At 59.2% G+C, this 90,984-nt stretch carries 72 protein-coding genes and 1 tRNA gene; 20 read left to right on the top strand and 53 right to left on the bottom strand.

Annotated elements, in window-relative coordinates:
* Window positions 1–147 precede the first annotated feature (147 nt).
* Entirely contained in the window at window positions 148–912 is a 765-nt protein-coding gene (gene hypB, locus AB5Y82_RS18330; protein ID WP_368174357.1) for a hydrogenase nickel incorporation protein HypB, read from the bottom strand.
* Here hypB and AB5Y82_RS18325 point away from each other — a divergent pair.
* Entirely contained in the window at window positions 835–1,191 is a 357-nt protein-coding gene (locus AB5Y82_RS18325) for a hypothetical protein (RefSeq protein ID WP_368174354.1), read from the top strand. The genes hypB and AB5Y82_RS18325 overlap by 78 nt on opposite strands.
* Here AB5Y82_RS18325 and hypA read toward each other — a convergent pair.
* The 19 genes from hypA to AB5Y82_RS18230 all read right to left on the bottom strand — a co-directional run bounded on the left by hypA (window position 1,169) and on the right by AB5Y82_RS18230 (window position 22,589).
* Entirely contained in the window at window positions 1,169–1,510 is a 342-nt protein-coding gene (hypA, locus tag AB5Y82_RS18320; RefSeq protein ID WP_335843818.1) for a hydrogenase maturation nickel metallochaperone HypA, read from the bottom strand. The two genes, AB5Y82_RS18325 and hypA, sit on opposite strands and share 23 nt — an antisense overlap.
* Before the next feature lie 69 nt (window positions 1,511–1,579).
* Entirely contained in the window at window positions 1,580–2,584 is a 1,005-nt protein-coding gene (gene hypE / locus AB5Y82_RS18315) for a hydrogenase expression/formation protein HypE (protein ID WP_368174353.1), read from the bottom strand.
* On the bottom strand, window positions 2,581–3,693 hold the full coding sequence (gene hypD / locus AB5Y82_RS18310) for a hydrogenase formation protein HypD (protein WP_201913799.1): 1,113 nt from the start codon (window positions 3,691–3,693) through the stop codon (window positions 2,581–2,583). Before hypD ends, hypE begins: the two co-directional genes overlap by 4 nt.
* On the bottom strand, window positions 3,687–3,938 hold the full coding sequence (locus AB5Y82_RS18305; protein ID WP_216962483.1) for a HypC/HybG/HupF family hydrogenase formation chaperone: 252 nt from the start codon (window positions 3,936–3,938) through the stop codon (window positions 3,687–3,689). Before AB5Y82_RS18305 ends, hypD begins: the two co-directional genes overlap by 7 nt.
* A 5-nt stretch (window positions 3,939–3,943) precedes the next feature.
* Window positions 3,944–6,370: a carbamoyltransferase HypF gene (gene hypF, locus AB5Y82_RS18300; protein ID WP_368174352.1), complete on the bottom strand. Its 2,427-nt coding sequence runs from the start codon at window positions 6,368–6,370 to the stop codon at window positions 3,944–3,946.
* Entirely contained in the window at window positions 6,367–8,250 is a 1,884-nt protein-coding gene (gene selB / locus AB5Y82_RS18295) for a selenocysteine-specific translation elongation factor (RefSeq protein WP_368174351.1), read from the bottom strand. Before selB ends, hypF begins: the two co-directional genes overlap by 4 nt.
* 4 nt (window positions 8,251–8,254) lie before the next feature.
* Window positions 8,255–9,706 (bottom strand): L-seryl-tRNA(Sec) selenium transferase, encoded by a 1,452-nt coding sequence (selA, locus tag AB5Y82_RS18290; protein WP_111899990.1) that lies wholly within the window; start codon window positions 9,704–9,706, stop codon window positions 8,255–8,257.
* 314 nt (window positions 9,707–10,020) lie between these two features.
* Window positions 10,021–10,112, bottom strand: a tRNA-Sec gene (locus tag AB5Y82_RS18285).
* A gap of 213 nt (window positions 10,113–10,325) precedes the next feature.
* Entirely contained in the window at window positions 10,326–10,817 is a 492-nt protein-coding gene (hycI, locus tag AB5Y82_RS18280) for a hydrogenase maturation peptidase HycI (protein ID WP_111899989.1), read from the bottom strand.
* The gene (locus AB5Y82_RS18275; protein WP_011706331.1) at window positions 10,817–11,230 is read right to left on the bottom strand and encodes a formate hydrogenlyase maturation HycH family protein; all 414 of its coding nucleotides are present in this window, start codon (window positions 11,228–11,230) and stop codon (window positions 10,817–10,819) included. Before AB5Y82_RS18275 ends, hycI begins: the two co-directional genes overlap by 1 nt.
* Window positions 11,223–12,038: an NADH-quinone oxidoreductase subunit B family protein gene (locus tag AB5Y82_RS18270; protein WP_368174350.1), complete on the bottom strand. Its 816-nt coding sequence runs from the start codon at window positions 12,036–12,038 to the stop codon at window positions 11,223–11,225. Before AB5Y82_RS18270 ends, AB5Y82_RS18275 begins: the two co-directional genes overlap by 8 nt.
* On the bottom strand, window positions 12,038–12,595 hold the full coding sequence (locus AB5Y82_RS18265; RefSeq protein ID WP_368174349.1) for a formate hydrogenlyase complex iron-sulfur subunit: 558 nt from the start codon (window positions 12,593–12,595) through the stop codon (window positions 12,038–12,040). Before AB5Y82_RS18265 ends, AB5Y82_RS18270 begins: the two co-directional genes overlap by 1 nt.
* A 9-nt stretch (window positions 12,596–12,604) precedes the next feature.
* Window positions 12,605–14,323 (bottom strand): NADH-quinone oxidoreductase subunit C, encoded by a 1,719-nt coding sequence (locus AB5Y82_RS18260; protein WP_368174348.1) that lies wholly within the window; start codon window positions 14,321–14,323, stop codon window positions 12,605–12,607.
* A gap of 80 nt (window positions 14,324–14,403) precedes the next feature.
* The gene (locus tag AB5Y82_RS18255) at window positions 14,404–15,357 is read right to left on the bottom strand and encodes a respiratory chain complex I subunit 1 family protein (protein WP_368174347.1); all 954 of its coding nucleotides are present in this window, start codon (window positions 15,355–15,357) and stop codon (window positions 14,404–14,406) included.
* Between the two features lies 1 nt (window position 15,358).
* Window positions 15,359–17,230 carry a hydrogenase 4 subunit B gene (hyfB, locus tag AB5Y82_RS18250; RefSeq protein ID WP_368174346.1) on the bottom strand — a complete coding sequence of 624 codons (1,872 nt, stop codon included), beginning with the start codon at window positions 17,228–17,230 and terminating at the stop codon, window positions 15,359–15,361.
* Complete coding sequence (locus tag AB5Y82_RS18245; protein ID WP_005351526.1) at window positions 17,230–17,895, bottom strand: 4Fe-4S dicluster domain-containing protein; 666 nt, start codon at window positions 17,893–17,895, stop codon at window positions 17,230–17,232. The genes hyfB and AB5Y82_RS18245 overlap by 1 nt, the downstream gene beginning before the upstream one ends.
* A 488-nt stretch (window positions 17,896–18,383) precedes the next feature.
* Window positions 18,384–20,252: a low affinity potassium transporter Kup gene (gene kup, locus AB5Y82_RS18240; RefSeq protein WP_088869065.1), complete on the bottom strand. Its 1,869-nt coding sequence runs from the start codon at window positions 20,250–20,252 to the stop codon at window positions 18,384–18,386.
* A 694-nt stretch (window positions 20,253–20,946) separates the two neighbouring features.
* A complete protein-coding gene (locus AB5Y82_RS18235) occupies window positions 20,947–21,999 on the bottom strand; it encodes a DGQHR domain-containing protein (protein WP_368174345.1) in 1,053 nt (350 codons plus the stop codon).
* Window positions 21,999–22,589 (bottom strand): hypothetical protein, encoded by a 591-nt coding sequence (locus AB5Y82_RS18230; protein ID WP_368174344.1) that lies wholly within the window; start codon window positions 22,587–22,589, stop codon window positions 21,999–22,001. The genes AB5Y82_RS18235 and AB5Y82_RS18230 overlap by 1 nt, the downstream gene beginning before the upstream one ends.
* 701 nt (window positions 22,590–23,290) lie before the next feature.
* Between AB5Y82_RS18230 and AB5Y82_RS18225 the strand changes: the two genes are divergently transcribed.
* The 5 genes from AB5Y82_RS18225 (at window position 23,291) to fdhD (ending at window position 29,957) form a co-directional block, all read left to right on the top strand.
* The gene (locus tag AB5Y82_RS18225; protein ID WP_047435276.1) at window positions 23,291–23,890 is read left to right on the top strand and encodes a 4Fe-4S dicluster domain-containing protein; all 600 of its coding nucleotides are present in this window, start codon (window positions 23,291–23,293) and stop codon (window positions 23,888–23,890) included.
* A 46-nt stretch (window positions 23,891–23,936) separates the two neighbouring features.
* Window positions 23,937–26,081, top strand: coding sequence for a formate dehydrogenase subunit alpha (gene fdhF / locus AB5Y82_RS18220; protein ID WP_368174343.1), 2,145 nt, complete (start codon window positions 23,937–23,939; stop codon window positions 26,079–26,081).
* A gap of 253 nt (window positions 26,082–26,334) precedes the next feature.
* The gene (locus AB5Y82_RS18215; RefSeq protein ID WP_225315460.1) at window positions 26,335–26,577 is read left to right on the top strand and encodes a hypothetical protein; all 243 of its coding nucleotides are present in this window, start codon (window positions 26,335–26,337) and stop codon (window positions 26,575–26,577) included.
* 417 nt (window positions 26,578–26,994) lie between these two features.
* On the top strand, window positions 26,995–29,127 hold the full coding sequence (locus AB5Y82_RS18210) for a sigma 54-interacting transcriptional regulator (RefSeq protein WP_368174342.1): 2,133 nt from the start codon (window positions 26,995–26,997) through the stop codon (window positions 29,125–29,127).
* Window positions 29,124–29,957, top strand: coding sequence for a formate dehydrogenase accessory sulfurtransferase FdhD (gene fdhD, locus AB5Y82_RS18205; RefSeq protein ID WP_111899981.1), 834 nt, complete (start codon window positions 29,124–29,126; stop codon window positions 29,955–29,957). Before AB5Y82_RS18210 ends, fdhD begins: the two co-directional genes overlap by 4 nt.
* Window positions 29,958–30,058: 101 nt before the next feature.
* On the opposite strand, the gene asd is transcribed toward fdhD, so the two are convergent.
* From asd to AB5Y82_RS18185, 4 genes are all read right to left on the bottom strand, one after another.
* The gene (gene asd / locus AB5Y82_RS18200) at window positions 30,059–31,171 is read right to left on the bottom strand and encodes an aspartate-semialdehyde dehydrogenase (RefSeq protein WP_005345266.1); all 1,113 of its coding nucleotides are present in this window, start codon (window positions 31,169–31,171) and stop codon (window positions 30,059–30,061) included.
* Window positions 31,172–31,532: 361 nt separating this feature from the next.
* Entirely contained in the window at window positions 31,533–32,840 is a 1,308-nt protein-coding gene (locus AB5Y82_RS18195; RefSeq protein WP_368174356.1) for a D-amino acid dehydrogenase, read from the bottom strand.
* Window positions 32,841–32,995: 155 nt separating this feature from the next.
* Window positions 32,996–34,516: a cryptochrome/photolyase family protein gene (locus tag AB5Y82_RS18190; RefSeq protein WP_111899979.1), complete on the bottom strand. Its 1,521-nt coding sequence runs from the start codon at window positions 34,514–34,516 to the stop codon at window positions 32,996–32,998.
* Window positions 34,516–34,680, bottom strand: a complete 165-nt coding sequence (locus tag AB5Y82_RS18185) for a DUF2256 domain-containing protein (protein WP_111899978.1) — start codon at window positions 34,678–34,680, stop codon at window positions 34,516–34,518. The genes AB5Y82_RS18190 and AB5Y82_RS18185 overlap by 1 nt, the downstream gene beginning before the upstream one ends.
* Before the next feature lie 459 nt (window positions 34,681–35,139).
* Between AB5Y82_RS18185 and AB5Y82_RS18180 the strand changes: the two genes are divergently transcribed.
* Complete coding sequence (locus AB5Y82_RS18180) at window positions 35,140–36,525, top strand: tryptophanase (RefSeq protein ID WP_111899977.1); 1,386 nt, start codon at window positions 35,140–35,142, stop codon at window positions 36,523–36,525.
* Window positions 36,526–36,658: 133 nt separating this feature from the next.
* On the opposite strand, the gene cdd is transcribed toward AB5Y82_RS18180, so the two are convergent.
* The 3 genes from cdd to AB5Y82_RS18165 form a co-directional block, all read right to left on the bottom strand.
* Window positions 36,659–37,543 (bottom strand): cytidine deaminase, encoded by an 885-nt coding sequence (gene cdd, locus AB5Y82_RS18175; RefSeq protein WP_111899976.1) that lies wholly within the window; start codon window positions 37,541–37,543, stop codon window positions 36,659–36,661.
* A gap of 185 nt (window positions 37,544–37,728) precedes the next feature.
* Window positions 37,729–38,415, bottom strand: a complete 687-nt coding sequence (locus AB5Y82_RS18170) for an LrgB family protein (protein WP_104014718.1) — start codon at window positions 38,413–38,415, stop codon at window positions 37,729–37,731.
* Window positions 38,412–38,768, bottom strand: coding sequence for a CidA/LrgA family protein (locus AB5Y82_RS18165; RefSeq protein WP_005333279.1), 357 nt, complete (start codon window positions 38,766–38,768; stop codon window positions 38,412–38,414). The genes AB5Y82_RS18170 and AB5Y82_RS18165 overlap by 4 nt, the downstream gene beginning before the upstream one ends.
* 160 nt (window positions 38,769–38,928) lie before the next feature.
* Between AB5Y82_RS18165 and AB5Y82_RS18160 the strand changes: the two genes are divergently transcribed.
* Complete coding sequence (locus AB5Y82_RS18160) at window positions 38,929–40,638, top strand: glycoside hydrolase family 36 protein (protein WP_111899975.1); 1,710 nt, start codon at window positions 38,929–38,931, stop codon at window positions 40,636–40,638.
* A 65-nt stretch (window positions 40,639–40,703) separates the two neighbouring features.
* On the opposite strand, the gene AB5Y82_RS18155 is transcribed toward AB5Y82_RS18160, so the two are convergent.
* Together AB5Y82_RS18155 and sbcB are read right to left on the bottom strand one after the other, a co-directional pair.
* Window positions 40,704–41,204, bottom strand: a complete 501-nt coding sequence (locus AB5Y82_RS18155) for a hypothetical protein (RefSeq protein WP_100654814.1) — start codon at window positions 41,202–41,204, stop codon at window positions 40,704–40,706.
* Window positions 41,205–41,359: 155 nt separating this feature from the next.
* Window positions 41,360–42,787: an exodeoxyribonuclease I gene (gene sbcB, locus AB5Y82_RS18150; protein WP_110303101.1), complete on the bottom strand. Its 1,428-nt coding sequence runs from the start codon at window positions 42,785–42,787 to the stop codon at window positions 41,360–41,362.
* A gap of 340 nt (window positions 42,788–43,127) precedes the next feature.
* Between sbcB and AB5Y82_RS18145 the strand changes: the two genes are divergently transcribed.
* Genes AB5Y82_RS18145 through AB5Y82_RS18135 form a run of 3 tightly spaced genes read left to right on the top strand, consistent with a single transcriptional unit; the run spans window position 43,128 to window position 46,395 of the window.
* The gene (locus AB5Y82_RS18145; protein WP_111899974.1) at window positions 43,128–44,441 is read left to right on the top strand and encodes an anaerobic sulfatase maturase; all 1,314 of its coding nucleotides are present in this window, start codon (window positions 43,128–43,130) and stop codon (window positions 44,439–44,441) included.
* A 3-nt stretch (window positions 44,442–44,444) separates the two neighbouring features.
* A complete protein-coding gene (locus AB5Y82_RS18140; protein WP_111899973.1) occupies window positions 44,445–45,560 on the top strand; it encodes a tetratricopeptide repeat protein in 1,116 nt (371 codons plus the stop codon).
* Window positions 45,561–45,594: 34 nt separating this feature from the next.
* Window positions 45,595–46,395, top strand: a complete 801-nt coding sequence (locus AB5Y82_RS18135) for an SUMF1/EgtB/PvdO family nonheme iron enzyme (protein WP_159143688.1) — start codon at window positions 45,595–45,597, stop codon at window positions 46,393–46,395.
* On the opposite strand, the gene AB5Y82_RS18130 is transcribed toward AB5Y82_RS18135, so the two are convergent.
* The 8 genes from AB5Y82_RS18130 to AB5Y82_RS18095 all read right to left on the bottom strand — a co-directional run bounded on the left by AB5Y82_RS18130 (window position 46,392) and on the right by AB5Y82_RS18095 (window position 55,811).
* The gene (locus AB5Y82_RS18130; RefSeq protein ID WP_111899971.1) at window positions 46,392–47,327 is read right to left on the bottom strand and encodes a LysR family transcriptional regulator; all 936 of its coding nucleotides are present in this window, start codon (window positions 47,325–47,327) and stop codon (window positions 46,392–46,394) included. The genes AB5Y82_RS18135 and AB5Y82_RS18130 overlap by 4 nt on opposite strands.
* 185 nt (window positions 47,328–47,512) lie before the next feature.
* A complete protein-coding gene (locus tag AB5Y82_RS18125; RefSeq protein ID WP_368174341.1) occupies window positions 47,513–48,850 on the bottom strand; it encodes a BatD family protein in 1,338 nt (445 codons plus the stop codon).
* Between the two features lie 25 nt (window positions 48,851–48,875).
* Window positions 48,876–50,606, bottom strand: coding sequence for a VWA domain-containing protein (locus AB5Y82_RS18120; protein WP_368174340.1), 1,731 nt, complete (start codon window positions 50,604–50,606; stop codon window positions 48,876–48,878).
* Entirely contained in the window at window positions 50,603–51,646 is a 1,044-nt protein-coding gene (locus tag AB5Y82_RS18115; RefSeq protein ID WP_111899969.1) for a VWA domain-containing protein, read from the bottom strand. The genes AB5Y82_RS18120 and AB5Y82_RS18115 overlap by 4 nt, the downstream gene beginning before the upstream one ends.
* On the bottom strand, window positions 51,639–52,160 hold the full coding sequence (locus tag AB5Y82_RS18110) for a DUF4381 family protein (RefSeq protein WP_042082087.1): 522 nt from the start codon (window positions 52,158–52,160) through the stop codon (window positions 51,639–51,641). Before AB5Y82_RS18110 ends, AB5Y82_RS18115 begins: the two co-directional genes overlap by 8 nt.
* Window positions 52,160–53,143, bottom strand: a complete 984-nt coding sequence (locus AB5Y82_RS18105) for a DUF58 domain-containing protein (RefSeq protein ID WP_111899968.1) — start codon at window positions 53,141–53,143, stop codon at window positions 52,160–52,162. Before AB5Y82_RS18105 ends, AB5Y82_RS18110 begins: the two co-directional genes overlap by 1 nt.
* Before the next feature lie 8 nt (window positions 53,144–53,151).
* A complete protein-coding gene (locus AB5Y82_RS18100) occupies window positions 53,152–54,129 on the bottom strand; it encodes an AAA family ATPase (RefSeq protein ID WP_368174339.1) in 978 nt (325 codons plus the stop codon).
* A gap of 143 nt (window positions 54,130–54,272) precedes the next feature.
* On the bottom strand, window positions 54,273–55,811 hold the full coding sequence (locus AB5Y82_RS18095; RefSeq protein ID WP_223849303.1) for an arylsulfatase: 1,539 nt from the start codon (window positions 55,809–55,811) through the stop codon (window positions 54,273–54,275).
* Window positions 55,812–56,655: 844 nt separating this feature from the next.
* Here AB5Y82_RS18095 and AB5Y82_RS18090 point away from each other — a divergent pair.
* The 5 genes from AB5Y82_RS18090 (at window position 56,656) to rplY (ending at window position 64,002) form a co-directional block, all read left to right on the top strand.
* Window positions 56,656–57,933, top strand: coding sequence for an HD-GYP domain-containing protein (locus AB5Y82_RS18090; protein WP_159143693.1), 1,278 nt, complete (start codon window positions 56,656–56,658; stop codon window positions 57,931–57,933).
* 120 nt (window positions 57,934–58,053) lie between these two features.
* Window positions 58,054–58,476, top strand: a complete 423-nt coding sequence (locus AB5Y82_RS18085) for a CBS domain-containing protein (RefSeq protein ID WP_005333273.1) — start codon at window positions 58,054–58,056, stop codon at window positions 58,474–58,476.
* A gap of 239 nt (window positions 58,477–58,715) precedes the next feature.
* Window positions 58,716–62,615 (top strand): ATP-dependent RNA helicase HrpA, encoded by a 3,900-nt coding sequence (gene hrpA, locus AB5Y82_RS18080; RefSeq protein WP_368174338.1) that lies wholly within the window; start codon window positions 58,716–58,718, stop codon window positions 62,613–62,615.
* A gap of 95 nt (window positions 62,616–62,710) precedes the next feature.
* Window positions 62,711–63,598, top strand: a complete 888-nt coding sequence (locus tag AB5Y82_RS18075) for a hypothetical protein (RefSeq protein ID WP_111900943.1) — start codon at window positions 62,711–62,713, stop codon at window positions 63,596–63,598.
* A gap of 116 nt (window positions 63,599–63,714) precedes the next feature.
* The gene (rplY, locus tag AB5Y82_RS18070) at window positions 63,715–64,002 is read left to right on the top strand and encodes a 50S ribosomal protein L25 (protein ID WP_005333252.1); all 288 of its coding nucleotides are present in this window, start codon (window positions 63,715–63,717) and stop codon (window positions 64,000–64,002) included.
* A 106-nt stretch (window positions 64,003–64,108) separates the two neighbouring features.
* Here the strand turns inward: rplY and AB5Y82_RS18065 are convergent, their stop codons facing one another.
* A complete protein-coding gene (locus AB5Y82_RS18065; RefSeq protein WP_005360322.1) occupies window positions 64,109–64,501 on the bottom strand; it encodes a MerR family DNA-binding transcriptional regulator in 393 nt (130 codons plus the stop codon).
* A 122-nt stretch (window positions 64,502–64,623) separates the two neighbouring features.
* On the opposite strand from AB5Y82_RS18065, the gene AB5Y82_RS18060 reads away from it, so the two are divergent.
* Window positions 64,624–65,799: a thiolase family protein gene (locus AB5Y82_RS18060; protein ID WP_111900942.1), complete on the top strand. Its 1,176-nt coding sequence runs from the start codon at window positions 64,624–64,626 to the stop codon at window positions 65,797–65,799.
* Here the strand turns inward: AB5Y82_RS18060 and AB5Y82_RS18055 are convergent.
* From AB5Y82_RS18055 to AB5Y82_RS18005, 11 genes are all read right to left on the bottom strand, one after another.
* A complete protein-coding gene (locus AB5Y82_RS18055; protein WP_005333249.1) occupies window positions 65,796–67,019 on the bottom strand; it encodes an EAL and HDOD domain-containing protein in 1,224 nt (407 codons plus the stop codon). The genes AB5Y82_RS18060 and AB5Y82_RS18055 overlap by 4 nt on opposite strands.
* Before the next feature lie 115 nt (window positions 67,020–67,134).
* Window positions 67,135–68,403, bottom strand: a complete 1,269-nt coding sequence (locus tag AB5Y82_RS18050) for an OmpP1/FadL family transporter (RefSeq protein ID WP_201902418.1) — start codon at window positions 68,401–68,403, stop codon at window positions 67,135–67,137.
* A gap of 252 nt (window positions 68,404–68,655) precedes the next feature.
* On the bottom strand, window positions 68,656–69,981 hold the full coding sequence (locus AB5Y82_RS18045) for an outer membrane protein transport protein (protein WP_040065665.1): 1,326 nt from the start codon (window positions 69,979–69,981) through the stop codon (window positions 68,656–68,658).
* 402 nt (window positions 69,982–70,383) lie between these two features.
* Window positions 70,384–71,163, bottom strand: coding sequence for a DUF3379 domain-containing protein (locus AB5Y82_RS18040; RefSeq protein ID WP_111900941.1), 780 nt, complete (start codon window positions 71,161–71,163; stop codon window positions 70,384–70,386).
* Window positions 71,156–71,755, bottom strand: coding sequence for a sigma-70 family RNA polymerase sigma factor (locus tag AB5Y82_RS18035; protein ID WP_111900940.1), 600 nt, complete (start codon window positions 71,753–71,755; stop codon window positions 71,156–71,158). The genes AB5Y82_RS18040 and AB5Y82_RS18035 overlap by 8 nt, the downstream gene beginning before the upstream one ends.
* Window positions 71,756–71,768: 13 nt before the next feature.
* Window positions 71,769–73,280, bottom strand: coding sequence for a hypothetical protein (locus tag AB5Y82_RS18030; RefSeq protein ID WP_368174355.1), 1,512 nt, complete (start codon window positions 73,278–73,280; stop codon window positions 71,769–71,771).
* A gap of 20 nt (window positions 73,281–73,300) precedes the next feature.
* Complete coding sequence (locus AB5Y82_RS18025) at window positions 73,301–74,752, bottom strand: VWA domain-containing protein (RefSeq protein WP_368174337.1); 1,452 nt, start codon at window positions 74,750–74,752, stop codon at window positions 73,301–73,303.
* Window positions 74,743–75,735 carry a VWA domain-containing protein gene (locus AB5Y82_RS18020; protein WP_139437540.1) on the bottom strand — a complete coding sequence of 331 codons (993 nt, stop codon included), beginning with the start codon at window positions 75,733–75,735 and terminating at the stop codon, window positions 74,743–74,745. The genes AB5Y82_RS18025 and AB5Y82_RS18020 overlap by 10 nt, the downstream gene beginning before the upstream one ends.
* Complete coding sequence (locus tag AB5Y82_RS18015) at window positions 75,732–76,271, bottom strand: DUF4381 domain-containing protein (RefSeq protein WP_368174336.1); 540 nt, start codon at window positions 76,269–76,271, stop codon at window positions 75,732–75,734. Before AB5Y82_RS18015 ends, AB5Y82_RS18020 begins: the two co-directional genes overlap by 4 nt.
* Complete coding sequence (locus AB5Y82_RS18010) at window positions 76,256–77,158, bottom strand: DUF58 domain-containing protein (protein ID WP_368174335.1); 903 nt, start codon at window positions 77,156–77,158, stop codon at window positions 76,256–76,258. Before AB5Y82_RS18010 ends, AB5Y82_RS18015 begins: the two co-directional genes overlap by 16 nt.
* The gene (locus AB5Y82_RS18005; RefSeq protein ID WP_111900934.1) at window positions 77,149–78,099 is read right to left on the bottom strand and encodes a MoxR family ATPase; all 951 of its coding nucleotides are present in this window, start codon (window positions 78,097–78,099) and stop codon (window positions 77,149–77,151) included. Before AB5Y82_RS18005 ends, AB5Y82_RS18010 begins: the two co-directional genes overlap by 10 nt.
* Window positions 78,100–78,281: 182 nt before the next feature.
* On the opposite strand from AB5Y82_RS18005, the gene fadI reads away from it, so the two are divergent.
* Both fadI and fadJ read left to right on the top strand, forming a co-directional pair.
* Window positions 78,282–79,592, top strand: a complete 1,311-nt coding sequence (gene fadI, locus AB5Y82_RS18000) for an acetyl-CoA C-acyltransferase FadI (RefSeq protein WP_058057647.1) — start codon at window positions 78,282–78,284, stop codon at window positions 79,590–79,592.
* Window positions 79,592–81,739, top strand: a complete 2,148-nt coding sequence (gene fadJ / locus AB5Y82_RS17995) for a fatty acid oxidation complex subunit alpha FadJ (protein ID WP_111900948.1) — start codon at window positions 79,592–79,594, stop codon at window positions 81,737–81,739. The genes fadI and fadJ overlap by 1 nt, the downstream gene beginning before the upstream one ends.
* 168 nt (window positions 81,740–81,907) lie before the next feature.
* On the opposite strand, the gene AB5Y82_RS17990 is transcribed toward fadJ, so the two are convergent.
* From AB5Y82_RS17990 to AB5Y82_RS17975, 4 genes are all read right to left on the bottom strand, one after another.
* Window positions 81,908–83,428: a SpoVR family protein gene (locus tag AB5Y82_RS17990; protein ID WP_040065652.1), complete on the bottom strand. Its 1,521-nt coding sequence runs from the start codon at window positions 83,426–83,428 to the stop codon at window positions 81,908–81,910.
* A 9-nt stretch (window positions 83,429–83,437) separates the two neighbouring features.
* On the bottom strand, window positions 83,438–84,709 hold the full coding sequence (locus AB5Y82_RS17985) for a YeaH/YhbH family protein (RefSeq protein ID WP_111900933.1): 1,272 nt from the start codon (window positions 84,707–84,709) through the stop codon (window positions 83,438–83,440).
* A 23-nt stretch (window positions 84,710–84,732) separates the two neighbouring features.
* Entirely contained in the window at window positions 84,733–86,655 is a 1,923-nt protein-coding gene (locus AB5Y82_RS17980; RefSeq protein ID WP_005333223.1) for a PrkA family serine protein kinase, read from the bottom strand.
* Window positions 86,656–87,246: 591 nt separating this feature from the next.
* A complete protein-coding gene (locus AB5Y82_RS17975; protein ID WP_368174334.1) occupies window positions 87,247–89,163 on the bottom strand; it encodes an ATP-dependent DNA helicase RecQ in 1,917 nt (638 codons plus the stop codon).
* A gap of 354 nt (window positions 89,164–89,517) precedes the next feature.
* Here AB5Y82_RS17975 and sstT point away from each other — a divergent pair, with 354 nt between their 5' ends.
* A complete protein-coding gene (gene sstT / locus AB5Y82_RS17970) occupies window positions 89,518–90,768 on the top strand; it encodes a serine/threonine transporter SstT (RefSeq protein WP_005351744.1) in 1,251 nt (416 codons plus the stop codon).
* The last annotated feature ends 216 nt before the right edge of the window (window positions 90,769–90,984 follow it).

Genomic DNA, 90,984 nt, shown 5'->3' with positions numbered 1-90,984 from the left:
GGCTAGGGTGAGGGGACGCGAGTGTGGGATGCAGGTCACTCTGAACAGTTAGAGCGGCGGACAAGGTTCATAGAAAACAAGAGAGGGAGGCATCAGCCTCCCTCTCTTGTTTTCTAACGTTATAAGCGGCATTTAACCGGTTCTGGTTCAGGCTGTGGCCAGCCAGTTGAGCCAGGCATCCATCCCTTCGCCTGTAGTGGCGCTGACCTGGATCACCTGAATATAGGGGTTGACCCGTTTGGCGTTCTCGATGCAGCGGGCCACGTCAAAGCTGACGTAGGGCAGCAGATCAATCTTGTTGATCACCATCAGCTGGGCAGCGGCGAACATGTCCGGGTATTTCAGCGGCTTCTCTTCCCCCTCGGTGACGGAGAGGATCGCCACCTTGTACTTCTCGCCGAGATCGAAGCTGGCGGGGCAGACCAGATTGCCCACGTTCTCGATAAAGAGGATGCCCCCTTCATTGGCGGGCAGCTGGTGGCAGGCGTCGTGGACCATCTTGGCGTCCAGATGGCAGCCCTTGCCGGTGTTGATCTGCACGGCAGGGACGCCGGTGGCACGGATACGATCCGCATCGGCGCTGGTCTGCTGATCCCCTTCGATCACGGCGCAGGGGCGCTTGTCGGCCAGCTGGCGCAGGGTTTCGCACAGCAAAGTGGTTTTGCCTGAACCCGGGCTCGACACCAGGTTGAGCACCAGCTGTGCCGCCTCGTCGAAGTGTTCGCGGTTGTGGGCCGCCAGCGCATTGTTCTTGGCCAGCACATCCATCTCGATGGCGATCAGCTGGCGCTGCCCCATACCGGGCACCGACAATCCCGCTTCCCCTTTGCCATAGTGCAGATCACCCTGCTGATGGTCATGGTCATTGTCATGGTCATGCGCGTGGGAATGGCCGTGGTCATGAGAGTGGATATGATCATGATGATGGTCGTGGGGGTGATCATGGTGGTGCTCATGCAGCTGATCATGCCCCTCATGGCTTATGGGAGCCCGCACACCGTGGTAGTGGTGATGGACATCTCCCTGATGGTGATAGTGGTGGTGAATGATCAGGGTGCGTGGCGCACTCTGCTCATGATCATGGTGATGTTCATGTTCGTGATGATGCTCATGATCGTGCTCATGGCCGGCAATCCGCGCCTGGCCGCATCCGCATACGCTACACATATCAACTTACCTCGATGTCGGTGATGCGCAGGCTATCGCCCTGCGCGACTCGTAATTTGTATCCGCCGCACTCGGGACAGGCCTGCCCGCGCTCGGTGAGGGTGACCGTCTGGTTGCAGTCGTAACACCAGGCCTCTGCCGCCTGGTGCTGAAAATGCAGCTGGGCTCCTTCGACGGCGGTGCCCTTGGCGGCGGCCTCGAAACAGAAGGCGATGGTGTCAGGGTCGACGCAGTAGAAGCTGCCGACCTCGAGCCAGAGGGCGGTCACCTTGGTAAAGCCCCGCTGGGTGGCCTGCTCGGCAGCCAGATCGATGGCGGCCATGGCCAGAGACATTTCGTGCATGGTGGCTCCTTAACCGATATGGGGAGGAGCAGTGACTCCTCCCTGTAATTGACGGAACGGCATGGCCGCTCAACAGATCCGCGGCAGCAGCTCCCCTTGCGGCAGCTCCAGATAACGGCGGCTGCCCCAGGGGTTGTTGAGGATCACCTTGTGGCGATCGCTTGCCTGCACCACGCCGATCTGGCTTGCAGCGGGGTTTAATTGCCGCAAGATGCCCAGTGCGTCCTGCGCCTGTTCGGCAGGCAGGGCCAGCACCATGGTTCCCTCGTTGGCGAGATCATGGGGCTCGAAACCGTAGAGCTCGCACAGGCCACGCACCGGATCGCACACCGGAATGGCGGACTCCTCCAGTTCGATGGCAACGCCGGAGGCGCTGCTCCACTCGTTGAGCACGGCGGCAAGGCCACCGCGGGTGGCATCGCGCAGGGCGTGAGGGGTAATGCCTGCCTGCAGCAGCGCTTCTACCTGTGGCCAGAGGGTGGTGCAGTCGCTCTTGAGATCAGATCCCAGTTGCAGGGCGTCACGGGCCATCAGGATGCAGGCGCCGTGGCTGCCGATATCCCGCGACACCAGAATGGCGTCACCGGCTTTGAGGTTGCGCACCGAGATGCCCCGGCTCTGCTCAGGCAGCGGGAAGGTGCCGACCCCGCTGGTGTTGATAAAGATCTTGTCGGCCGCCCCCTTGGGCACCACCTTGGTGTCGCCGCAGACGATGCGGGCACCGCTCTTGGCCAGCTCTGAGGCCATCGACTCGACGATGCGGGCCAGATCGGCGTAGGGGAAGCCCTCTTCGATGATAAAGCTGGCGCTCAGATACTCGGGTTTGGCCCCCATCATGGCGAGATCATTAACCGTGCCGGCGATGGCCAGCTTGCCGATATCGCCCCCCTCGAAGAAGAGCGGCGAGACGGTAAAGCTGTCGGTGGTGAAGGCGACGGGGCCGTTTACCGGCAGCAGGGCGGCATCTTCACCGCGCAGCAGGATCTCGTTGCCAAAGTGGCGAAAGAAGAGCTGGTTGATCAGCTGGTTCATCTCCACGCCGCCGCCGCCATGGCTTAACTGAATTTCTCTCATTGGATCCCCATATATCGGTAGTAGGCATTGCAGGCCCCTTCGGAGCTGACCATGCAGCTGCCCATGGGCTGGGTCGGGGTGCAGCCCCGGCCAAAGACTTTGCACTGGTTCGGTTTGGCCAGGCCGCGCAGGATATCGGCGCACTGGCACGCCTTGTGATCATCGATGGGAGTCTGATTGAGCGCAAAGTGACGCTCCGCATCGCGCTTGGCAAACGCATCGCGCAGGCGCAGGGCGGAGGCGTTGATATCCCCCAGACCTCGCCAGCGAAAGTGCTCGCGGGTCTCGAAAAAACGCTCGACCAGCCGCTGGGCGGCTTTATTGCCACTGGCAGTGACGGCGCGGCTGTACTGCACCTCCAGCGCGTAGCGACCCTCCACCTTCTGGCGCACCATCATCAAGAGCGCCTCCATCACATCCACCGGCTCGAAACCGCTCACCACCACCGGCACCTGATAGCGATCGACGATAGGCAGGTAGATATCGGCGCCGGTGATGACGCTGACGTGGGAGGGGCCGATAAAGGCGTTCACCTTGGCAACGCCGTCGGCCATCACCGCATGAATGGCGGGGGGCACCAGCACATGGTTGATATGAAACAGCAGGTTCAGGGCCCCTTGCTCTTCAGCGGCGGCCAGCAAGGCGGCGGTCATCGGGGTAGAGGTCTCGAAACCGATGGCGAAGAAGACCACGGTTTTTTCCGGGTTTTCTTTGGCGATACGCAGGGCATCGAGGGGGTCATAGACCGGGCGGATATCGCTCCCCTTGGCGCGCTGCTGGGCCAGCGTGCCTTTGGAGCCCGGCACCCGGATCATGTCTCCCAGGGTGACCAGAATGACATTCGGTTGACTCGCCAGCTCGATGGCCTGATCGATGCGCTCTTTGGGCATGATGCAGACCGGGCAGCCGGGGCCGTGAACGAACTCGATGCTGGCCGGCAGCAGCTGGTGCAGGCCGTACTTCATGATGGTGTGGGTATGGCCACCGCACACCTCCATCACCCGCAGCGGCTCGGGCAGATCTTTGGCCAGTTCGGTGATCTGGGCGGCGAGGGCGCGGATCACCTCGGGCTGGCGAAAACCCTGAAAGAGATCATTCAAGGTCAGCATGGCAAGATATCCTGTTTGGGCATCAGGGCCACCATTTGGCGGAAGCTCTCGAGGCTGGCCTGCGCCTCCTCTTCGTCAATCTTGCTCATCACAAAGCCGATATGGAGCAGCACATAGTCGCCCTCCTGGAGAGGCTCTTCGAGCAGCATGCAGCTGACGCGCCGCTGCACCCCCAGGGTATCGACGGTGACGCAGTTATCTTCGGGGTGCAGCTGCACCACCTGAGAGGGAATGGATAGACACATGGATTTCAGGACTCCGACAAGGTGGCACAACCGGTTGTGACAGGCTGGTGCGTGGCAAGATGGTGGATGGCAAACCAGAGCTGACCGGCGGCGATGCCACCGTCATTGAGTGGTAGGGTTTCGCTGGTCAATACTTGCCGACCGGCCGCTGCGAGCGCGGGAACCAGCTGGTCCATCAGCACCCGGTTTTGAAAGACGCCGCCCCCCAGCGCCACCGGATAGCCGGGGAAGCGCTCGGCAAGGGCAACTACCAGATTGCTGATGGCGCGGATAAAACCGGCGGCCAGGCTGGCGGTAGAGGTGCCTTTGCGCCGCTCGCTGACAAGGGTATGGATCAGCTCTGCCCACTCGATCTGCAGTGGCCCTTCCGTTGATTGGCTGAGATCAAAGGCGAGGGGGAAGGGCGCTTCATCGGGGGTCAGCTGCAAGGCGGCTGCCTCCAGCAAGAGTCCCGCTTCGCCCTCGTAATCGGGGGTGTCGATCACCCCCAAGAGCGCCGCCACCGCATCGAACAGACGGCCGATGGAGCTGGTATGGGGGGCGTTGCGACCCAGCTGCCAGAGCTGGTGCAGGTTGCTGATCCGCTTAAGGGGCAACTTGCTGATCAACGGAATATCGAGGGCGCTGATCTCCTCAGAACTGTGCGATTCAAACAGCAGCCCCAGCAGCTGACGTACCGGTTCGCGGATGGCTGCCTCGCCGCCGATCAGCTTGAACGGCCTGAGATGAGCAACCCGCTCAAATCCCTGAACGTCTGCGATCAGCAGCTCGCCGCCCCAGAGGGTGCCGTCATCGCCAAGGCCGGTGCCATCGAAGGCAACACCCAGCACCGGGCCCGTGATGTCGTGCTCGGCCATCACTGCCAGCAGGTGGGCGTGATGGTGCTGCACCTCGAGGTGGGTGGCACCCTGATCCTGGCAATAGCTTTTGGCCCACTGATGGCTGAGATAGCCGGGGTGGCGATCCGACACCAGCAGTTCGGGTTTGAGATCGTAGAGGTCGCGAAAGGTCGCCAGGGTTTGCTCGAAGTGCTCCTGCATCGTCAGGCTGTGCAGATCGCCGATATAGGGGCTGTAGATGCGCTGGCGGCCGAAGGCGAGCGCCAGCTGGTTCTTTTGTTGCGCCCCGACAGCCAAGAGCGGCACCCTGACCGCCTCTTGCAGGCTGGGGGTGCAGGGGGCATAGCCCCGGGCGAGGCGCAACGTCTGGCGTCGCCCGCCCGCCCACTGCACCAGACTGTCGTCGCAGGGGTGCAGGATGGGGCGGTTGTGATCCAGGATGCCGTCAATCTCGCTGCCGAATTCCCTGACCACCGCCTCGCACTCAATAAGGATTGGGCTGCCGCGACCATTGGCGCTGGTGGCCACCAGCGGCATGGCGCAGGCGTCCAGCAGCAGCTGATGGAGCGGGGTATAGGGGAGCATGACGCCAAGGTAGGGGATGCCGGGGGCGATCCCCTCGGCCAGCGGCGCAGTTGCAAGTTGGGATTCTGACGGTCGATCATCGTTTTCGCGCTTGCGCAGCAAGGCGATGGGTCTGGCCTGAGAGGCGAGCAGTTGCCACTCGTCTTCGCTGCCGGTGACATGCAATTTGGCCTCGGCAAGGGATCCCATCATCACCGCCAGCGGCTTGCGTGCGCGTCGCTTGAGCATTCGCAATCTCGCAACACTCTGTTCATTGCGGGCATCACACATCAGGTGATACCCCCCCATCCCCTTGACCGCGATAAGCTTGCCCGCTTGCAGGGCGTGGGCGGCGGCGTGCAGGGCATCCTCGCGCTCGGCCAGGGCATCACCGCGACCGTCGTGCCAGCTGAGATGGGGCCCGCACTCGGGGCAGCTCACCGGCTGGGCGTGGTAGCGTCTGTCCAGCGGGTTTTCATAAGCCGCCGCACAGCGCGGGCACATGGCAAAGCCTGCCATGGCGGTATGGGGACGGTCGTAGGGGAGGCGGCGGATGATGGTGTAGCGCGGGCCGCAGTGGGTGCAGTTGGTAAAGGGGTAGTGGTGGTGGCGATCGTTGGGATTGACCACGTCCCGGGCGCACGCCTCGCACATCCCCTGATCCGGCGAGATGGCGACCGTGGCCGCGCTCTGCTGCTGGCTTGCCTTGATATGAAAGGCGCCGTTGTAATCGGGATTCGGGTTTTGGGGCAGTTCCCGCTCGCTGAAGTGATCGATGCGGCTAAGCGGCGGCGCCAGTTCCCGCAGTTCGCGGGCAAAGCTGGCGAGCTGCTCGGGCGATCCTTCGGCGCCAATGGTGACGCCGCTCGCGTCGTTCAACACATAGCCGGCAAGGCCGTGGCGCAACGCCAGCCCATAGACGAAGGGGCGAAAGCCGACCCCCTGCACGATGCCGTCGAGATGAAATTCGCGGCGCAGCCGGTTGGCCACAGGATTGGCAGAGCCAGAAGGGGCGATGGTGGCGCTCATGCCGGCTCCATCTCATCTTGAGTCTGCGGTAAACGCAGCACCCGGCGCTCGTTCTCTTCGCGCCGCACCCAGCCATCCATCTCCATGCGCAGGCAGAACGGAATGGCGTATTTGCGCGACAAACCGGTGATCTCCTTGAGGGATGCCATGTCGATCAGATCTCCCACCTGCTGGCCCGCCAGCACTTCGGCGACCATCTGGTTGTAAAGCTCGGCGTCGTAGTAGATGGGGCCATCGAGCTGCACCAGATACTTGAGTCGCGCCAGATTGCGCAGCTGCTTTTGCAACGCGCCTTTTTGTAGCAGGCCCTGCTGCAGGGCCGCGGGCAGCTGGCGGGTGATAAAGGGATCCAGCTCCACGCCGCCGGGGCCCAGTTTACCGGGCTCGTACCCCTCCTTGCCTTGATCTCGCACCACCTTGAGCACCAGCTGCGCCTCTTCCCCCAGATCATCTTCCGACTCGCCGCTGCCCGGCTGCCACTTGTCATGGTGCAGGCGAATGTGCTGCTCGCTCTTGAGCTGCTGGAGCAGGGCCTGAGTGACCGGCAGGGCGATACCAAAGCGGGTTGCAAGCTCCGCAGCGCTGAGCGGTTCGCTGGCCAGCGTGGCGAGCAGCTGGTCGCGGCTTTGGGCCAGCCAGCAGTTATCCAGCAGCCACTCACCGAGGGGGGTGACCTGCTCTGGCTGCTGGTCAAAGCGGCTGGCCAGCACATAGCCATTGAGGCCTAGCTGCAAGGCTGCGGGGTTGTAGCGCTCCAAGTCATCAGGCAGCTCACCCAGCAGGGCGTGCAGCGCCTTGCGTCTGGCGGGATGGATGTCACCGCACCAGACGATACGGGCGCCGTGCAGCAGTTCGCTGCTGCCGTGGCGAATGATGGCGAGCGGCTGGCCAAAGAAGCAGGGGATGGTGCTGGTAAAGATCAGCCGCGCCAGCCGGGTATCCTTGATGGGCACGAAACGGGCCCGGCCATGCCAGCTGCCAAGGGCCACCTCGACCTCCTGCGTGCGCAGTGTCTTGCTACTCAGGCTCTCGGCGTTGAGTCGCACGATAAGGTGGGTCGCCGCCTCGCACTGGCCGACAGTGCTGGTGAGGCAGTGACCGCGGGCCACCTCCTTGTGGGGCACTTTTTTCAGGCCCACCGCTACCCGGCAGACGGCGCCAATCTCGTCGACGTTCTGGTGATAGGCCTGCAGGGAGCGCACCTGTACCTCCCGATCGGCGGGGTAGAGGCGCAGCTTGTCCCCCACCTTAAGGCTGCCCTGCTGCAAGGTGCCGGTAAGCACGGTACCGGTGCCGTTGGCGGTAAAGACCCTGTCTACATACAGTCGCGGGGCGCTCTGCTCGCGGGCAGCGTGTGAGGCTGGCAGTTCGGCAAGCTGGCGCACGATGGCGGCGTGCAGGGCAGCCATATTGGCGCTGGTTTTGGCGCTGACGCTGACGATGTCGGGCACCATGCCGCTCTCGTCCATCACCCGCTCCAGCAGACTCTCTTCCAACAGCAAAAGCTCGTCAGGGGAGACCAGATCGCACTTGTTGATGCAGACCAAGAGGCGCGGCACCCCCATCGCCTTGAGCAGGCGCAGGTGATCGCCGGTCATCGGCATCCACCCCTCGTCGGCTGCAATGACCAGCAGCACCAGATCCAGACTCCAGAGCCCCGCCACCATGTTGCGGATATAGCGCTCGTGGCCGGGCACGTCGATGACACCTATGGTGTTGCCCTGACCGTCATCGAAGTGGGCAAAGCCGAGATCCTGAGTCATGCCGATGGCCTGCTCATGGGCGCGGGCGGTGGTGATGCCGGTGAGGGCCTTGATCAGCAGGGTCTTGCCGTGATCCACGTGGCCGGCAAGACCGATAACGGCGCGATAGGGGGTCATGGGATCAAGGCTCCTCGCTCGCATTTGTTGCATTGAACGGGGCGGGCAGTAGCAACTCCCTGAGTTGGGCGATCAGCAGTTCCATCTCGGTCGGCAGCAGGGTGGCCATATTGAGCAGTACCTTCTGCTGGCGCACGGTGGCGATGACCGGGACGGGGAGTTCGCGCAGCGCATCGAGCAGCTGCTGGGCCGGACGCGGGTCGGTGCATTCGAGCGCAGGGGCCGGGTAGAACTCGTCCGGCAGGGTGCCGCCGCCCACCACCAGCTGGGCGGGGACCGGCACAAAGCAACCGGGCAGGGCGGCCATCAGCCGGGAGGCTCTCGCCTCCATGGCGGCCGCGTTGCTCAAGGTGCGCTGGGCAATCCCTTCACCGATTGGGGACTTGTTGAGCTTGTGAATGAGCAGGCGTTCCAGCAGGGAGTAGACGATGCGGCTCGGGCGGAAGGTGCGCATCATGGGGTGTTTTTCCAGCCGCTTGATAAGATCGGCGCGGCCGCTGATGATGCCCGATTGCGGGCCCCCCAAGAGCTTGTCACCGGAGTAGCAGACCAGATCTGCCCCCGCCTTGATGTACTGGCGCACCGAGGTTTCATCCGGCGCAAACTCTTCGCTGGTCAAGCCCGAGCCCTGATCCACCGCCAGCACCACGTGCTCGGGCAGGGCGCGGGCCACTTCGCCGATATCGGGGGATTCGGTAAAGCCGCGAATGGCGAAATTGGATCTGTGCACCATCAGTACCAGCGCGGTCTGATCGGTGATGGCATCGAGGTAATCTTTGGCGGTAGTGATATTGGTGGTGCCCACCTCCACCAGTTTGGCGCCGGAGAGCGCCAGAATGTCGGGGATGCGAAAGCCTCCGCCAATCTGGATCTGCTCGCCGCGGGAGACGATCACCTCGCGCCCCTTGGCTACCTCCTGCAGCAGCAAAAAGAGCGAAGCGGCGTTGTTGTTGACCACCAGCGAATCCTCGGCCTGGGTGAGGCAACGGAGCAGGGGGGCGATCAGCCCCTTGCGCCCGCCGCGCTTGCCGGTGGCGAGATCCAGCTCCAGATTGTTGTAGCCGGTGTTGAGGTCGCGCACCTCGTCCCACAGCTCGCTGCTTAGCGGCGAGCGCCCCAGATTGGTGTGCACCAGGGTGCCGGTGGCGTTGATCACCCGGGTCTGGCGCTGGCGCAACTGCTGCCGGCAGCGTTTGGCAATCAGCGCCTCGATCTGCTCGGGGGCGACGCCATGCTGGCGAAAATATTCGCTCTGGCGCAGTTCGCTCAGGGTATCGCGCACCGCCTGAGTCACCAGTGGGCGGCTCAGCGCCTCGATAAACCCGGCGAGAAAGGGTTGCTGCAGCAGCTGTTCCACTTGCGGCAGACGGCGGGTTTGTCGCTGTGAATCGTTGGCAGCCGTACCTGATGCGGGCTGGCGGTGGGGGATGGCTGGCGCGTGAGACGAGTTCGGCATGGGATTACCAGTGCAGTGCGTGGGTTCGGGATGCGCACCGGTTTGCCGATAGAGAGGCCGAGCTGACGGGTTATGGCACTGCTGGCGATTTGCGGATGACTGCAAACTGGGTGCATCAATGAGCGGGTATAAATTAATGCTGCATCGATGCTGATAAATTAATTTTTGGCCAGCGAGATAACCTGAGTTCGGATTATATTGGCAAGCGGCAAGCACCTTTTTTAAGGTATTACTTAAAACATATTGAACAAACAATGGAAATAACATTCAGGCCGAAAAATTCAGCGGAAGAGTATTTGTTCAATAGATAAATTTGGCGGAAGAGGCAGGAATCGAACCTGCCAAAGCCTTCTCGGCTCACATCGGTTTTGAAGACCGAGGAGGCCACCAGACCCCATCAACTTCCGTAACGGTCGCCATTTTGTGGCAAATTTCTGTGACTGGCAACGCTTTTTTTGTCATAAAAAAGCGAGAGTTAGCGATTTTTTGAAAAAATCAAAGAACCTTGTTTTATATCAAGTTCAGCACAATTAGCCCGATGTTTTTAATTTAACATCGGGCCTCGATCACATTGCCGGAACCGTTGGTCAATAACGGTCGTTAACAACTCGCTAAATAATCACCGGTTGGCGTTGGCAATATTCCACTGCTCCAGTTTCTCTATTAACAAGTCGGTATCCCTGGCGGCATCAAGGTGCTGATAAAGATAGTCCATCGCCTCGCTCACCATCTCGGTCATCGGGAAAGAGAACGCTACGATGGCCGGTTGTACCCCGACAAAGATCACCTCGGGGACAAAGGTCTTGAGCTCGTCGATCAGGAAATTGAGCGGCATATTGTGGGTCGAGAAGATAAACATCTCGGCGATGGTCTCGGGGGGGATCACCTGCAGGGTACCCGCCTTCTCGCCGATCTCGGCGGCATCCACCAGCACCACCCGCTCAGGTTGCAGCTCCCGCACCTTGTAGACCACATTTTCCGGCGCGATGCCGCCGTCGATATGGATCCAGCCGGGCAGGGGGGCGGCTTGCAGCTTGTCGGCGAGATAGGGGCCGGCACCGTCGTCCCCCATCATGGCATTGCCCACGGTCAACACGAGATTGCAGCCCATCAGCGGCTCCTTACCATCAGGTACATATGGGGGTCGTTAAAGAGGGCGGTGAGCTGATCCATAAAGGTATTGGTCCAGCCCAGCTCCTGCTCATCGAGCAGATTGTCGGCTTTGCGCAGTCGGTCGAAGGCGCAGGCCAGCATATGGCAGTGCTCGCGATAGATGGTGATCTCGCCAAAGGTGAGAAATCCCTCCATCTTGCGGCGCGCTTCACTTCCCTCTGGCAGCTTGGCCACCCAGTCGCGATAACCGGTCAGCGAGCAGACCAGGTCTGCTCGCAGGCAATCGACGATGCCGAGGTGGTGGCCGATGGCGAGGCTGTAGTACATCACCTCCTTTGCTTCCTCGGGGACGTCGAACTGCTCGTCGACGAACTTGCGCGAGAGGCGATAGAAGAAAACCTCGTCAGCCATGCACCGCCTCTCCCTTGCCGGCCGCCCGGTTGAGGCAGGCGTTTGCGAGGTTGTTGACGATCTCCGAGAGGCGCGGATCGTCGTGCTGATCGAGGTAGCTCTGGATGCGCAGATCCACATCCTTCTGGGTCGCCCCTTCGAGCAGGGCCATAAACTCGTCGGCGATGATCCGCCCCTGCCGGTAACCGGCCATGCGGCGCGCTTCGCGTTCGATCATCACCCGGATTTCATTGGGGATGCCGGTGTGGCGCAGCTCGACCCGTTCACCCGGTTGCACCTCGTGGCTGGTGGCTTTGAGTTTTTGCTCAAGCAGACCGAGCGCCACCGCAAAGCCGTAGATGGTTGCCGCCGGTGTCGGAGGGCAGCCGGGAATATAGACATCCACCGGCACGATTTTGTCGGTGCCGCCCCAGACGCAGTAGAGGTCGTGGAAGATGCCGCCGTCACAGCCGCAGGCGCCGTAGGCGATGCAGATCTTGGGATCGGGCGCCGCCTCGTAGGCGCGCAGGGCCGGTACCCGCATCGCCCGGGTCACCGCGCCTGTAAAGAGCAGGATGTCGGCGTGGCGGGGGGAGGCGACCACCTTGATGCCGAAACGCTCGGCATCAAACAGCGGGGTGATGGTGGCGAAGATCTCGATCTCGCAGGCGTTGCAGCCGCCGCAATCGACCCGGTAGACATAGGCCGAGCGGCGAATGTCCTTGAGCAGGGTCTTCTTGAGTTTGGTGATCTCGGGATCCTGTGCCAGCGGCACGGCGCGGGTATGGGCATGGCCGACAACCGGTTCTATGCCTTTGATCTTGCTCATCACATCCACTCCTGTTGTGTGGCCATCGGTGTAGCTATCGGTGTGATCAGGGCCGAGTCAGGCTGGCTCAGCATGCTCTGTTTTCGTTTGCAGTCGGGGCAGTGGTGCAGCCGCTCCGGGGTGGCCAGCGGCGTGCCCGCCTGCTTGAGGGTGTCCTCCACCAGCGCCACCAGCTTGCTCGGGGCAAAGTAGGTGCCGCACAGGGTGCAGGGGGCCAGCGCGAAGCGGGCCTCCTCATAGAGATCCGCCTTGTTGGTCACCGCCAGCTCGAATTCGGGGGAGAGGGCGATGGCGCGGGTCGGGCAGACCTCCTCGCAGCGGCCGCAGAAGATGCAGCGCGCCATGGAGATCTCCCAGCGCCGTTCGCCAGTCTCCATGTCCACTTCCATCACCAGCGCATTGGCCGGGCAGGCCTTGGTGCAGGCGGCGCAGGCGATGCACTGATCCGCCTGATATTTGGGTTTGCCGCGAAAATCCCGGTTCACCTCGTAAGGGGTGAAGGGGTACTTGGCGGTCGGGGTGCCAGCCTTGAGGATGGTCTTGAACAGCTTGATCATGATGACCCCTTATTTCAGCGGAGAGTGTTTGCGATCGATGCCGTAGCGCTCGATCTCCTTGTAGGAGACCACGGTGGATTTGCCCTTCCTGGGGTCGACCAGGGTGACCCGGTCGGTACAGGAGTAGCAGGGGTCCAGACTGCCGATGATGAGCGGCGCATCCGCCACGGTATTGCCGCGCAGCATGTAGCGCAGCGCAGGCCAGTTGGCGTAGGTGGCGGCGCGGCAGCGCCAGCGGAACAGCTTCTGGTTGTCGCCGGTCATGCTCCAGTGGACGTTTTCGCCGCGGGGCGCTTCGGTAAAGCCCAGCGCAAACTTGCCCGGCTGGTAGGTGAAGCCTTCGGTCAGCAGCGGCCCTTCCGGCAGGTGCTCAAGGCCGAACTCAATCATGTCGAGGGAGTCGTAGAGCTCGTGGATCCGCACCAGCACCCGGGATTGCACGTCGCAACCGGCCAGGGTCTGGATCTCCATCGGCAATTCGCGATAGGCGGCAAAGTCGTGCACCCGGCGCACGTCGCGCTTGAAGCCGCTGGCCCGTACCATGGGGCCGACGCAGCTGAAATCGCGGGCGATTTGCGGGTCGAGCTTGCCGATACCGATGAGGCGGGAGGAGATGTTGGCGGTATCCAGCAGCATGGCCACCAGGGGTTTGAGCTCATCACGCAGCTCCCGTACCAGCTGGGCACCCTTGATGCGATCTTCCTTGAAGATGTCGCGACGCACCCCGCCAATCAGGTTGAGGCCGTAGGTCTTGCGGGCGCCGGTCAGCAGCTCGGCCAGGGTCATGGACTTTTCCCGCACCCGGAAGAACTGCATAAAGCCGGTGTCGAAACCGGTGAAGTGGCTCGACAGGCCGATGTTGAGGATATGGCTGTGCAGGCGCTCCACCTCCAGCAGCACGGCACGGATCATCTTGGCCCGCTCCGGCACCGGAATGCCCATGGCGTTCTCCACCGAGGTGGTGTAGGCGACACTGTGGGTAAAACCGCAGATGCCGCAGACCCGGTCGGTCAGAAACGCCACTTCGTTGTAGCCCATGCGGGTTTCCGCCAGCTTCTCCATGCCGCGATGGACATAGAAGAGGCGGTAGTCGGCATCGATGATGTCTTCGCCGTCGACGAACAGACGAAAGTGGCCCGGTTCGTCCGAGGTGATGTGCAGCGGGCCGACCGGCACGATGCGGTTGGCATCACTGCCGAGCTCGTTGACGAAGGGGTAGGTCTCGGTGTCGGTGGTGGGCATCGGGCGCTGGCGATAATCCATGGCGTCCTTGCGCAGTGGATGGATATCCTCCGGCCAGTCATCCGGCAGTACCAGACGGCGTTCATCCGGCAGGCCGATGGCGCGCAGGCCGTACATGTCGCGGATCTCCCGCTCGCCCCACACCGCCGCCGGAATGGTCGGGGTGATGGAGGGGTACTCCTGGGTATCGGCATCCACCAGCACCTTGACGGTGATCCAGCACTTGGTGTCGCCCTCCATGGAGAAGACGTGGTAGACGGCGAAGTGGCCGTTGAGGCTGCGCTCGTCATTGGCAAAGGAGAGCGGAAGCCAGCCCCCCAGCTGATGGAAGATCAGGCTGGCGGTCTCGACCAGACTGGTGGGTTTGACGGTGATGGTGGCCTGATCGGCGGTTTGCCACTCCTCGTCGACGATGGCGTGGGGCAGTTGTGCTCGCACCTGCTGGATGTAGTCGCAGCCGATGCGATCCGAAATGGCGATGGTCATGCAGTTCTCACTTTAATGTTCGGGAATGAGCATTCACAAATGATGAAATTGGAAAAAATTGCTGTGCTGGCGGGCATGGCTCAGACCCCGACCAGATAGGCGAGCAGCGCCAGCAGGGCCAGCCCCAGCCCAAAGCGGGTGAGCTTGTGGGTGCGCACGAACTGGGTACGGGCCATGGCGTTTTCGATGATGCCAGCCAGCAAAAAGGCCACCAGCAGCTTGCAGGCGAGGATCAGCGCCGCGCCGATGAGCGCAGGCAGACTCCAGTTGGCCGCCTTGCCGAAGGGCAGGAAAATGACCAGAAAGAGCTGCACCACTACCAGTTGCTTGAGGCCGATGGAGAGCTTGAGCAGGGCCAGGCCCGCACCGGAATACTCGGTAAGCGGCCCCTCCTGCAGCTCCTGCTCGGCTTCGGCGCAGTCAAAGGGCAGCTTGCCCATCTCGACAAACACCGCGAAGGCGCAGGCGGCACCGGCCAGCAGGGTGGCGATGGGCGCGGCCAGTGGCTGGGTCGCCACATAGCTGCTGATGTTGCCCAGATCCGAGCTGCCCACCATCATCGCCATGATGAAGCAGGCGAGCACCAGAATGGGCTCCACCAGAATGCCGAGGGTCAGCTCGCGGCGGGCACCAATACCTGCAAACATGCTGCCGCTGTCGAGCCCCGAGAGGGAGAAGAAGAAGCGGAAGATGGCGAACAGATAGATATCGGTGATGAGATCCCCGGCGATGGGGAAGGGGGACTCGTGAGTCAGGGTTGGCAGCGCCATCCCTACCAGCAAGAGGGCGGCGATGAGCAGCGCAGGCATCAGGTTGAAGATGATGCCGGCAGGCTCGGGGGTTACCTCCTGACGGCGCAGGAGCTTGGCGATATCCCGGTAATCCTGCAGCAGGCCCGGTCCCTGACGGGAGTGCATCTTGGCCCGCAGCACCCGGTTGAAACCGGTGGCGAGCGGCGCCAGCGCCAGCATGGCGATGGCCTGGGTCAGGGCGAGGGCAACCATGCCCCAGCTCGGCATTTCAAGAACAGGCATATCAGACTCCTACAGCCATCAGGATAAAGAGCGCCAGCACAATGGCGTGCAGCAGCCAGCCGGTCATTCCGCTGGTATCGCTCACCCCGTGCAGGGCGCTGGCCAGATCGAGCTGCGGCTGCTTGCGATAGAGCGGCGCGCAGAGTTGGCGCAAGGTGTGGGTGACACCGCCCGAGGTGAGGCTCATGCGCTCCTCGTAGGCGTAACCACAAGCCCACGGGGTGCCAGCGTGACGACGACCCAGCTTGGGCCCCTTGAAGATGGCGAGTACCAGCAGCGGAATCAGGAACAGCCCCAGTAAGGTGATGGCGATAACGGGCGGGGAGAGGATCGCTTGTGAGCTGTCGAGTGGCAGCAGGGTGGCGCCGGTGGCGACACTCATTTGGCTGGCAACCAAGGCTTGGCCATAGCTGGCGATATGGGGGGCAATCCAGGGGGCGCCCAGACCCAGCACCAGACAGACCGCGGCCAGCAGCAGGGTGCCTGCCACCATGGCGCCCGGCACTTCGCGGGCGTGGCTCGCGTGTTCGCTGCGCGGGGCGCCGCAGAAGCAGATGCCGTAGACCTTGACGAAACACATCACCGCCATGGCGCCGGTCACCGCCAGCATCACTACCGCGAGCGGCGCGACGACAGAGGTGCCGAGTTTGGTCATGGAGAGCAGGGATTGATAGATAAACCACTCGCTGACAAAGCCGTTGAGCGGCGGCAGCGCCGAGATGGCCATGGCACCGATGAGGAACGCCAGCGCAGTCCAGGGCATCAGCTTGGCGAGGCCCCCCATCTTGTCCATGTCGCGGGTGTGCAGGCGGAACATCACCGAGCCGGTGCCCATAAAGAGCAGGCTCTTGAAGATGGCATGGTTGAGCAGGTGATAGAGGGCGCCGAGCAGCCCCAGCACCACCAGTGCCGGTTGCTGGTTGGCGATGCCGATCATGCCGATCCCCATCCCCATCAGGATGATGCCGATGTTCTCCACCGTGTGGTAGGCGAGCAGCCGCTTGAGGTCGTGCTCGGCCAGCGCAAACAGCACCCCGAGCACAGCCGAGCAGGCGCCGAAGATCAGCACCACATAGCCCCACCAGAGCTGGCTGGCGCCGAGAAAATCGATGCTGACCCGCAAGATGCCAAAGAGACCCAGCTTCACCATGACGCCGGACATCAGCGCCGAGATATGGGAGGGTGCAACGGGCTCGGCCACCGGCAGCCAGCCGTGCAGCGGCACGAAACCGGCGCGCAGGCCAAAACCGCAGAAGCTGAGCAGGAACACCAGAGAGGCCAAACCGCCCGCCAGATGGTGCTCGCGCAGCGCGGCGAACTCCAGCGAGCCAGTTTCGCGGCAGAGCAGCCAGAAGGCGATCAGCACCAGCGCCATGCCGATATGGTTCATCACCAGATAGAGACGGCTCTGTTTGGCAGCATCCGGATTGGTCTTGACCAGCCAGTAGGTGGTGAGGGTCACCAGCTCGTAGCAGAGCAAAAAACCGAGCGCATTGTCGGCCAGTACCATGCCCACCATGGCAAACAGGAAGAGGTTCATCAGCGCGCCGATGGCCACATCCCCCTTGCCCTGATATTCGCGGATATAGGCAAAGGAGTAGAGGGCGACGGCGACGCCGACGGTGCTAATCACCAGCAGCATCAGCGCGGCCAGCATGTCGAGGTGCACCGAGCCCAGCAGCCAGAGCTGGCCGTCGACGGGGGTGCCTTGGGCAAAGATCTGGATGGCGGCGACCAGACCCGCGAGCGAGCCCAGCAGGGCAAAACCGCTATTGAGACGGTTGGCCAGTGCGGGCAGTTTTTGCAGGAGCAGACCGGCGGCAGCGCCCAACAAAAAGAGCAGGAGCGTGGCCATAACAAGGGGGGACAACATCAGCGAACTCCCTCTGTGGTAGATAAATCGGATGCAGGGAGCGCCGTAGCAGGCGCCGAGAAGGCAGAGGCCCCTTGCGGGTTGGTGTCGGCCGCTTGCTGGCGACGGATACGTGCGGCGCGTTCGGTGTCGCCGTCATTGACCAGCTTCAGCGCCTGGGAGGGACAGGCACCGACACAGGCCGGGCCATCGGCGCGAAACTCGCACAGATCGCACTTGACGGCGATGCTGCGCACGCCCGGCTCCCAGCTCAGCAGATCCTCGCCAAAGCAGCGCAGGCCGGCAGAGGTGGAGGGGTTGCTGGAGCGGATGGAGCAGGGGATATAGGTGTCGTAACTGGTGGCCACGGCCACCGGACGGCTGCCGCCGCTCTGGATAGCGCCAAAGGGGCAGGCCACGGCGCAGAGATTGCAGCCGATGCAGAGCGACTCGTTGAGTTGCACGCAATCGCCGGTCTGGCGAATTGCCTCGACCGGGCACACCTTGATGCAGGGGGCATCGTCACAGTGACGGCACTGAACCGGCATGGTCGCCTGCTCGTGTCGCATAACGGTTAAACGGGGGGCTTGCTGCAAACCTTGTGCCTTGTGTACTTCACTGCAGGCCGCCATACAGGTGCCACAGCCGATACAAAGCTTGGGGTCAGCGATAACGAAGCGGTTCATAGCCTACCTTGTCGTGTCGCGAACGGAGAAAGTAGGGGCAGGTTGGCAAGATACGGGCCAGAATGGTTTTTGCAGGGAAATTGGTTTTAAGTGGCTGTTTTTAAATAAATAAAAATCCTCGCGTAGTTGAGTGAACGCGCTGATCTGGCTGTCGAACTGTGACGTTCGTCACTTGTGACGAAGCCGCCAAGAGGGTTCGTCACCCCGGAAAAGGCAGCATAAGCAGGGTGCAAAGAACGAAGTGAATTGCACCGCTATCAAATATGTTCGCGGTGCACGGCGCTGCGCTTGTTGCACCCTACGGCTGTTGTGTGAGGGAAAATGAGCTGGTTCGATTTGCCGTGGTTTGCTCCCTTCTCCCCTTGCGGGAGAAGGGCTGGGGATGAGGGGGCCGGTCATTGGGGTTAACGGAAAAGAAGAGGGAGGCCAATGCCTCCCTCTCTATTTGCTGACGTTTTCAATGCTATCAAGAGGCCATCAACCCGCCATCAGATATCCACCTGCGAGCCCAGCTCGATAACCCGGTTGGGCGGGATCTCGAATTGATCCGGGGCGCGCAGGGCGTTGCGCTGCAGCAGCATAAAGAGCTTGCCGCGCAGATAGAGATACCAGGGGCGGTCTTTCATGATGAGCGACTCGTGGGCCATAAAGAACGAGGTCTCCATCATCCGGCAGCTCAGCCCCTCGGCGTTGCAGCGGTGGAAGATCTCCTCCACGTTCGGGGTCTCGCGCCAGCCATAGCTCGCCACCACCCGCCAGAAGGTGGGGGAGAGCTGCTCGATGCAGACCCGGCGCACATTGTGGACGTAGGGCACATCCTCCACCCGCAGGGTGAGCAGGATGATCCGCTCGTGCAGCACCTTGTTGTGCTTGAGGTTGTGCAGCAGCGCATGGGGGATCACATTGACCACCCGCGACATATAGACCGCAGTGCCCGCCACCCGGGTCGGCGGGGATTTTTCGAGCGAGGCGATCATCGGCTCAAGGGAGTTGCCGTGCTCGTTCAGGCGGCGAATAAGCTGGAAACGCTCGCTCTTCCAGCTGGTCATCACGGTGAACATCACCGCGCCCAGAGTGAGCGGCAGCCAGCCGCCGGAGAAGATCTTGGCGAGGTTGGCGGCAAACAGCGGCACGTCGATACAGAGCAGCGCAGCAAACAGGATAGCCACCAGATACTTGTTCCAGTGCCAGCTGTTCTTGGCTACCGAGCAGGAGAGGATGGAGGTAAGCACCATGGTGCCGGTCACCGCGATGCCGTAGGCCGCCGCCAGATTGCTGGAGTGCTCGAAGCTCATGATGACGATCACCACCGAGATATAGAGCATCCAGTTGATGACCGGAATATAGATCTGGCCGGACTCCTGCTCGGAGGTATGAACGATGCGAATGGGGGAGAGATAACCGAGCCGCACCGCTTGCCGGGTCAGCGAAAAGACCCCGGAGATCACCGCCTGCGAGGCGATCACCGTCGCCATGGTTGCCAAGAGCAGCAGCGGCACCAGCGCCCATTTCGGCGCGAGCAGGAAGAAGGGGTTGGCAATAGCCGCCGGGTTGCTCAGTAGCAGCGCCCCCTGACCGAAGTAGTTGAGCACCAGCGAGGGCAGCACCACGATAAACCAGGCGAGGCGAATGGGATTCTTGCCAAAGTGGCCCATATCCGCGTAGAGCGCCTCCACCCCTGTGATCGCCAGTACCACGGCGCCGAGGGCAAAGAAGGAGGTGGTCTGGTACTGGATAAAGAAGCGCACCGCCCAGATGGGGTTAAGCGCACCCAGCACCTCGGGGTTGTGGATGATGCCGCGCAGCCCCAGCACCGCCAGTGTCATAAACCAGATCAGCATGATGGGGGCAAACAGCTTGCCCACCATGGCGGTGCCATGTTTCTGGATGGCAAACAGCAGGGTCAGCACCAGCACCGAGAGGGTGACGATATAGGGGTCGAGGGCGGGGGTGAGAATACTCAGACCCTCAATGGCCGACATCACCGACATCGCCGGGGTGATCACCACCTCGCCATAGAAAAAGCTGCCACCAATCAGGCCGAGGATGATCAGCAGCGGCGTCCAGCGGGTGGAGGCGTTGCGGGTCGCCAGCGACATCAGGGTGAGAATGCCACCCTCGCCGGCGTTGTCGGCCCGCATCACAAAGGAGAGGTACTTGACCGACACCACCAGGATCAGCAGCCAGAAGATCAGCGAGAGAAAGCCGAGAATGGAGGCCGGCTCGACGCCGAACCCGAATTGACCTGACAGGCACTCGCGCAAGGTATAGAGCGGGCTGGTGCCGATATCGCCATAGACTACGCCAATCGCCGCCAGCATAACGCCGGGAGTGGCTTGTTGTTTATCACAGTTCATGAGTTCATCTTGTCAGTTTGATGTTTACACGTTTGCCAACGCACAGCTGCCCGACCTACCAGGAGAGTCGTGATATTTAATCGGGAGAGAATTAATGGATTGCGATGGGAAAGGGCGCTAACGGAATAGTGATCTGCTTGTCATGGAACACAGTCTGTTCATCTGTCATTAAGCTTATAATGACACACACTCTGCGGGACTATGCTCAGTTATAAATAATCAAAAGTTCAATTTGAGTAAGAGAATTAATTATCCGGCGATTGAAATAGGCCGCGATAATGCAGGCAACTGTTTGTTTTATCTAGCGAAGTGGTTTGGCTACTTTCTTTTACCAAAATGGATAATAAATAGACGATAAAGTAATCACTAATTAAATGCTGGCAGGATGGCAAAGTGGAGGGCGTTGGGTTGCAATGGAGTCTTTATTTGGAAGGGGAAAATGTAGGGTGTAATGAACGAAGTGAATTGCACCAAGTATTAAAAGAGGTAAGAGGTGCAATGCGCTGCGCTTATTGCAACCTGTGGTCATGAGATGAAGGGATGATAAAGTTCTTATTTTATGAAGGCAGGGGGAATGGGCAAAGGGATGGCTGCCATAATGGCAGCCATCATCAAAAAACAGGATATATACTTAATGAATGAATATACACTAATGTGCTACGACACTATGTGTAAAAGTACTAAGCTTTGAATATCATGAATTGTATGCCTCCAATAGATCAGTTGCAAGTTGTGCACGAGCCTGTTCATTAGAGCCATAATTAATAGAAGTTATTTCCTTTCCATTAAGATATAAATTTTTCTTTATTTTCTCGAATTCACAAGCAAAGAAATCCTTACTCAAGTCATTTTGTGCAACCCCGACCTTATATAAGTGTGGGAATATTTTAATTATTGCTCCAAATCCAATTGATTTAGATAAAATATACTCACTAGGATCTTCCCATTCCTTTCTAAAAACATCTCTTAATCCTAAGAATAGATTTAGGATTATTTTATGTATAACAGGGTCTGCCTCTGAAATAAAATATCCTCTCAAAGGAAGGTTGTTATCGTCAATTAAACTAATATCTCGTTTAATATCACGAGTATCCTTGTCTGGATTTTTTGAAATTAGTTCAAGCAAATATTTAATGAACGTACCTTGTGACAAGGTTGCAGCATTTTGATCTTTTTCTTTTTTTCCAAGCATTTTAAGTCTGCGGAAAAAAGGTGAATCAGGTTCTTTGTTTAAAGCACGAGCTATTTCATGGCAAGTTTTGTATGGGCTCCTAGTCTTACTTAATGCAAAAAGATCGTAAATCAAAGACATGTTCACTCTTGTTTGTTTACTATTTATGATAGAGAAAACATATGCTTTTTGATAAGGTTCCAGATCAAACATAAAAACAACTGGAAGCTGAAAGTCACTAATATAGTTCGATTTAATAAGCCCTTTGAGTCGATGCTGCCCATCAATTACATCGCCAATAATACTGTTCTCGTCGAAATAAATATAGTCTTCATCAATTCGTACATCAGCAGATAAATCAACTGCTATAATGATAGGCGTTGGAAATGTTGCATCTGTGTCAGAGCAGTAGTCAGAAATTTCATTTATTCTTTTAGCTGATTGTTCACGTTGAACGGCGTCAGGATCCTGTCCACGCTCAGTTGCATCTGCAAACTTTGCAAGAATGGAGGCTTCTATAGAAGTTAGGTAGAAGTTGCCAATGGGCTGTTTTACTGAAAGATATTTTACTTTCATTATAGTTTCACTCCTGATCCATCATGCATTAATTTTTTGCTACCTAAAACAACTTCGTTAACTGTAGCATCATCTTGTTCGTTATAATTATCATCTAAGTGATGGTATTCAGGTAGTTTAATATTTAAAAGACAATATGTATATAGACCTATAAAAATTGATAGAATATAAACGATGAGTTGCGGCCAGTCAATTACCAGTTTGAAATTAATTGGTGTTGATGATAATGATTTCATTTGTACTGCCGCGTAAATGATACCGGAGAGAACAAGAAAAAACATCACAAAAATAATTGATACAATCTTGATTGATGTGAATTCTGGTTTTTTATTTTTTATAAAATTAGCAAATAAAGGCCCTAATGCAGATGCTGCTATAGCTATCGCGTACGTATAAAAACTACCTGAAATAGAATCTAGGTAAATGGATTGAGATACAGGTAAAGAATATGAAAAGTAGCGAATTATTATGTTTGCTACTATACCTAATTGACCAGCTAGAATAGTAAAAACAAACCAAATAAAAAACTCTAGTTTAGAGTTTTTTATTGTTCTGAAAGGGTCTATGATATATTTAAATGGTTTTAGCATACATAATAACAACCTATATAAAGGGGTTTTAACGATCCAGTTTTTAAATTTAATGCATAAATCGCATCTTTTTTTTGTTATTGCCTCTTGCAAGGGAACTCCTATCAGCCGAATGTAATAAATATGTATCCCAATATACTGGTAAACAATACACCTGCTTCTGATCCCTATTTCAGTCTGCCGCCTTCGTATTGCTTTCGACCTAGCGCATCATGAAAAAGCTCTAACAGAGCCGGTTGCCAAGTGGCACATATTAACCAGAGGGATAGAAAAGTGAAGGGGCAGGAGCCTAAAATTGGTTCGGTATCAATAATTCGATCTGCATGTGGCCGGATTTTGTTCGGTTTGGCTTGGTGCTACTGAGCTGGGGCGATAGTAAAACCAAACAACTAGCGGCCTCGGCATCCTTTTTGATGGTGTTGTTTAATCCCCTGCTCATCACGCGGTGCAGGGGTTGGTCAGCCGGTGTCGAGCTCGTCACTTTTGTCGTGTCGATCACACTTCCCAGCCCGTCGTCACCCTCGTCAGGGGCAGCAAGTCGCACGTATTCTTTTCTGATTACTCCTTTATTTTCAGTTGGTTGTAAATTTTTATCGCGCCCTCGGCCCTTTTTGGTCTGATAAATGCTTTGTGGGGGGCTGGCCGCCTCTTTGCCTGTCGGCGGGCGGCCCGGTGTAACGAACCATTTAGGATCCCTCTCTATGAACAGCTTCGTGATTGCAGATCCCAGTCTCTGTATTGGGTGTCGTACCTGTGAGGTGGCCTGCGCCGTTTCACATCAGTCAGGGTCTTGCAGCGGGACCCTTGAGCGGGAGGGCGGCCTGCATCTTGCCATCGAGGATGGACATCTGGTCTCCAGGGACAGCTACTTTCAGCCGCGCCTGAAGGTGATCGTGGGCAGCAAGGTGACCACGCCGGTGCTCTGCCGCCAGTGTGAAGACAAGCCGTGCGCCATGGCCTGCCCCAACAATGCCATCGTCAGCGAGGATGGTTGCGTCAAGGTGTTGCAGGAGCGCTGCATCGGCTGCAAGTCCTGCGTGGTGGCCTGTCCTTACGGCGCCATGGCGGTGGTGCTCAAAGAGGTGGCACCCGCTGCCGATTCGCTCTTCAAGCGTCCGCAGACCAAGGCGCAGGCGCTCAAGTGCGATCTCTGCCGTCACCGCGAGGCGGGCCCGGCCTGTGTCGAGGTGTGTCCGACCCAGGCGCTGCGGCTGGTCACGCCGGAGCATCTTGAAAACCTGAACCGGCAGAAGCAGCTGGCCAGTGCCGAGGCACTGCTGGCGATGCCGGCGCGGGTGTGAGCGGGCTTGCCGAGCCGTTTTTCGTTAACAAACAAGAGTGTGAGTCATGAAAAAAGTCATTACCGTGTGCCCCTATTGCGGCACCGGTTGCAAAATCAACCTGCTGGTTGAAAACGACAAGGTGGTGGGGGCCGAAGGCGCCAACGGCCGGACCAACGAGGGGCAGCTCTGCCTCAAGGGCTATTACGGTTGGGATTTTTTGAACGACACCAACCTGCTGACCCCCCGTCTCAAGAGCCCGATGATCCGCCGCGAGCGCGGTGGCAAGTTCGAGGCAGTCTCCTGGGATGAAGCGATCGAGTTCGCCAGCAGCCGTCTCTCTGCTATCAAGGCGAAATATGGCCCGGACGCCATCATGACCACCGGCTCTGCCCGTGGCCCCGGCAATGAAGCCAACTATGTGATGCAGAAATTTGCCCGTGCGGTGATTGGGACGAACAACGTCGACCACTGCGCGAGGGTGTGACACGCACCCTCAGTCTCCGGTCTGGAGACAACTGTAGGTAACGGCGCCATGAGCAACGCCATTCCCGAAATTCAAGAGACCAAGTGCCTGCTGGTGTTTGGTTACAACGCTGCTGACTCTCACCCCATCGTCGCCCGCCATATCCTCAAGGCGAAGGCAAGCGGGGCCAAGGTGATTGTGTGTGATCCCCGTATGGTGGAGACCGCCCGTATCGCCGATCAGTGGCTGCCGCTCAAAAACGGTTCCAACATGGCGCTGGTTAACGCTTTCGCCAACGTGTTGATCAATGAAGGGCTCTACAACAAGGCATTTGTCGCCAACTACACCGAAGGGTTCGAGACCTTCAAGGCGACGGTGGCCAAGTACACCCCGGAATATGTGGAGGGGATCACCGGCCTCAAAGCTGCCGATATCCGCGCCGCCATTCGCACCTATGCCGAGTCGCCTGCTTCCATGATCCTGTGGGGCATGGGGGTGACCCAGTACGGTCAGGCGGTGGACGTGGTCAAGGGGCTCGCGGGTCTGGCGCTGCTGACCGGCAACTTCGGTCGCCGCGGTACCGGTTGCGGGCCGGTGCGCGGTCAGAATAACGTGCAGGGCACCTGTGACATGGGGATGCTGCCCCACCAGTTCCCGGGCTATCAGTCGGTGGCCGATCCCGAGATCAGCGCCAAGTTCGCCAAGGCGTGGGGCGTGGCGTCGCTCTCCCAAAAGCCCGGCTATCGCCTGACGGAGCTTGGCCACAAGGTGGAGGAGGGCAAGTGCAAGGCCTTCTACATCTTCGGTGAAGATCCGGCCCAGACCGAGGCTGACTTGGGTCAGTTCCGCCGCACTTTGGCGGGGATGGAGCTGGTGATCGTGCAGGATATCTTCATGACCCAGACTGCCGAGATGGCCGACGTCATTCTGCCCGCCACCAGCTGGGGCGAGCACGAAGGGGTCTACAGCTCGGCAGATCGCGGCTTCCAGCGCTTCTACAAGGCGGTGACGCCCCCCGAGAACGTGAAGCCGGACTGGGCCATCTTCTCGTTGATGGCGACCGCCATGGGTTATCCCATGGAGTACCACAACACCGAAGAGATCTGGGACGAGATGCGTGCGCTCTGCCCGCTCTACGCCGGGGTCAGCTACGACAAGATGGCCGATCTCAAGAGCGTGCAGTGGCCTTGCCCGACCGAGGATCACCCGGGCACCAGCACTCTGTTCGAGGGGAACGTGTTCACCACCCCGAGCGGCAAGGGTCAGCTGATCGCCTCCGAGTGGCGGCCGCCGCTGGAGCAGCCCTGTGCGGAGTACCCGCTGGTGCTCTCCACCGTGCGCGAGGTAGGTCACTACTCCTGCCGCTCCATGACCGGCAACTGCTCGGCGCTGCAAACCCTGGCCGATGAGCCCGGCTATGTGCAGATCCACCCGAGCGATGCCAAAAAGCTTGGAGTGAAGGATCAGGCGCTGGTCTGGATCTCGTCGCGCCGTGGCAAGGTGATCACCCGGGCCAACTACAACGACCGGGTCAACGCCGGGGTGGTCTATATGACCTACCAGTGGTGGATCGGGGCCTGTAACGAGCTCACCATCGAGCACGTCGATCCCGTCTCCCACACGCCGGAGTACAAGTACTGCGCGGTGAAGATCGAGCGCATCGACAATCAGCCTGAGGCGGAAGTGTACGTCCAGACTGAATACAGCGCGCTCAAGGCGAAATTGCGCAGCGCAGCCAAAGGCTGACCCGCCCTAAAAAAGGACGTTCTGCACAAATAAGGGAACCCGACTCGGATTTATCGAGTCGGGCACCCTTTTATTACCCAAAAACAGGGGATAAATGATGCAACATGAAATTGGTCGCTTATTCGGAATTTTCTATATTGGCACCTATCTGGCGGCGATATTGCTGGGAATAGGTTGCTATATTTGGCGCGACGAGATGATATTTCTGCTCGGCTTCGGTTTTTTCGGCTGTTTTATGGCAGCAAGGCTTGCCATGGGCAGCGTATTTTCCGCCTTGAGTATTTCCAGTGCCTGGCTGATCGGGTTTATCTCCACCACCTTGATCAACTGCCTGCTGCTGGGGGTGATCACCCTGCTGGTCTACCTCACTCACCAGTGCGTCTCGGTTGAGCTTGCCGACAACGCCAGCTGGCTGCTGATGGCCTTCCAGAGCTTGTCGGCCCTCTTTATCTTCGGTGGCCTGAAGTGCTGCCACAGCCGGATCATTACCTCGTAAATTGCCGATGGATGGGCAGAAAACGCCATCTTGAAACCCGCAGCCAGCGAAGAGGAAAGGGCAGATCTGACAGTTGACGGCGGCCCACTTTTCGGGCGCCTTAATTGAGATCAAGAACTGATGAAATAACCGGTTAAATATGGCCATCAGATATATTAAATCGGATTGTAATGAAATTTGAGCTCATCTATGATGAGTCGCCATTCCAATATATCCCCCGATAACGATGTTACTTTTTGTTGTCGTTCGTTAATAACAACTCTGGAATTGCAACATGCGACAATTTTCGTCACCGCTTTTCTTATTGGCAGCCGCTTTTATGGGCTGCGGCTATTTATTTTGGTGACGGGTGCTTGTCGTGATGCGATGGCATGGACAGCCTGACTGGTGACTAAATCGATATAACGTGAGGCCGCAATGCTAAATGTGAGTGCCATCCCCCTGGACGAGATCTCTCCCATCTGGGACGACGGTTTCCTCCTGCTCTCCAAATCCCTCCTGTCGGCCGTGACGCTCGATGATTTTATCCACAAACTCAACAAGATAGATGCCAGCTTCGGCGGCGTGACCCGGGTCAACCTGATCCTCAACATGGGTGCGGACGAGGAGGCCATCTTCTATTTCATGGGACATTCCGGCCCAAAGCATCTTGTCTGCCCCAAGGCAGAGCTGCACCTCTCCCCCCGTCCTACCAAAGAGACCCCGGAACAGGCCATCATTCTCGCTGCCGCCCGCTTTGAGAATCGCTGCCCGGCGCTGGATCGCGAAGGGGTCTACGGGGGGCTGCGCTCCTACTGCCAGCTCCCCATCACCACCGCCCGCAGCCATCTGGGCGGGGTCGAGTTTATCAACACCCAGCTCGACAGCTTCACCATGGAGACCCTCGCCAAGCTGACCCAGCTGGCGGCCATTATCGCCATTGCGCTGGAGAACGTGCTCGACAAGGAGCGCACTCTGGAGCAGGCCAACTCCCTGCGCCTTGAGCGCGACAGCTGCAAAATTCTGGTGGATGTGACCAACGCGGTGATCAAACTGGTGCGCATCGCCGAGCTGCCCAAGAGCCTGTTTGCCATCCTGCACCACCACTTTGGCATCAGCAGCTTGTGTCTGGCGGAGTACAACGCCACCTCCGACAGCTTCAAGAGCTATCTGGTCAATCAGCACCAGAGCGAGCAGCCGGGCATCATCGATCACTCCTGTTTTGAAAAGAAGTGCCTGCAGGGTGCCCTTGGCCACAGCGAGCCGTTTTTCGTCTATCGCGAACACGGCCACGGCTGCAGCAATCGCTGCCGCTTTACCTCCCAGATCCTGCCGCCCGAGGCCGACAGCTCCTGCATTTTGCCGCTGCGCTATCGGGGTAACCTGTTGGGGGTGTTGATCCTCTCCCACCCCAATGCCGATTTCTTTGCCGATATCGATATCTCCTTGCTGGAGCAGGTGGCGGCGCGCACCGCCATAGCCATGAATAACGTGCAGGCCCAGCAGGAGATCTCCAACACCAACGGCGCCAAAGAGAAGACCATTCGCATCAACGAGCCGCAGATGCAGGGGGAGTTCCCCCACATCATCTACCAGAGCGCCGTGATGGCGAACGTGCTGGAGAAGGTGCGGCTGGTGGCCGAGAGCGACAGTACCGTGCTGATCCTCGGTGAGACCGGTACCGGCAAGGAGCTGATCGCCCAAGCCATTCACGCCCTGAGTGCCCGCCACGACCACGAGATGGTGAAGGTGAACTGCGCCGCCATCCCCACCGGCCTTATCGAGAGCGACCTCTTTGGCCACGAGAAGGGAGCCTTTACCGGCGCCCTGACCCAGCGGATTGGCCGCTTCGAGCGGGCCCACAAGGGGACCCTGTTCCTCGACGAAGTGGGGGATATGCCGCTGGACTTGCAGCCCAAACTGTTGCGGGTATTACAGGAGCACGAGCTGGAGCGGGTGGGCAACAGCAACCCCATCGCAGTGGATGTGCGGCTGGTGGCCGCCACCAACTGCGATCTGCTCTCCATGGTCAAGAACAAGCGCTTTCGAAGCGATCTCTACTACCGCCTCAACGTCTTTCCCATCGAACTGCCGCCGCTGCGGGAGCGCCGCGAGGATATTCCGCTGCTGGTCAATTTCTTTATCAAGAAGATCGCCAAGCGGATGCGCCGCACCATCACCTCGATCCCCGCCGATGCCATGAAGATGCTGGTGTCACTCCCTTGGTACGGCAATATCCGCGAGCTGGAGAACGTCATCGAGCGCGCCGTGGTGATGACCCGCGGCCATGTGCTCAACCTCTCGGCCGATGAGCTGATGCCCCTCAAGGGCTACCACAAGATTGAGACCCTGGTCTATGACGAGCCCGCCACGCCGCTCTTTGCCGAGGAGGGGCCGACCGATGAGCGCGAGGCGATCATCGCTGCCCTGCGCGACTGCAACGGCATCGTCGCTGGCGAGCGGGGGGCGGCCAACCGCCTCGGCATGAAGCGCACCACCTTGCTTTCGAAAATGAAGCGGCTCGGCATCTCGGCCAGAGATCCCGAGATCATAGATGGGGTCGCACCATGAGAGAGGCACTGGAGCTTGAGGCGCAGAACGAGCTGGCCCGCTGCGCCATCCATCGCGAGGTGGTGCACTACCGCGCCGATACACTGACCTGCGACAGCGAAATGGCGCTCCCCTCCGAGACGCCGGTGGCGCTGGTCTACAACGGCATCGCCCACAGCGTGATGATGTGTTCCGCCTCCGATCTGGAGGATTTCGCTATCGGCTTCTCGCTATCCGAGGGGATCATCGACAGCCTGCTCGATATCCACGATATCGAGCAGATTGACGGCTGTCAGGGGATTGAGCTGCATATCACCCTGGCCAATCGCTGCGTCCATCGCCTCAAAGAGAAGCGGCGCACCATGGCGGGGCGCACCGGTTGCGGCATCTGTGGCAGCGAGAGTCTGGAGCAGGTGATCCGCACCCAACCAAGCTTGCCCGACAGCCAGCGTCTGGCGGTAGGGCATATCGACAAGGTGCTGAGCGCGCTGCGCCCGCTCCAGCTGCTGGGTCAGCGCACCGGCGCTACCCATGCGGCAGTGCATCTGGATGGTGAGGGCAACATTCTCGCCATCCGCGAGGATGTGGGACGCCATATTGCGCTGGACAAGCTGGTAGGCCATCTGTGCCGCACGGGTCGGCGCGATGGTGCCATTCTGGTGACCAGCCGCGCCAGTTTCGAGATGGTGCAAAAGTGCGCCAGCGCCGGGGTCGAGATCTTGCTCGCCATCTCGGCTGCTACCGAGCTTGCGGTCGAGCGGGCCGAGCAGACCGGGCTGACCCTGGTAGGTTTTTGCCGCCCCGGGCGGGCCGAGATCTACAGCGGTTGCCAGCGAATCCTGCTTAAGTGACAGCAAGGCTGCGAACCCGCTAAACGGGTAACGAAAACAGGCAATAAAAAAGGGCGGGGAGTGTGACTCCCCGCCCTTGTTGTATCTGCTGCTGTGGCGGCTTAGCGCGCCAGCAGGATACGCAGCATGCGGCGCAGCGGCTCGGCGGCGCCCCACAGCAGTTGGTCACCCACGGTAAAGGCGGCCAGATACTCAGGGCCCATATTGAGTTTGCGCAGACGACCCACCGGAATGCTGAGGGTGCCGGTGACGGCAGCCGGAGTCAGCTCGCGGGCGGTGATATCGCGATCGTTGGGGATCACTTTCACCCAGTCGTTGTGGGCAGCCAGCAGGGCTTCAATCTCCGCCAGCGGCACATCCTTTTTCAGCTTGATGGTAAAGGCCTGGCTGTGGCAGCGCAGGGCACCGATCCGCACGCACAGACCATCCACCGGAATGACGGCGTTCTCGATACCCAAAATCTTGTTGGTCTCGGCCTGACCCTTCCACTCTTCACGGCTCTGGCCGTTGTCGAGCTTGGTGTCGATCCAGGGGATAAGGCCACCGGCCAGCGGTACGCCGAAGTTGTCTACCGGCAGGGTGCCGGAGCGGGTCTTCTCGGTGATCTTGCGCTCGATGTCGAGAATGGCGGAGGCGGGATCCGCCAGCTCGACCGCCACTTCGTCACGCAGCATCCCCATCTGGGTGACCAGCTCGCGCATATGGCGGGCACCGCCACCGGAGGCCGCCTGATAGGTGGCCACGCTCACCCACTCCACCAGATCGGCCTTGAACAGGCCACCGAGGGCCAGCAGCATCAGGCTGACGGTGCAGTTGCCGCCGACGAAGGTCTTGATGCCATCGTTCAGGGCCTGCTCGATGACGTCGCCGTTGACCGGATCGAGAATGATGACGGCGTCTTTCTCCATCCGCAGGGAGGAGGCTGCGTCAATCCAGTAACCCTGCCAGCCAGCGGCTTTCAGGCGCGGATAGACATCCTTGGTGTAGTCGCCGCCTTGCGCGGTGATGATGATATCCTGCTTGGCCAGCGCCTCGATATCGAAGGCGTCCTGCAGAGTACCGGCATCGACGCCGAAGTTGGGAGCGGCCTCACCGGCCTGGGAGGTGGTGAAGAATGTGGGTTGAATATGGGCGAAATCCTGCTCTTCCTGCATCCGGCTCATCAGAACCGATCCCACCATGCCACGCCAACCGACCAAACCTACTTTTTTCATAATGTCCTACCCTGGATTGCTGCTAAAGAAACTCGCGGTGACACCCGTAACCCCTTGTCTGGCGACGCCTGTTTACAAGCGGTTTACAGGCCATTTAAAAAATATGCGCTGCGAAAAATGCGTCTATCCACATTACGGATTGTGGCGGCTTGCGCAAGTCGAATTGCGCAATATTCTGTGCCGTTTGCTGCATTAACCGGCAGCCAGAGCACCGCTCAGGCAGATGGGGAGGAAGAAGGTCAACATCAGACGAAAAGGCCACCGTTTATGGCGGTGGCCTGTCAATAAAGCGGTTGAGAACGTCCTCTGCTGTTGTCTGAGGGCGCAGTTGGCGTGTGAAACAGCCTGACTGTGTGAGCGTCTAGCCGTAACGGGCGAGGGTCAACCCCTCATCGCTGATGGCGGGCTCGCTGCCGTTGATCAGATCGCACAACAGCTGACCCGAGCCGGCCGCCATGGTCCAGCCCAATGTGCCGTGGCCGGTATTGAGCCAGAGACCGGGAATGGGGCTTGGCCCCACCAGCGGGGTGCCGTCCGGCGTCATGGGGCGCAGGCCGGTCCAGAACTCGGCTTGGCTGATATCGCCCCCCTCGGGGAAGAGATCGCCGACCACCATCGCCAGGGTGTCGTGGCGCCTCGGATTCAAGGCGAGGTTGTAGCCCGACAGTTCCGCCATACCGCCGACCCGGATCCGCTCGTCAAAACGGGTGATGGCCACCTTGTAGGTCTCGTCCAGCACGGTGCTGCGCGGGGCGGCCTCGGCATTGATCATCGGCAGGGTGAGGGAGTAGCCCTTGACCGGATAGACCGGCAGCTCCAGCCCGAGCGGGCGCAGCAGCGGCCGCAGAAAACCGGTGGCATAACTGCCGAGCGCACAGACGATGGCATCGGCGCGATAGCGCTGCTCGCCCGCCCGTACCGCCACGGCGCGGCCGCGGGCTTGCTCAATCTCGTCGATGTCGCAGTTGAAGACGAACTTGACCCCGAGCTTCTCGGCTTCAAGGGCAAGGGCCTTGGTGAAGCGGAAGCAGTCGCCGGTCTCGTCGCCGGGCAGACGCAAGCCGCCGACGATTTTGCCGCGCACCCGCGCCAGCGCAGGCTCTGCCGCCTCGCAGCCGCTGGCATCCAGCGACTGGTAAGGGACGCCATACTCCTCCAGCACCTCGATATCGCGCTGACTGGCATCGAGCTGGGATTGGCTGCGAAACAGCTGCAGGGTGCCGAGCTGGCGCCCTTCGTAATCGATGCTCAGCTCGTCGCGCAGCCGCTTCATGCAGTCGCGGCTGTATTCGGCCAGACGCACCATGCGCCCCGTGTTGGTGGCGTAGGCGGTCGGGGTGCAGTTGGCGAGCATTCTGAGCATCCAGCGCAGCTGGAAGGGGTCGGCAGTGGGGCGCACGGTGAAGGGGGCATGCTTTTGCAGCATCCATTTGGCGGCCTTGAGGGGAATGCCGGGGGCCGCCCAGGGGGCCGCATAACCCGGGGATATCTGCCCGGCGTTGGCATGGCTGGTTTCAAGGGCGACGCCACCTTGTCGCTCCAGCAGGGTTACTTTGTGACCCGCTTTGGCCAGATACCAGGCGCTGGTTACCCCGATCACGCCGCCACCGAGAACCACTATCTCCATATCGTCTTTCCTTGACTGATCTCCTGATGTGGCCACCACCATAATCAGCCGCCACAGGATATTCAACTGCTCTGCGCAGGATTGGGATCTCCGTCTGCTTGCCTGTCACAAGCTGGTGTTTGGTGCGATGGTGAGCCTGATTGCCAGCGTAAATCGCTGCGCTGTTGTCAGGGCATGTGTCAGGGAACACGGTCCGCTTACAGCAGCTCAAGATGGATCAGATAGTGCTCCGCCGTTGCCAGAATGGCCTGCTGCTGCGCTGCCGGTTGGCCATCCCAGTTGGCATAGGGGAGGGTAAGGCGGGGATTGCCGCCCAGTTTGTCCCGATTGCGCCAGAGAAAGTGCCAGTAGAGGCTGTTAAAGGGGCAACTTCCGTCGCCCTGGCGGGCTTTCACCTGATAGTAGCATCCCTTGCAGTAGTGGCCCATCCGCTCGAGATAGACGCCGCTGCTGGCGTAGGGCTTGCTTCCCATCAGACCGCCATCGGCAAACTGGCTCATACCGCGGGTGTTGGGCAGCTCGACCCACTCGATGGCATCCACATAGATGCCGAGATACCACTGATCCAGCTCGTCAGGATGGATCCCCGCCAGCAGGGCAAAGTTGCCGGTCACCATCAGCCGCTGGATATGGTGGGCGTAAGCGTGCTCGAGGGACTGATGAATGGCGTGGCGCACGCAGGCCATGTCTGTTTCACCGCTCCAGAAAAAGCCGGGCAGCGGCCGGTTGGCACCGAGAAAATTGGTGCGCTGATAGTCGGGCATCTTCTCCCAATAGAGGGCACGGACAAACTCGCGCCAGCCGAGGATCTGGCGAATAAACCCCTCCACCTGCGCCAACGTGATGGTGGCCTGATTGGCCTGCCAGTGGGCTTCGGCGGCGCGGATCACCTCAAGCGGATGGAGCATCTTGCTGTTGAGGGAAAACGACAGTCGGCTGTGAAACAGGCTCCAGCCCCGCTCGCTCAGGGCATCCTGATAGCGGCCAAAGTGGGGCAGGCAGTGGGTGAGAAAATGGGCGAGTAGCTCACGACTCTGGCGTCTTGTGATAGGCCACGGCAGTTGGCTGGCATCCGCCTCGCCGATGGTGCTGACCCCGTGGCGGGTCAGCATGGCATCAATCTCGCTTACCTCGTTGGCAAAGGTGAGGGGCGTCGGGATTGGCTGGCTAGCCGGCAGTTTGGCGCGGTTCTCGTCATCAAAATTCCAGCGCCCGCCAAGGGGTTGGCCGCGCTCATCGAGCAGCACTTGGTATTGCTTGCGCAGGGCGCGGTAGAAGAATTCCATCCGGCTGTGGGGGTAGCGCTGCCAGCCATCGCGGGGGGTGAGAAAATGTTCGCTATTCACCTCGGTGGCAGGGATGGCAAGACCAGCCGCCCAGCTTTTCAACTGGTTGGCGAGGCGCCACTCGTCCGGGCTCTGCCAGGCGAAGCTGTCGGCCTGATGTGCTTCGAGCTGAGCCTCCAGCAAGCCGGGCAAATCGGGCCAGTGGGTGCTCTCATCAAGGGTCAGGTAACAGACGCGGTGGCCCGCCTTGCCAAGGGCCGCCGCTAAGGCGCGCATGGCGGCAAAGAAGGACAGCACCTTCTGGCGGTGGTGGCGGCAGTAGTCGGTCTCTTGGCGCAGCTCCGCCATCAGGTAGCAGACCGCCGGATCCGGGGTGCGAAACCAGCTGTGACCGGCGTTCAGCTGATCGCCGAGAATCAGGCGCAGCTCCATCACACTGGCTCCCCGTTATGTTGGCAGCTGCAGTGACGAGCGTGTCGACAGCGCTCGCTGCAGTAGCGAACCGCCTCCCAACTGCGCGCCCACTTGCGCCGCCAGCTGAAGGGGCGTTGGCAGACGGGGCAGATCTTCTCGGGCAGATGGGGTTTGCGATGCATGATGGCTTCCGGCCCTGGCTGATGGGGGATGTGGCGTGTGGGTAGGGAGAATAACGAACCGGGGGCGTGGACGGATCAACCTCACTGCCAGTTTGCCGCGCAGATGCGCACTTTGTGAGCGGGCGCACAGCCTGTCAGAGCATCTCTTGTTTGCAAATTAACCAGCCGTTAACGTGGCGAGGCTGCCTGTTGGCAGCATTCATCAACGGATCTTATTGGCCACCGACTGTCTACAACGATATGGAGGGGAGTGATGCCAATCATGACAGCTACGCCCCGGGCAGCTTGCCTGCTTGCCCACTGGTATACTCGGGATCCCATTCTCACCTTCGACTTTCCTCACCGCTGATTGGCGGCACCCGCCGTTTGAATTTGTCAGCCGGACGACCCTGATCGCCCCGGCCTCTTTGCCAATTCCAATTTCAAACACACTGGCCTTGTGCCGGTGAGGAGTCTTATATGCGTCGTATACCCGAGCCGTTTCGTATCAAGATGGTCGAGCCCATCAAACAGACCACTGGCGCCGAGCGCCGCGCCGCCCTCGAGGCCGCTGGCTGGAATCCCTTCCTGCTGCTGGCCGAGGATGTCTACATCGATCTGCTGACCGACAGTGGCACAGGTGCCATGTCCGATCGCCAGTGGGCCGGCATCATGATGGGGGATGAGGCCTATGCGGGCAGCCGCAACTTCGTCGAGCTGGAGCGCACGGTGCGCGACATTTTTGGTTACCAGCATGTGATGCCCACCCACCAGGGGCGCGGGGCCGAGCAGATCCTCTTCCCCGAGCTGGTCAAGCGCTGCAAGGGCAAGGCGCCGGTGTTTATCTCCAACTACCACTTTGACACCACCAAGGCCCACGTAGAGTTGGCTGGCGCGCGGGCCATCAACCTGCTCACCCCGAAGGCCCTCGACACCACGGCACCTTATGCCTGGAAGGGGGATTTTGATCTCCCTCGCCTGAGCGACACCATCGAGACCCTGGGGGCCGACAACGTGGCCGGTGTCATCATCACGGTCACCTGCAACAGCGCCGGCGGCCAGCCGGTTTCCATGGCCAATATGGAGGCGGTCTCGGCGCTGGCCCGTCGCCACCATATTCCGGTGGTGATCGATGCTGCCCGCTTTGCCGAGAACGCCTGGTTTATCAAGGAGCGGGATCCAGCCTATGCCAAGTGCAGTATCAAGGAGATAGTGCGCCAGATGTTCGCGCTGGGGGACATCTTCACCATGTCGGCCAAGAAGGACGGGCTGGTCAATATCGGCGGGCTCTGTTGCTTCAAGGAAGATCTCGACCTGTTCCGCGCGGTGCAGGTGCGCTGCGTGGCAATGGAGGGGTTTGTCACCTATGGCGGCCTCGCCGGACGGGACATGGCGGCGCTCGCCATCGGTCTGCGCGAGGGGATGGATGAGGAGTATCTCACCTATCGTATCAGTCAGGTGGCCTATCTCGGCGAGCGGCTGGCCGAGGCGGGTATCCCCATTCAGACCCCCACCGGCGGCCATGCGGTGTTTGTGGATGCCAAGAAGCTGCTGCCCCATATTCCGGCCGAGCAGTTCCCGGCCCATGCGCTTGCCTGCGAGCTCTATCTGGAAGGGGGCGTGCGCGGGGTGGAGATAGGCTCCCTGCTGCTGGGGCGCGATCCCGCTACCGGCAAGCAGGAGGCGGCGGATTTTGAGCTGTTGCGTCTCACCATTCCACGTCGGGTCTACACCCGGGATCATATGGACTATGTGGCCGACTGCCTGATCGCGGTGAAAGCGCGGGCTAGCGACATTCGCGGGCTCACCTTTGACTACGAGCCGCCGCTGCTGCGTCACTTCACCGCGCGGCTCAAGCCTGTCTGATCAGCAATCGGTCAGACGGGGTGATCAACTGCGCCAAGCTGTGAAGACCAAGAGCAGTTCCCGGTTAAACAGCCAAGTAAAAAGCCCCCGCACCAAGGTGCGGGGGCTTTCGTTTATCGAAGCAAGGCCGGGATCAGACCGCTTGATACTCCAGCTCGACCGAGCCCAGCGCCTTGAGGGTGGACTGGGCGGAGTCACGCTGGCTGATCTGGCCGTTTTTATTCTCCAGCAGTACGGCGCGGCGGATGGTGGCGAGATCTTCGCCGTTAAGCACCGCATGGGCGCAGGCCATCTGCATCGGTGGCAGGCTGGGGTTGAAGGCGGCGTTCTCGGCGTAGCGGCCAGAGAAGATGCGGCCATCGGCAAATTGCAGCGCCACTGCAGCATAGCCCTGACTGTAGGGGGCGTAGCTTTGACGGGCGGCGGCCAGCGCGGCTTGCCACAGCGGGTCTTCGCTTTGAAGCTGAAGCTCTGCGTGATCCTGCGGGCTCATCAGCGCATCCGTGATGTCGAGATCTGCCGGGCCAAACGAGTGGGGCAGGAAGGATTGCAGGGCACTCAGGTCATCGGGCAGAGAGACTTTCAGGATCTTGGCGGTGCTCAGCTCGTTCATGAACTGACGGCAGTGGCCGCAGGGGGTGTAGTTGACGGTGATTTCAGAGATCCCGGTCTCGCCACCCAGCCAGGCGTTGGAGATGGCGGACTGCTCGGCGTGCACCGAGTGGAACAGACCTTGTCCCGCGAACTCCATATTGGCGCCGAAGTACCAGCTGCCGCTCAGGCCGCAGGCGATGGCACCGACGTAAAACTTGGAGATGGGTGCCACCGAGCAGGCAGCAGCCAGCGGCAACAGGGCGAGGCGCAGGGCGCGATCATCGAGACCTGTGGCGGCTTTCAGGGTGGCGACTTGCTCCGGCGTGAAGCGGGCGTTGAAGTCGGCACTATCCAGCATGGGCTGCACGGCTGTTTTGAGCGGGGCAGAGAGGGTATCGAATGGCTTGGCAAAACGGGGATGCATAGTGTGTCCTCAAAGGCCAATTGGGCGGCCATTGTAGGGAGCAAGCTCGGGTAAATGTGTGAGCAGGCTCACGCCCTGACGGGCAAACGGAGGGGGATGGTAATGGAAACGTTTGTCTTGTGCAAATTGTGCGGCAGGTCGCACCCCGACAGCGCTGCAGAGCCGTCGGGGTGGTTAATCATCGGTCAGGTGAGCCAGTGATAGATGGCAAAAAGGAGGGGCGCGACGGCAGCGGTGAGGATACCGCACACCACCATGGCGAGCGATGCAAAGGCGCCCTGGGTGATCCCCTTCTCGGCGGAGGTGGCGGTGCCGATGGCGTGGGCACAGGCCCCCATGGCGAGCCCTTGCGCTTCCGGGTCGGTCACTTTGAACAGTTTGAGCAGCGGGTAGCCGATCAGGGCACCGACAATCCCTACCACCACCACCACTGCGGCCGCAATGGCGGGAATGCCGCCGATGGACTGGCTGACGCTCATGGCGAGCGGGGTGGTGATGGATTTGGTCGCCAATGAGGCAAGCAGCGCCGGATCTGTGCCCATAAAATGACCGATCAGCAGGGTTGTGCACACCGAGATCAAGACGGAGGCGAGGGTACAGATTAGGATGGGCTTGAGCTTGGCCTGGATCTGGCGCGCCTGCTGATAGAGCGGCAGCGCCAGCGCCACCACGGCGGGCTCCAGCAGCATGGTAATGGGGCTGCTGCCGCGCTCGTACTGCTCAAGGGGCAGATCGAGCCAGAGCAGCAGGCCAATGATCACCGCGGTCGGCACCAGCACCGGATTGATGATGGGCCAGGGCAGGCGTCGATAGAGGGCGCGGGTGGCGAAATAGAGCGCCAGGGTCAGGGGAATTGCGAGCCAGAAGATCATTTGTTCATCCTCTGGTAGAGCCGACCGACGGTGGCGAGGATCAGCACGATCCCGAGCACGATGCAGAGCATGATGACGCCGAAGGACTGGCGCAGGGGCTCAAGCCAGGCCACAAGTCCGACCGCAACCGGCACGAACAAAACGCCCATGTGGCGCAGCAGCAAGCCTGCCCCCAGCTCGACCCAGTGCAGCTTGATCAGTTGCAGGGAGAGCAGCACAAACAGCAGCAGCATGCCGATGATGCTGCCGGGAAAGGCGAAAGGCAGGATGGCTGCCACGGATTTGCCTGCCAGCAGGCAGGCGACGATGACCATAAAGTCACGAAAGTACAGCAAGGCGCGTTGCGCGATCACGTGAACCTCATCGACTGGGAAGAAAAATCGCAGTTTACCAGAGAGGCCGGGTCGCGGCATTAAAACAATAACAACTGAAATCAGTTCGTTTGAAGCTGATTTGATTGGCATTTTTTGAAAAGTGCCTGATAGAACCCTTTTCGAACTACAAGGAGTAGTGATGACATCCCTCTTGTCCCGAGTTCGCCAGCTGGCGAACGATACTGCGTTGCCACCCCATCTGCTGCAAACCCGTCAGTGGGAAGGGCCCCTGTGCCGGGTGCGACTCGACAACACCGGTTCTGATGCCACATCAGTTGACCGCTGGGTGCTGTTTGACGGCAAGCTTGGCCTGCCGGTGGAGAGCGCCATCTATGGCGAAGGATTCCAGATGCTGGCCCAGACTATGGGCAGTTGGCAATCACCACAACATGTCGGCCGTTGCCCCGATGCCAGCGTCTATCGCATCACCGATGACAATGGCTACCACACCATTCACAACCTGTTGCTGGTGGAGCATGGCAAGGGGTGGCTGCTGCTCGCCTTTGCCAGCTGCCACCGTTTTGGCGGGGAGTTTCGCCTCTATCCCGATGGTCGCTTGCAGATCCTGATGAACTGCGAAGGGCGAAAACTTGCCGCCGGTGAGCACTGGCAGAGCGAGGCGCTGATCTGCCTCGAAGGGGCGGAGCGCGAGGATCTGCTGGCCGAGCTGGCACAACTGATCGAGGTCGAGCACGGCTCGCTGATCGGCAAGGTAAGTGAGCGCCCGAGCGGCTGGTGCTCCTGGTATCACTACTACGCCGAGGTGAGCGCTGCCGATATTCGCGAGAACCTGCAGGTGCGTGCCGAGCGCTTCCCGGCCCTGCGCTATGTGCAGATCGACGACGGCTATCAGGCCAAGATGGGCGACTGGCTCACTCCTTCGGCCAAGTTCGAGCAGGGCGTGGCGTCATTGGCTGCGGAGATCAAACAGGCTGGCTGCGAGCCCGCTCTCTGGGTCGCTCCCTTTATTGCAGAGCCCGGTTCACAGGTGTTTCAGGATCACCCCGACTGGTTTGTGAAGGGGGATGACGGCCTGCCGCTCCCCTCCGAGCGTGTCACCTATGGCGGCTGGCGCTGCACCCCCTGGTATGTGCTGGACGGCACCCACCCCGAGGTGCAGGCGCACCTTGAGCAGGTGTTCCGCACCCTGCGCGGGCAGTGGGGCATCCACTACTTCAAGCTCGATGCCAACTTCTGGGGCGCAATCCACGGTGGCCGTTTCCACGATCCGGCAGCCACCCGGGTTGAAGCTTATCGGCGCGGTATGGCGGCTATTCTGCGTGGTGCTGGTGAAGGGGCTTTCCTGCTCGGTTGCAACGCCCCTATCTGGCCAAGCCTTGGGCTGGTGCATGGCATGCGGGTGAGCGATGACGTGGAGCGCAACGGCCACCGCTATCGCCAGATTGCCCGTGAAGCCTTCTGCCGCGCCTGGCAAAATGACAAGCTCTGGGCCCTCGACCCCGACTGCATTTGCCTGCGGGATCTGCCGAGCCAGCAGGCAAGTAAAGCTGAATACAGTTTCCATCTGGCTGCACTGGTGGCGAGCGGTGGCATGATGCTGGCCGGTGATCGGCTGCAAGATCTCGATGAGGAGCAGGCTGCGCAACTGCGCAAGTTGCTGGCGCTCTGCGCCGCTCGGGCACCCTCTGCCCGTTTCGAGTCGATGGACTTTGCCTGCGGCGAAGTAAGCCTGCCCGAGGGCGGTACTCTGCTCTGCCTGCTCAATTGGGAGGGGCAACCACAGGAGTTTCTGCTGCCGGAGGGGGGAACCGATTTTTGGCAGGGGCAGGCAGTCGGCACAACCGTGACCCTGCAAGGGGGCGAGGGGCGGGTGATCCGCTACACCTGATCACAGCCTCACCACATACAATTCAGGCTCCATCACGGAGCCTGAATTGTTTCAACCAGCGGCTATCAGTAACGCCACTCAAAACCGACGGCGTATTTGGCGGAGCCATAGCCCGGGATATCACTGCCGGAGGCGATCGCCTTGAGGGTCAGCAACGGGGTGATGGGCACCCCCAGACCAAAACCGATGGCTAGTTGATCATTGGGGTTCCCCATCAGATCGACCCGCATCACCCGATAAAGGGACATGTCCTCGCTCAGGTGCATATAGGCTTGCGAAGCGCGGTTATAGACCTGACCAAACACCTCCAGCTGGAAACCTGACTGGGCGCTGATGGCCAGCGGTATCCCGACAAACTTGTAGAGATGGGAACCGTTGAAGTAGCTGTTGGTGATCAGGGGAGTGAAATCAGTCTGCTGATAAAGGGTATTGAAGTTCTGTTCTACGATGCGATAGGTCTGCTCGGGCAGGCGAGCAAGATAATCCGGCACATCGAACCGGTATGCGGCGTTGGCTGCCAGCGGCAGCAGGGCCAGTAATCCGAGCAGTGCGTGGTGACGAGGCATCAGCAAATGGCTTCCGTTCGGCCAAAGAGATCTCTTGCTTGGGAGACATCCGTTCAGGATGTTGCAAGATATTGGTTTTTGGGGAAATCCCCTTCGTCATTATGACCTGAAGAAGGGGATGGGCGGGAAGGATTTATTGTGAAACTACTCACAACTCATAAATCTTCCAGATAGTGGTAGAGACTCTTAAGAATCGCAAAGTTCCGTTCGTTACTCTGGTTCTGCTCGGCCAGCGCCTCGAGACGGGGCACATAGTCCGGCAGACGGCGGCTGAAGTAGTCGCTGCAGTGCAGGCGCCAGCGTTTCTGCTCCGCTTCGCTCAAGGTGTGCGGCCAGTTGCGGGCGCGGTAGCGGAACAGCATCTCCGGCAGCCGGGAGTCGGTAAAGGCGAACTCCCGCTCACCCAGCAGATCCGCGGGGGTGGCACGCACCAGATCCATGGTGGACTTGTCGCCATGGCCAAAGAATCCGGCGTAAAGCTGGGTATCGGGGTCGCTCTCATTGCTGCCGGCGAACTCCTGATTGAACACTTCCACCAGTTTTTCCCGCACCTCGGGATGGGCGCGCAGCAGATCCAGGCTCTTGCGGCACTGCTCCCGATCGATGCCGAGCTCGTCGGCGCGCTCCGCGGTCAGGGTGGCGGCCGGCGCCAGTACCGGGCACTTGTTGATGTGCACCAGCTTCACCGGAATGCCCGCCAGATCCCCCAGCTCCTCTTTTTTGGTATAGAGGCGCTCGCGGATCTCCTCGCTGGAGAGTTCAATGAGCGGGGTGGGGTCACGGGTCAGATCCACCATGATCACCGCGTTCTGGTTGGTGGGGTGCCAGGCAAGTGGCGAGACCCAGCTTGCACAACCCTGCCAGGGGGAGAACATGCCGGAGACGTGCACCAGCGGCTTCATGGTCACCACGTCAATCAGCGCCTTCACCTTGTTTTTGTTACGCAGATCAAAGAGATAACCAAACAGCTTGGGTTGGGCTTTTTTCACCAGCTTGGCCATCTCGATGGTGGCCAGCACGTCCGAGAGTGCATCGTGAGCATTGGCGTGGGCGACGCCGTTGGCGACCGTCAGCTTCTCCAGCCGGAAACTCGGCTTGCCCTCATCGTCAAACGCCCACTCGATCCCCTCCGGGCGCAGGGCATAGCAGGCCCGCAGCATGTCGAGAATATCCCATCGGGAGTTGCCGTTCTGCCAGCTGTAGGCATAGGGGTCATAGAAGTTGCGATAGAGGGTGTAGCGGGTCACTTCATCATCGAAGCGGATGCTGTTGTAGCCAAGCACACAGGTATTCGGCGTGGCGAACTGCTCGTGGATCTGGCGAATGAAATCCGCCTCGCACAGCCCATCCTTCATCGCCTTTTGCGGCGTGATACCGGTAATCAGGCACGCCTCCGGATCCGGCAGGTAGTCCGCTGGCGGTTTGCAATAAATGACCAGCGGCTCGCCAATGATGTTGAAATCCGCATCGGTACGAATACCGGCAAACTGCGATGGCCTGTCCTTGGCGGGGCTGATGCCGAAGGTTTCGTAGTCGTGAAAGTAGAATGTTGGCTCGTTGCCCGCGTGTGCTGTTTTGCTCATGTTGCTCGAGATGAGGTATCCGATGACGGCGGCTAGCGCCTGGGTGGGCGGTGCCAGGCACCACAATTGTGTGCATGGTAAACCATAGCGCAGGCAGAACGAAGGGCGAGCCGTGCAGGTGGCGGTTTATTGGGCGGTTGCTCCCGACATCTTAGGCACTTCTGACTTGCTCACCGGGACTATACGACCAATTTATCTCGTAGGATGCGATGATTTTTTATGACATCAGAATGTTAGCCTGGTCCCATATCCGCTGGTTATAAGGGGTATAACCAGCGTGTGACAGCGGGAGCCTTTAGACTGCAGGCCTCAAAACAGCAATTTTGCAGGTGGTGCAGTTATGGTGATTACTCAGGGTCCACAGTTCAACGGCAAGGCATCCAAGCGGATGCATGTGATGGCCAAACCTATCGGGGCCGTGTGTAACATCGACTGCACCTACTGCTACTACCTCAGCAAGCAGGATCTGCTGGAATACAAGAAGGGGTGTTCGCCCCAGATGGACGAGCAGACCCTTGAGACCTATATCCGTCAATATATCGAGGGGCAGAACACCCCCGAGATCATCTTCTCCTGGCAGGGGGGAGAGCCGACGTTGCTCGGGCTCGACTATTTTCGCAAAGTGGTCGAGTTGCAGCGCAAATACCAGCCGCAAGGGGGGGTGATTGCCAACGACCTGCAGACCAACGGCATCCTGCTCAACGATGAGTGGTGTGAATTTCTGGCCGCCAACAACTTTCTCATCGGTCTGAGCATTGATGGTCCCGAGCTGCTCCACAACGCCTATCGGGTCAACCGAGCCGGGCGCGGTACCTTCAATCAGGTAATGGCGGCGGTGGCGTTGCTGCATAAATACAAGGTGAAATTTGCCACCCTGACTTGCGTCAACAACCTCACCAGCAAGAATGCGCTGGAGGTTTATCGCTTCCTGCGTGATGAGGTGAAGTCGCCCCAGATGCAGTTTATCCCCATCGTCGAGCAGAAGAGTTTTCGCACCACCGCGCCCCAGACCTGGCAACCGCAGGAGCAACTCAAGCAGGGGGACAAACGCCTCAATCCCTGGCACAAAAATTCGGTGGTCGAGCCCTGGTGCGTTTCGGCCGAGGGGTGGGGGGATTTTCTCATCACCATTTTCGATGAGTGGGTGCAGCGGGATCTGGGACGGGTCTTCGTACAATATTTCGAGGCGAGTGTCGAGACCTGGATGGGACGCAAGAACCCCCTCTGTACCTTGGGGGAGATCTGCGGCAAGGGGCTGGCGATGGAGCCCAACGGCGATGTGTTTGCCTGTGATCACTATGTCTATCCCAAGTACAAGATCGGCAATATCCACCATCAGCCACTCAGTGAGCTGGCGTATTCGCCCGACCAGCAAGCGTTCGGCTTTGCCAAATCGCGCAGCCTGACCCGCCAGTGCCAACAGTGTGACTACCAGTTTGCCTGCTATGGGGAGTGCCCGAAGAACCGCTTTATTCGTACCCACGAAGGGGAGGCAGGTCTGAATTACCTCTGTGCCGGTTGGTACAAGTTTTTCAGCCATATCGATCAGTCGATGGCCTATATCCTGCGCCGTGCCGCTTATCCGGTGGCCCATGGCAAGTATCGTGATGCGGGGATGAATAACGGCGTCATGACACATGGTCAGAGGAAATAAGCGATGCAGAGCATGTTGAGTCGCCACGAGTTCCGTCACGCCCGCTCCGGCACCATGGGCTCCTTGTGGCTGGCCCTTGGTATGACCTTGTCTGGCGCAGCGCTGGCGGTAGCCAGCCCTGAGCCGCCGGTCACCACATCAGCGAATAAGGCACCCACCGCATCCGTGGCGGCCAGTGTGCCCTCAGCCGCCCAGATCCAGCAGTGGGCCTACAGTGCGCAGGATATCTCTCTGCCAGTGGTGGATCGGGCCGATGCCCTGCGCCAGCTGGCGGCTTACCCGAACCAGAACAGTCTGGTGGCGGTGGCCAGAAGCCTGCGTGATGAGCACGCATTGGTGCGCGAAGCGGCGGTGATTGCCGCCGATCCCTATCAGTTTGCGCACCGCTGGCGACTGCTCTCACCGCTGCTGGCTGACAGCAGCGCCGAGGTTCGCCGCGCCGCTACCCTCAATCTGGCTCGCGATTATGGCGCCATGAATGAGGGGCAACTGAGCGCCATTGGCCAGCCGCTGGCGGAGTTGAGCGAGTATCTCGCTCGGCAGCAGGACCCTGCGCAGCAGCTGTTGCAGGCAGATCTCTATCGCTGGACCCGGCAGTGGGACAAGGCGCAGGCAAGCTACGAACAACTGCTGGCCAATCAGCCCGATAATCCCCTGATCTGGCTTGGTCTCTCTGACAACTTGCGGGCCCAGCAACGGGATGCCGAGGCACTGGCCTTGCTCAACAAGGGGATTCTTGCGCTGCCACAGAATGCCAACCTCCATTACGCCAAGGCGCTGACCCAGGTGCGCCTCGATCAGAAGAGCGAAGCGGCAGTCACCATGGCACAGGCGGCGGAGCTCGCTGGCAATAACAGCTATTTCTGGTATCTCAACGGGGTGCTGCAAGAGCCGCTGGATCTCGAGAAAGCCATCGGCTCGTTCGAGCTGGCCTACCGGATCTCCGGCGCGCCGGAGCAGCTCTATGCAGTGTGCGATATCTATCTTCGCCACGATCACCCAAAGAGCGACGCCTGCATGAGTGAACTTGGCAAGATAGCGCCCCCCGAGGTGCTGGCCGAGCTCAATAGCAAGCGCGCGAGCAAGACGAGCACGCCGCCGGTTTCCGCTGGCCAGTGATGGCTGCCACTTCTCTTACTGCACAGGTCAGGTTATGACGATCATACCGTTCAAATGCGCAATTCCGTTGCTGGCGACCACCCTGCTGGTGGCTGGCTGCACCCTCTCGGTCAAACAGGGCAACCAGCCGCTCCAGCCGCTGCGACAGAAGATTGAAGCGGACATGGTGCTGGTGGAAGGGGGCCGTTTTGAGATGGGCTCCAACGACCCTAGCACCAAAGCGAGCGAAGGGCCGCAGCATGCGGTCTCGCTCAACAGCTTCTACATGGCAAAATTCGAGGTGACCCAGGCCCTGTTCGAGGCGGTGATGGGCCCCTCCATCAGCTATTTCCAAGCGCCGGATGTACCGGTCAACAACCTCAGCTGGCAACAGGCCAATCTGTTTGTGACAAGGCTCAATGAGTTGACCGGCGCTCACTACCGCCTGCCCACCGAAGCTGAGTGGGAGTATGCAGCCAAGGGGGGCAAGCTGAGTAAAGGCTATCGTTACAGCGGCTCCGATCAGATTGATGAAGTGGCCTGGTACAGCGGCAACGCCAAGAATCGCGCCTATCCGGTGGGGCTGAAAAAGCCCAACGAGCTGGGGCTATACGACATGACCGGCAATGTGGGGGAGTTTGTGGCTGATGCCTATGAAGAGACCTTCTATCGCCACAGTCCTCAAGAGAACCCGAACAATGCCCAGGAGAGCAAGAGCCACCTTGCCCATAAGTCGGTGCGAGGCGGCAGCTACGCCTATGAGGCTGAATTGTCTGAAAATTTCCGGCGTGATTTCGCCAGCCAGTCGGTGATGATGGCTGACATGGGATTGCGACTGGTGCGAGATGCCCGTTAGGACTGAACGATGGAGGTGGTCAGACCCAGCTCGCTGACCACTTCGAACAACTGCTGGCGCAGCCAGCGGTGGCCCGCCTCGGTGGTCCGGCTGGGGTGCCAGATGGCTGACAGGCTGAATACTGATTCCTCGAAGGGGAAGGGGAGTACCCGCACATCATACATGCCGGCAAAGGTATTTATGATGGAGGTGGGCAAAACCCCGATGATCTCGCTGCACGCAATGATGGGCAGCATCTCCATGGCGGTCGGCACCCGTACCACGATATTGCGGTTGGCCATTTGCGGCAGGTGCTCGGCGGTGATCATGCTGCCTCTGACCTGCCACTGGGCCAACGCCACATGCTCCTCGGTAAAATAGGCCTCCACCGTCAAGTTGCTGCCCAGTCGCGGGTGGTTGCTGGCACACACCACCTTCACTTGCTCGCCATAGAGCACCTCGCTCTTGAGCATGCTGCGCCCGCTCTGGGTCATGTCGATGATGAGATCATAACGCTGCATCCGCAGGTCACTCTCCATATCCTCGGTAAAGAGGGGATGCACCTCGAGCGAAATACCTAGGGCGTGTGCCCGGATCTTGCACAGCAGCGCCGGGACCAGTTGGGCGCTGACCAGTCTGACACAGGCGATGGAAAAGACTCGCTGGGAAGTGCGTGGATTGAAGGTGCGCGAGGTCGAGAGGGTCGAGCTGAAGTTTTTCAGCGCGGCCGCCATCGCCGGATAGATGTCGATGGCAAACGAGGTGGGCTCCATCCCCACAACCTTGCGATTAAACAGAGGATCGCCGTAGATCTCCCGCAGTCGCTTGAGGGCCTTGCTGACGGCGGGTTGGCTGATCTCCATGCGTGTCGCCGCCCGGGAGAGGCTGCGCTCTTCGTAGATGGCGACAAAGATCGGGATCAGGTTCAGCTCGGTACTTCTGATGTCTAACAAGAGAGGCCTCGTTACATGTTCGTGGAAAAATCACACTGCCTTGGCACTGCCGGGTAGCCGGAGGGAGAACCTGCCACGCCAGTCAGGTGGCGTGGCAGCCAGCATGTATCCCACTTTGGCAGTGTAATGAAGTGGGCAAAGTGGGACAACCAGTGCAGGGCTGGTTGTTGCATGGCGCACTTTATTTATCTGTTTACGTTGCAGGATGATTGATCCGCTGAGGTCGGTTTGCCAGTCAGGGGGGGCAATTCCGGCAGGGCCGCTTGCCAGCCGACAATGTGGCCCAACCGTGAACGGATGTTGCCAAGACAGGTGCCCCGTCGCCTTTGCAGGCGCACCAGAAGGCGCCAGCCCATCCTGAGCGCATCAGCCCGATCAAGGGGAGCTTGCTGGAATACAGCCTGTTGTTGCTGCCAAACCGGATCGGAACTGACACGGCTAAGTTCCAGCCAACCCCTCTTGGCCCGCAGATAGCGATAGGCCAGTACCCGCACCGCCCCCCACTGCCTGCACCAGATGGCGGCCCCATATTGCCAGCCGAGCGGGCGAGGGTGGTGACGGTAGTAACGGGCCATAGCCAGAAGTGCCAGCACCAGCAGGGCTACACCACCGGCTACTCCGAGCAACTGATGCCAGTAGGCCGCCAGCCAGGAGGCGGGAGTGTGGCGCACTTGCAGGGTCTGCCCAGGGAGGGTCAGGGTCTGCAACTGGCCAGTCTGGCTGTTCCACCAGGCAAGCTCCAGCGCGGGCATGGTCAACTCACCACCGCTCTGCACGATATAGGTAGTTTGATCTTCCCGTGTCGAGAGGTACTTCCCCCGCTCCTGGGTATCGTTCAGTCGGGCTTGCGCCGGATAGGCCTGTACCCGCCCATCGCTTGCAAGCGGAGTGATCAGCGGCGGGATCAGCACCGAGAGGGTATCCTGTCCGTTGGCGGTAACAGTTCGGGTGATAGCATCCCCCACCCGCAGCTCGCCGTCAGCATGGTCATCCGCAGAGCGCTGCCAACGCTGGCTCAGGGTGAGATTGCTGGCGCTCAGCCAACGCCCGCCGACCGTCAGGGCTGGGTCGGGCAGAGCGGCGGCAAAACGCTGAGGGTGGCTGGTGAGGGTGATCTGCCGGGAGCCCCCTTCAGGGCGCGCCACGGTGGCCCGAACCGCGATGGCGGGGATCTCGAACTGGCCGGATTGCTGGGGATAAAGCGTCAGCTCCCAGCGCTGGTGCGACCAGGTCTCGCCATTGCGGCGCTGGGTGAAGTTGGTCGCCAGCTCGCTGCGCTGCTTGACCATGACCCCCGGCAGCTCGAACTGGCCGATGCGGGTACCCGCGGTAAACCAGCGGTTGGTGGCCAACTCCAGATAGAGGGTGATCTGTTGGTTGACGGCATAGGGGCGCTTCTCCCCCCCCTGATCTTTCAGCCAGCTCTTGAGGGTTACCTGAGTGGCGTCAGTCGCATCAGAAGCCTCGGCAGCCTGTGCTTCGACCGTGAGCAGCTCGGCCCCGAGCAGGGTAGCAGTCACCATATATCTGCACAGCCAGTGGCGGAGTTTATTGTGCCGGTTGCACATGGGTAGGCTCCTTGTGGGTGGCAGAACGAGGACGGGCGGTTGCGCCCGTTTGCTGTGCGTGTAGCTGGAGGCGGAATTTGGCTTGCAGGAAGTCACCGGGATCAGACTCCACCCGGCGCAGCCACTTTTCGGCCTGCGCCGGATTGGCCAGGATCTGATCTGCGCTCAGGGTTTTGCGCGCCATCAGGGATGAAACCACGGTCTCTTCCGCTCCGTCGGCACTGCGTGGCTCTTCATCGGGCAGTTCACTGGAGTGATCAGGTCCATCCGGCGTGCCGGTCTGGCTCTGACTGGCGCGGTTGATCTCGTCAACAATCCGGCTCATCACCTGATAGTTGTGGGCGGCTGATTGGCGCACGTTCGGGTCGCTGGCCTCGTCAGCCAGTTGTCGGAACAGCCGGCGGGCGGCCAGATACTCACGCTGTCTGGCGAGGGCATTGCCGGCATAGAGCAGAGCCTGTTCTGAGTCGGCTTGCAGGAATGCTGACTGAGCCAGCGCAAACTCGGCGCCATAGTAGTAGGCCACCCCTTTGTAGAAGGGATCTTCATAGTGTTTAGCCGCCTTCAGATAGTCACCTTGCTGGAAGTACCACTGCCCCTGCTGATCCGGGGTGAGCCAGAGGTTGAACCACTGCTGTTTCAGCTCCTTTGCCCAGTGATTGATCGCAGGCTCTGTCGGCTCTACGGGCGCCAGCGAGAAGGTGGTGGCCTGCGCAGGCGTCGTCTGTAACAGGGAGAGACTGATGGCTGCCACCAGACCCCACTGCACCAGCCAGCCTTTGCGAAACCAGAGCAGCAGCAGGGTGACGACCGGAAAGAGCAGGTAGTAACCCATGTCCTGCCAGGGCATCAGGGAGTCGTTGTGGATCAAAAAGTTGCGTTCAATCCCCCGGTTGATGCGCTCTACGTCGCCATTATCTACCGTCATGGTGAGCAGGGTGCCATCGCTGTCACTGGCCAGTCGCCGTAATGAGGCAAGCTCCAGCGGGCGTTTGCCACTCAGTGCCGGGTCGCCAGCGGCCAGGATCAGCAGCTGACGGGATTGACCACGGAAATAGTCAGCCAAGGGGGCAATGGCGGAGGGGCTGATGCCATCACTCACCAGCAAAACGGTGCTGCCGGTCTCATCGGCCAGAAGCTCGGTGAGCAGCGGGATCACCTGTTCGGTGCGCTTGCCCGCTTTAGGCATGATCTCGGGACGGATGGCGGCGAGGATAGGGTCATAGACGGCATTGTCACGGGTCAGCGGCATGGCGGTGTGGGCCGAGCCGGCAAAGGCCACCAGCCCGTTGCGCCCGCCATCGCGGGTCGCCAGCAGATCGCTGATCTTCTGCTTGGCCCGCGTCAACCGGTTGGGGGCGATATCCGTTTCCAGCATGGAGTCGCTGTTATCGAGCAGGATCAGCAGGGCGCCCTGATCTTCGCCAAAGGGGGAGGGTTCACGGCTCCAGGTCGGCCCTGCGCAGATCAGGATGGCGAGTCCCATCAGCAGCCCCAGCACCTTGAGGGGCAGGTTCTTTTTCCAGCCGGTATCCCCCAGCGTCAACGCCTCGCGCAGATGGGGCGGCAGCCGCTGTTGCCAGCGGTTTGCTTCATCCATGCGCCAGCGTAGCAGCAGGATGGCGACAAGGGGGAGCAAGGCCAGCAGCCACCAGGGGCGCAGAAAGTGGGCATTCAGCCAGAGCTGTTGCCAGTAGAGGGGATCCATCATGGCGTGTCTCCTGAGAGAGCAGTGCGCAGGCGGTAGCGCCTGAGGGTCAACAGGGAAAAGAGAGTGAGATAGAGGCAGACGCTGACGGCGATGAGGTAATGGTGCAGGCTTTCGCGAGTCTGAAAGCGGGTGCTTTCGTAGCGTTGTGGCTCCAGCTCACCGATCACCTGATAGGCGCGCGTCAGCTGCGCCTCATCAAGAGCCTGAAACAACTGGCCGCCGGTCAGGGCCGCCAACTGTTGCAGGGTATCGAGATCGAGTGCCTGTTCGCCGACGGTGGCCGGATCCCCCATGGCGATAGTATGCAGCCGCACGCCGTTGACCGCGGCTACCCGGGCCGCATCCCGCGGGCTGACAAAACTGCCGGTGTCGTTGCCATCGGTAAGGATGATGGCGACTTTCTCCCGCTTGGCGCTGTTCTGGTCTTGTTGCCCGTGGCGATCACTGTTGTTGAACACTTTGATTGCCAGACCGATGGCATCCCCCAGATGGGTACTCTGGCCTGCCATGGCGACATCGGTCTCCTGCAGCAGGGTTTGCCAGGTGTCGAGATCGGCGGTAAACGGCGCCTGGAGAAAGGCGGCATCCCCAAACAGGATGAGCCCGAGTCGATCTCCTTTACGCGTTGCAGCAAATTGTTTAAGCACCTCTTTGGCGGCGTCGAGCCGACTGAGGGACTTGCCGGGGTCGGGGGAGAAGTCGGTCTCGGCCATGGAGCCGGAGAGATCCAGCACTATCATCACATCCCGCCCGAACCGCTCGCGTACCTGAGGAGGGCCATAGATGGTGGGCTTGGCCAGCGCCACCACCGCCAGTAGCCAAACGGTGATCAGGGCGATCCGTTGCCACCAGCTGGGGTTGAGTAGTGTTGCCCCCTCACGCGGCGGTTCATCCAGCAGATCGATCAGCAGATCGAAGAAGGGCACCTTGATGGCACTCTGACGAGTGCGATAGGCCGGAATAAGGCGAAACACCAGCAACGGCAGGGGCAGTAGCCAGAAACAGTGGGGGTGGGCAAACTCGAGACCGGCATCAAGCATGATGGGCCTCCGTCGCCAACGAGGCTGTTTGTATTGGAGTCTGGTGGTGGGCAAGCCAGTCGTTGCAGAGGGAAACGAGGCAGAGCTGATCACTGACGCTTAACACCACCTGATCACAGACCAGCGATACCAGCCAGCGCTCCCCCAGTTCGGTCGCAAAACGGGGCTGCCTATCAGCCATGGCATTATCGAGAGTCTGCAGCAACGCCATGCCAAACAGCTTGCCGTGCCGGGGATCTAGGTGGGTCAACACCTGCTTGATCAGGTGAAACAGTGCCAGACTGGCCCCGGCATCAGACCAGTTGATCGTGCGCAGGGCCGCCTGCGCTTCACGGCGGTAACGCTGTTGCCACCAGCGCTGTGCCCGGTGATAGAGCCAGAGCAGCGCCAGCGCCCCCAGGCTCAGCGCCAGCAGCAGCCAGCCTGCGGTTTGCGGTTGCCAGCTGATGGTGGGGGGGACGGTCACGTCCTGCAATTCGCGCAGCATATAGGTGCCGGGCAGCTTGTGGTTCATCAGTGATCTCCTCCCAATGCGGTAATGAGGCGGGCGAGGTGGTGGCCACCGGTGTCGAGGGTAATAAGCGGCAATCCCTTGAAGGCCATCAGTCGCAGCAGTTGCTCTTTTTTCAGTTGCTGCTGGCGGGCTAGCCCCTGATCCAGCACAGGGATCTGGTGGGGAGCAATATTGAGCTGGTACTGGCCATCGCCGACTACCCAGCTGGCGCCAGCGGCTGTGGTCGACAGGGTCGACTCGAGGGGATCGGCGATGTGCAGTGCTAGTACATCGTTGTGCTGCTGCAAGTTACCGAGGCGGGTCAGGTCGGCCTCGGTGACGCCGGCCCAGTCGCTGAGAAAGATCAGGGTGGTATTTTTCAACTTGAGGCGGCCCAGCATCGCCAGCAGGGGGGCCAGACCGGTCGCCTCACTGTCGCGGCTGGTGGCCGAGAGAGCATGATTGGCGGCACAGAGCTGGCGCAGTCCTGCCAACCAGTGGCCACGGGAGCGCTGGCCGCGCAGCCACGCCACGCCATCGCAGTGCAAAATGGCGAGCCCGACCCGATCGCTCTCTTTGAGTACTTGCCAGCCGAGCAGGGCGGCGACTTCGGCGGCCACCACCGACTTCATCACCTCCACCGAGGAGAAGAACATGCTGCTGCGCTGATCAATGCAGAGGATCACGTGACGATCTTTCTCTTCGCTATAACTGCGCACATGAGGGCGGCCGGTGCGCAGGGTCACTTTCCAGTCCAGGGTGCGAATATCATCCCCTTGCTGATAGTGGCGCAGCTCTTCAAAGTTGAGTCCACGGCCGCGAAAGCGTGACGGGTGGCGGCCGCATAGCAGGTTGCCGCTGTTTAGCCGGGGCAGCAGTGAAAACTGGCCGACCAGCCCCTGAAGGCGTACCAGTGTCAGGTAGTCGCAGTGGATGCGGTTGTCGCCACTGGGCGGTTGCCCGCCCTGTGTCAGCCTGTCATGGGATAAGGAGCGAGGTGTCATGGTATCGCTTACCCGATGAGGACGTGATCGAGCAGAGTCATCACCACCTGCTGGTGATCCACCCCATCTGCCAGCGCGTCATAGCTGAGGGTAAAGCGGTGGCCAAGCACGCTGGGCACCATGGCGCGCACATCGTCGGGCAGCACGTGGTTGCGCCCTTGCAGCCAGGCATAGGCGCGGGCGCACTTGTCCAGAGCAATGGATGCGCGGGGACTGGCGCCGACCGCAATCCACTGTGGCAGCCCGGTGGCCGGGTAGCGATCGGGGTGTCGGGTCGCCATGACCAGCGCAATGATGTAGTGCTCCACCAGCGGTGAGACCGTCATGGCCGAGAGCTCTGATCTGGCCTGCAAGATGAGTTCAGGGGAGAGGGGGGCTAACCCCTCGTTCTGCTCACGGGTACCGCGCTCTTCGGTCCGCATCAGCCGAATGATGGCAAGCTCTGCCTCATCATCGGGGTAGGCGACCGAGACCTTGAGGGCAAAACGGTCCATCTGGGCTTCTGGCAGCGGGTAGGTTCCCTCCTGCTCGATGGGGTTCTGGGTGGCCAGCACCATAAAGAGCTCGGGCAAGCGATGGCTCTTGTCACCGACGGTGACGGTGCCTTCGGCCATCGCCTCCAGCAGCGCCGCTTGTACCTTGGCGGGGGCGCGGTTCACTTCATCGGCCAGTACGATGCTGTTGAAGATGGGGCCTGGCTGGAAACGCAACTGGTGGGCTCCGTCATGCTCCTGATACATCTCGGTGCCGGTCACATCGGAGGGGAGCAGATCGGGGGTGAACTGAATGCGGCCAAAGCTGGTATTAAGGGCTTCTGCCAGTGCCTTGACCGAGCGGGTCTTGGCGGTGCCTGGCAAACCTTCAAGGAGCACGTGGCTATTGGTCAGCAGGCCGATGACCAGGGCGCGGATCACATGGGACTGGCCGACCACACTGTGACCAACTTGTTCGATGAGTTGCGAGATCTGTTGTTGCAAGGAGTTCATAGGGTTTTCCACAGGGTACATTTAACGAGACAGAGATAGGGCGAGGAGGGGCCAACGGGTTTTCAATTTCCAGCCGGCACGGGGCGAGCCGGCTGGAAATTGAAAACGCCCACCAGAGAGTGATGGGCGTTGGAGTCACCGCCTTACTTGATGGTGGCGACTTTTTGTTTGAGTGCATCCAGCTCTGCCAGTTTGCCCTTGAGCATCAGGCTCTGGGAGCTAATGCTGGCAGGGTTCATCTGGAAGCTCTGCTGCATCGGGTAGTTGGGCAGAGTGTCGAAGAACTCTTTCAGGATCCCCTGTGCAGGTACGAACAGCCACATGTTGTCTGCCATCCAGCGCAGATACATGCCTGACTCATGCGGTGCCTTCTCGAACGGATCAGCGCGCAGGTTGATGATCTGCGGCCAGTTCGGAGTCACACGCGCCGCGTCGGTGATGTTGCCCTCCATGGTGGCAAAGTTCAGTTTGAAGTCATTCCAGCGCACGGCGTTGAGTTCGCCGTTTGAGGAGAAGTAGAGCATGGAGTTGCGCGGGGAGGTGTCGGCTTTTCCGGCGAGGTACGGCATGAAGTTGTAACCGTCCAGTTTCACCCGCCACTGTTTGCCGTTGGCCTTGTAGCCCTTGGCCAGCTTCTCTTTCACATCCGGTACACCGGCAGCGGCTAGCAGCGTCGGCATCCAGTCCTGATGAGCCATCATGGCGTTGACCTTGGTGCCTGGCTTGATCACGCCCGGCCAGCGAACCAGTTGCGGAACCCGCATCCCGCCTTCCCATGTGGTGCCTTTTTCGCCATAGAAGGGGGTGGTGCCGCCATCCGGCCAGCTGACGGTCTCGGCGCCGTTGTCAGTGGTGTAGATCACGATGGTGTTGTCGGCGACCCCCAGCTCGTCCAGTTTGTCGAGCAGGATCCCCACCTGATCATCGTGCTCCAGCATGCCATCGGCATAGATGCTGACGCCGGATTTACCCTGATACTTCTCTTGCAGACGGGTCCAGACGTGCATGCGGGTGGCGTTGTGCCAGATGAAGAAGGGCTTCTTGGCCTTGACTGCTTTTTCCATGAACGCCAGCGAAGACTCGAGGAACTCTTCGTCAGCATGCTCCATGCGCTTGCGGGTCATGGGGCCGGTATCCTCAATCTTGCCGTCGGCAGAAGATTTGATGACGCCGCGTGGGCCGAACTTCTTCTTGAACTCCGGATCTTTCGGGTAGTAGTAGGTTTCCGGTTCCTCTTCCGCGTTCAGGTGATAGAGGTTGCCGAAGAACTCGTCGAAACCGTGCTTGGTCGGTAGATGCTGGTTCTGATCGCCCAAATGGTTCTTGCCGAACTGAGCCGTCATGTAACCCTGCTCTTTGAGCAGATCACCGATGGTGGGCGCCCAATCCGGAATGCCGTGGGTGGATCCGGGCATGCCGATGGTCAGCAGACCGGTACGGAATGGCTCTTCACCGGTAATGAAGGCGGCGCGGCCGGCGGTGCAGGATTGCTGACCGTAGTGATCGGTAAAGAGGGCCCCTTCATTGGCGATCCTGTCCAGGTTCGGGGTCTGGTAGCCCATCATCCCCTGGTTGTAGGCACTGATGTTCCAGTAGCCGATGTCATCGCCCATGATGGCAAGAATATTGGGCTTGGCGGCTGCTGTGGCACTACCAGCGGTGGCCATTAAGGCAAGGCTCATGGCTATTTTGTTTATTTGAATGGCCATTATTGGCTCCACTCCTAATCTGATGTGAATTGGTACACAAAATGGGCGATGAAAGCTGCGTGCGTTTAACGCGGTGGAAATATCATCCCGTGCAGGCTGTTGGAGGGGATGGAATACCCGGATGGGCACATTCCCCTTTATCGCTGTCGTTGTGACCTGCAAAGAGTGATATGACCTGAATAGCCCGAGTTAACCGCAGCTTGGAAATCAGCTTTCAACAGTTTCAATCTATAAATCCCGTTTATCCTTGTCGCCTTATAGCGAATATAACCGCTGGTTATCCGTTATTTTTTCGCCGACCCTTCGGTCGCAAGCTATCGGGTGAGCTGCGAGCGAGCATGGGAAGCTGTATCCAGAAGGCGGAGGTGTCTAACGTTATCGATGGCGACAAGGTGAATAAATGGGTGATGGAGTTCACAGTTCGGTTAATTAATCTGGGGGTGGTGGCAGTTATGGGCGTTGTGGTGTGCCTTTATTCAAAATTCTTACTGGCAAACCGAGCACTCTTTAATTCTGATTAAGTCATAATTAAGTAAAGTTGGGGTATTGATTGTTTCGCTTAGATATGAGTTTTTAAAACTGCTCACAATGTCATCGCGAGATTTAAAAAGCCTGCTCGCATATTTTTGAACGGATAAATATGACTTGAGTGGGAGTAGCCAAATAAATCCAGCTGTAATCTTTGTCTTTTCAAGGTGCCCGGGTCATAAATGCCTATAAAAACAAGGTAAAAGGCTCGGCTATTGACTAAGTTGATAGAAGGCGAAGCATAAAACAGCGCCATTTTGATACGACAACATCGCATGGGACCCGGATCATGGACAGAGCGCAGGGCGCAGCCCCCTTTTCGTTGCAAGTGGATCTAAGGCAGGTGGTGTATGCCCTGTCAGCCTCGCTGGATCTGGTGGGCATTGGCGATGTGGCCCACGGTAAACGGGTCGGGATTATGGCAGCCGAGTGCAGCCGGGAGCTGGGGATGAGTGAGGCCGAGCGCTGTCTGCTGTTCGAGCTGGGGGTGCTGCATGATATCGGTGTCTCCTCGACCATCACCCATCATCATCTGGTCAGCGAGTTCGATTGGGAGTCCTCCCAGCGCCACTGCGAGGTGGGATATCAGCTGCTCAAGGATTTCCGTTTGCTGGCCCCGCTGGCCCTGCCTATCCGTTATCACCATACCCACTGGCACCTGTTGCGCGAGATGGCCGATGTGGACCCCAATGTAGCCCGTCAGGCCAACCTTATCTTTCTAGTGGATCGCTGCGATGCGTTGGCGGCGCCCTACTATGGCGATGGTTCATTGTTGATGCATACCAACGAGATCCGCGCACGCCTGCAGGATTTCCGTGACGAGTTCTTTGCCCCCGAGCTGGTGGATGCCTTCCTCAAGGCGTCTCGCTCTGAGGCATTCTGGCTGCAGCTGGAAGCGCGCTCCATCAATGATTACATGCTGGAGATGCTGCAGGTGCGGGAGCCTTGCCTGACCTTCAACGGGGAGCTAAAAGCGTTGGCGCAGATCTTCTCCGGCATTGTCGACGCCAAAAGCCCATTCACGATGACGCATTCACTCGGTGTGAGCAGGTTGTCTCGGGCATTGGCCGAGCAGATGGGAGTCAGTGCCATCCATTGTGACATGCTGGAGATCGCCGGTTTGCTGCACGATTTGGGCAAGCTCAGGGTGCCGGACGAGATCCTCGACAAGCCTGCCAGGCTGACGAAAGAGGAGCGGGCCATCATCAATACCCACAGCTTCGAGACTTACCAGATCCTGCGCCACATCGAAGGGTTTGAGGAGATTGCCTGCTGGGCGGCCTATCACCATGAGGAGCCTGACGGTGAGGGCTATCCGTTCCACCTGCCGGCATCCGCCATGGCGATCGAAGCGCGGATCCTGCGGGTCGCCGATATTTTTCAGGCAATGGTGCAGGACAGACCTTATCGCCGCGGTCTGCCTGCCCGTGACGCATTGACCTTTATGCAGCAACTGGCGGATCAGGGGCGGGTCGATCCCGCTGTAGTGGCGGTGCTGGCCGATCACTTGCCGCAGATGATGATGGCAGCCATTCCGGATTGCGAGCCGGATCATGCCATCAATTGAGGGAGAGGCTGGCCGCTGACTCATACTGCCGCGAGCCAGCTATGCTTGGAACAAGCCGAGCATGGTGCCGGTACCGGCGCACAAGACGCCAGCTTGATGGACTACCGTAGGGGAGCAGATATGGAATCGCTAAAAGCCAAGGATTATATGCAGAGCAGACCCATCACCTTCACTGCCGACATGATGGTGCAAGCTGCGGTTGAGAAATTTCTGAACAGTCATCAGCTCGGTGGCCCGGTGGTGGATGGGCAGGGCCATCTGATTGGCTGGATCTCCGAGCAGGATTGCATCGCAGTGCTGCTTAAGGAGGCCTATCACTGCGAACAGGTGGCGCAGGTCAAGGATGTGATGCGCAAGGAGGTGTTGTCGGTGGGTCCCGATACCAGCATTTTGAGTCTGGCGGAGATGATGATGGGGCAAAAGCCGAAGATCTATCCGGTAGTGGAGGAGGGGCGTCTGCTCGGGGTCATCAATCGTCACAATGTCATGCAGGCCATTCACGCCCAGCTCACCACCTGTTTTGTCCATCACACCCACGGTTAATCCTGTTTTTCTCTCTCCCAAGGCAAGCTTCGGCTTGCCTTGGCTATTTCATATTCTGCCATTTATCATGTTATGCCATCTTACAATGGTTGTTTTGTCATGTTTGAGGATCGGCCAATCTCTCTGTCTTCCCATATATAACGCTACGTTAAGGCTTGCACCGTTCCCGCTCGCTCTTTAGGATCGCTCGCAGCTAATCGATATGGCCCCTTTGGGCACCTATTTAAGGAATTCGTACCTTGTCTCTCTCTATCGAGGCGCTGCGCCGCCGTCTCTCTGCCTGCATGAATCTCGACGCCCGCCGCCTTTCCAGCCGTCTGCACGGGGTCAGGAAGCTGCCTGAAGGCAAACAGGCCGCCGTGCTGGAGACCATCGCCGCTGATTTGGCCGCCGCCGAAGTGCGCTATCAAACCCGTCTGGCCGGAGTGCCCAAGGTGACTTATCCGGACAACCTGCCGGTGAGCCAGAAGCAGGCTGAGATCGCCAAGGCCATTCAAGAGCATCAAGTGGTGATCATTGCAGGGGAAACAGGCTCGGGCAAAACCACCCAGATCCCCAAGATCTGTCTGGCGCTCGGGCGCGGAGTGAAGGGTTTTATCGGCCACACCCAGCCACGCCGTTTGGCAGCCCGCACCGTCGCGGCCCGTATTGCCGAGGAGATGGAGTCCGAGCTTGGCCACTATGTGGGTTACAAGGTGCGCTTTACCGATCAGGTGAGCGAGCAGACCCACATCAAGCTGATGACCGACGGTATTCTGCTGGCCGAGATCCAGAACGACCGGATGCTCACCCAGTACGACACCATCATCATCGATGAGGCCCACGAGCGCAGCCTCAATATCGACTTCATTCTGGGCTATCTCAAGCAACTGCTGCCCAAGCGCCCCGATCTCAAGGTGATCATCACCTCGGCCACCATCGACCCGCAACGTTTCTCCCGCCATTTCAACAAGGCGCCGGTGATCGAGGTCTCCGGCCGCACTTATCCGGTGGAGGTGCGCTACCGCCCACTCGTCAGTGACAAGAGCGAAGGGCTGGAAGAGCGCGACGAACTGCAGGGCATCTTCGACGCGGTGGAAGAGCTGGCCCGCGAGGGGCTCGGGGACATCCTTATCTTCATGAACGGCGAGCGGGAGATCCGCGATACTGCCGATGCCCTGCGCAAACTCAACCTGCGCGATACCGAGGTGCTGCCGCTTTACGCCCGTCTTTCCAACGCCGAGCAGAACAAGGTGTTCCAGCAACATGCCGGACGGCGCATCGTGCTCGCCACCAACGTGGCGGAGACCTCGCTGACGGTGCCGGGCATTCGTTACGTCATTGACCCGGGCACCGCCCGCATCAGTCGTTACTCCTGGCGTACCAAGGTGCAGCGCCTGCCCATCGAGCCGGTCTCCCAGGCCAGTGCCAACCAGCGTAAAGGGCGCTGCGGTCGGGTGGCGGACGGCATCTGTATCCGCCTCTACTCGGAGGAGGATTTCAACGGCCGCCCTGCCTTCACCGACCCCGAGATCCTGCGTACCAACCTGGCCTCCGTCATCCTGCAGATGCTGGCGCTCGGCCTTGGCAACATGGAGGCGTTTCCCTTCGTCGAGCCACCAGAGTCCCGCCATATCAAGGATGGCCTGACTCTCTTGAAAGAGCTGGAGGCGGTGCGTGAGCTGCCCGCCACCGGCGAGCGCGAAGCCAAGTTGCAGCTGACCGAGACCGGTCGCCAGCTCTCGCGCATCCCCCTTGATCCGCGTCTGGCGAAGATGGTGATCAGCGCAGCGCAGACTGGCTGCCTGAGCGAGGCGATGGTGATCACCGCAGCCCTCAGCATTCAGGATCCTCGCGAGCGTCCCATGGAGAAAAAACAGGCCGCCGACGAACAGCACAGGCGCTTTGAGGACAAGGATTCCGACTTCTTCGCCTTCGTCAATCTGTGGAATTACCTGAAAGAGCAGCAGGATCTGCTCGGCAGCAATCCGTTCCGCCGCATGTGCCAGAAGGAGTTTCTCTCCTACCTGCGGGTGCGCGAATGGCAGGACATTCATTTCCAGCTGCGCCAGACGGTCAAGGAGCTGGGTTTTAAAGCCAACCATGAACCGGCAGATTTCAAGACGGTGCACTGCGCGCTGCTGACCGGTCTCTTGAGCCATATCGGCAACAAGGATCTGGAAAAGCCCGAGTTCCTTGGCGCCCGCAACGGCCGTTTCCACCTGTTCCCGGCCTCGGGTCTGTTCAAGAAGCCGCCCAAGTGGGTGATGGCCGCAGAATTGGTGGAAACCTCGCGTCTCTACGCCCGCATCAACGCCAAGATTGAACCCGAGTGGGTAGAGCCGCTGGCGGGTCATCTCATCAAGCTGCACCACAGCGACCCCCACTGGTCGAAGAAAAACGGCGCCGTGATGGCCAAGGAGAAGGTGACGCTGTATGGCCTGACACTGGTCAACGAGCGCACCATCAACTTCAGCCGTATCGATCCGGCGCTGTGCCGCGAGCTCTTTATCCGCCGCGCCCTGGTGGAGGGGGATTTCGAGACCCGCCACCGTTTCTTCAGCGACAATCGCAAGCTCCTGGCCGAGGTGGAGGCGCTGGAGCACAAATCCCGTCGGCGCGACATTCTGGTGGATGACGAGGATCTGTTCCGCTTCTACGATGCCCGTTTGCCGGAGGAGGTGATCTCTGCCCGTCACTTCGACAAGTGGTGGAAAGAGGCGCAAAAGCGGGATCCCGAGCTGCTCAACTTCGAGAAAGAGATGCTGATGAAGGGGGATGCGGCCCACATCAGCGATCTCGACTACCCCAACTTCTGGCAGCAGGGGCGCCTCAAGCTCAAGCTGACCTATCAGTTCGAGCCGGGGGAGGCCGCCGATGGCGTGACCCTGCATATCCCGCTGCCGCTCCTGAATCAGGTGGAGGTGAAGGGGTTCGAGTGGCTGATCCCCGGGCTGCGTCACGAGCTGTTGGTAGCCCTCATCAAGTCGATGCCAAAACCGATGCGCAAGAACTTCGTGCCAGCGCCGAACTACGCCGACGCGTTGCTCGCCAGTATCAACCCCGAGCAGGGGCCGCTCTTGGACGAGATGGAGCGCCAACTGCGCCGCATGACCGGCGTGACCGTGCCCCGTGAATCCTGGGACTGGGCTGCGGTGCCCGATCACCTGAAACTCACCTTCCGGGTGGTGGACGATAGGCACAAGCCTATCGCGGAAGGTAAAGATCTGGAGGCATTGAAAGAGTCCCTGCGCGGCAAGGTACAGGAGACCCTCTCTCAGGTGGCGGACGATGATATCGAGCAGTCCGGCCTCACCCTGTGGAGTTTTGGCGAGCTGCCGCAGGAGTACAGCCAGAAGCGCGGCGGCTTCGAGGTGAAAGCCTATCCGGCACTGGTAGACGAGAAGGATTCGGTCGCCATCCAGCTGGTGGAGAGCCCGGTGGTGCAGCAGCAGCTGATGTGGGCCGGTCAGCGTCGGCTGGTACTGCTCAACGTACCATCTCCCATCAAGTACCTGCAGGAGAAGCTGCCCAACAAGGCCAAGCTAGGGCTCTATTTCAACCCGTTTGGCAAGGTGGCCGAGCTTATCGATGACTGCATTGCCTGCGGCTGTGACAAGCTCATCGAGCAGCACGGCGGCATGGCGTGGGATGAGGCCGGTTTCGAGGCGCTCAAGGAGTATGTCCGCGCCGAGCTCAACGATGCGGTGGTGGAGGTGGCCAAGCAGGTGGAAGCCGTGCTGACGCTCTCCCATGAGATCAAGAAACGGCTCAAGGGCAAGATGCAGCTCGACACCGCCTTTGCCATGTCCGACATCCAGCAGCAGCTCGGCAACCTCATTCACAAGGGCTTTGTCACCGAGACCGGCTGGCAGCGGTTGCCTGACTTGCTGCGCTACCTGCGGGCCATCGAGCGGCGTCTCGAGAAGCTTGCCATCGATCCCAACCGGGATCGGGTCTACATGCTCAAGGTGCAGAGCGTGGAGTCCGAGTACAAGGCGCTGCTCGCCAAGATCCCCAAATCCCAGCTGATCCCGGCCGAGGTGGCCAATATCCGCTGGATGATCGAGGAGCTGCGGGTGTCGTTCTTTGCCCAGAATCTGGGGACCCCTTATCCGGTCTCCGATAAACGGGTGCTTAACGCCATCGCTCAGTGCTAAGCTGCTATCTAACTGTTTTAACAGCATGATAGCGGGTGCTGAGAATGGGTTGCCGGTCAGGTATCCCCTTCAAACCGCAAGTCAGGGAGGCAAGGATGCTGGGGATCTGGTTGAGTGTGGCGCAGGTGGTGATCAGCGGTTATCAACCCATCGCGGAACAAACCTGGGTGCAGTTGAACCCGGAATATTACCCGCTGGCGCGCACGCCGCCTGCGATGTTTGTGGCCTGGCGTGGCAATCAGTTTCCGCCGCTGGCCCAAAAGCAAAAGCACGGTCGCTGGCAGATCCTCTTTCCAGCCAGGTTGGTGCCCCCCTTCGATCTGTTCGAGGGGGAGGCGCAGCTCTCCAAAACCTATCTGGCAAGGCTGCGGCGCATCGACGAGATGGCTTACGGGGTCGTCCCCGGGCAGGCTGTTGCGGCTGGTGCAATTGTGCAGCAGGGGAGTGGGTCCCCTGATTATCACGCGCAACCTGTCGCGCCCTTTATTGCCGAGTTCCGTACACCTCAAGACGCGTTCGGTGGTGTTGATATGCCCAGCGACCCCGACGAGAGCGAACCTCTGCTCGCTCAGCTGGGGGGGACCTTTCGCACAGCGGGGATCAGTGGTGCCAATGGAGATGAGGGAGTAGCGAGCGCCCATATGGCGCTCGCCAGCCACACGGCTAGCTTATCCGCAGGCAGTGACGCCATGTTTACCCTCTCGGCTCCTGCGGCCGGCGGTCCACAAACCGTGTGTCATCAGGTCGCCGCAGGGGAGACCCTGTGGCGTATAGCGAATCAGTTATCCAGCGCCCGGGGAGCCGATACCTACAGCTATTTGCTGGCGCTGGTGGCAGAGAATCAGCCACGGCTTGGCAAGAGCATTCGAGTCAGAACGGGGGAGGGACTCTACTGCCCGCGCGCCGAGACCCTAGCGCGGTTTGATGCCCTGAGCCCGGCCCAGCGTCAGCAGCAATTCGCCCGGTTGGAGCAGGGGCGCTAAATGCAGAGTCGGTACCTTGTATCCGAATTTGGCCCGTGGTAGTATTCGCGCTCGTTTTGCGAGGTGCTGACCGGTCGCAGTTAGCACCATAAATTCATCCAAAAGAGATACATACTATGTCTTTCGTATTCCAAGCTGAAGTCCGTTCTGACCTGGGGAAAGGTGCGAGCCGCCGCCTGCGTCAAGCTGACCAAGTTCCTGCCATCGTTTACGGTGCAGGCAAAGAAGCCCTGTCCATCACTGTTGACCACAAGAAAATGATCCTGGCTCAAGAGAAGCCGGAATTCTATGAGTCTGTACTGACTCTGGTTATCAACGGTGAAGAAGTTAACGTAAAAGTGAAAGCTATCCAGCGTCACCCGGTACGTTACAAGCTGATCCACCTGGACTTCGTTCGCGTTTAATAGCGAACCATCAGGTTGAAGAAAAGCCACTCTCAGGAGTGGCTTTTTGCTATCTGGCATCTTGTGAGCGGGCTGAAAGGACTTGCCTGATAAGCCAGCAAGGCGGTTATCCCAGCTGGCTAAGGGCCTGTTGGCAGCGCTGCTCGGCAGCATCCAGCTCCAGCAGCACCATCCTGATATCTTCCATCTGCTGTTGCAGTGTCTCCCGTTTCTCCTCAACCAGTCCCAGCATGGTCTGTAACTGGGTGCGGCTGCTCTTGTCGGCATCATAGAGATCAAACAACTCGCGGATCTCGGCGAGGCTGAACCCGAGTCGCTTGCCGCGCAGGGTGAGCTTGAGGCGAACCCGATCCTGCTTGCTGTAAATGCGGGTCTGTCCCTCTCTGGCGGGATTGAGCAACCCCTGATCCTCGTAGAAACGGATACTGCGCGTCGTAATATCAAATTCCCGGGCCAGCTCACTGATGCTGAAGCGCCGTCCTTCATCCTTGTTGTTCATACAGACTTCTTGGCGAACTAAATCCTGTCTGCACCTTACCTAAACGTAAACTGCACTGCAACTCTTGTTCCATTGCGTCAGAACCCCTATGTTATGGCCATGTAACAAACAGAGGCAGGCAAATGGATATTGCAATTGTGGCGGCAAAACGGACTCCGATGGGGGCGTTTCAGGGGGCATTGGCAGAGGTAACTGCGCCTGAGTTGGGTGCCTGTGCCATTGAGGCGGCACTACAGCAAAGCGGGCTGCGTCCGGAGCTGGTCGATGAAGTGTTTATGGGCAATGTGCTGGCGGCGGGCGTGGGGCAAGCGCCAGCCCGGCAAGCGTTGTTGAAAGCAGGGTTGCCAGATAGTGTGCCTGCTACCACGGTTAACAAGGTGTGCGGATCCGGCATGAAAGCAGTGATGTTGGCGGCGGATACCATCCGCCTTGGTGACAACAGGGTGGTGGTCGCGGGGGGGATGGAGAGCATGAGCCGTGCCCCCTATCTGCTGGATAATGCCCGCAGCGGCTTTCGGATGGGGCATCAAAAGGTGTTGGACCACCTCTTCCTCGACGGTTTGCAAGATGCCTATGATGGCCAGCTGATGGGGGTACATGCCCAGCGCAGCGCCGATCAGGCCGGTTTGACACGCAGTGCCATGGATGAGTTTGCCCTTGCGTCGCTGCAGCGGGCCCGCGATGCGCAGCACGACGGTGCGTTTGTGTCCGAGCTGACAAGCGTCTATCGCGGTGAGCGCTTGTTGCTGGCCGAAGACGAGCAGCCCGGCAAGGGCAGACCGGAGAAGATCCCTACCCTGAAGCCTGCCTTTGGCAAGGAGGGCACTATTACGGCGGCCAATTCGAGCTCCATCTCGGACGGTGCGGCGGCGCTGATATTGATGGATGGCGCCACGGCGCAAGCCTGGCAGGTACCTGTGATGGCTCGGATCGTCGGTTATCAGAGCCATGCGGCATTGCCCGCCGAGTTTACCTCTGCACCCATTGGTGCCATTTCACGCTTGCTGGCGAGTCTGGCATGGTCGGTGGAAGAGGTGGATCTATTCGAGATCAACGAGGCCTTCGCCATGGTCACCATGCTGGCCATGAGCGGGGTCGGCATCCCTCATCACAAGGTCAATGTGCATGGTGGGGCTTGTGCGCTTGGTCATCCGCTGGGGGCGAGTGGCGCGCGCATTCTGGTGACGCTGATTGCCGCGCTGCGGCAACGGGGTTTGCGGCGAGGCGTGGCCGCACTCTGTATCGGGGGCGGGGAGGCGACCGCTATCGCGGTCGAAGTGAATGACGAAACGAATTAATTGGTGGCTTCCATCGCCAGCAGTTGTTCCGTGACCCAGGTGGTGGCGGCCAGATAGAGGTGACTCACCTTATCCTCGCTCAGCCCCAGGCGGGCTGTTCTGGCCGTTACCCGTGACCAGTTGGCGCTCTCGTAATCTTCACAAAACGCGAGGTAGAAACCCAGATTGCCTTTGCGCTCCAGCAGCGCCAGCCGAATATCGTCGATAAGAGGGATAGTGCCGAGCAGCTTGTCCATCGGCTGCTCCATCAGTACATCCAGCAGGGAGAAGAGACCGGTGATAAAGGCCTGTTGTGCCTGCTGGCTCGGGGCGTGTGCGTGGGCCAGCAGTTCACAGAATCGGGCTCGGATCATCGACATCTGGTAGAGCTCGGCGCTCTTGCCCTTGCCGGCGCTGGTCGCGGCTACCAGCGAGACAAAGCGCTTTAGCTGGGTGTTGCCCAGATAGATGGCAGCCTGGCGAAATGACGAAATAGGGTTGGTGTGACCTTTGAGATGGTTGACATAGCGCAACAGCTTGAGAGAGAGGGAGATATCCTGACCGAGCAGCTGCTCAATCTTGTTGATATCAGGCTCTGCCTCGTTGACCACGTTGAGCAACTGCATCACCACGACTTGCGCTGGCTCCATGGTGGCTTGCTTGACCATCTCGGGTCTGCTGAAGAAAAAGCCCTGGAACAGCTGGATCCCCAGCTGTTTGACCCGCTCGAACTCCGCCTTGTCCTCTACTTTTTCTGCCAGATAGGTGAGCCCCAGCGTCTGATGCCGCTGGATAAACACTTTGATCTGCATCAGGGGGGTGGCACGAAGATCAAACTTGATGATGTGGATAAAGGGGAGGAAGCGCTCCCAATCCGGCGACATGGTGAAGTCATCGAGTGCCAGTTGATATCCCAGCTTGTGCAGCTGTTTCACCTTTTCCAGCAGGGCATCATCCGGTGGGGAATCTTCCAGGATCTCAATCACCACTTTTTCGGGCGGCAGGCACTCTGCCAATCCCTCCAGCAGCAGTGAGTGGGGGAAGTTGATAAAGCAGGGGCGGCCGCCCAAGAGCTGATCGATATTTTGTTGCAGGAACTGTTCGACCACCAAGCGTGACGTTGCCTGTTGGGAGGAGATGCTCGGGAAGACATTATTCAGACTATCGCGAAAGAGCAGCTCATAGGCATGAGTTTTGAGGTCTCTGTCGAGGATCGGCTGTCTTGCTACGTAGGAATACATGCCTTGCTCCAGTAAAGGTACTGGGTTGATTTTATGGTGTTGCAGAACACTATGCCAGTGTTCACCTTATTGAGTAAGGCAATAATTGGCATAGCGTTTTTTGCAGGGAAGGAATTTAGAAGAGATAGCTCAATTGTGCACCAGCCAGCCAGGCATCCCCTTCAGAAGTGCCCTGGAAGGTGGAGGTCGTCATCGGATTACCCGGTTGCAGCTCCATTTTTTCAGTGACATCCACCTTTTTGCCATCGATCAGGGTCAGCCCCAGATCCACGGTCAGGTTGGGCGTAAACTGATACCCCATTCCCAGGCTGTACCAGAGGCGATCGGCATCCGGGATGGAAATGGTACGACGATCGGCTGGCACCGGGCTGGCGTCATAGGCCACACCGGAGCGCAGTTGCCATTTGGGAGTGACCTGATAGGTCATACCGATGGCGTAGCGCCAGCTATCTTCCCAGTGCTCGTCCTTGATGTGCATGTTCTGCAAATTGTTGAGATCAGCTTCCAACTGAACGAATTTGCTCCAGTTGGTCCAGTTCAGGCTGCCGTGGAAAGCCAGCTTGTCAGTCAGCTGATGGAACGCCGCCAACTCTGCCGTCGCTGGCAACGGCAGATCCAGACTACCGGTATCTCTGATCTCGGTAACGGAACCATCTGCATTGGGTCGGCCCACGATAGCATCTCCCGAGAGGCTCAAAGTGACATCGTGACGGTAGGAGAGGCCAATTCGGGTTTGTTCGGACAACTCCAGCAAGGTGCCGACATTCCAGCCCCATGCCCAGCCATCCCCTTGCAAATGTTTTGCGATCAGGTTGCGAGAAGGGAAGGTGCCACCGACTTCGCCTTCGCCCTGAATAGCAGAGATCCCGGCACCAATTGACCACATCTCATTGATGCGATAGGCGAGTGAGGTACCCAGATCCATGGTCTTGATATCGGAGACATTACCAAAGTGTCCCGCGCTGTAGTTATCCGGCATCTTGACGCCAAGACCGTAGTAAGAGGTCGCCGAGAAGCCGAGTCGCCACTGTTCGTTGAGTGGAATGATGAGATAGGCGTTGGGTACCCAGGCTGCGGCGGCGATATCGTGTGCACTGGCATCGGAGGTGACGATACCGGCTTTGGTCGGCAAGCGGGTGTTACCTTCAATATTGACGTCAGGACTGACATAGATGACTCCGCCAGAGAGCGCCATCTGATCGAAGCGGGTCATGGCTGCTGCATTGCGGGAGAGCACACTGGCGTTATCCGCGATGGCTGCCTCACCGGCAAAGGCGCGTCCCAGGCCTGTAGCGGACTGTTCAGCCAGCTGGAACCCGGCGGCATGAGTCTGACCCGCGATCACCAGCAGGGCGATGGCGGACGGTTTGATGATGGGATGCATGGCAAAATCCTTGCTGTTACCCGAAGGTTCAATCGGTCATATGAATGGAGGCAGGATTTTATATGGTATGACCAGTAAGGCAACGGTAATGGCCAGTATCTGGATAAAACAAGATTAAATGCTGGGATGATGCAATCTAATAGCTTGATTAGAAAAGAAAAATAAACACGTGTGTGCTACATGTGTGCGCTGAAATGGCTTTTGCGGATAAAAAAAGAGCGCCTGGCGGCGCTCTCTCCATTCTATCAATAATCAGAACTTCATGTTGAACTGGGCTGAGGCCAGGAAGGCGTTGCCGTGGGAAGTACCCTGCCAGCGTGGATTGTTGATAGTTCCATCGTGGCTTACCAAGCCCTCATTAACATCGACCTTCTTGCCATCAAGGTAGGCCATGCCAAAGTCAACGCTCATATCGGTGTTGATATGGTAGGTGGCGCCAGCGCTATACCAGATACGATCTGAGTCCGGAATACTCAAACTACGGTATTCAGCTTCAATCGGGGTGTTGTCATAGGCGAAGCCCAGACGCGCTTCCCAAGCCGGATTGATATACCAGGTACCACCGATGGAGTAGCGAGTAGAGTCTTTAAACTTTTCTGGCTTATAAAGACATACGCCTGGTTTGCCCGGAGAGTTACAACTGGCGCTTGTGGCATTCAATTCTTGGAAAGCACTCCAGTCAGTCCAGTTAACAGAGTAGTGAACGGCAAACTGTTGGTTCAGGCGATGATAACCGGCAAATTCAGCTTGAGCAGGCAGGTCTAGCTTCAAGTTACCATCTACAGTTGCGCCTTTGGTTGTGGTTGTGGAGCCACTAAAGTCACCGTCAAAGCTCATATCGACTTGTGAACGATAAGTCAGAGCAAAACGATGGTTTTCGTTAACTTCATAGAGAGTACCGATGTTCCAGCCAAAGCCCCAAGTATCCCCTTTAAGATGAGCGACGGAGGTCTCTGCAGGAGTTCCTGTTGGTTTACCAAGTACACCAGCAAAGCGATTCAGCTCTGCAGCCCCATAAACAGCGTTAATACCAGCACCGATGCTGAGTTGTTCGTTAATTCGGTAAGCGATGTTTGGGTTGATATTGAAGGTGATAAGGGATGTATCACCAGCGCCCGAGCCGGCCGCAAAATTTTTGTCATATTCGGTAGACAGGCCGTAGTTGGAAAATAGACCAATACCCCATGCCCACTGGTCATTTAACGGTTGAATAAAGTAAGAGGCCGGAACAAATGCTGCTGGCGCAATGCCAGAAGCAGAGGCGTCACTATTAAAAACGTTTGGAATTGAAGCCCCGTTAGGAAGGGTGAGGTTACCACTAGTTTTTCCCTCCACATCCACATCCGGTTTGATGTAGGTGCCGGAGACAGAAACTGCCATCTTGTCGAAGGTGGTCATGGCAGCCGGGTTACGGGCCAGAACGGAGGCGTTGTCGGCGATAGCTGCTTCACCGGCATAGGCGCGACCCAGACCGGAGGCCGAGTGCTCGTTCAACTGGAATGCCGCAGCATGGACTTGACCGGTGGCCAGCGCGATGGTGGCGGCAATCAGGCTCTTTTTGAAAATAGTTGTCGTCATGGTGTTCTCTCTTGTAGGCAGATTTTTTTGCCGATATTGGCTGCACGTTCAATGCAAACCTCGACAAAATCCGTTTTTATTTCAGCTTCTTCCCAATCAATTCTGGCGTGATTCTATGGATCTGGTAGGAGGTAAGAAATCAGACCAGTGACAGCAGAATACATAAAAGTGATCGATGTGTTAATCATTTGTTTTAACCTGCTGTTTAATTCATCATTTTGAGGGTCTAAAGGTGGATTATTGACCTGGATTGCCGATCTCCGTCACAAAAATAATTTTGTCAATCTTTCGAAATCTTGAGGCAAATGAGTGACAAAGAGGAGTAATCAGGGGGAGAACAGGCAGCGGCTCGTGACCGCCGCCTGCTATTGAGGATGGATCTGAGGTTGTTAACCGGCGATGTTAAATGTCCCACTGCAGACGTGACTGCAGGGCGTTGGCAACGGGGGCAAGTGGCTCTTTCATCTCGCCAATCAGTACCATATTGGCGCCTTTGAGCTGGACAATCTCCCCTTTGAGGGTGCCATCTTCAAAGGTGGCCTGTTGCAGGGTTAATGGAACATGTTTGGGCACTAAAAAGAGGGTGACTGGCCCCATCTTTCCCTGGATCACCATGTGCAAGGCCGGACCCTGATAAAACGAGCAGTGATTGACATAGGTCACTTTGAGCCCATCCATCCCGCTTAAGGTGGCGCCATACTTCTCCATCTTGGCATTGATGTTATGCAGATTGACCTGCTCATCGACACCTTCAATAAAGGGTTCTTCGCCATAGACATGAGCCATCGCCACCTGTGCGAGGGAGAGGGCCGCAGGAGCCGTTTCTGGCAGCGTGATCCAGCGGGTGCTCATTCCCAGCAGGAAGGCGACCGATGCAGCCAGGGCGATCTGGCGCCAGGATGTCGATGTCCGGATCTTGACCGGCGCCGTGCCAAGGGGGCGGGATGGCGGCAAATCATCTGGCGCGTCACTGTCTTGCTGCATGGCTTGCCTGAGCAGGATCCGCTCGGCCAGTCCGGCGGGAACCTCTACCTGCATGGCGCGCTTGAGGGTTCTGTCGAACTGCTTCATCTCGTCGAGATAGTTCCGATTGGCCTGGCTGGCGTCAGCGGTTCTGAGAAAGTCCGGTTGTTGATCGTTGGGCTGGATCATGGCGTTGCGGCGAAATTCGAGTTCATCCATGTCCGTGTCCTCTTGCTTGGTTCTTCTGCTCCATCGCCTCCTTGATCTGGTTGCGGGCGCGAAACAGGCGGGTCATAACGGTGTTCTTGTTGAGGCCGAGCATCTCGGCAATCTCCTCACAACTGAATCCTCCCACGACTTGCAGCAGCAGTGGCTCCTGATACTCCTCGGGTAACCGGGCGATGTGACGGTGCAACCACTCGTTCTCCATTTCCTGTTCGCTGTGCAGCGCATCGTGCTGGGGCTGAGGGTGATCGTCGAGATCCACCAGCTCCAGCTGTTTACGTTCAAAGCGGCGGGCGTTCTCCCGTCTGAGGATGGTGATCAGCCACCCCTTGGCCGCCTTGTCATCCTGCAGGGTGTCGATAGCCTTCCAGGCACGCAGAAAGGTCTCTTGCACCAGATCTTCCGCCACGTTGGGATCCCGGGTCAGCCAGTAGGCATACCGGTAGAGATCGCCATGCAGCGCATGAACCAATGCTTCAAATTTGGTTTGTTTGTCAGCCATGGGATCAGAGACCGGCGAAGTGGCCGGATCATTTCCACCAATATGCTGCTGAGCACGTTTTTTTCTAAAAAACAGCAGTGCCATAGGGCAATCCTTGTCAGGGGGCGTGGCGGCGGGAGCGGGAACTCCCGTGCGCCAGCAGGTAAATCAGGTGCGCAATACCGGCCGTTTCATCAGCCCTGAGGGTACGCGCCAGAGCGCGCCACTCGATGGGCGGGCCAGAAGAGGGCCGTGCAAAACAGGCTCGCTCGAGTGCGGCGAGCGCGTTGCCGAGCCGATTATGCCCAGCGTCAGGCAACTGGCCTAATTGATAATAGGAGACCTGCCAGCGCATGGTCGCCCATCGGATCAGTGCCTTGCGACTGGCATCCGGCTGGTGTTGGGCAAGGGCTCGTTGCAGTTGATAGAAGGCGCGCCAGCGGGGCCAGTGGCGCCATAGCGTACGCAGCGCCACCGCCAGCACGACCCACCAAAGGCTCTCTCGCAGTGCCACCTGCGATGTCTGCTGATCAGGTTGCCGATTTGTCGTTGTCTGAAACGTCAGCGTGATGGCAGGGAGGCTGGCCTGTTCAATCCGGCCACTTTGGGTATTAAACCAGGGCTGATCAATGGGGGGAAGCTGGTAGTCACCGCTCTGCTCCGCAACCAGAGTCTGGCGCCACTGTCGCTCAAACAGCAGCTTGCCATCTCGGTAACGCTCCTGCTGTTGCTCGCCATCGGGATGTGCCTGTATGCCGTTTGGCAGTTGATGGGCCATCAGGGGGGCAAGCTGGATCTGGCCGCTGTCACCATTTTCCATGGTCAGGGTGAGGATACGGATCAGCGGTTCACCCACTTCCCCCGTGGAGGCCGGTTCAAGCCGTTGACTCAGGGTCAGCCGGGTGGCCACCGGTGTGGCGGGGGCTTTGTCGACCCTCACCTCGAGTGGTGCCGCACGGGCCGAGAGTTTTTGCGGCTTGCCCCCTTGCGGCGTGAGCTGCCCCTGCAAGCGGGGTGAGTCGAGGTACCAGAGTCCCGGCGCTTTTGCCTGAATAAGCCAGCTGCGGGTGAGCCTGCCGGGCAGACCAGCCTGAGCGGGGGCGATCCACTCGTCGCTACCGAGGCGACGGATAGTGAAGTGGGCAGAGCTGAGCTCGCTCAGGGCCGGGTTTTGCATGCTGGTAGGCAGCCACAGTGTCAGCCGGTAGATCACCGGCTGGCCGGGATAGAGCGGGCCCTGATGATCAAGGTTGGCCTGCATCTCAAGGGGCGAGGGTGCCTCGGGCTGTGGCAGCGCCGCTGTTTTCACCTCTCTCAATAGTAGGGTGAGCGAGGGGGTGAACTCATTTCCCAGCTTGAGCGGGGCAATCACCACCTCTGTATTTGCGGGGGAGTTGCTCTGGTGCAGCGGGATCTGCCAGCGAGTCAGTTGTTGTACCGGGGTCGTGACCCGGCTCATGGTCACTCTGCCTACTGCAAACTGGCGCAGTAATGGGGTGATCTCCAGTTCGTTGCTCTGGCGCTCGCCATCCGCTTCGATGATCAGCAGCCAATCGCTGGGGTCAGCCCCCGGCAGCAGCTCTGCCCTAGGGGGCAAAGCCCAGCAAAGTTGACTCGCGAGTGCGAGCAACAGCCCCCATCCAGCCTGCGTCACCAGGGCTCCTCCACCTTGATAAGGTCTCTGCGCAGCGCCTCTTTGCGCAGTCGCTGCTCCAGCAGCAACACTGGGGGAGAGGGTGGCAAGGGCATTGCTGCTGCCTGCTGAGCTGCCGATGGTTCGGGCTGTTTGCTATTGCTGGTATCGGGAGCGGCGGTCGCTCCACCCTGTAACAGAGAGAGGTTATAGAGCGCATCTTCATGGCCGGGATCCAGTGCCAGGGCCGCCAGATAGGCCTCCTTGGCGGCCGCAAACTCCCCCAGTTGCAGCAGGGCATTGCCGCGGTTGTAGTGGGCGGTGGCGCTCGTCGCTTCCTGATAGGCTGCGATGGCTTGTCGGTAGGCACCAGCCCGATACCAGGCGTTGCCGCGCCAGATCGGATCGTCGAAAGTGCGGGCGGCCTGTTGAAAATTTCCCTGTTGATAATCCTGCATCGCTTGCAGCTCGCCCCTCTCAGCAGCTTGTAGATCTTGCGGCGCAAGCAGTTGCCACCCCAGCATCAGCGCCACCATCAGTCGGGCGCCGACTCTGGCCAATAATGCGAATGGTAATAACGGGATCAGCAGCCAGGGGCCAAGATCCAGTGGTGCTGGGGTGAGGGCCGAGGTGGTGGTGGGCAGCGGTGCAAAGTGGGGGACATCGCTACCCAGCCATTGCAGCTCACCGCCGAGGCGATTGGCCAGTGCGGCAATGGCCTGACTATCGGGGGCGGGCAACTGCGCGGGCATGCGGCTGGCAAACCCCAACTCATTGGCCGGAATGGCGGACATGGGGGCCGGTTGACCACTGCTGGCAAGCAGAATATCGAGGCGTGCCGACTGGGTGTCGCGGCAAAGAAGGCGTTGCTGGCAGGGCCACAGGGCGGCGATTTGGGTCATCTGATTCTGGGTGAGGTCGTCGGTGATCAGCAGCAGACGCGCTTGTTCTCCAGGGGCCAGCTGCTTCATGGCAAGTTCCACCGCCCGTGCCGGGTTGCTGCCCTGCAACGGCATGATATCGGGGCGCAAGTCGGGCAGTAGCAGCGAAAGGGCCTGATGATCCCGGGTTGGCGGCATGGCGAGGTAGGCATCGCCTGCGTAGAGGATCAGCGCAATGCGTTCACCCTTGGTGTGGCTCAACAACTGCTGCAACTGCCATCTGACCCGGGTCGCCCGATCCGGTTTGAGATCGGTGGCGGTCATCGAGCGTGACAAGTCCAGTAGCCAGATATCTAGCGGTGCTGCAGGCTGCTGTTGCAGCTCACCGCGCAGTGCCGGTCCACTCAGGGCCAAAATGACGGGCAGGGTTGCCAGCCAGAGCCAGGGACGTTGAGGATGGGATGCTGGCAGCAGATAAGCCTGCATCGCAGGTGCGAGCAGCGGGGGCTGGCGACGACGGCGCCACCCTTGCCAAAGCCAGGGGATGAGTGCGATCAGCCACAGGGGGCGGAGCAAGATCAGATCCATCTGCGTGCACCTCGTGTCAGCCAGCTACGCACCATGCGAAACTCTAGCCTGCCGTGTCCTGACGGCAGAAGCAACAAGCCACAAAGCAGTGCCAACGGCCAGGGGTAGAGCTCGATCACCGGCTGGTACTGGGCAATCGGCATGGGGGCAGGTTCAAGGGCATTGAGAGTCGCGTTGATGGCATCGAGATCGCTCTGGGTGCGTGCCCGAAAGTAACGCCCTTGGCCTGTCTGTGCCAGCTCTTTCAGGAGCGGCTCGTCCAGTTCGCTGCTGGGATCGGCCTGACCGCTGCCTGCCTCATCATAGGGTTGGATAAAGGTATCGGGATCGGCCCCGACTCCCAGCGTGTAGATCCGTATTCCCTGCGCCGCGGCGAGTTTGGCCTCCTGCAGCGGGTCGGCATTGCCTGCGGTATTGCGGCCATCAGTGACCAGCAGCAGGGCGGTGGGGCGACCAGGATCCCCATGCTGACGTGCCAGCTGGATCGCCTCGCCAAGGGCGGTGGTTCGGCCGACCAGATCAAAATCGAGCTCGTCGCTCAAGGTCAACAGCGCCGGGATCTCCTGAGTGAGGGGAGAGAGCAGATAGGCGTGATCGGCAAAGACGATGAGGCCCACTCTGTCTCCGGCCCGTTTGGCGATCAGCGCCTTGATCTGCTGACGCACCGCCGTCAGCCGCGCTTGTTGTTCGCCGTTGTCGAGCATATCCGGGGTGCGCATGCTGTCTGACAGATCCACCGCCAGCAGCAGATCCCGACTCCCCTCATATTTGATCACCGGTTCCCCCCACCACTGGGGGCGGCAGAGGGCGAGGATAAGGGCGCACCAGAGCAGCATGGCGCGCCAGAGCGGTAATCCGGCCTGAGGACGCAGCAGCGCAAACCCGGGGTGAGCCAGATAGCCGCGGCGCAGGGGCGGCAAGCCGAAGCGCACCAGCAAGGGCAGCACCAGCGCCAGCGCAAACCAGGGCCAGGCCAGGATCATGAATGTCTCCGCGCGGTTTTACGCCCCGAGCGGGGAGAGCATTGCAAGAAGAGGGTCTGACCCCAGCGGCGATAATGTTGCCGAAGTTGTTCGCACTGCTCGCGAGTCGGGTTCTGGCTGCCATAGAGCCAACTGCTCCAGTGAGACGAGAACTGGCTAAAATCGCTGCCGCCGTGACGATCGACGAAGGCGAGCCACGCCTCTCCCTGAAGCTGGCGCGCCTCGGGCCAGCGTTGCAGTACTTCATGACGCAGGGCCTCCTGTATGCGTGCCACCAGCAGTGCCGGATCTCCCTCCAGCTGACGACACCAGCGGCGGTAACGTATCACCCTGCGGGCAATCAGGATGATCAGCAGCAGCAATAGACCTGTGATCAATAGCCACAATAGCGCCTGCACTCTGGGGTCAAGACTCTGTTCAATCAGATCCGGCCCCGGGTGAATGTCTCGCATCAGGGCGGCCAGCGGCGGGGTGATGGCCTCGGAGGCGGGACTGGCGCTGTCGAGTTCGGCGGGCGAGATCATCCCTGATGACATAACCCCTCCTGCCACTGTTGTTGCAGCGTCTGGCTGTTATCGAGCAGGTAGAGGCGCTGCACCAGCGGCAGCAACTGCTGCTTGCCGTGGGCCAGCTGCTGCTCTGCGGCTTGCCGGTAGCGGCGGGAGAAACCGGCATGGCCCCCATCCAGCCAGCCCTGATAGTGCTGCCTTGGTCGATCGATGGCCACTGGCAGCTGGCCGTCGGTGGGAAGGGCTGCCTCGAGGGGGTCACGGATCTGCCAATAGTGAATATCGTGGCGGCGGGAGAGCAGTTGCAATTGCTGACAGAGCGCCGACTCGCAAGGTCTGTGATCGGTGATGATCGTCAGCTTGGCACCGTGAGGCAGCTTCACGCCGGACAAGGTATCGGCCAGTGAGTGAGAAAGCGCCCGGCGGGCCAGCCCTTGCTGATAGTGATGGCAGAGGGATTCGAGCAGGGGCAGCACGCTGCCGCGCTGGCTCTGGTGATGGGGGATAAGCCCGTGGCAGATCAGGGTGTTGTGCTGCTTCCCCCCTTGCCAGATCAAGGCTGCTGCCAGCTCGCACCCCAGACGCGCCTTGAGCTGCAGCGTGGAGCCGAAATACATGGCGGGAGAGAGATCGAGCAGCAGCCAGTGCGCCTGATCGAGCTCCTCGCTATAGAGGCGGGTATAGGGACGACCGAAGCGTGCGGTCACTCGCCAGTCGATATGGCGTACCTCGTCACCAGCCTGATAGGCGCGCAGCTCCCGAAACGTGAGTCCGGGAGAGCGACCCGGTTTGCCGCGTTCGCTGCTGCTTCTGCCTGCGTGAGGTGGCTTCCTGGCCTTGGCCCAGAGACGGATATTGAGCAGTTGTGACAGCGACAGGGCGATGTCGGGATGCAGACCGGGATCTAGGGGCATGGCACCTGATCCAGCAGTTGGGCGATCAGGATGTCGTTATCCAGATTGTCGGCCAGTGCCTGATAGCTGGGTATAAGGCGGTGGCGCAGCACCGGATAGGCTTGCAGTTGGATATCTTCAGGCAGCACATAATCACGTCCGGCGAGCCAGGCGCGGGCGCGGGCGGAGCGAGCCAGCCCCAGCGTAGCCCGAGGACTGGCCCCCACGGCAATCAATGGCTCAAGGGCAGGACAAAGGCCGCTGGCCGGGCGGGTGGCGCAGACCAGCTCCACCAGATAGTGCTCCAGTCGGCTTTGCATGGTCACCGCCAGCACCTCGTTGCGCGCACGCTGCAAGGTGGTCTGACTCAGGGTCACTGGCGCCGCGCCAAGTTGTTCGCCGCTGGCGTTGAGCTGCAAGATGGCGAGCTCCATGGTGGGGCTCGGGTAATCCACCATTAACTTGAGTAGAAAGCGGTCGAGCTGCGCCTCCGGCAGGGGATAGGTTCCCTCCTGCTCGATAGGATTCTGGGTGGCGGCGACCATAAAGAGAGGTGGCAGCCGCCAGCTCTTTTTGCCCACTGTGATCTGGTGTTCGGCCATGGCTTCCAGCAGCGCTGATTGTACCTTGGCTGGCGCCCGGTTGATCTCGTCTGCCAGCACCAGATGGTTGAAGAGGGGGCCTGGCTGGAAAACAAAACTGGCATCCTGCGGGTGAAACACCTCGCTGCCGGTGAGATCGGCGGGAAGCAGGTCGGGGGTAAACTGGATACGGGCAAAGCGCCCTTCGACGGCGCCAGCGAGCGCCTTGACGGCGCGGGTTTTGGCCAGCCCGGGAGCCCCTTCGATTAACACATGTCCTTCACATAACAGGGCAATCAGGAGCCCTTCTATTAGCTCCTCCTGCCCCAGGATCTGACTGCCAAGATAGTCCCTAAGTGCTCTGAACTCGGCCGCTGCCATGCGATAAACCCGTTGTTTTTATGGAAGTTGATCTTTTTATACTCCAGTTGCTCCCCAAGGGCGAGTAAAGGGGCCTTGCCGTGCTTAATTTAGTTTCAATCAGCTGTATGAAACTTGTGATTGGATTGTTAAGATGTGGCGCAATGAGGTCAGACCTCTGCCTTTTAAACCAAGGAGCCAGGATGAAACAGCCATTGAAACTGACGACTCGCCAGGGCGAACGGATTGCCGTCGTGGCGGGGCTGCGTACCCCCTTTGCCAAGCAGGCTACCGCCTTTCATGGCGTGCCTGCAGTCGATCTCGGCAAACTGGTGGTGAGCGAGATGCTCGCCCGTACCGATCTCGATCCCAAGCTTATCGACCAGCTGGTGTTTGGTCAGGTGGTACAGATGCCGGAAGCCCCCAACATTGCCCGCGAGATCGTGCTCGGTACCGGCATGAGCGTCAATACCGATGCCTATAGCGTCTCCCGCGCTTGCGCCACCAGTTTTCAGGCGGTGGCCAACGTCACCGAATCCATCATGGCCGGTACCGTAGACATCGCCATCGCCGGTGGTGCGGACTCCTCCTCCGTGCTGCCCATCGGGGTGAGTAAGAAGCTGGCCCGCGCTCTGGTGGATCTCAACAAGGCGCGCAATCTGCAGCAGCGCTTCAATATTCTGCGGACATTGAGGGTCAAGGATCTGCTGCCGGTGCCGCCCGCTGTGGCGGAATATTCGACCGGTCTCTCCATGGGACAGACCGCTGAGCAGATGGCCAAGAGTCACCAGATCAGCCGCGAGGCGCAAGATGCGCTGGCTCATCGCTCCCACACCCTGGCCGCGCAGGCTTGGGCTGATGGCAAGCTCAGCGGCGAGGTGTTTACTGCCCATGTACCGCCTTACAAGTCACCGCTGGAGCGGGACAACAATATCCGTGAAAGCTCGGATCTCGCGAGCTACGCCAAGCTCAAACCGGTGTTTGACCGGGTTCATGGCACAGTCACTGCAGCCAACGCCACGCCGCTGACCGATGGCGCCGCTGCCGTGTTGCTGATGCGGGAAGGTCGGGCGAAAGAGCTGGGCCTCGAGCCGCTTGGTTATATCCGCAGCTTCGCCTTCTCGGCCATTGATGTGTGGCAAGACATGCTGATGGGGCCCTCCTACGCTACGCCGCTGGCGCTGGACAGAGCCGGCATCACGCTCAGCGATCTGACCCTGATCGACATGCACGAAGCCTTTGCCGCCCAGACTCTGGCCAACCTCAAGATGTTCGCAAGCCACGAGTTTGCCCGTGACAAGCTGGGTCGCGATCAGGCCATCGGCGAGGTGGACATGGAGAAGTTCAACGTCCTCGGTGGTTCGCTGGCCTATGGCCACCCCTTTGCCGCGACCGGTGCGCGGATGATCACCCAGACCCTGCACGAGCTGCGTCGTCGCGGTGGGGGACTGGGGCTCAACACCGCCTGTGCGGCGGGTGGATTGGGCGTGGCTATGGTGTTGGAGGTTGAATGATGAGCGTTAAGACTTTTTCCCTGGATGTTCGCAAAGATGGCATCGGCATCCTCACCATGGATGTGCCGGGCGAGAGCATGAATACCCTGAAGGCCGCCTTTGTCGAGGAGATCCGCACCGTGCTGGCCGAAGTGAAACGCAACAAGGATTTGATCGGTCTGGTGATCACCTCCGGCAAGAAGGATTCCTTCATCGCCGGCGCTGATATCACCATGCTGGCCGCCTGCACCAGTGCCAAGGATGCCGAGACCCTGTCGCGAGAAGGGCAGGAGATCTTTGCCGAGATCGAGGGGCTGACCATTCCGGTGATCGCCGCCATTCACGGCCCCTGCCTCGGTGGCGGGCTGGAGCTGGCGCTGGCCTGCCATGGTCGGGTGGTGACCGATCACGGAAAATCTGTGCTGGGATTGCCGGAAGTGCAGCTCGGCCTGCTGCCGGGCTCTGGCGGTACCCAGCGTCTGCCGCGCCTTATCGGTGTGGCCAAGGCGCTGGATCTGATGCTGACCGGCAAGCAGGTCCGGGCCAAACAAGCCAAAAAACTGGGGCTGGTGGACGATGTGGTGCCGCCGTCAATCTTGCTGGATGCTGCCATCAAGCTGGCCAAGAAGGGCAAACCGCGCCATCAGTTGAAACGGGATCTGCAGGGCAAGATGCTGGAGACCAACAAACTGGGTCGCAAGGTGCTGTTCGATCAGGCTAGCAAGGGGGTGAAAGCCAAGACCCGCGGCAACTACCCGGCGCCGGAGCGGATCCTGGATGTTGTGCGCATCGGCGTGGAGGAGGGGATGAAGGCCGGTCTGGCCGCTGAATCCCGCCACTTTGGCGAGCTGGTGATGACTGCAGAGTCTGCCGCCCTGCGTTCCATCTTCTTTGCCACCACCGAGATGAAGAAAGAGGTCACCTATCAGGGAGCCGAGCCGCGCAAGGTGGCCCATGCCGCCGTGCTGGGCGGTGGTCTGATGGGGGGCGGCATTGCGTTCGTCACCGCTACCAAGGCGGGCGTGCCGGTGCGGATCAAGGATGTGGCAAGCGCCGGGATCGGCAATGCCATGCGCTACAGCTATGATATTCTGGCCAAGAAGCTCAAGCGTCGCCACATCTTGCGCAGCGAATTGGAAAAGCAGATGAGCCTGTTGACCGGTACCCTCGACTACTCCGGTTTTCACCGGGTCGACATAGTGGTGGAGGCGGTGTTTGAAGATCTCGCGCTCAAACACCAGATGGTGAAAGACGTGGAGCGTGAGTGCGGTGAACACACAGTGTTTGCCTCCAACACCTCCTCCTTGCCCATCAACCAGATTGCGGCAGAGGCGGCGCATCCGGAGCGGGTCGTGGGGCTACACTACTTCAGCCCGGTGGACAAGATGCCGCTGGCGGAGATCATCCCCCACGCTGGCACCAGTGCCGAGACGGTCGCCACCACCCTGGCTTTTGCCCGCGCCCAGGGCAAAACGCCCATCGTGGTGAAGGACGAAGCCGGTTTCTACGTCAACCGCATCCTTGCCCCCTACATGAATGAAGCGGCAAGACTGGTGCTGGAAGGGGAGCCGGTGGAGGTGCTGGATAGCGCGCTGCTGGACTTTGGTTTCCCGGTTGGCCCCATCACCTTGTTGGACGAGGTGGGGATCGATGTAGGGGCCAAGATCTCCCCCATTCTCGAAAAAGAGCTGGGCGGCGAGCAGTTCCAGGCGCCCAAGGCGTTCGACAAACTGCTGCAAAATGATCGCAAGGGACGCAAGAATGGCAAGGGCTTCTACCTCTATGGCAAGGCGGCACCGCGTAACAAGCTGACCGGCAAAGAGGGCAAGAAGACGGTGGACGAGAGCGTCTATGGCGTGCTCGGTATCAAGCCGTCTGCCAAGCTGGCTCGTCAGGAAATCGCCGAGCGCTGCGTGTTGCTGATGCTCAACGAAGCGGCCATGGCGTTGGATAGCGGTGTGGTGGCGTCGGCCCGTGATGGCGATATCGGCGCCATCTTCGGCATCGGTTTCCCGCCTTTCCTTGGCGGCCCGTTCCGTTATATGGACACGCTCGGGATCGATCATCTGGTTGGCCGTCTGGAGTATTACCAGAAGCGCCACGGCGACCGGTTCGCCCCCTGTGCCCGTCTCAAGGCGATGGCCGCAGAGCAGCAGACCTTCTACTGATAATCGCAGCAGAGTGACCGCAAGGCAAAGAGGCCCGCACACCATGCGGGCCTCTTTCTATGTTGTGGTTTGTTCGGGTTGTACGGCTTGGGCTGCGCTCATGCTGGCAGAAGCAACCGATTAAAAAACGGCCCACTGAAGTGGGCCGTCGAGATATCACGTCACGGATCAGATCCCCGGTTTGCGCTCCGGGCAGCGGCCGATGATATCGGGTGGCAGTTCACCGTTGTCCTGCTCCAGCACTACGTCGAATCCCCACAGCTGATGCAGGTGTTTGAGCACCTCATGGCGTGAGTCGCCAAGGGGGATGCGGTTGTGGGGCACATAGCGCAGGGTAAGGGAGCGATCCCCCTTCACGGCAACGTTGTAGACCTGAATATTGGGTTCCAGATTGCTGAGGTTGTATTGGGCCGACAGGGTATTGCGCACCTGACGGTACCCCTCGTCATTGTGGATGGCGGAGACCTTCAGATAGTTCTTCAGATCGTCGTCATCAATGGCGAACAACTTCATATCCCGCATCACTTTCGGGCTTAAGAACTGGCTGATAAAGCTCTCATCCTTGAAGTTCTGCATGGCAAAGTGGAGGGTATCGACCCAGTTGCTGCCGGCATAGTCGGGGAACCAGTATCTATCTTCCTCGGTCGGGTTCTCGCAGATGCGGCGCAGGTCGGTAAACATGGCAAATCCCAGCGCATAGGGGTTGATCCCCGAGTAGTAGCGGCTGTTGTAAGCCGGTTGATAGACCACGTTGGTGTGGCTGTGCAGCACCTCCATCATGAAGCGATCGCTCAGCTTGCCCTCGTCATAGAGGTGATTGAGGATGGTGTAGTGCCAGAAGGTGGCCCACCCCTCGTTCATCACCTGGGTCTGCTTTTGTGGATAGAAATACTGGCTGATCTTGCGTACGATGCGCACCACTTCCCGCTGCCAGGGCTCCAGCAAGGGGGCATTCTTCTCGATGAAGTAGAGAATGTTCTCCTGGGGCTCTGCGGGGTAGCGCCTGTCCTCCACGCCAGCCGCTTTATGCTGCTTGGGCAGGGTACGCCACAGCTCATTGACCTGAGTCTGCAGATAATCTTCCCGCGCCTTCTGGCGCCGCTTCTCCTCTGCCATCGAGATCTTCTGGGGCCGCTTGTAACGATCCACCCCGAAGTTCATCAGGGCATGGCAGGAGTCGAGCAGCTGCTCCACCGCCTCGATGCCATGCTTCTCTTCACACTGGGTGATGTAGTTCTTGGCGAACAGCAGGTAGTCGATGATGGAGGAGGCATCGGTCCAGGCCTTGAACAGGTAGTTGTTTTTGAAGAAGGAGTTATGACCGTAGCAGGCGTGGGCCATCACCAGCGCCTGCATCGGCATGGTGTTCTCCTCCATCAGGTAGGCGATGCAGGGATCGGAGTTGATGACGATCTCGTAGGCCAGCCCCATCTGGCCGCGCTTGTAGTTGCGCTCGGTATGGATAAAACGCTTGCCGAACGACCAGTGCTGATAGCCGATGGGCATGCCGACGCTGGAGTAGGCATCCATCATCTGCTCGGCGGTGATCACCTCGATCTGGTTGGGGTAGGTATCCAGCTTGTAGAAACGGGCGACCCGGGCGATCTCCTGGTGATAGGTCTCCAGCAGATCGAAGTTCCAGTCTGGTCCGTCATCCAGTGGCGCTACACGTTTTTCTGTTTCGATCATGTGACCTCCTCACGCCGCTTGTTTCTTGAACAGCTCGCGGAACACCGGATAGATATCCTCGACCTTGCGAATGTGCTCCATCGCAAAGTGGGGGAACTGGCTGGCTACCGACTCATATTCGTGCCACAGAGTCTGGTGGGCACGGGTGGTGATCTCGATGTAGGAGTAGTACCGCACCCTTGGCATGATGTCCCGCGCCAGAATTTCACGGCACTGCGGTGAGTCATCAGCCCAGTTGTCACCATCCGATGCTTGCGCCGCATAGATGTTCCACTGGTTGGCCGGGTAACGCTCGTTGATGATGTCGTTCATCATCTTGAGGGCGCTGGAGACGATGGTGCCGCCTGTCTCCTGGGAGTAGAAGAACTCGTGCTCGTCCACCTCCTTGGCCTGGGTATGGTGGCGGATATAGACCACCTCGACGTTCTTGTAGGTCCGGCTCAGGAACAGATAGAGCAGGATATAGAAACGCTTGGCCATCTCCTTGGTGGCCTGATCCATGGAGCCCGAGACGTCCATCAGACAGAACATCACCGCCTGGCTGGAGGGGACGGGCCGTTTGACGAAGTTGTTGAACTTGAGATCGAAGGTGTCGATAAACGGCACCGCATCGATCCGTCGTTTCAGCTCCCTGATCTCCTTCTCGAGCAGGGCGATTTCGGCAAAGTGTTCGTTGGGATCGGTGGCCAGCAGGGCCAGCCGATCTTCCAGTTCATGCAATTGGCGTTTCTTGCCTGCTTGCAGCGCCATGCGCCGTGCCAGCGAATTTTGCAGGGAACGCACCACGTTGATGTTGGCGGGCACCCCGTTGGAGGTGTAGCCCGCCCGATAGGTTTTCACCTCCATCAGCTGGTTGAGCTGGGTTTTCTGCAGCCTGGGCAGCTCCAGATCTTCAAACAGCAGATCGAGATACTCATCCTTGGAGATCTGGAACACGAAATCATCGGCCCCTTCACCCTGATTGGATGCCTGTCCCTCGCCGGAACCCTGTCCACCGCCTCCTCCTTTGGGACGGTCAATCTTGTCACCGGAGACGAACTGATCATTGCCGGGATGCACCATATCCCGTTTACCGCCGTGCCCCTGATGAAAATGGGGCTCGCCGATATCCTTGGTCGGGATGCTGATGCTCTCGCCCTTGTCTACGTCCTGAATGCTGCGCTTGGAGACAGCATCCGAGACCGCTTGTTTTATCTGCTTCTTGTAGCGGCGGATGAAGCGCTGCCGATTGACAGCGCTTTTGTTTTTGCCGTTGAGCCTGCGGTCGATAAAATGCGCCATAACTCCCCCTTGAACAGTCAGGGTCAGGATGACTTGCGTACCCTGAGATACCATTCGGAGAGCAGTCGCACCTGTTTGCGGGTGTAGCCTTTCTCCATCATCCGTTCGACAAAGTTATCGTGCTTCTTCTGCTCCTCGGCCGAGGTTTTGCTGTTGAAGGAGATAACCGGCAGCAGCTCTTCCGTGTTGGAGAACATCTTCTTCTCGATCACGGTGCGCAGCTTCTCGTAACTGGTCCAGTTGGGGTTACGGCCTGCATTGTTGGCCCGGGCACGCAGCACGAAGTTGACGATTTCGTTACGGAAATCCTTCGGGTTGCTGATCCCGGCGGGTTTTTCAATTTTCTCCAGCTCGCTGTTGAGAGACGCTCTGTCAAACAGCTGGCCGGTTTCGGGGTCACGGTACTCCTGATCTTGGATCCAGAAGTCGGCGTAGGTGACGTAGCGATCGAAGATGTTCTGACCGTACTCGGAGTAGGACTCGAGATAGGCGGTCTGGATCTCCTTGCCGATGAACTCCACATAACGCGGGGTCAGATAACCCTTGATGAACTCAAGGTAGCGATCGTGCAGCTCTTGCGGGAACTGCTCGCGCTCGATCTGCTGCTCCAGCACATAGAAGAGGTGCACCGGGTTGGCGGCCACTTCCGCGTGGTCGAAGTTGAAGACGCGGGAGAGGATCTTGAACGCAAAGCGGGTAGAGAGACCATTCATCCCCTCGTCCACACCGGCGTAGTCGCGATACTCCTGATAGCTCTTCGCTTTGGGATCGGTATCCTTCAGGCTTTCGCCATCATAGACCCGCATCTTGGAGTAGATGCTGGAGTTTTCCGGCTCTTTCAGCCGTGACAGTACCGAGAATTGGCCTAACAGTTCGAGGGTGCCCGGGGCGCATTTGGCCTCGGTCAATTCGCTGTTGATCAGCAGTTTCTCGTAGATCTTCACCTCTTCGGAGACGCGCAGGCAGTAAGGCACCTTGACGATGTAGACTCGGTCGAGGAAGGCTTCGTTGTTCTTGTTGTTGCGGAACTGCTGCCACTCGGATTCGTTGGAGTGAGCCAGCAGAATGCCGTCAAAGGGGAGGGCGGAAAGCCCCTCGGTCCCGTTGTAGTTACCCTCCTGGGTTGCTGTCAGCAGCGGGTGCAGCACCTTGATGGGGGCCTTGAACATCTCCACAAATTCCATCACCCCCTGGTTCGCTTTACACAGCGCACCGGAGTAGGAGTAGGCATCGGCGTCATCCTGGGCGAAGTGCTCCAGCATGCGGATGTCGACCTTGCCGACCAGTGAGGAGATGTCCTGGTTGTTGTCATCACCGGGTTCCGTTTTGGCGATGGCAATCTGATCGAGGATGGAGGGGTTGACCTTCTCCACCTTGAACTTGGTGATGTCGCCGCCAAACTCGTGCAGGCGTTTGGCCACCCAGGGGGACATGATGGGACGCAGGTAACGGCGCGGGATGCCGTACTCTTTCTCCAGGATCTCCCCATCCTCTTCGATATCGAACAGACAGAAGGGGTGATCATTGACTGGTGAGCCCTTGATGCGATAGATGGGCACCTTCTGCATCAGGGATTTGAGTTTCTCTGCCAGCGAGGATTTACCGCCGCCAACGGGGCCCAGCAGATAGAGGATCTGTTTCTTCTCCTCCAGCCCCTGGGCGGAGTGTTTGAGGTAGGAGACGATCTGTTCGATGGCCTCTTCCATCCCGTAGAAATCCTTGAAGGCGGGATAGCGTGCCACGACGCGGTTGGAGAAGAGTCGGCTCAGTCTGGGGTTGGCTGAGGTGTCTACCATCTCCGGCTCACCAATGGCGGTCAGCAGACGTTCGGCTGCGGAGGCGTAACAGGCTTTGTCCTGCTTACACATATCCAGGAACTCCTGGATGGTATATTCCTCTTCTCTCGCTTTTTCATATCGCTGTTGGTAATGCTCGAATATGCCCATAACTTTGCCCTCGTTATAGTCGCTTACCCTGAAAAAAGTGGATGACTGCTTTTGTGTTGTGCGCTTTTAAAGCCTAGTCAACAGACTCCAGTAATCCATCACGGTTGATAGGTTAAATTCTGAAGAAACCTGCCCGATCCTTGTGCGGGGAGGGTCAGTCAACAACACCGCTATGTTACTGACTGTTAAATTATTTTTGCCACGATAGTGAGGTAAATGTCAAAGACATAAAAAATAAATGTTTATGGGAAAGAGGGAACTTATTGCGAAAAGATTAAGGGGTTTGACGAAAGTCAATGGGGCTGCGGGTTGGCGGGGTTATGAATAGAAATGCCATTACGTGAACGTCAACGTAAATTTCCTTGTTTGGAGTTTGCGCTCTAATTTTTACATTGACGCTACATTTTGAGTGCCCTAGATTGGCGATGTGTGAGCAGCAAGACGCTTTAGCAAGAGAGTTGACTGTTGCCTCACCAAGCTCTGTTTAAGCACGTTTCCGTTGGCTTGACCCTCGCAACCGCGAGGGTCTTCTTTTTCTGTGTCAGTAAACGCTTGTTTCTGCTGGTGGCTATTGACGCCGCCAGCACTCATCTAGCAAGGGTAGGCTTGTTGCACTGCCGCCAGGACGCGGGCAAACGGGTGCGCGGCCAACTGGCCTGCACCCGCCAGCGATTTGGCCTTGACCCGGCTGGTCAGCGGTGTGGTGATGCCGCAAAGGAAACGGGCCAGAACACGCGCATCCACCGAACCTGTCTTGGCAATCAGCGGATCGCACCAGGCGCGGATCCCCGCCTCGTTTGGCATGGTCAGTGAGGGTAGGGGAGGAAGATGTGCCACCTCGCCGCGACAAACCGAACAGTGGCCACAATGAACCGGCGCCACCTCATCGGCAAAATAGCGGGCGAGGCGGTGGCTCAGGCACTCACTTGAGGTGAAAAAGTCGAGCATGGCTTGCAGTCTGGCCAGCTCGCTCAGCTCTTTTTGCAGGAAGAGGGCGTGCAGGGTATTTGCTTCCTGCTCGTTGTCCCACCCCTGACGGATGATCCGGTAGACCTCGGTCATCTGTTTGCTTTCAAGCTCGATCCAGCCTTGCTGCTGCAGGTAGTCGAGCGCGGCAACGGCCCGTTGCCGCTCTCCCTGATAGCCCTGCCATAGGGCGTCAAAGTCCATGGTGCACCAACTGCGGGCTTGCGGGGCGCAGGCGAACAGCTGCTCCAGAAACTGGCGACGATCCGGATTGAAGCGACTCACTATCTCGCCTTTATCCAGCACAAACTTGAAGCGGTAGTCGGCGTAGTAGCTGTAGGCCGGGGTGATGATGCCTGCCATCTCCAGATAGACCAGCAGGGTTTTAAGGGGCAACTGGCGGATATTGGTGTCGTTCGAGAGGCGCAGCAGGGTGAATTCCCACTCGTTCCCGCTCTGCTTGATGATGGCAAGGAGCTGGAGGATGGCACTCAAATCCGGCGTATCGCCGTAGACGAAGTTCTCCAGCACCGGCAGCTGGCTCTGGTTGGCCAGCACAATACAGCGCGATGGCTGGCCATCCCGTCCGGCGCGGCCAATTTCCTGACTGTAGTTCTCGATGGATTTGGGCAGATCGTAGTGAATGACCCGCCGGATATCCGCTTTGTCGATGCCCATGCCAAAGGCGATGGTGGCGACGATGCAGTCCACCTTGCCCGCCATGAAGTCGTGCTGGATCTGACTGCGCAGAGCCGAGTCGAGTCCGGCATGATAGGCGCGGGCGTTGATCCCTTCTCTAATGAGTTGCTCGGCACAGGCTTCTGCGGTGTGTTGCAAAGTGACGTAGACGATGGTGGGGGCCGCCGGATCGTTGGCCAACTCCTGCGCGAGCCAGCTATCCCGCGCGTCGGGCGACAGGGGAATGACCGCCAGATCAAGATTGGGGCGGTAGAAACCGGTGACCACGACCCCCTCCGGTTCGATGCCGAACTTGGTCTGCATATCCTGAATCACCGCTGGCGTGGCGGTAGCGGTCAGCAGCAATACCTGCGGGATCTTCAGGTCATGACGATAGCTCGGCAGCTTGAGATAGTCGGGGCGAAAGTTGTGGCCCCACTCCGAGATACAGTGCGCCTCATCGACGACCAGCAGCGAGAGCGGCACTTGCTGGATAAAGCGGCGAAAGCGCTCGTTCTTGAGTCGCTCCACCGAGATCATCAGGATCTTGAGCTGGCCATCCAGCGCTTGCTGCATCACTCGTCGGCTCTCCTCCGGGCTCTGGCTCGAGTCGAGGGTAGCGGCGCTTATTCCCTTGCTTTTAAGGAAGACGAGTTGATCGTGCATCAGCGCCAGCAGCGGCGATATAACCAAGGTCAGGTGAGGCAGGGCGAGGGCAGGTAGCTGATAGCAGAGGGACTTGCCGGAGCCGGTGGGAAAGATGGCGGCGGCACTCTGACCTGCCAGTACCCGGCTGATCACCGCCTCCTGACCTGACCTGAGTGCGGAGAAACCAAAATATTGGTTGAGCAGGGATGGGATCATGGCAAGGCTCCGCGGCAAATGGGTGATGATAGCACAGCGACACGGTCACGGGTGGCACAGGAATGGTCGTGAGGGTAAGGGCAGAGAGTGTCGATAAAACGTACAAAAATGGGTGGTTGCGCTGTGGTTAAGGTTTTGTTGCGGTTTTTTGTGATGGAAACGGGATATTTTTTGGTGAGTCTCTGGAAAAAAAAGATGGCGAATGGGATATTCCGTCATGCAATCCGGTGACTGGCGGATCGGCCCGACAGAAGGCTGGCCACAGACACCACATTCGGGCGACAGGGGTCTCCCGATGAGTGGTTGCAGACAGGACTCATGATTCATGCACTACGGTGCTTAGGGACTTTTTTGATGACACAACAACACCCCCTCCTTCGGCTGGTCAATAGCACCAGCCTGGTCAGCCAGATCCTGGTTGGTCTGGTATTCGGTATCTTGCTGGCACTGTTTGCGCCCGAGTGGGCGAAAACGGCAGGTCTGCTTGGCAGTCTGTTCGTTGGTGCACTGAAAGCGGTAGCTCCGCTGCTGGTATTCGTACTGGTGATGGCGGCCATCATTGGTCACAAGCAGGGTCAGAAGACCAATATTCGCCCGCTGCTGGCGCTCTACCTGTTTGGTACCTTCTCTGCGGCCGTGGTCGCGGTGATTGCCAGCTTCCTGTTCCCCTCCAACCTCCATCTGGTGGCCAATACTGCCGAGATCACCCCGCCCGGCGGGATCACCGAGGTACTGCAGACCCTGCTGTTCAACGTGGTGACCAACCCGGTCAAGGCGTTGATGGATGCCAACTATATCGGGATCCTGGCGTGGGCCATCGGTCTGGGTATCGCCATGCGCCATGCCAACGAGAGCACCAAGGCGCTGATCACTGACCTGTCTCACGGTGTATCCGCCATCGTGAAAGCGGTGATCCGCTGTGCTCCGCTCGGGATCCTGGGTCTGGTTGCCTCCACTCTGGCAGAGACCGGCTTCGATGCCCTGTTTGGCTATGCTCAACTGCTGGTGGTGCTGATCGGCTGCATGCTGTTTATCGCCTTTGTGGTCAACCCATTGATCGTCTTCTGGAAGATCAAGCGCAACCCCTATCCGCTGGTGCTGACCTGCCTCAAAGAGAGCGGCGTGACCGCCTTCTTTACCCGCAGCTCTGCCGCCAACATTCCGGTCAACATGGCGCTGTGTGAAAAACTGCGCCTGCCCAAAGATACCTACGCGGTCTCCATCCCGCTGGGTGCCACCATCAATATGGCGGGTGCCGCTATCACCATCACTGTGCTCGCCATGGCGGCGGTACATACCCTGGGGATGGAAGTGGACATGGCAACGGCCATTCTGCTCTCCGTGGTCGCCACCATCAGTGCCTGTGGCGCTTCCGGTGTGGCGGGCGGCTCCTTGCTGCTGATCCCGCTGGCCTGTAGCCTGTTTGGCATCAGCAATGACATCGCCATGCAGGTGGTAGCAGTCGGCTTTATCATCGGCGTGCTGCAGGATTCTGCCGAGACGGCGCTGAACAGCTCCACCGACGTGCTGTTCACCGCCGCTGCTTGCATGGCCGAAGATGAAACCCTGCTCGAACCTTCCGCGCTGCCCAGCAGCGAGGCGTGAGCCGGTAGCTCGATTTTTCGATTCAGCCCCTCTCTGTGAGGGGCTTTTTATATCAGCGGGCCTAAATGTGTTGAGGAGAGGAGTGCGCAAGAAAACATTTATTTTGATGAAATGTTTGGTTTGTCTAGTCCTGAAATAGGTTTACACATTTTCAACTAGCATTTCTCTACTCAGAACCCCCTATGTACTGCATCGGGGGTTCTGTATTTCAACGCA

The organism is Aeromonas sp. s13, assembly GCF_040907905.1.
GTDB lineage: Bacteria > Pseudomonadota > Gammaproteobacteria > Enterobacterales > Aeromonadaceae > Aeromonas > Aeromonas veronii.
The sequence above is the reverse complement of the archived record's forward strand: the minus strand, read 5'-3'. Positions and strand labels throughout refer to the sequence as shown.

What these genes read in the sequence shown, in the direction of transcription:
- AB5Y82_RS18050 (WP_201902418.1), bottom strand. Translation starts at nt 68,403, where the DNA reads ATGCATCCCATCATCAAACCGTCCGCCATCGCCCTGCTGGTGATCGCG.
- hypF (WP_368174352.1), bottom strand. Translation starts at nt 6,370, where the DNA reads ATGAGCGCCACCATCGCCCCTTCTGGCTCTGCCAATCCTGTGGCCAAC.
- AB5Y82_RS18265 (WP_368174349.1), bottom strand. Translation starts at nt 12,595, where the DNA reads ATGATCAAGCTGTTCAAGACCATCCTCAAGGCTGGCACCCCGACCGCC.
- AB5Y82_RS18260 (WP_368174348.1), bottom strand. Translation starts at nt 14,323, where the DNA reads ATGACCATCGCCATTTCGGATCGCATCGGCTGCGACTACATCCAGCAG.
- AB5Y82_RS18005 (WP_111900934.1), bottom strand. Translation starts at nt 78,099, where the DNA reads ATGGCAGCGGCCGAGTTCAGAGCACTTAGGGACTATCTTGGCAGTCAG.
- AB5Y82_RS18190 (WP_111899979.1), bottom strand. Translation starts at nt 34,516, where the DNA reads ATGGAGCTGCGCCTGATTCTCGGCGATCAGCTGAACGCCGGTCACAGC.
- hypA (WP_335843818.1), bottom strand. Translation starts at nt 1,510, where the DNA reads ATGCACGAAATGTCTCTGGCCATGGCCGCCATCGATCTGGCTGCCGAG.
- AB5Y82_RS17985 (WP_111900933.1), bottom strand. Translation starts at nt 84,709, where the DNA reads ATGGCGCATTTTATCGACCGCAGGCTCAACGGCAAAAACAAAAGCGCT.
- hycI (WP_111899989.1), bottom strand. Translation starts at nt 10,817, where the DNA reads ATGGGCTGCAATCTCGTGTTGACCGTGGGCAATGCCATGATGGGGGAC.
- cdd (WP_111899976.1), bottom strand. Translation starts at nt 37,543, where the DNA reads ATGCATCCCCGTTTTGCCAAGCCATTCGATACCCTCTCTGCCCCGCTC.
- AB5Y82_RS18055 (WP_005333249.1), bottom strand. Translation starts at nt 67,019, where the DNA reads ATGTATTCCTACGTAGCAAGACAGCCGATCCTCGACAGAGACCTCAAA.
- hypE (WP_368174353.1), bottom strand. Translation starts at nt 2,584, where the DNA reads ATGAGAGAAATTCAGTTAAGCCATGGCGGCGGCGGCGTGGAGATGAAC.
- AB5Y82_RS18235 (WP_368174345.1), bottom strand. Translation starts at nt 21,999, where the DNA reads ATGAAAGTAAAATATCTTTCAGTAAAACAGCCCATTGGCAACTTCTAC.
- AB5Y82_RS18210 (WP_368174342.1), top strand. Translation starts at nt 26,995, where the DNA reads ATGCTAAATGTGAGTGCCATCCCCCTGGACGAGATCTCTCCCATCTGG.
- selA (WP_111899990.1), bottom strand. Translation starts at nt 9,706, where the DNA reads ATGCCGAACTCGTCTCACGCGCCAGCCATCCCCCACCGCCAGCCCGCA.
- sstT (WP_005351744.1), top strand. Translation starts at nt 89,518, where the DNA reads ATGACACAACAACACCCCCTCCTTCGGCTGGTCAATAGCACCAGCCTG.
- AB5Y82_RS18090 (WP_159143693.1), top strand. Translation starts at nt 56,656, where the DNA reads ATGGACAGAGCGCAGGGCGCAGCCCCCTTTTCGTTGCAAGTGGATCTA.
- selB (WP_368174351.1), bottom strand. Translation starts at nt 8,250, where the DNA reads ATGACCCCCTATCGCGCCGTTATCGGTCTTGCCGGCCACGTGGATCAC.
- AB5Y82_RS17975 (WP_368174334.1), bottom strand. Translation starts at nt 89,163, where the DNA reads ATGATCCCATCCCTGCTCAACCAATATTTTGGTTTCTCCGCACTCAGG.
- AB5Y82_RS18040 (WP_111900941.1), bottom strand. Translation starts at nt 71,163, where the DNA reads ATGGATGAACTCGAATTTCGCCGCAACGCCATGATCCAGCCCAACGAT.
- AB5Y82_RS18145 (WP_111899974.1), top strand. Translation starts at nt 43,128, where the DNA reads ATGGTGATTACTCAGGGTCCACAGTTCAACGGCAAGGCATCCAAGCGG.
- AB5Y82_RS18015 (WP_368174336.1), bottom strand. Translation starts at nt 76,271, where the DNA reads ATGTCATCAGGGATGATCTCGCCCGCCGAACTCGACAGCGCCAGTCCC.
- AB5Y82_RS18245 (WP_005351526.1), bottom strand. Translation starts at nt 17,895, where the DNA reads ATGAACCGCTTCGTTATCGCTGACCCCAAGCTTTGTATCGGCTGTGGC.
- AB5Y82_RS18230 (WP_368174344.1), bottom strand. Translation starts at nt 22,589, where the DNA reads ATGCTAAAACCATTTAAATATATCATAGACCCTTTCAGAACAATAAAA.
- AB5Y82_RS18270 (WP_368174350.1), bottom strand. Translation starts at nt 12,038, where the DNA reads ATGAGCAAGATCAAAGGCATAGAACCGGTTGTCGGCCATGCCCATACC.
- AB5Y82_RS18140 (WP_111899973.1), top strand. Translation starts at nt 44,445, where the DNA reads ATGCAGAGCATGTTGAGTCGCCACGAGTTCCGTCACGCCCGCTCCGGC.
- AB5Y82_RS18180 (WP_111899977.1), top strand. Translation starts at nt 35,140, where the DNA reads ATGCGTCGTATACCCGAGCCGTTTCGTATCAAGATGGTCGAGCCCATC.
- hypD (WP_201913799.1), bottom strand. Translation starts at nt 3,693, where the DNA reads ATGCTGACCTTGAATGATCTCTTTCAGGGTTTTCGCCAGCCCGAGGTG.
- AB5Y82_RS17990 (WP_040065652.1), bottom strand. Translation starts at nt 83,428, where the DNA reads ATGATCGAAACAGAAAAACGTGTAGCGCCACTGGATGACGGACCAGAC.
- AB5Y82_RS18060 (WP_111900942.1), top strand. Translation starts at nt 64,624, where the DNA reads ATGGATATTGCAATTGTGGCGGCAAAACGGACTCCGATGGGGGCGTTT.
- AB5Y82_RS18075 (WP_111900943.1), top strand. Translation starts at nt 62,711, where the DNA reads ATGCTGGGGATCTGGTTGAGTGTGGCGCAGGTGGTGATCAGCGGTTAT.
- asd (WP_005345266.1), bottom strand. Translation starts at nt 31,171, where the DNA reads ATGAAAAAAGTAGGTTTGGTCGGTTGGCGTGGCATGGTGGGATCGGTT.
- AB5Y82_RS18155 (WP_100654814.1), bottom strand. Translation starts at nt 41,204, where the DNA reads ATGCCTCGTCACCACGCACTGCTCGGATTACTGGCCCTGCTGCCGCTG.
- kup (WP_088869065.1), bottom strand. Translation starts at nt 20,252, where the DNA reads ATGAACTGTGATAAACAACAAGCCACTCCCGGCGTTATGCTGGCGGCG.
- rplY (WP_005333252.1), top strand. Translation starts at nt 63,715, where the DNA reads ATGTCTTTCGTATTCCAAGCTGAAGTCCGTTCTGACCTGGGGAAAGGT.
- AB5Y82_RS18170 (WP_104014718.1), bottom strand. Translation starts at nt 38,415, where the DNA reads ATGATCTTCTGGCTCGCAATTCCCCTGACCCTGGCGCTCTATTTCGCC.
- AB5Y82_RS18035 (WP_111900940.1), bottom strand. Translation starts at nt 71,755, where the DNA reads ATGGCACTGCTGTTTTTTAGAAAAAAACGTGCTCAGCAGCATATTGGT.
- AB5Y82_RS18225 (WP_047435276.1), top strand. Translation starts at nt 23,291, where the DNA reads ATGAACAGCTTCGTGATTGCAGATCCCAGTCTCTGTATTGGGTGTCGT.
- AB5Y82_RS18045 (WP_040065665.1), bottom strand. Translation starts at nt 69,981, where the DNA reads ATGACGACAACTATTTTCAAAAAGAGCCTGATTGCCGCCACCATCGCG.
- AB5Y82_RS18195 (WP_368174356.1), bottom strand. Translation starts at nt 32,840, where the DNA reads ATGGTGGTGGCCACATCAGGAGATCAGTCAAGGAAAGACGATATGGAG.
- fadI (WP_058057647.1), top strand. Translation starts at nt 78,282, where the DNA reads ATGAAACAGCCATTGAAACTGACGACTCGCCAGGGCGAACGGATTGCC.
- sbcB (WP_110303101.1), bottom strand. Translation starts at nt 42,787, where the DNA reads ATGAGCAAAACAGCACACGCGGGCAACGAGCCAACATTCTACTTTCAC.
- AB5Y82_RS18125 (WP_368174341.1), bottom strand. Translation starts at nt 48,850, where the DNA reads ATGGTGACTGCTACCCTGCTCGGGGCCGAGCTGCTCACGGTCGAAGCA.
- fadJ (WP_111900948.1), top strand. Translation starts at nt 79,592, where the DNA reads ATGAGCGTTAAGACTTTTTCCCTGGATGTTCGCAAAGATGGCATCGGC.
- AB5Y82_RS18110 (WP_042082087.1), bottom strand. Translation starts at nt 52,160, where the DNA reads ATGAACCACAAGCTGCCCGGCACCTATATGCTGCGCGAATTGCAGGAC.
- AB5Y82_RS18085 (WP_005333273.1), top strand. Translation starts at nt 58,054, where the DNA reads ATGGAATCGCTAAAAGCCAAGGATTATATGCAGAGCAGACCCATCACC.
- AB5Y82_RS18065 (WP_005360322.1), bottom strand. Translation starts at nt 64,501, where the DNA reads ATGAACAACAAGGATGAAGGACGGCGCTTCAGCATCAGTGAGCTGGCC.
- AB5Y82_RS17980 (WP_005333223.1), bottom strand. Translation starts at nt 86,655, where the DNA reads ATGGGCATATTCGAGCATTACCAACAGCGATATGAAAAAGCGAGAGAA.
- AB5Y82_RS18255 (WP_368174347.1), bottom strand. Translation starts at nt 15,357, where the DNA reads ATGCCTGTTCTTGAAATGCCGAGCTGGGGCATGGTTGCCCTCGCCCTG.
- fdhD (WP_111899981.1), top strand. Translation starts at nt 29,124, where the DNA reads ATGAGAGAGGCACTGGAGCTTGAGGCGCAGAACGAGCTGGCCCGCTGC.
- AB5Y82_RS18115 (WP_111899969.1), bottom strand. Translation starts at nt 51,646, where the DNA reads ATGCTTGATGCCGGTCTCGAGTTTGCCCACCCCCACTGTTTCTGGCTA.
- AB5Y82_RS18095 (WP_223849303.1), bottom strand. Translation starts at nt 55,811, where the DNA reads ATGAGCCTTGCCTTAATGGCCACCGCTGGTAGTGCCACAGCAGCCGCC.
- AB5Y82_RS18135 (WP_159143688.1), top strand. Translation starts at nt 45,595, where the DNA reads ATGACGATCATACCGTTCAAATGCGCAATTCCGTTGCTGGCGACCACC.
- AB5Y82_RS18010 (WP_368174335.1), bottom strand. Translation starts at nt 77,158, where the DNA reads ATGCCCCTAGATCCCGGTCTGCATCCCGACATCGCCCTGTCGCTGTCA.
- AB5Y82_RS18160 (WP_111899975.1), top strand. Translation starts at nt 38,929, where the DNA reads ATGACATCCCTCTTGTCCCGAGTTCGCCAGCTGGCGAACGATACTGCG.
- AB5Y82_RS18100 (WP_368174339.1), bottom strand. Translation starts at nt 54,129, where the DNA reads ATGAACTCCTTGCAACAACAGATCTCGCAACTCATCGAACAAGTTGGT.
- AB5Y82_RS18025 (WP_368174337.1), bottom strand. Translation starts at nt 74,752, where the DNA reads ATGGATCTGATCTTGCTCCGCCCCCTGTGGCTGATCGCACTCATCCCC.
- AB5Y82_RS18120 (WP_368174340.1), bottom strand. Translation starts at nt 50,606, where the DNA reads ATGATGGATCCCCTCTACTGGCAACAGCTCTGGCTGAATGCCCACTTT.
- AB5Y82_RS18215 (WP_225315460.1), top strand. Translation starts at nt 26,335, where the DNA reads ATGGGCAGCGTATTTTCCGCCTTGAGTATTTCCAGTGCCTGGCTGATC.
- AB5Y82_RS18185 (WP_111899978.1), bottom strand. Translation starts at nt 34,680, where the DNA reads ATGCATCGCAAACCCCATCTGCCCGAGAAGATCTGCCCCGTCTGCCAA.
- hyfB (WP_368174346.1), bottom strand. Translation starts at nt 17,230, where the DNA reads ATGTTGTCCCCCCTTGTTATGGCCACGCTCCTGCTCTTTTTGTTGGGC.
- AB5Y82_RS18275 (WP_011706331.1), bottom strand. Translation starts at nt 11,230, where the DNA reads ATGGCTGACGAGGTTTTCTTCTATCGCCTCTCGCGCAAGTTCGTCGAC.
- AB5Y82_RS18305 (WP_216962483.1), bottom strand. Translation starts at nt 3,938, where the DNA reads ATGTGTCTATCCATTCCCTCTCAGGTGGTGCAGCTGCACCCCGAAGAT.
- AB5Y82_RS18105 (WP_111899968.1), bottom strand. Translation starts at nt 53,143, where the DNA reads ATGACACCTCGCTCCTTATCCCATGACAGGCTGACACAGGGCGGGCAA.
- AB5Y82_RS18020 (WP_139437540.1), bottom strand. Translation starts at nt 75,735, where the DNA reads ATGATCCTGGCCTGGCCCTGGTTTGCGCTGGCGCTGGTGCTGCCCTTG.